The 115,343-nt window shown below is 38.8% G+C and carries 100 protein-coding genes and 1 pseudogene (2 of these 101 cut by a window edge); 46 read left to right on the forward strand and 55 right to left on the reverse strand.

Features of this window, described 5'->3' with window-relative positions:
* A protein-coding gene (locus HNP77_RS03715; protein ID WP_184651803.1) for a 3-isopropylmalate dehydratase large subunit crosses the window boundary here: on the forward strand, positions 1-1,261 show its 3' portion. Its footprint begins 26 nt before the window's first position; 1,261 of the gene's 1,287 nt are visible here — the last part of the coding sequence; its start codon lies beyond the left edge, outside the window; the stop codon is at positions 1,259-1,261.
* An 87-nt stretch (positions 1,262-1,348) separates the two neighbouring features.
* Positions 1,349-1,882 (forward strand): 3-isopropylmalate dehydratase small subunit, encoded by a 534-nt coding sequence (locus tag HNP77_RS03720; protein ID WP_184651804.1) that lies wholly within the window; start codon positions 1,349-1,351, stop codon positions 1,880-1,882.
* A gap of 168 nt (positions 1,883-2,050) precedes the next feature.
* Here HNP77_RS03720 and HNP77_RS03725 read toward each other — a convergent pair whose 3' ends face one another.
* The 3 genes from HNP77_RS03725 to HNP77_RS03735 all read right to left on the reverse strand — a co-directional run bounded on the left by HNP77_RS03725 (position 2,051) and on the right by HNP77_RS03735 (position 5,074).
* Positions 2,051-2,608, reverse strand: coding sequence for a flavin reductase family protein (locus HNP77_RS03725; RefSeq protein WP_184651805.1), 558 nt, complete (start codon positions 2,606-2,608; stop codon positions 2,051-2,053).
* A gap of 116 nt (positions 2,609-2,724) precedes the next feature.
* Complete coding sequence (rhaD, locus tag HNP77_RS03730) at positions 2,725-3,552, reverse strand: rhamnulose-1-phosphate aldolase (protein WP_184651806.1); 828 nt, start codon at positions 3,550-3,552, stop codon at positions 2,725-2,727.
* 1 nt (position 3,553) lies between these two features.
* A complete protein-coding gene (locus HNP77_RS03735; RefSeq protein ID WP_184651807.1) occupies positions 3,554-5,074 on the reverse strand; it encodes an FGGY family carbohydrate kinase in 1,521 nt (506 codons plus the stop codon).
* A gap of 73 nt (positions 5,075-5,147) precedes the next feature.
* On the opposite strand from HNP77_RS03735, the gene HNP77_RS03740 reads away from it, so the two are divergent.
* Positions 5,148-6,023 (forward strand): AraC family transcriptional regulator, encoded by an 876-nt coding sequence (locus tag HNP77_RS03740; RefSeq protein WP_184651808.1) that lies wholly within the window; start codon positions 5,148-5,150, stop codon positions 6,021-6,023.
* On the opposite strand, the gene HNP77_RS03745 is transcribed toward HNP77_RS03740, so the two are convergent.
* Genes HNP77_RS03745 through rfbA form a run of 5 tightly spaced genes read right to left on the reverse strand, consistent with a single transcriptional unit; the run spans position 6,004 to position 11,475 of the window.
* Positions 6,004-7,557: an MBOAT family O-acyltransferase gene (locus tag HNP77_RS03745; RefSeq protein WP_184651809.1), complete on the reverse strand. Its 1,554-nt coding sequence runs from the start codon at positions 7,555-7,557 to the stop codon at positions 6,004-6,006. The two genes, HNP77_RS03740 and HNP77_RS03745, sit on opposite strands and share 20 nt — an antisense overlap.
* A gap of 9 nt (positions 7,558-7,566) precedes the next feature.
* Entirely contained in the window at positions 7,567-8,892 is a 1,326-nt protein-coding gene (locus HNP77_RS03750; protein WP_184651810.1) for a hypothetical protein, read from the reverse strand.
* A 2-nt stretch (positions 8,893-8,894) separates the two neighbouring features.
* Positions 8,895-10,007 carry a dTDP-glucose 4,6-dehydratase gene (rfbB, locus tag HNP77_RS03755; RefSeq protein WP_184651811.1) on the reverse strand — a complete coding sequence of 371 codons (1,113 nt, stop codon included), beginning with the start codon at positions 10,005-10,007 and terminating at the stop codon, positions 8,895-8,897.
* Between the two features lie 2 nt (positions 10,008-10,009).
* Entirely contained in the window at positions 10,010-10,600 is a 591-nt protein-coding gene (gene rfbC, locus HNP77_RS03760; RefSeq protein ID WP_184651812.1) for a dTDP-4-dehydrorhamnose 3,5-epimerase, read from the reverse strand.
* Complete coding sequence (rfbA, locus tag HNP77_RS03765) at positions 10,600-11,475, reverse strand: glucose-1-phosphate thymidylyltransferase RfbA (RefSeq protein WP_184651813.1); 876 nt, start codon at positions 11,473-11,475, stop codon at positions 10,600-10,602. Before rfbA ends, rfbC begins: the two co-directional genes overlap by 1 nt.
* A gap of 134 nt (positions 11,476-11,609) precedes the next feature.
* Between rfbA and glf the strand changes: the two genes are divergently transcribed.
* Entirely contained in the window at positions 11,610-12,737 is a 1,128-nt protein-coding gene (gene glf / locus HNP77_RS03770) for a UDP-galactopyranose mutase (RefSeq protein ID WP_184651814.1), read from the forward strand.
* 10 nt (positions 12,738-12,747) lie between these two features.
* Positions 12,748-13,473: an ABC transporter ATP-binding protein gene (locus HNP77_RS03775; protein WP_184651815.1), complete on the forward strand. Its 726-nt coding sequence runs from the start codon at positions 12,748-12,750 to the stop codon at positions 13,471-13,473.
* Here the strand turns inward: HNP77_RS03775 and HNP77_RS03780 are convergent.
* The 5 genes from HNP77_RS03780 to HNP77_RS03800 are packed head-to-tail and all read right to left on the reverse strand — an operon-like array spanning position 13,463 to position 19,096.
* Positions 13,463-14,752, reverse strand: coding sequence for a hypothetical protein (locus HNP77_RS03780; RefSeq protein WP_184651816.1), 1,290 nt, complete (start codon positions 14,750-14,752; stop codon positions 13,463-13,465). The two genes, HNP77_RS03775 and HNP77_RS03780, sit on opposite strands and share 11 nt — an antisense overlap.
* Before the next feature lie 4 nt (positions 14,753-14,756).
* Positions 14,757-15,539 (reverse strand): outer membrane lipoprotein-sorting protein, encoded by a 783-nt coding sequence (locus HNP77_RS03785; RefSeq protein WP_184651817.1) that lies wholly within the window; start codon positions 15,537-15,539, stop codon positions 14,757-14,759.
* 24 nt (positions 15,540-15,563) lie between these two features.
* Entirely contained in the window at positions 15,564-16,850 is a 1,287-nt protein-coding gene (locus HNP77_RS03790) for an ABC transporter permease (RefSeq protein WP_184651818.1), read from the reverse strand.
* Position 16,851: 1 nt separating this feature from the next.
* The gene (locus HNP77_RS03795) at positions 16,852-18,249 is read right to left on the reverse strand and encodes an ABC transporter permease (RefSeq protein WP_184651819.1); all 1,398 of its coding nucleotides are present in this window, start codon (positions 18,247-18,249) and stop codon (positions 16,852-16,854) included.
* Between the two features lie 22 nt (positions 18,250-18,271).
* Entirely contained in the window at positions 18,272-19,096 is an 825-nt protein-coding gene (locus HNP77_RS03800; RefSeq protein WP_184651820.1) for a glycosyltransferase family 2 protein, read from the reverse strand.
* 127 nt (positions 19,097-19,223) lie between these two features.
* On the opposite strand from HNP77_RS03800, the gene HNP77_RS03805 reads away from it, so the two are divergent.
* The 4 genes from HNP77_RS03805 to HNP77_RS03820 all read left to right on the forward strand — a co-directional run bounded on the left by HNP77_RS03805 (position 19,224) and on the right by HNP77_RS03820 (position 23,786).
* A complete protein-coding gene (locus tag HNP77_RS03805) occupies positions 19,224-19,994 on the forward strand; it encodes an ABC transporter permease (protein WP_184651821.1) in 771 nt (256 codons plus the stop codon).
* 12 nt (positions 19,995-20,006) lie between these two features.
* Complete coding sequence (locus HNP77_RS03810; RefSeq protein ID WP_184651822.1) at positions 20,007-20,759, forward strand: ABC transporter ATP-binding protein; 753 nt, start codon at positions 20,007-20,009, stop codon at positions 20,757-20,759.
* 5 nt (positions 20,760-20,764) lie between these two features.
* On the forward strand, positions 20,765-22,309 hold the full coding sequence (locus tag HNP77_RS03815; protein ID WP_184651823.1) for a glycosyltransferase family protein: 1,545 nt from the start codon (positions 20,765-20,767) through the stop codon (positions 22,307-22,309).
* Between the two features lie 292 nt (positions 22,310-22,601).
* Positions 22,602-23,786 (forward strand): nucleotide sugar dehydrogenase, encoded by a 1,185-nt coding sequence (locus tag HNP77_RS03820; RefSeq protein WP_184651824.1) that lies wholly within the window; start codon positions 22,602-22,604, stop codon positions 23,784-23,786.
* Positions 23,787-23,945: 159 nt separating this feature from the next.
* Here HNP77_RS03820 and HNP77_RS03825 read toward each other — a convergent pair whose 3' ends face one another.
* On the reverse strand, positions 23,946-26,147 hold the full coding sequence (locus HNP77_RS03825; protein ID WP_184651825.1) for a beta-1,3-glucanase family protein: 2,202 nt from the start codon (positions 26,145-26,147) through the stop codon (positions 23,946-23,948).
* 384 nt (positions 26,148-26,531) lie between these two features.
* Here HNP77_RS03825 and HNP77_RS03830 point away from each other — a divergent pair, with 384 nt between their 5' ends.
* The 4 genes from HNP77_RS03830 (at position 26,532) to HNP77_RS03845 (ending at position 30,501) form a co-directional block, all read left to right on the forward strand.
* The gene (locus HNP77_RS03830) at positions 26,532-27,431 is read left to right on the forward strand and encodes a hypothetical protein (RefSeq protein ID WP_184651826.1); all 900 of its coding nucleotides are present in this window, start codon (positions 26,532-26,534) and stop codon (positions 27,429-27,431) included.
* A gap of 87 nt (positions 27,432-27,518) precedes the next feature.
* Positions 27,519-27,704: a hypothetical protein gene (locus HNP77_RS03835; RefSeq protein ID WP_184651827.1), complete on the forward strand. Its 186-nt coding sequence runs from the start codon at positions 27,519-27,521 to the stop codon at positions 27,702-27,704.
* Between the two features lie 40 nt (positions 27,705-27,744).
* Positions 27,745-29,430, forward strand: coding sequence for a capsule assembly Wzi family protein (locus tag HNP77_RS03840; RefSeq protein WP_184651828.1), 1,686 nt, complete (start codon positions 27,745-27,747; stop codon positions 29,428-29,430).
* A 102-nt stretch (positions 29,431-29,532) separates the two neighbouring features.
* The gene (locus HNP77_RS03845; protein WP_184651829.1) at positions 29,533-30,501 is read left to right on the forward strand and encodes an RpnC/YadD family protein; all 969 of its coding nucleotides are present in this window, start codon (positions 29,533-29,535) and stop codon (positions 30,499-30,501) included.
* Between the two features lie 293 nt (positions 30,502-30,794).
* Here the strand turns inward: HNP77_RS03845 and HNP77_RS03850 are convergent, their stop codons facing one another.
* On the reverse strand, positions 30,795-32,264 hold the full coding sequence (locus HNP77_RS03850; protein ID WP_184651830.1) for a flippase: 1,470 nt from the start codon (positions 32,262-32,264) through the stop codon (positions 30,795-30,797).
* Between the two features lie 120 nt (positions 32,265-32,384).
* Between HNP77_RS03850 and HNP77_RS03855 the strand changes: the two genes are divergently transcribed.
* The 4 genes from HNP77_RS03855 to HNP77_RS03870 all read left to right on the forward strand — a co-directional run bounded on the left by HNP77_RS03855 (position 32,385) and on the right by HNP77_RS03870 (position 36,217).
* Entirely contained in the window at positions 32,385-32,996 is a 612-nt protein-coding gene (locus HNP77_RS03855; protein WP_184651831.1) for a glycosyltransferase family 2 protein, read from the forward strand.
* Between the two features lie 23 nt (positions 32,997-33,019).
* On the forward strand, positions 33,020-34,138 hold the full coding sequence (locus HNP77_RS03860; RefSeq protein WP_184651832.1) for an acyltransferase family protein: 1,119 nt from the start codon (positions 33,020-33,022) through the stop codon (positions 34,136-34,138).
* Positions 34,139-34,205: 67 nt separating this feature from the next.
* On the forward strand, positions 34,206-35,393 hold the full coding sequence (locus HNP77_RS03865; RefSeq protein WP_184651833.1) for a glycosyltransferase: 1,188 nt from the start codon (positions 34,206-34,208) through the stop codon (positions 35,391-35,393).
* Positions 35,384-36,217, forward strand: a complete 834-nt coding sequence (locus tag HNP77_RS03870; protein WP_184651834.1) for a glycosyltransferase — start codon at positions 35,384-35,386, stop codon at positions 36,215-36,217. The genes HNP77_RS03865 and HNP77_RS03870 overlap by 10 nt, the downstream gene beginning before the upstream one ends.
* A gap of 369 nt (positions 36,218-36,586) precedes the next feature.
* Here HNP77_RS03870 and HNP77_RS03875 read toward each other — a convergent pair whose 3' ends face one another.
* Entirely contained in the window at positions 36,587-38,284 is a 1,698-nt protein-coding gene (locus HNP77_RS03875; RefSeq protein ID WP_184651835.1) for a hypothetical protein, read from the reverse strand.
* 115 nt (positions 38,285-38,399) lie between these two features.
* On the opposite strand from HNP77_RS03875, the gene rffA reads away from it, so the two are divergent.
* The 10 genes from rffA (at position 38,400) to HNP77_RS03925 (ending at position 49,017) form a co-directional block, all read left to right on the forward strand.
* Positions 38,400-39,536, forward strand: a complete 1,137-nt coding sequence (gene rffA, locus HNP77_RS03880) for a dTDP-4-amino-4,6-dideoxygalactose transaminase (RefSeq protein ID WP_184651836.1) — start codon at positions 38,400-38,402, stop codon at positions 39,534-39,536.
* Complete coding sequence (locus HNP77_RS03885) at positions 39,533-40,462, forward strand: glycosyltransferase family 2 protein (RefSeq protein WP_184651837.1); 930 nt, start codon at positions 39,533-39,535, stop codon at positions 40,460-40,462. Before rffA ends, HNP77_RS03885 begins: the two co-directional genes overlap by 4 nt.
* A gap of 28 nt (positions 40,463-40,490) precedes the next feature.
* On the forward strand, positions 40,491-40,838 hold the full coding sequence (locus HNP77_RS03890; RefSeq protein ID WP_246428867.1) for an EamA family transporter: 348 nt from the start codon (positions 40,491-40,493) through the stop codon (positions 40,836-40,838).
* Positions 40,839-40,841: 3 nt separating this feature from the next.
* Positions 40,842-41,177: an EamA family transporter gene (locus tag HNP77_RS03895; RefSeq protein ID WP_184651839.1), complete on the forward strand. Its 336-nt coding sequence runs from the start codon at positions 40,842-40,844 to the stop codon at positions 41,175-41,177.
* A 182-nt stretch (positions 41,178-41,359) separates the two neighbouring features.
* Entirely contained in the window at positions 41,360-42,529 is a 1,170-nt protein-coding gene (locus tag HNP77_RS03900) for a GumK N-terminal domain-containing glycosyltransferase (RefSeq protein WP_184651840.1), read from the forward strand.
* A gap of 16 nt (positions 42,530-42,545) precedes the next feature.
* Complete coding sequence (locus HNP77_RS03905; protein WP_184651841.1) at positions 42,546-42,959, forward strand: GtrA family protein; 414 nt, start codon at positions 42,546-42,548, stop codon at positions 42,957-42,959.
* Positions 42,949-43,893, forward strand: a complete 945-nt coding sequence (locus HNP77_RS03910) for a glycosyltransferase family 2 protein (protein ID WP_184651842.1) — start codon at positions 42,949-42,951, stop codon at positions 43,891-43,893. The genes HNP77_RS03905 and HNP77_RS03910 overlap by 11 nt, the downstream gene beginning before the upstream one ends.
* Entirely contained in the window at positions 43,894-45,606 is a 1,713-nt protein-coding gene (locus tag HNP77_RS03915) for a glucosyltransferase domain-containing protein (RefSeq protein ID WP_184651843.1), read from the forward strand. It begins immediately after the preceding gene.
* 104 nt (positions 45,607-45,710) lie between these two features.
* Complete coding sequence (locus HNP77_RS03920) at positions 45,711-47,825, forward strand: methyl-accepting chemotaxis protein (protein ID WP_184651844.1); 2,115 nt, start codon at positions 45,711-45,713, stop codon at positions 47,823-47,825.
* A 124-nt stretch (positions 47,826-47,949) separates the two neighbouring features.
* On the forward strand, positions 47,950-49,017 hold the full coding sequence (locus tag HNP77_RS03925; RefSeq protein ID WP_184651845.1) for a glycosyltransferase family 4 protein: 1,068 nt from the start codon (positions 47,950-47,952) through the stop codon (positions 49,015-49,017).
* A gap of 31 nt (positions 49,018-49,048) precedes the next feature.
* Here HNP77_RS03925 and HNP77_RS03930 read toward each other — a convergent pair whose 3' ends face one another.
* Positions 49,049-49,606, reverse strand: a complete 558-nt coding sequence (locus tag HNP77_RS03930) for a hypothetical protein (protein ID WP_184651846.1) — start codon at positions 49,604-49,606, stop codon at positions 49,049-49,051.
* Positions 49,606-49,767 carry a hypothetical protein gene (locus HNP77_RS03935; protein WP_184651847.1) on the reverse strand — a complete coding sequence of 54 codons (162 nt, stop codon included), beginning with the start codon at positions 49,765-49,767 and terminating at the stop codon, positions 49,606-49,608. Before HNP77_RS03935 ends, HNP77_RS03930 begins: the two co-directional genes overlap by 1 nt.
* Positions 49,768-49,971: 204 nt before the next feature.
* On the opposite strand from HNP77_RS03935, the gene HNP77_RS03940 reads away from it, so the two are divergent.
* The 6 genes from HNP77_RS03940 (at position 49,972) to HNP77_RS03965 (ending at position 59,989) form a co-directional block, all read left to right on the forward strand.
* A complete protein-coding gene (locus HNP77_RS03940) occupies positions 49,972-52,668 on the forward strand; it encodes a YidC/Oxa1 family membrane protein insertase (RefSeq protein ID WP_184651848.1) in 2,697 nt (898 codons plus the stop codon).
* Positions 52,668-53,942: a CDP-glycerol glycerophosphotransferase family protein gene (locus HNP77_RS03945; RefSeq protein WP_184651849.1), complete on the forward strand. Its 1,275-nt coding sequence runs from the start codon at positions 52,668-52,670 to the stop codon at positions 53,940-53,942. Before HNP77_RS03940 ends, HNP77_RS03945 begins: the two co-directional genes overlap by 1 nt.
* The gene (locus tag HNP77_RS03950) at positions 53,942-54,688 is read left to right on the forward strand and encodes a phosphocholine cytidylyltransferase family protein (RefSeq protein WP_184651850.1); all 747 of its coding nucleotides are present in this window, start codon (positions 53,942-53,944) and stop codon (positions 54,686-54,688) included. The genes HNP77_RS03945 and HNP77_RS03950 overlap by 1 nt, the downstream gene beginning before the upstream one ends.
* A gap of 55 nt (positions 54,689-54,743) precedes the next feature.
* Positions 54,744-55,070 (forward strand): RpnC/YadD family protein, encoded by a 327-nt coding sequence (locus HNP77_RS03955; protein ID WP_184651851.1) that lies wholly within the window; start codon positions 54,744-54,746, stop codon positions 55,068-55,070.
* Positions 55,071-55,083: 13 nt separating this feature from the next.
* A complete protein-coding gene (locus HNP77_RS03960) occupies positions 55,084-55,695 on the forward strand; it encodes a hypothetical protein (protein ID WP_184651852.1) in 612 nt (203 codons plus the stop codon).
* A gap of 172 nt (positions 55,696-55,867) precedes the next feature.
* The gene (locus HNP77_RS03965; protein ID WP_184651853.1) at positions 55,868-59,989 is read left to right on the forward strand and encodes a glycosyl hydrolase family 18 protein; all 4,122 of its coding nucleotides are present in this window, start codon (positions 55,868-55,870) and stop codon (positions 59,987-59,989) included.
* A 104-nt stretch (positions 59,990-60,093) separates the two neighbouring features.
* On the opposite strand, the gene HNP77_RS03970 is transcribed toward HNP77_RS03965, so the two are convergent.
* Positions 60,094-61,584, reverse strand: a complete 1,491-nt coding sequence (locus HNP77_RS03970) for a DUF3943 domain-containing protein (protein WP_184651854.1) — start codon at positions 61,582-61,584, stop codon at positions 60,094-60,096.
* Positions 61,585-61,647: 63 nt separating this feature from the next.
* Here HNP77_RS03970 and HNP77_RS03975 point away from each other — a divergent pair, with 63 nt between their 5' ends.
* The 4 genes from HNP77_RS03975 to HNP77_RS03990 all read left to right on the forward strand — a co-directional run bounded on the left by HNP77_RS03975 (position 61,648) and on the right by HNP77_RS03990 (position 66,967).
* Positions 61,648-62,754 (forward strand): glycosyltransferase, encoded by a 1,107-nt coding sequence (locus HNP77_RS03975; protein ID WP_184651855.1) that lies wholly within the window; start codon positions 61,648-61,650, stop codon positions 62,752-62,754.
* The gene (locus HNP77_RS03980; protein ID WP_184651856.1) at positions 62,751-63,821 is read left to right on the forward strand and encodes a glycosyltransferase family 4 protein; all 1,071 of its coding nucleotides are present in this window, start codon (positions 62,751-62,753) and stop codon (positions 63,819-63,821) included. Before HNP77_RS03975 ends, HNP77_RS03980 begins: the two co-directional genes overlap by 4 nt.
* Before the next feature lie 71 nt (positions 63,822-63,892).
* Complete coding sequence (gene wbaP / locus HNP77_RS03985; protein WP_184651857.1) at positions 63,893-65,326, forward strand: undecaprenyl-phosphate galactose phosphotransferase WbaP; 1,434 nt, start codon at positions 63,893-63,895, stop codon at positions 65,324-65,326.
* 3 nt (positions 65,327-65,329) lie between these two features.
* Complete coding sequence (locus HNP77_RS03990; RefSeq protein ID WP_184651858.1) at positions 65,330-66,967, forward strand: BamA/TamA family outer membrane protein; 1,638 nt, start codon at positions 65,330-65,332, stop codon at positions 66,965-66,967.
* Here HNP77_RS03990 and HNP77_RS03995 read toward each other — a convergent pair.
* The 29 genes and pseudogenes from HNP77_RS03995 to HNP77_RS04135 all read right to left on the reverse strand — a co-directional run bounded on the left by HNP77_RS03995 (position 66,929) and on the right by HNP77_RS04135 (position 95,521).
* A complete protein-coding gene (locus tag HNP77_RS03995) occupies positions 66,929-68,062 on the reverse strand; it encodes a tetratricopeptide repeat protein (RefSeq protein WP_184651859.1) in 1,134 nt (377 codons plus the stop codon). The genes HNP77_RS03990 and HNP77_RS03995 overlap by 39 nt on opposite strands.
* A gap of 1 nt (position 68,063) precedes the next feature.
* On the reverse strand, positions 68,064-69,164 hold the full coding sequence (ispG, locus tag HNP77_RS04000) for a flavodoxin-dependent (E)-4-hydroxy-3-methylbut-2-enyl-diphosphate synthase (RefSeq protein WP_184651860.1): 1,101 nt from the start codon (positions 69,162-69,164) through the stop codon (positions 68,064-68,066).
* Between the two features lie 172 nt (positions 69,165-69,336).
* Entirely contained in the window at positions 69,337-69,777 is a 441-nt protein-coding gene (locus HNP77_RS04005; RefSeq protein WP_184651861.1) for a V-type ATP synthase subunit K, read from the reverse strand.
* A 72-nt stretch (positions 69,778-69,849) separates the two neighbouring features.
* On the reverse strand, positions 69,850-71,793 hold the full coding sequence (locus HNP77_RS04010) for a V-type ATP synthase subunit I (RefSeq protein ID WP_184651862.1): 1,944 nt from the start codon (positions 71,791-71,793) through the stop codon (positions 69,850-69,852).
* Positions 71,790-72,470, reverse strand: coding sequence for a V-type ATP synthase subunit D (locus HNP77_RS04015; RefSeq protein WP_184651863.1), 681 nt, complete (start codon positions 72,468-72,470; stop codon positions 71,790-71,792). Before HNP77_RS04015 ends, HNP77_RS04010 begins: the two co-directional genes overlap by 4 nt.
* Positions 72,471-72,489: 19 nt before the next feature.
* Positions 72,490-73,785, reverse strand: coding sequence for a V-type ATP synthase subunit B (locus HNP77_RS04020; RefSeq protein ID WP_184651864.1), 1,296 nt, complete (start codon positions 73,783-73,785; stop codon positions 72,490-72,492).
* Complete coding sequence (locus tag HNP77_RS04025) at positions 73,785-75,554, reverse strand: V-type ATP synthase subunit A (RefSeq protein WP_184651865.1); 1,770 nt, start codon at positions 75,552-75,554, stop codon at positions 73,785-73,787. Before HNP77_RS04025 ends, HNP77_RS04020 begins: the two co-directional genes overlap by 1 nt.
* On the reverse strand, positions 75,551-76,099 hold the full coding sequence (locus HNP77_RS04030; protein WP_184651866.1) for a DUF2764 family protein: 549 nt from the start codon (positions 76,097-76,099) through the stop codon (positions 75,551-75,553). Before HNP77_RS04030 ends, HNP77_RS04025 begins: the two co-directional genes overlap by 4 nt.
* 158 nt (positions 76,100-76,257) lie before the next feature.
* Positions 76,258-76,872, reverse strand: a pseudogene (locus HNP77_RS04035) (V-type ATP synthase subunit E); the annotation flags it as partial.
* Positions 76,873-76,943: 71 nt separating this feature from the next.
* Positions 76,944-77,990: an aldose epimerase family protein gene (locus HNP77_RS04040; RefSeq protein WP_184651868.1), complete on the reverse strand. Its 1,047-nt coding sequence runs from the start codon at positions 77,988-77,990 to the stop codon at positions 76,944-76,946.
* 78 nt (positions 77,991-78,068) lie between these two features.
* Positions 78,069-78,668: a hypothetical protein gene (locus tag HNP77_RS04045; RefSeq protein WP_184651869.1), complete on the reverse strand. Its 600-nt coding sequence runs from the start codon at positions 78,666-78,668 to the stop codon at positions 78,069-78,071.
* A 5-nt stretch (positions 78,669-78,673) separates the two neighbouring features.
* Positions 78,674-79,006: a hypothetical protein gene (locus HNP77_RS04050; RefSeq protein WP_184651870.1), complete on the reverse strand. Its 333-nt coding sequence runs from the start codon at positions 79,004-79,006 to the stop codon at positions 78,674-78,676.
* The gene (locus tag HNP77_RS04055) at positions 78,987-80,960 is read right to left on the reverse strand and encodes a FapA family protein (RefSeq protein WP_184651871.1); all 1,974 of its coding nucleotides are present in this window, start codon (positions 80,958-80,960) and stop codon (positions 78,987-78,989) included. The genes HNP77_RS04050 and HNP77_RS04055 overlap by 20 nt, the downstream gene beginning before the upstream one ends.
* A gap of 9 nt (positions 80,961-80,969) precedes the next feature.
* Positions 80,970-81,758, reverse strand: coding sequence for an RNA polymerase sigma factor WhiG (whiG, locus tag HNP77_RS04060; RefSeq protein WP_184651872.1), 789 nt, complete (start codon positions 81,756-81,758; stop codon positions 80,970-80,972).
* A gap of 25 nt (positions 81,759-81,783) precedes the next feature.
* Complete coding sequence (locus tag HNP77_RS04065; protein ID WP_184651873.1) at positions 81,784-82,611, reverse strand: hypothetical protein; 828 nt, start codon at positions 82,609-82,611, stop codon at positions 81,784-81,786.
* Between the two features lie 72 nt (positions 82,612-82,683).
* Positions 82,684-83,556 (reverse strand): MinD/ParA family protein, encoded by an 873-nt coding sequence (locus tag HNP77_RS04070; protein WP_184651874.1) that lies wholly within the window; start codon positions 83,554-83,556, stop codon positions 82,684-82,686.
* 26 nt (positions 83,557-83,582) lie between these two features.
* On the reverse strand, positions 83,583-84,905 hold the full coding sequence (locus HNP77_RS04075) for a flagellar biosynthesis protein FlhF (protein WP_184651875.1): 1,323 nt from the start codon (positions 84,903-84,905) through the stop codon (positions 83,583-83,585).
* On the reverse strand, positions 84,902-87,043 hold the full coding sequence (locus tag HNP77_RS04080) for a flagellar biosynthesis protein FlhA (protein ID WP_184651876.1): 2,142 nt from the start codon (positions 87,041-87,043) through the stop codon (positions 84,902-84,904). Before HNP77_RS04080 ends, HNP77_RS04075 begins: the two co-directional genes overlap by 4 nt.
* Positions 87,044-87,166: 123 nt before the next feature.
* On the reverse strand, positions 87,167-88,258 hold the full coding sequence (locus tag HNP77_RS04085) for an EscU/YscU/HrcU family type III secretion system export apparatus switch protein (protein ID WP_184651877.1): 1,092 nt from the start codon (positions 88,256-88,258) through the stop codon (positions 87,167-87,169).
* Entirely contained in the window at positions 88,255-89,076 is an 822-nt protein-coding gene (gene fliR, locus HNP77_RS04090; RefSeq protein WP_184651878.1) for a flagellar biosynthetic protein FliR, read from the reverse strand. The genes HNP77_RS04085 and fliR overlap by 4 nt, the downstream gene beginning before the upstream one ends.
* Positions 89,077-89,089: 13 nt before the next feature.
* Positions 89,090-89,359 carry a flagellar biosynthesis protein FliQ gene (gene fliQ / locus HNP77_RS04095; RefSeq protein WP_184651879.1) on the reverse strand — a complete coding sequence of 90 codons (270 nt, stop codon included), beginning with the start codon at positions 89,357-89,359 and terminating at the stop codon, positions 89,090-89,092.
* A gap of 10 nt (positions 89,360-89,369) precedes the next feature.
* Positions 89,370-90,188, reverse strand: a complete 819-nt coding sequence (fliP, locus tag HNP77_RS04100) for a flagellar type III secretion system pore protein FliP (protein ID WP_184651880.1) — start codon at positions 90,186-90,188, stop codon at positions 89,370-89,372.
* On the reverse strand, positions 90,189-90,734 hold the full coding sequence (locus HNP77_RS04105; protein ID WP_184651881.1) for a flagellar biosynthetic protein FliO: 546 nt from the start codon (positions 90,732-90,734) through the stop codon (positions 90,189-90,191).
* 132 nt (positions 90,735-90,866) lie between these two features.
* Positions 90,867-92,078: a flagellar motor switch protein FliN gene (gene fliN, locus HNP77_RS04110; RefSeq protein ID WP_184651882.1), complete on the reverse strand. Its 1,212-nt coding sequence runs from the start codon at positions 92,076-92,078 to the stop codon at positions 90,867-90,869.
* Complete coding sequence (fliM, locus tag HNP77_RS04115) at positions 92,075-93,109, reverse strand: flagellar motor switch protein FliM (protein WP_184651883.1); 1,035 nt, start codon at positions 93,107-93,109, stop codon at positions 92,075-92,077. The genes fliN and fliM overlap by 4 nt, the downstream gene beginning before the upstream one ends.
* Positions 93,106-93,654: a flagellar basal body-associated FliL family protein gene (locus HNP77_RS04120; RefSeq protein ID WP_184651884.1), complete on the reverse strand. Its 549-nt coding sequence runs from the start codon at positions 93,652-93,654 to the stop codon at positions 93,106-93,108. The genes fliM and HNP77_RS04120 overlap by 4 nt, the downstream gene beginning before the upstream one ends.
* Before the next feature lie 116 nt (positions 93,655-93,770).
* On the reverse strand, positions 93,771-94,493 hold the full coding sequence (motB, locus tag HNP77_RS04125) for a flagellar motor protein MotB (RefSeq protein ID WP_184651885.1): 723 nt from the start codon (positions 94,491-94,493) through the stop codon (positions 93,771-93,773).
* Positions 94,494-94,496: 3 nt separating this feature from the next.
* Complete coding sequence (locus tag HNP77_RS04130; protein ID WP_184651886.1) at positions 94,497-95,279, reverse strand: motility protein A; 783 nt, start codon at positions 95,277-95,279, stop codon at positions 94,497-94,499.
* 44 nt (positions 95,280-95,323) lie between these two features.
* Positions 95,324-95,521 carry a flagellar FlbD family protein gene (locus tag HNP77_RS04135; RefSeq protein WP_184651887.1) on the reverse strand — a complete coding sequence of 66 codons (198 nt, stop codon included), beginning with the start codon at positions 95,519-95,521 and terminating at the stop codon, positions 95,324-95,326.
* A 143-nt stretch (positions 95,522-95,664) separates the two neighbouring features.
* Here HNP77_RS04135 and HNP77_RS04140 point away from each other — a divergent pair, with 143 nt between their 5' ends.
* Complete coding sequence (locus HNP77_RS04140; RefSeq protein ID WP_184651888.1) at positions 95,665-96,354, forward strand: response regulator transcription factor; 690 nt, start codon at positions 95,665-95,667, stop codon at positions 96,352-96,354.
* Positions 96,351-97,748 carry a HAMP domain-containing sensor histidine kinase gene (locus HNP77_RS04145; RefSeq protein WP_184651889.1) on the forward strand — a complete coding sequence of 466 codons (1,398 nt, stop codon included), beginning with the start codon at positions 96,351-96,353 and terminating at the stop codon, positions 97,746-97,748. Before HNP77_RS04140 ends, HNP77_RS04145 begins: the two co-directional genes overlap by 4 nt.
* On the opposite strand, the gene miaA is transcribed toward HNP77_RS04145, so the two are convergent.
* Complete coding sequence (miaA, locus tag HNP77_RS04150) at positions 97,726-98,649, reverse strand: tRNA (adenosine(37)-N6)-dimethylallyltransferase MiaA (protein ID WP_184651890.1); 924 nt, start codon at positions 98,647-98,649, stop codon at positions 97,726-97,728. The genes HNP77_RS04145 and miaA overlap by 23 nt on opposite strands.
* A gap of 9 nt (positions 98,650-98,658) precedes the next feature.
* Positions 98,659-98,859, reverse strand: coding sequence for a DNA-directed RNA polymerase subunit omega (locus tag HNP77_RS04155; RefSeq protein WP_184651891.1), 201 nt, complete (start codon positions 98,857-98,859; stop codon positions 98,659-98,661).
* 164 nt (positions 98,860-99,023) lie between these two features.
* Between HNP77_RS04155 and recO the strand changes: the two genes are divergently transcribed.
* The 3 genes from recO to HNP77_RS04170 are packed head-to-tail and all read left to right on the forward strand — an operon-like array spanning position 99,024 to position 102,943.
* Positions 99,024-99,803 (forward strand): DNA repair protein RecO, encoded by a 780-nt coding sequence (gene recO, locus HNP77_RS04160; RefSeq protein ID WP_184651892.1) that lies wholly within the window; start codon positions 99,024-99,026, stop codon positions 99,801-99,803.
* Positions 99,804-99,833: 30 nt separating this feature from the next.
* Positions 99,834-101,981 (forward strand): single-stranded-DNA-specific exonuclease RecJ, encoded by a 2,148-nt coding sequence (gene recJ / locus HNP77_RS04165; RefSeq protein WP_184651893.1) that lies wholly within the window; start codon positions 99,834-99,836, stop codon positions 101,979-101,981.
* Complete coding sequence (locus tag HNP77_RS04170) at positions 101,978-102,943, forward strand: M23 family metallopeptidase (RefSeq protein ID WP_184651894.1); 966 nt, start codon at positions 101,978-101,980, stop codon at positions 102,941-102,943. Before recJ ends, HNP77_RS04170 begins: the two co-directional genes overlap by 4 nt.
* On the opposite strand, the gene ligA is transcribed toward HNP77_RS04170, so the two are convergent.
* From ligA to HNP77_RS04190, 4 genes are all read right to left on the reverse strand, one after another.
* Positions 102,930-104,891, reverse strand: coding sequence for an NAD-dependent DNA ligase LigA (gene ligA / locus HNP77_RS04175; RefSeq protein WP_425506734.1), 1,962 nt, complete (start codon positions 104,889-104,891; stop codon positions 102,930-102,932). The genes HNP77_RS04170 and ligA overlap by 14 nt on opposite strands.
* A 20-nt stretch (positions 104,892-104,911) precedes the next feature.
* Positions 104,912-105,673, reverse strand: coding sequence for a tRNA (guanosine(46)-N7)-methyltransferase TrmB (trmB, locus tag HNP77_RS04180; RefSeq protein ID WP_425506732.1), 762 nt, complete (start codon positions 105,671-105,673; stop codon positions 104,912-104,914).
* Positions 105,674-105,694: 21 nt separating this feature from the next.
* On the reverse strand, positions 105,695-106,267 hold the full coding sequence (locus tag HNP77_RS04185) for a hypothetical protein (RefSeq protein ID WP_184651896.1): 573 nt from the start codon (positions 106,265-106,267) through the stop codon (positions 105,695-105,697).
* 86 nt (positions 106,268-106,353) lie between these two features.
* Positions 106,354-107,520 carry a DUF8084 family protein gene (locus tag HNP77_RS04190; RefSeq protein WP_184651897.1) on the reverse strand — a complete coding sequence of 389 codons (1,167 nt, stop codon included), beginning with the start codon at positions 107,518-107,520 and terminating at the stop codon, positions 106,354-106,356.
* A 113-nt stretch (positions 107,521-107,633) separates the two neighbouring features.
* On the opposite strand from HNP77_RS04190, the gene HNP77_RS04195 reads away from it, so the two are divergent.
* From HNP77_RS04195 to HNP77_RS04210, 4 genes are all read left to right on the forward strand, one after another.
* Entirely contained in the window at positions 107,634-109,514 is a 1,881-nt protein-coding gene (locus HNP77_RS04195) for a hypothetical protein (protein WP_184651898.1), read from the forward strand.
* On the forward strand, positions 109,495-110,685 hold the full coding sequence (gene dinB / locus HNP77_RS04200) for a DNA polymerase IV (RefSeq protein ID WP_184651899.1): 1,191 nt from the start codon (positions 109,495-109,497) through the stop codon (positions 110,683-110,685). Before HNP77_RS04195 ends, dinB begins: the two co-directional genes overlap by 20 nt.
* A gap of 184 nt (positions 110,686-110,869) precedes the next feature.
* Positions 110,870-112,897, forward strand: coding sequence for an ATP-dependent helicase (locus HNP77_RS04205; protein WP_184651900.1), 2,028 nt, complete (start codon positions 110,870-110,872; stop codon positions 112,895-112,897).
* 55 nt (positions 112,898-112,952) lie between these two features.
* A complete protein-coding gene (locus HNP77_RS04210) occupies positions 112,953-113,504 on the forward strand; it encodes a hypothetical protein (RefSeq protein WP_184651901.1) in 552 nt (183 codons plus the stop codon).
* Positions 113,505-113,558: 54 nt separating this feature from the next.
* Here HNP77_RS04210 and HNP77_RS04215 read toward each other — a convergent pair whose 3' ends face one another.
* On the reverse strand, positions 113,559-115,343 hold the 3' portion of the coding sequence (locus tag HNP77_RS04215) for a VWA domain-containing protein (RefSeq protein ID WP_184651902.1). Its footprint extends 333 nt past the window's final position; only the last 1,785 of its 2,118 coding nucleotides appear in the window; its start codon lies off the right edge, out of view; its stop codon occupies positions 113,559-113,561.

The raw sequence follows: 115,343 nt of genomic DNA on the forward strand, positions 1-115,343 counted from the left end.
TTTTGAAGCTCATATGGTTGAACAGCCATTCCCTGGAACAAACGTTCTTAAGCTTGACAGAGTATTCTGTCATGAAATTACGACTCCTATTGCAATTAATGATCTTATGGAACGCAATAAGGACAGAGTTTTTGACCCGACAAAAATCAAGGCAGTAATTGATCATGTTACTCCTGCAAAAGATTCAAAATGCGCCCTTCAGGAAAAGATTCTCCGTGAATGGGCTGACCGCAATAACATTCAGGATTTCTTTGACATCGGAGCAAACGGTGTATGTCATGCAATTTTCCCGGAAAAAGGATTTGTACGCCCGGGATTTACTGTAATCATGGGTGACAGCCATACCTGTACTCACGGTGCATTCGGTGCATTTGCTGCAGGCGTAGGAACAACTGACCTTGAAGTTGGTATTCTTAAGGGAGTTTGTTCTTTCCGTGAACCAAAGGCAATTAAATTCATCCTTAACGGAGAACTTAAACCTGGTGTTTATGCAAAAGACGTTATTCTTTATATAATTGGACAGATTGGTGTAAACGGTGCAACTAACTGCGTAACAGAATTTACTGGTCCTGTAGTAGATAAAATGTCAATGGAAGAACGCATGACAATCTGTAACATGGCTGTTGAAGCAGGTGCTACAAGCGGAATCTGTTTTCCGGATATGACTACAGTAGATTACCTCTGGCCTTTCATCAAAGACGAATTTGCAACAAAAGAGGATGCCCTTAAAGAATATTCTAAATGGATTGATGACGAGGATGCTGAGTATGAGAAAGTTTATACTTATGATCTTTCTACACTTGAACCTCTGTGTACTGTTGAATACAAGCCTGATCAGATCAGAAAAATTTCAGAAATGAAAGGAACAAAAGTAAATCAGGTTTATATCGGTTCATGTACAAACGGACGTATTTCTGACCTGCGCATTGCTGCTCAGATTCTTAAAGGTCATAAACTTGCAAAAGGTGTACGCGGTATCGTAAGTCCTGCTACTCCGCTTATATATAAGATGGCCCTTGATGAAGGTCTTATTTCCATTTTCATGGATGCAGGTTTCTGTGTAACTAATCCTACCTGTGGTGCATGTCTTGGAATGTCAAACGGAGTTCTTGCAGAAGGAGAAGTCTGTGCTTCAACGACAAACAGAAACTTCAACGGACGCATGGGTAAAGGCGGAATGGTTCACCTTATGAGCCCTGCAAGTGCTGCTGCTACAGCAATTACAGGAACTATTGCAAATTCAGAACTTTATAAGGGCTGATTTTTTTCTATACAATTTTAAGCAGACATCTGCTATAATAAACTATCCGGCTTTAGTCCGGATAACAAAACTTAAAGAGGAATAAACATGAAACAGTTTGGTGGACAGGTTCTTTTCTTGGATCGCTCAGATATTAATACTGACGAAATAATTCCTGCTAAATATCTTACTGAGAATACAAAGCAGGCTCTTAAACCTTACCTGCTTGAGGACCTTAAGCTTGACGGATTCAACCCGAAGTCTGATATTGCAGGTAAAAAAGTAATCATTACAAGAGAAAACTTCGGATGCGGTTCTTCTCGTGAACATGCACCATGGGCTCTTGAAGTAAATGGTATTTACACTGTAATTGCAATAAATTTTGCCCGCATTTTCAGGCAGAATATGTATAACTGCGGTCTTCTCGCTCTTGATATGAGCAAAAAAGATATTGACGATATGTTCCGTACTTTTGCAGACAAGGATACAGAATGTAAGATTGAAGAAAAAGAAGACGGTACATGGAAAGTTAAACTTATTGCCGGCTCTCTTTCTAAAAGCTACGTATTTAAGCTTGAAGGTTTTGAAAAAGCCCTTATTGAAAATGAAGGCTGGATTGGATACGCAGATAAAAATTACTAGAATCTGAATTCTATAGAAATAAGCCCTGAGAAAAATGAAGCGTACTTTAAGCAGCTTTAATTTTACTCAGGGCTTTTTATTTAGGTTTTAATACAAAACCTAAAAACGGCTGTGTCAAGGCTTTAAGTGAAACGTGCCTTGACCAGACGTATTTTAATAAGCACTATTTCAGCGGAGTGCAAGACCGTCTTTAAAGGCATTTCCTGCCCTGTCACCGGTTTTATAATAACCGTGGCTTACAGGATCAAAACTAATAGGATCAACTTTTTTTATGTCTATTTTTCCGTCTGTAAGTGCTTTTTCATCACAGTTAACGTTTACAATGTCTGCAACCATGTAACCTGAAGATTCATCATAACTTACCAAACGACATTCAAGACACATTGAAAGTTCATTTATTACCGGGGCATTTACCTTCTCTGCCTTTGACAGGGTAAAACCTGATTTCTGTATCTTATCACTTACTTTATTTGCAGACTCAATTCCCACATAGTCACACTGTGCTACATGAGAAGAATCTGCCATACTTACAGTAAATTCTTTTAATGCAAGTATATTTTTAACAGTTTTATGTTCAGGACTTAAACAGATTCCTATCTGGTCAGTATCATGAATGCCGCCCCATGCAGCATTCATTGCATCAGCATTTCCATGTTCATCATAGGTTGCAATAATAAGAACAGGCATCGGAAACATAAAAGTCTGTTTTCCAAAAGATTTTCGCATTTTAGCCTCCATACGTCGAGTCAAGGCACGCTAACGCTTAAAGCCTTGACTTCGCCGTTTTGAGGGTTTGTACTACCCCCTCAATAAAACGCTGAAACTCAAAAACTTACAGCGCCTTACTTATTGTATAAAAATTCTTCAGGTAATGTAACCTTAAAATCTCTGGCAAGCTGACGGAATCCTTCCGGCTCAATAGTCTGAAGTTTATCAGGCCTGATGGAAAGAACTTTTACCAGAATTTCTGCAGCTTTTTCTACCGTATGCATTAACCCGAAAGTTATGTCAAAATCTTCTCCCGAACAGAAAAGACCATGATGAGCCCAGACAGCAACATCATATTTTTTCATAAGGCGGCTTGTTGCAACTGCAATATCCTTTCCTCCCGGAACCATCCATTCAACCACACCTACACCGGCAGGAAAAACAACCGGACATTCAGTTGCACTTTCCCAAAGTTCACGGGTAAAAACTTCATCTTTAAGCGGGAGTACAAAAGTAAGCGCTATAAGATTTGTACAGTGAGCATGATAAATTACCCTGTGTTTACCACCGCTGGCTATTTTCTTAACTTCATGATTCATAAGATGAGTCGGAAGTTCACTTGTAGGACGACCACCGTTTACAAGGCCCCATACAATACGGAATTTTTCACCTTTATCATCAAGTTCAACAATGCAGATATTTGCCTCAGGATCAAGAGGAACATTACGCATGAATTTTCCACTGCCTGTTACAAGAAAAAATTCTTTTGCCAGCTGAGGTACGGACGTTCCGATTTCCTGCCACGGGGCATCAAACTTAAGGTCTTTTTTTATGCTCTGAATTTCTTCTTCCTTTATTCTATAAGAAAGATTGCCGCCGTTTCTCTCGTGCCAGCCCTGTTCCCATCCGTCAGAACACATTCTGACAAATCCTTTAACAAATTCAGCTTCAAGTGCTTTCATATTATTCTCCTTGTGCAGCCTTCAGCCACAGTTTTTTATATTCTTCATAATCAGAAAAATCTTCTTTTTCTATTTTACTGTATTTTATATTTATTGCAGAAGAAAGATCCCTGCAATTTTTCCCCTCAATACTCATTATGGCCGTCATTGCACAGCCGAAAGATGTAGCTTCACTTATATCTGTCGTAAAGCATGGATTATTCTTTAAAACAGATGAAAGCAGAAGATTATAAATCTTATTTTTTCGGAATCCGCCTTCCGTAAAAACTTTTGTATCATCAGTAATTCCAGCCCTTTCAAAAGCTGTCTGGCTTTGTATTACCAGAGAGATTATTACTGCAGCAATGAATAGTTTCTTTTCAAGAATAAGGTTTTTCAATTCTTCAGAATCTGGAATAGTTTCAAAACTTGTAAATCTGCCGTTAAAAACAATACCTGCTTTTGATTCCGGAAACTGTCCTGATCCGGGAACCAGCTCTGGCAGTACAAAAATATTTTTATCCTTTAAGATTTTTCTGACTGCAGCTGTATCTGTAACTGGAAAATCACAGTCTTTGGAAATTTTTTCATATAGTTTTACATATGAATCAAATTCCATGCCGCCTAAAAAAATTGAAGTTTTTATACCTTTATTAAACGCACTTCTGTTGAAAAAAACAACTTTTCCAATATCATCTTCAGAAAAACTCATCGATGTTCCCGGATGCATGCTTACGCACCAGGTACCAGTTGAATTAAGAATAAAATCTTCCTCCTCTTTTGCAAGATAAGGAAGAAGAGAAGCATTTGAATCATGTATTCCCGCAGTAACTGATACTTCGCCATGCAGTCCAAGTGCATCCGAAAGTTCAGGTCTTACAGTTCCCTGAATGCTTACAGTATCTACGATGCAGTCAGAAAGAAGAGGTTTAATGCCGAGCTTTTCCGTAACTGAGGAATATCTATCTTCATTCTGATTCCAGAGATAGGTGTGGCAGGCTAAAAAAGTACGTTCCGCACAGAATTTTCCTGTAAGGATATAAGTCCAGAACTGCGGATAATTTATAATCCTCTTTGTCTTTGAAAAATCCTCAGGAAAATATTTTTTTACAAAGTATATTCCTTTTGCCATGTTTATCATGGAAGAAAGAACAGGTGTCTGACACTCCAGCTGAAGCTTTTCTTTTGTACCACAGATTTCATAAAACTCATTCTGAAAATCTTCACCAGGTTCTTCTGTATAAAAAACACAGGGAACTGTCTGATTAAACTTTTCATCAGTACATACAAAAGTTGCTCCATGAGTTGTTACAGAAATGAATTTTACAGGATATTTTTTTGCGTATTCTGATATGCAGGTAAAAAACCACTGCTTCATTCCTTCAATATCATGACATAAAATCTCTTTTTTTTCCGGACCATAAACAGTCTTTAATCCCTGGAAATTCCTATAAGAAGTTTCTATAAGATTCAGACAATCATCATAAACAGATACTTTTTTATTAGTCATTCCGATATCTATAACACAGACAGCATACTTCATGATTACAGTTTATAACCAGTAAAAAAAAAGACCTTGACGGTAATGGCTTTTATTAGCATAATTCCGTCAAATAATGAAAGAACTTTTATCCAGGCAGTTCTGGACTGCTCCTGCAAGCTGCCATCTTGAATACAGAAAAGCACAGCCTCCTTTTCCAATGCACAGCCATGATTTTTTTGAAATAGTGGTAGTTTTTAGCGGAAAAGGAATTCATTCTGACCAGAAAGATGAAAGCCTGATAAAGGCAGGAGATCTCTTATGCGTACATCCGGGGCAGTTTCACTCATTTCTAAAAACAGAGGCTCTTGAACTCATGAACATAATGATAAAGCCGGATTTTTTTTATGAACTCAATGATGAAATAACAAACTGCCAGGCTTTTACAGAATTCTTTTCCCTTTCTTCAAGAAATAAAAGCACTTCAGTAAGAAAACTTCACCTGAATAAAATGCAGCTGATTGCTATAAAAGATATTATAAATTCCCTGCAGAATGAATTTGCGCAGGATCTTCCGATGGTACAGGTACAGATAAACTGTCTTCTGCTGCAGCTTATAATTTATATCCTTCGGGTAAAAGATAATCCGGATTTTCCGTCTGTACATAAAAAAAGCAGTGCAAATCTCCTCATTCAATATATGGATAAAAATTTCATGAGGAATATATCCATGCAGGATCTTATGGAAATCGGCGCAATGTCAGAAAGTTCAGTTCTCAGGGCATTCAAACATCTGACAGGTTACGCACCTTTCGTATATCAGAACCGTCTCCGCATGCTCTATGCAACCACAGCCCTGTCTTCTTCAGAAACAGACATAACTACAATTGCATATCAATGCGGATTTAATGATTCCAATTATTTTTCCCGGAGTTTCAAGAAATTCGTAGGAATGACTCCTTCAGAATACAGGCTCCGCTTTGCAAAAAAAATCAGTACTGAGCATACATAAATTCTGAGTCAGCTTCAGAAAATGTAAAGGAAATCATAACCAGAATAATCGGTACATAATAAAACAGCCATCTGAAGACTATGTTCTTTGACTGAATTTTTTCATATACATCAATTTTATTCTCTTTAAGAATGCTTATTACAAAAACAGTTATGCATCCAATTAAGACAAGCATGAGCTGAGAATTTATCGTAGCAACCTGACCGAACATTTGTGAAAGACTGCTTACAGAAAACAATTCCCTAAGGTTTCCAAAATTAGCAACAGAGTTCTTCATATACCTCATGCACTTTGAAACATCAGTTATTCTGTCAAAATATCCGCCTATCGTTACAAGAATAAATGTCCTTACAATGCGGAATACGTGGAATGCCCTTCCCTTTACGTTAATGTGAAGGAAAGCATTTACTTTCTCAAAGAAAGGCTTCATAAAATCGCTTACTGCAATTATTAATCCATTATAAAGACCCCAGAGAAGGAAATGCAGTTCCGGACCATGCCATACACCTACAAGACAGAAAACAATAATATTTGAAATTCCAGCCGGAACAGAACGGGCAAGATGTTTGTGACCCGAACCATTTAAGGCCTTCGTAATCTTCTGCATGAATTTTGTAAATGCAAGAGGATAAAAAATATAATCCTTCATCCACAGACCGAGACTTATATGCCAGCGGCGCCAGAAATCAGCTATACTTGTAGAAAAATAAGGCTGACGGAAATTCGGCTGCATGTTAAGTCCAAACAGTTTTGCAATTCCCAGAACCATGTTTATTCCGCCGGAAAAATCCATGTACTGATAAACGGCATACATAAATACACCGAGAACGATATAAGCTCCAGGCATATTTACATAGGCAGGATCAAAAATATCACTGATTCTTACCACAAGCATATCTGCAACAATATACTTTTTCATTGCTCCATAAAGAATAGTCGTAACTCCGCGCTTAAAATTGTCAAATTCAAGAGGATGTTCCTTTGACATTTCAATTCCAAGTTTATCATAGCGGTTTATCGGTCCCATCAAAAGCTGAGGGAAAAAAGAAACGAACGTATAGTACCTGAAAAAATTATGCTCCCTTTCATACTTGCCGTTGTAAACATCCATAAAGTAAGCAATAGTCTGAAGCGTGTAGTACGAAATTCCCAAAGGAAGTATAAGAGACTTTGAACTGAAAATCACAAGATAATACTTTAAGAGAATGAGCATTCCTACATTAAGCAGAAGCATTCCGGAAAGGACTGCCCGTTTTTTATGAAGCACGGAAGTTTTTAAAATCTTAAAGTCTTCTTTTGAAACAAGAGCTTTCTTTTCTTTTAGCCCTTTATTTAACGATTCAACAAGAGCAGCTCCATAAAAAGTAACCAGAGAACTGAATACGATAAAAACAAGATTCTTATAATTCCAGAGGCAGTAATAAACTGTATTTGCGGTACAAAGAACTGCAACCTGAAATTTTTTAGGTACAATGTAGTAAAGAATAAGTGAAGCTGCTAAAAAAAATACAAAAGTGAAAGATATAAAACTCATTTTACAATCCTAGAATGAAAGATATTTTAAACTGAAGCTGTTTGAAGGGCTGCCGTCAAGATATGCCTGAACTTTAACAACACCGGAAGATGCAGGAGGCAGCGGTATTTTTGTACGGGAAGTTTTTTCTGCAAGTTGAACGGTCTTTCCTCCTGTAACGGCAGAAACATCAAAAGTTATTCTTTCTGAAGGAATATTATTTGTAACAGGATAAAGGATAAGATTCTGCTTAAGATTATCAATGGAAGCATCTACTCCGAAAATTCTTGGTTCCATAGAATTTATTTTTTCTTCATGGGAATTATAGAAAACTTCCATTCCATCATATTTACCGTCAAAAAAATCACAGAAAACCTTCGTAAACTTTTTAATTCCAGTGTGGTTAAGATGATTGGAATCCCTGAATTCAATATCAGCAAAAGAAAGAATATTTTCTCTTATAAGATTGAAATCGTAATAATCATATCCCCTTTCTTTTAAGAAAGAGCTGGCGTATTCATAATATTCATCATAGTTGCCCTTGCCTTTCAGATAAAAATCTGAACATGGGGCAGAAAAGAAAATAAGCTCAACATTCTTTTCTTTACAGAGAGCAATTATTTTATCAATTGTAGCAGCCCAGTCTCCGGTCCTTACATTTTCCATTACAATAGGTACATTAGCCGTTTCATGAAAAGAACCCTCTTCTATAAAGGTATCTTCATAAACACAGCCTTTATAAATGGAATCGTCATTTATCTTATACATATTCCATCCGCTATATTCATAATTAAAATACTTTCCGTTAAGAATCTGTTTTGCTTTATCAAAAAGAATGACAGGATCAAGAGTAATAAGTTTGTCTTTTCCCAGGGGAAGAATTGAATTAAGATAATACTCCGGAGAAGACATATTTTTATAGAAATCCAGTTTTATTTTTGGATCTCTCAGGTATGTAGAAACAATGTATTCGGACTTAAAACCTTTTCTCTGAAGAAATGGCGTTGAGGCTGCAATTCCGTTATCAATATCAAGAAAAACTTTTTCAACTTTATATAAATCAAGTACCTGCCTCAGCATGGCATAACTGCCGTCAATATGCTGTGACGGAGTACCGGTATTATAAAGGGACTTACCCCAGAACTGTTCTACAAGCTTAGGATCAAGGCCATGGGAAACGTGACTTGCACCGCAGACTACATAATCAATGTGGTCCTGATTGTAAAGCTCATGCATCATAACCCTTGAATATGAATGGGCATCATCACGTAAAATAAGAGCCGTACAATAAACAAGGACAGCAAGTATTAAAATAAAAACAGTAAATTTAACGCTGCGTTTTATAATCTTATTCATTTTTATCTTCCACTATAATTTTCTGAAATCCAGTTTTTATATTCACCGCTTAAAATCCGGTCCATCCATTCACGATGTTCAAGATACCATTTTACAGTCAGTTCAAGTCCCTGTTCAAAAGTCATCTTCCGCTGCCACCCCAGTTCCTTTTTTATCTTAGAACAGTCAATGGCATAACGGGCATCATGTCCGGGCCTGTCCTTTACATACACAATGGATTTTCTTACCTCTTCAGCATTCTTTCCGGTAAGGGGGGCCGTTAAATCGATAAGTTTATTCAGCAGCTTAATGTTCTGCCATTCATTTTCTCCACCGATATTATATTTTTCTCCGTACCTTCCGTTATTAAGAATCTGCCATACAGCACGATTGTGATCTTCTACGTAAATCCAGTCCCTTATGTTTTTACCCTCGCCATAAACAGGAAGATTTTTTCCGTCGCGAATATTTGAAATCATCAGGGGAAGAAGCTTTTCCGGAAACTGATACGGTCCGTAATTATTTGTACAGTTTGAAAGTGTCAGAGGCATTCCATAAGTATGATAATAAGCCATTGCTATATGGTCAGAAGAAGCTTTTGAACTGGAATATGGAGAACGGGGATCATAAGGAGTTGTCTCTGTAAAATATCCGTCAGGACCAAGGGAACCATAAACTTCATCTGTAGAAATATGATGAAAAATAACATCATCCCGTTTATTATCAAGAGAAACATTCCAGTATTTTCTGGCAACATCAAGGAGTGTAAAAGTTCCGGTTACATTAGTTCTGATAAAAGCTTCCGGTCCGAGAATTGAACGGTCAACATGGCTTTCTGCGGCAAAGTGAACAACAGTATCTATATCATACTGTTTGAAAATACGTTCCATTTCCTTTCTGTCACAGATATCTGCCTTTTCAAAAATATAGCGGTCCTTCTGCTTTACAGCCATTGAAAGATTATCAGGGTTTCCGGCATAAGTCAGACAGTCAACATTAATGATTCGTCCTGTAAAACCTGAATCCATAAATTCTTTTGAACCGGTTGCACTTAAACCAAGAAGATAGTTTATAAAATTAGATCCAATAAATCCTGCTCCGCCTGTAACAAGTACGTTTTTTAATTTCCTACTCATATTTATTCTCCAATCCAGTTTCCGTTAATATCAAAATAAAGCTGTTCCGGATTAAATGCCGGATGCATGCAGTCCTTTCTGCTCAGCACGGGAGATTCATTTTCAGAAAAAACTGTTTCAAGAGGCCAGTCTATCGAAAGCAGGACATCATTCCAGATGACTCCCCCTTCAGACTGACTGCAGTAAAAATCACTGCATTTATAAGAAAGGATGGAATTATCTTCCATCGCAAGAGAACCGTGGGCAAATCCCTTAGGAATATAAAGCATGTTCTGTTTACGGCTGTCCAGAATCACCGAAAAATATTTTCCAAATGTGGGGCTGGAACATCTCAGATCAACTGCAACGTCAAAAATTTTACCTGTAACAGCCCTTACAAGTTTTGCCTGACTGTGCTTTTTCTGAAAATGAAGTCCCCGTATTACCCCTTTTTGGGAAAGAGAATGATTATCCTGAACAAAAACATCTTTTATTCCTGCCTTTTCAAAATCATTCATGTTATAACTTTCTAAAAGCAGGCCCCTTTCGTCATTAAAAATCTGGGGCTGAAGTTCGAGTAATCCTGAAATGAGATGTGTTTTTACATTAAGCATCAAAAGTTCTCTGCAATAAATTTTAAATATTCACCGTAATCAGTTTTATATGATTCAGAAAGATTTATAAGATTATCTCTGGTTATCCAGCCGTTGCGATATGCAATTTCTTCAATGCAGGCAACATACATTCCCTGACGCTTCTGAATGGTTGCAACAAAATTTCCTGCTTCCTGAAGACCGTCATAAGTTCCGGTATCAAGCCAGGCAAGACCGCGTCCAAGAATTTCTACAGAAAGCTGACCTCTCTTTAAATATTCATTATTAACGGATGTTATTTCGATTTCTCCACGTAAAGAAGGTTTAACATTCTCTGCAATCTGTATTACATTATTATCATAAAAATAAAGTCCCGGTACTGCATAATTTGATTTTGGAACCTCAGGCTTTTCCTCAATTCCAAGAACTTTTCCGTCTGAATCAAATTCTACAACACCGTAAGCTCTTGGATTTTTTACATAGTAGCCGAAAATAGTTGATCCCATACCGTTCTTAAGTCTTTCAACTGCATTGCTGAGGCTGGAAGTAAAACCCTGACCGTAAAAAATATTATCCCCTAATACCAGGGCAACATCATCGTTTCCGATAAATTTTTTTCCGACAATAAAAGCATCAGCCAGACCGCGGGGAGTTTCCTGCACTGCATACTGAAAAGACATACCGATTCTGGAGCCGTCTCCAAAAAGTTCCCTGAACAAATTTGTATCTCTTGGAGTCGAAATAATCAGTATTTCCCTGATACCTGAAAGCATCAATACACTGAGGGGATAATAAATCATAGGCTTATCATAAACCGGCAGTAGCTGTTTTGAGACAGCTCTTGTTATCGGATAAAGTCTTGTTCCTGAACCTCCGGCTAGAATTATACCCTTCATAAATACTCCAAAAATAAAATAAACTGTTATTTTTATGATTATAATTTAAAAACGTATGTGCTTCAATAAGAAGTTATTGACATAAAAAAATTCTGCTGATTGTATTTTTACAGCTTTAAGAGTAACATAAGGTCATGGAAAAATATGATTACCTTATAGTCGGCTCAGGTCTTTTTGGAGCAACTTTCGCATATCTGGCAAAAAAAGCAGGAAAAAAATGTCTTGTAATAGATAAACGCCAGCATACAGGAGGCAATATCTGGTGCCGGGATGTTGAAGGAATTCATGTTCATGAATATGGTGCACATATTTTTCATACAGACAGTTCCAGGGTATGGAATTTCGTAACTCAGTTTGCTGAATTTAACCGCTACACAAACTGCCCGGTGGCAAACTTTGAAGGCAAACTCTACAACCTTCCCTTTAACATGAATACATTTTATGAAATGTGGGGAGTAACAACTCCGGAACAGGCTCAGAAAAAAATTGATGAACAGAAAGCACAGGCTGCTGCCCTGCTGAAGGGACAAAAACCTGCAAATCTTGAAGAACAGGCCCTGCTGCTTGTTGGAAAAGATATTTATGAAAAACTGATAAAAGGATATACGCAGAAACAGTGGGGAAGAAAATGTACTGAACTTCCTGCATTCATAATAAAAAGACTTCCGGTACGTTTAACCTTTGATAATAATTATTTTAATGACAAGTATCAGGGAATTCCTGTCGGAGGATACAATAAAATCACTGATGCTTTGCTTGAAGGAATTGAAGTTAAAACTAGCACGGATTTTTTTTCAGACAGAAAAAAGTTTGAATCCCTTGCAGATAAAATTGTATTCACAGGAGCCATTGATGAATTTTATGAATACCGTTTTGGAAAACTTGAATACAGAACAGTACGCTTTGAAACAGAAAAACTTCAGGAACAGAACCATCAGGGAAATGCCGTTATAAACTATACGGAAGAAAGCATTCCATACACCCGCATTATCGAACACAAACACTTCGAACCGGAAAACGAAGCGTATAAAAAAAATATTACTGTTATTTCAAGAGAATATTCTTCTGAATGGACTGAAGGGGCTGAACCTTTTTATCCTGTAAATGATGAAAAAAATTCTGAAACTTACAGAAAATACAAAGAGCTCGCTGATAAGGAAACCGGTGTAATATTCGGAGGTCGTCTTGCACAATACAAATATTACGATATGGATGATGTAATTGCAGACGTTCTTAACCGTTTTGAAGGAAAAATACTTTAAGGATTACAGAATGAATCAGACTGCCGTAGAACTAATTGATGTTTCTAAAATTTATCAGATGGATAAGGTACAGGTAAAAGCTTCGGAGCATGTAAGTTTCAGTATAAAAAGCGGAAGTTTTGCAGCTTTGTCAGGTCCTTCCGGTTCCGGTAAATCTACCCTCCTTAATATCATCGGACTTACAGATTTGCCTTCAGAAGGAAAAGTAATTCTTGACGGAGAAGACATTTATGAAGGAATATCATTTAACTCCAGGATTCCATTAAAACTTGAGTCAAAATTAACAGAGCTCAGACGCAACAAAATAGGATTTATATTTCAGACTTTCAACCTTATACCGGTTCTTAACGTTGAAGAAAACATAATGCTTCCCCTTTCCCTTGGAAAATCCAATGCTTCCGGGATGAAAGATTCAGAAAAAAAAGAATGGGTTGATTTTTTAATTGAAACTGTTGGACTTACAGACTGGAGAAAACATAAGCCTTCTGAGCTTTCGGGAGGACAGAGGCAGAGGACAGCCATAGCCCGGGCACTGGTAACGAAGGCTCCTGTAATTCTGGCAGATGAACCGACGGCAAACCTGGACAGTAAAAACGGAGACCAGATTCTTTCTCTTATGAAAAAGATTAATGAAGAATTAAAAACTACATTTATATTTTCTACTCATGACCAGAAAATAGTTTCCATGGCAGATCACGTCATAAATTTAAAAGACGGAAAAATTGTCAGTAATTAAAAGTAAACCTTAAAAAGGAACCAATTGTAAGTTTGTTGAGAAAAGCATCCTTACTGGAAACATATTCTGCTTTTATTCCCGTTCGCCAGTCCGTATATTTAAAAACACTGTCTGCATTTATTCCGAACTTTACAAAACCGGAAGAAGCATCTGCATTATGAAACCAGTCAGAACCTAAAGCAATGTTATGTCTCTTACCTAGATTTTTTATACCTGCTTCCAGAAAGAATCTCTGCATAAAATCATCCTGTGATTCAGAAGAGTTAAATAATGATTCACACTGATACTCAAAATTAAAACCTAAAACAGAATCCCTTACATTAAACATTCTGTAAAAACCTGCTGTAGCAACAGAACTTTCCAAAACGTCATCCTCCTTCCAGAAAGATGCAAGTTTTTTTACAGATTTGAAACGTATTATATCCTGTGCATATACATCAAAACCAAAAAAAGATCGTTTTATTTCTGCACCGATACAGTGCGGCGAATATTTTACAAGACCGGACTGCACGGAAGAACTCTTTTCATTGGGATTTTTTCTGCCGAAGAAATTTATCGAAGCATCAAATAAAACAAACTCTGCAGAAAATCCCCAGGAAACATTTTCCATAGAAAGTTCCGAAGAATTTCCCCTGTACAGTGCGAGACCGGAAATCGTTCCTGTCCATACCGGAATCCTTATCTGAACTGTTGTTCCATACAGAGAATCAGAAAGAATATTTGTATTCATTGTTGAATCATAAGAAATACCATTACCGGTAATATCGATTCTGCCGGAATAATCTCCTCCGTCTGAAACAAAAAGCCTCGGGTATCCCCATACAGACTTTTTCTTACCGGCAGTTATGTAAGTTCTGGAAGCAAAAAGATAATTAAAATAAAACTCCCGTAATTTTATTATGTCAGCGGCAGATACTGTTTTTGAGCTTTCTTCAGAAGGAAGTTCAAGAAAAACATCTGCGTGCACGGAATAAGTTTTATTGTCTTTTATATCTGCATACAGATTGTTCTTAAAATCAAAATAACCGGTAAAATCATTTTCAGAATTTTCACGGATAAAACCACCACCTAGAGAAGATGAAAGTTTTCCGGAAAAAGCGATTCCATTAAAAGCACGTGCATCTGAATCCCTGTCTGTTTCTTTTATCACAGGAGAATCTACATCCGATGCATTTTCAAAAACAGAATCCAGATCTTCTTCCATTTCCGCATCAATAAAATCCTGTGCATAAGAAACAGCTGCTGCTGACAGCAAAACAAACAAAAAAAATTTTTTCAAAATTTTACCTTCCGCCGGCCATTTCAAGATATGGCTTAGTATATACCGCATCATCAACTTTCTGCAAAGAAATATTACTGATGGAAATTAATGTTTTTTCATATTCAATTTTACCTGATATTTTTTTACCTTTTAAATTATCCTGAATAATCATGCTTACAGGAATTTTACGATTACCGGAAGCTGCCCCGACACTCTGATAGGAAGGAATCAGAGTAGTACGAAGTTTTTTTCCAGAAAGACTGTAATCTTCCTTTTTACGTACCAGAGAATCCCCTTCTGAAACCCACAGCTTTAAAACAGGATAATCCACAGTATCATCCTTTGCTTCAAGGTCAAAAACTATGCAGGAATATTTTCCAAGTTTTACTGAGGATGTATTTACTATTCTGTAATCACGACTGTAATGCTGAGGTGCAAAATCTGAAGTATTGGCATTTGTATTCTGAAATTTATCTTTTGCTGAAGAAAATGTAAAACGCCTGTCTGCAGGATCATAAAACCAGATGGTAGAATCTGACTGAAGATACCCCTTCCCTTTTTCTGATGCAGGCCCGTTAACAAGAATCGTCCAGCAGTTCTGACTGTCACGACGGTACATTACTGCTTCCGTAACATTACGGCCTTCTCCAGGCTTATCCTGAATAACCGAATAGGCGGCCTTAAAATCAGTATCATAAAAAGAAGTGTTTTCTTCCGCCTGCTTTAAAAGCTTTTCATAATCAGCTGCAGACAAAGCCATTACTGCAAATAAAAAGAAATATAAAATTATGCCAGTTTTTTTCATAATATAATTACTCCCCGGAATATATCACTCTGTTGCGGCAAGTGCCTGACACGGCATGATTCTTATAGTTTTCCTTATAGAAGAAAGAACCGCCGCTAAAGTAAAAAACAAAATCAATGCAGTAATGATACATACTGCAGAAAAATCAAAAACAGGTATTATTGAACCTTCCGTTAAAAAAATGTCAAACGCAGGAATAAAAGAAAAATTGAATCTTGAAATGACATAGCAGCCTGCAAGAGAAAAAAAAGTACCGCACAGACAGCCTGAAAGAATCAGTATTAAAGCTTCAATTAAAAGAACAAAAATTATTGATAATTTTTTCATTCCCAGCGACATATAAATTCCAATTTCATTGATGCGTTTCATCACGAGGATTTTCCATGTACTGCCGATTCCTATGACAATTATGGCAATAAGTATAAAGATGATAAAAAAAGTAACGGAATGCATTGCAATGATAAGAAAGTTTACATCCTGAAGATTTGCCTCAAGAGGAATCATTGCATAAGTATCCTTTTTAAATTTTCCGCCTAAAAGCTCATCATAAAAATCCTGCTTATCATCAAGCATCGGGAACATATTCAACACTGAAGACAGTTTTTTATAATAAGACACTTTATCTTTTCTGGAAATATTTTTCGAATCTAAATTAATGCAGATCCTGTTTGCATAATCTTCCGGCATTCTGACGACTTTTCTCAGATCATCAATATCCATATAAGATGTATACATTCCAAACAGGCTTGAATCTTCAAAAATACCGCAGACGGTAAGATCGACAGTACTTACACTTCCGCCGGATGAAGGGACTGTAAGAGTAATCCTGTCTCCCACAGAAGCACACAGCATGGCTGCAACGGGAACGCTTAGAAGAATCTTTCCCTTGCCTGCATCAGAAGAACTGCCTGACCTGAAATTCATGCCGGAAAATAATTTTTTTTCCCGGTCAAAATATACGCCTTTTATAACCCTCTGTCTGGCGCTGTTTCCTTCAAAATAAAAGGATGCCCTGGCCGCATCATAATCAAAACGCTGAACAATTACCGCATTTTCAGGAAAAACATTCTTTATTTTTTCTATAAAGGGAGTTGAATTATTTACCTTCAGTTCCGTCTTTCCACCTATAATCTGAATGTCACCCCCATAATAGATGCGTGCCTTGTTTTTAAGGGAATCCATCATTCCGTTCATCACAAAAAGAAAAAACAAAGAAATTCCGCAGCCAAACAGACAGACAAGAAAAAGAGACAGGTACTGTTTTTTTCTATATAAAAAAGAACGGAGAGAAAGCTTCAGAGATACATTCATTTTATTTTGCCCCCTGAATTGCCTTTACCGGTTCAACCGAAAGGGCACTTTTTACCGGAATGATCCATGCAAATACAGCAAGAACAAAACACAAAACAACAACACTTGCAGCATTAACAGGTGTTACCTTAAGCATTAAAGGTTCTGATCCGAAAAGCTGAATCAAAAAAGAATTTGAAAAAGTAAGTTTTCCATAACTTACAGCACTGCATAGAATAAAAGAAAAGAGAATTCCAAAAACAGCGGCAGTCATTGAGAGAATAAGATTTTCAAGAAAGCATTCAGCACTTACAAATAAAGAAGACGCTCCTATTGCCCTTAAAGTTCCGATTTCTTTAGTTCTGTCAAATATGTGAATTACAAGAGTATTGTTTATTACGATAAATCCTGCTATGAGGATTACAAAAATTCCTCCATTAAATATTACACGCAGCCAGTAAATATAAAGAGCGGAACTTCCTGCTGCCTGGCGCCACAAAACAGCTTCTGCCGGCCATCCTGATTTTTTAAACTGCGAGTTTAAAACAGAAGCAGCCTTTTTTGCATCTGAAGTTTTTTCTGTACGGCAGACAATAAAATTCCAGATTGGATTTTCTGAAAAAGAATTTTCCGTTTCTTCAACAAAAAGTTCAGAAGCGTCCATTTCATCAGAAAAGAAAAAATTCTCATCATCCAGATCTGAAGAAAGAATTGATTCAATATCATGCGAGAACTCATAATTCTGCATGCCGGAACTGTTCTGTCCTGATAATTCGCGGACAACATTAAAATCCGCAATAACGATTTTTTCCAAAGATGAATGAACGTGGGTATATTCATAAATGCCTGTAACCGTAAGACTCCTGATTCTGAAAGAAATACCGTCGGCTACTACAGCCTGAATGGTACTTCCCGGGGATACCTTCAGTTTTTCTGCAGTATCTTTCTGCAGCAGACAGCCTCCATCTACGGAATCAAAAACAGTTCCTTCCGTAATTTCTATAGAATCCATTACATACAGATACTCACTGCATTTTACTCCGAACAGACAGGCTGGTATTCTTATTTTTCCATTTTCCAGTGCGGCTGTACAGGAAACCTGAGGAACAGTTTTATTTATATACGGATTATTTTTTACTGTTTCGTAAACTTCATTAAATGGAATTATATTTTTTATTTTTGTAAGCATACCCGTTACCGGAGTTTCATCACCGAAGAGACTTAACGGAACATCACTCTCAGGTCTGATAATCAAATCTCCGGTAAAACTGGAACAGAATGTTTCCTGTACTCCGTTTTCAGTGCTGTCAAAAACTGCATTTACAAAAGAAAACAGCATGACTGTCAGTGCAATAAAACTGACAATAACGAGAGAAGATTTTCTTGAGATGATATTCCTGAAGGCAAGATAAAAAAGCATTTGCTTTATTTTAAAGAAATAATCAGGATGTTACAAGCAATGGTTTTCTGCGGTATTTCATCATTCCATTTAACGCCCAGGTACATAAATACCAGGCACTTTTAAATACATTCAGATGAAGGACTTTATGATAAACATTCCACTGAGGACGAATCATTCTTCTTTTTGAACCGCCGGTAATTGAATCACTTCTCATCCTGTAGTCCACAAGAATATCATCAAAACCTATGCACTTAAGTCCCTGCTTCAAGATATCAAGAAAGAAAACATAATCGTCCCGAAGACTCATTAAAGATTCCCTGAAAAAAACATTTTTTCTGACACGGAACCTGTCCACAATTGCTGCCGAAGGAAATATAGGACAATGCCTCAATAACTTCTTATAATCGCGTTCTCCAGAACATGAAAAATCAGAAAGCAGCGGATTTGAACAGTCTGCATTCATTCTCCTGTAGCCCGAATAAAAAACGGCATGTGTTATGCAGTTATCTTCCTGAATTTTAGAAAGCATTGTCTTAAGATAATCAGGATGCCATATGTCATCAGCATCAAGAAAAGCAATGTACCTGCCTGAAGAAACTTTAATGGCCATATTTCTGGATGATGCAGAACCGGAATTTTCCTGAGTTAAATAAGTTATCCGGTCATCATTAGCCATGTACGCCTTTACAATATTAAGAGAAAAATCTGTTGATCCGTCATCCACAACTAGAAGTTCCCAATCCTGATAAGTCTGAGCCAAAACTGAAGATATTGTTTCAGACAAAAAAGGACTTCCGTTGTAACACGGCATGATTATTGAGACAAGGCCGTCTTTATAAACATTATCTGATCCATCTGCATACATACTCACATTCTACATCGTAAAACGAAAAAAACAAACTATTTTACAACAATTTGTTATTTTTTTTACAAAATATTTATATAAGTGGCAGCCGGTGATATAAATTTTTTTTTGTGTTAGAATGAATGCTATGAATAAAAAAAGCCTTGCATCATACAAATTCCTGCTGACAGAACTGGTAAAAAAAGGAATTAAGCTTAAATACCGGCGTTCCTATCTTGGAATTTTATGGTCCCTTATTGAACCTTTGCTTACTACAACGGTTCTTGTCATTGTTTTCGGAACACTTTTTAAGGATGAAAATCCAAATTATCCGATGTATGTAATAATCGGACGCCTGATGTATTCATTTTTCAGTGCCGGAACAAACGCCACAATGACGAGTTTCAAGAGTAATGCCGGAATGATGAAAAAAGTTTACATTCCAAAACTTATATATCCTGTTTCTACAATTATTTACAATTATGTCATTACTGGAATTTCGCTTCTAGTCCTCATACCGGTAGATATATACTGCGGAATTATACCGACCTGGCATCTTCTCCAGTTCATTCCTGCCATACTGCTGACACTTTTCTTCACTTTTGGTATTGGCCTGATACTTGCCTGCCTGAATGTTTTTTTTGACGACATCGTTTATCTGTGGAGCGTTGCACTTTTACTCATAATGTACATGAGTGCGATTTTTTATTATCCGGAGGCCATTTTAGAAAGTAAATATTCCTTCATATTAAAAATGAATCCTCTTTTCAGCACAATTCAATTGGGAAGGGACGCTTTCTTTGCACAGGCCTTTAATATAAAATACTGTCTGACAGCCCTTATATGGGGAATCGGAACAAATACAGCAGGTCTTCTTTTCTTTAAGGCAAACAAAGATAAATTCATACTTCATCTTTAGGATTTTACAGGCATGGAAAAAACAGATAATAACGACGTTACAGTCAGCGTAAAAAACGTAAGTATAAAATTTAATCTCGGTAAAGAAAAAATTACAACGATGAAAGATTATTTCATCAAACTGGTTCAGGGTAAGTTAAAATATCATGAATTTAATGCATTAAACGACATCAGTTTTGAACTTCACAAAGGTGACCGTCTGGGAATCTTAGGAATGAACGGAGCCGGAAAAAGTACCCTTCTTAAAATAATTGCTCAAGTATATAAACCAAGTTCCGGAGAAGTTAATGTTAACGGAATTGTTGCTCCCCTTCTTGAACTTGGAGCCGGTTTTGATCCTGAGTACACAGGACGGGAAAATATTTTTCTTTATGGAGCAATATTAGGTTACAGTAAAAAATTTCTTGAAGAGAAATATAATGAAATCGTAGATTTCAGTGAGCTGAATGAATTTATAGACGTACCATTAAAAAATTATTCCAGCGGAATGAGAAGCAGGCTCGGTTTTGCAATATGTACAATCGTTCAGCCGGACATTCTTATTCTTGATGAAGTTCTAAGTGTAGGAGACGCAAAATTTCAGAAAAAATGTCTTACAAAAATACAGTCAATGTTTGATTCAGGCGTAACAGTTTTATTTGTCTCACATTCAATTAATACAGTCAAAGCTGTCTGTAACAAAGCAATGGTTCTTGAAAAAGGCAAAATGAAAGCTTTCGGTGATATAAATGAAGTCTGTGAAACTTACAGTAAAATGATCGGATAAAAAGTATGGAAACAACTTCAGGCATAAAACTCTTTTCATTTTCTTCTCCCGATAATGCACCTGAAAATTCAATACCATTGTTTTTAAGGGAAGAAGATAAGGAAATTTCATTTGGAACTTACTTTAACAGTTTTAGCATAGATGCCTATAAAAAATACACAGATATTAATCAGATACAATTATGCATGACGCTGAAAGAATCCGGTACTGTTGAATTAATTCATTCATATATTAAAAGGAATAAATTAAAAAAAGAAGTTTTAGATATAAAAAAAATAAACAAAAATTCTCAGGTTAGCTTTAATGTAAATCTGGAAAAACTAAAGGGAGGCCTTCTCTACCCGGTTTATATTTCAGACAATAAATCAGACAAAAAAAATTATGAAGAAATAATAGACAATGCTGCATGGTATTGTACATCGGAAAAAGTAAAACCTGATTCTGTAAAACTGGCAGCAGTAATCTGTACATTCAAACGTGAAAACTTTGTTTATAAAAATGCAGAAAAGCTTTCAAAATTAAAAATACTGAATCAAAAAAAAATGTCTGTATTCATTATAGACAATGGAAATACAATTAATTCAGAACTTATAAATAATGAGCAGATAAAAATCATTCCTAATAAAAATCTTGGCGGTTCCGGTGGTTTTACCAGAGGAATGATAGAAGTACATAAACTTAACCATACTTTATCTAAAGATAACAAATTTTCTCACATAATTTTAATGGACGATGACATAAATTTTATGCCGGAACTTTTTGAAAAAATCAGTTCTTTTTTATCACTTCTGAAAACAGAATACAAAGACAATGCTATTGGCGGAGCTATGCTTAACCTTAACAGTCCCTGCATTCAATATGAAAACGGAGCCAAATATAATTTTCTGACAATATCTTCTTTCGGAAACTCTCTGGATTTAAGCAGCGAAAAAAATATTATTCTAAATACCAGAGAAAAAAAAGCAGACTTTAATGCCTGGTGGTTCTGCTGTTATCCTCTGAGCAAACTTGATGAAAATAATCTTCCGGTTCCTTTTTTTATAAAACTTGATGACATAGAATACGGAATAAGGAATTTCAAAAATAAGTTTATCTTCCTGAATGGAATTTCTGTATGGCATCAGGAATTCACAGGAAAAGACTCTCCGTACCTTCACTATTATTTAATCAGAAACAGGCTTATTACAAATGCAATGTTCTGCAGAAAATTACTTATAATTAAAACAGTGACAGTTTTTGTAATGCACCTTACACTGAAAGCCCTTAAAAAAAGAAAAGCCTTTCCTTTCTTAATGAAGGCTTTCAGGGATTTTTTGCAGGGACCGGACTTCATTTTAAATACAGACGGTGAAAAACTGAATACGCAGCTTCGGCAGCTGAATGAATTCTATAAGCAAAAAAAGCAATCATTTATTTATATCAAACTGCCATTGATTTTGCCTTGCAGCTGCATAAAGATTTTATTCCATGCAAAAACAATAAAGGCATATAAAAAAGACTTACCGGCTGGGTACAGCTTAACTGCATGGAAAAAGAGGCTGGGGATGTAAGCTGTATTACTCAAGAACAAACGGCTTTCAGAGCGATTTCAGATACACGATTTTCTCCTTTGTATTTCTGAATTATTTTTTGCAATCTGTCCTTCGGTAAATCTTTTCTTCATTCTTCTAATTTCCTTTAATTGATTGAAAGAAAAACTCACCTTTCAAGTTGTAAGAATTTATGGAGGAAAAAATAAAATTAGACTTGTCAATTTTTTTTCAATCTGAATTTATTTTGCCATAAACACAACTTTATCATCAAGTAGCAAAAAAATCCGTATTCTGTTACAATAAAGGAACTATGAAAATCGCAGTTGCAGGAACAGGCTATGTAGGCCTCTCCCTTTCAGTTTTATTAGCCCAGCATAACGAAGTTTTTGCTGTTGATGTCATTCAGTCAAAAGTTGATCTCATTAATTCAAAAAAATCCCCTATACGGGATAAAGAAATTGAAGAATATCTCACTTCAAAAAAATTAAATTTAACCGCTACGACTGATGCAGAAAAAGCTTATACCGGAGCAGACTTTGTAATAATTTCTACTCCGACTAATTACGATCCGGCAAAAAATTATTTTGATACTTCAAGCGTAGAAGCTGTAATTCAGCTTGTACAGAAATATTCCCCGTCGGCAGTAATCGTAATTAAATCAACAATTCCTGTAGGCTACACGGAATCAATAAGTAAACAGTTTAATCTTAAAAACATTCTCTTTGCTCCGGAATTCTTAAGGGAAGGTCATGCACTTTATGACAACCTTTATCCTTCAAGAATTGTTGTAGGAAACCTTAAAGACACACCTGAATTAAAAGAAAAGGCTGAAATTTTTGCAGGACTTCTAAAGAATGGTGCTATAAAAAAAGATATTCCTACCCTCTTTACACAAACTACTGAAGCAGAAGCCATAAAACTTTTTGCAAACACATACCTGGCTCTCCGCGTAAGTTATTTCAATGAACTTGATACTTATGCAGAAACACATGATCTTAATACGGCTGCAATAATAAACGGAGTTTGTCTTGACCCGCGTATCGGAGACGGATACAACAATCCAAGTTTCGGATACGGAGGATACTGTCTTCCAAAAGATACCAAACAGCTTCTTGCAAATTATGCCAATATTCCGCAGAACCTTATGACAGCTATCGTTGATTCGAACAGAACCCGCAAGGAATATATTGCACATCACATCTTGAGCAGGAAACCTTCTACAGTCGGAGTTTTCCGTCTGACAATGAAAGCTAACAGCGACAACTTCAGGCAAAGTTCAATTCAGGATGTAATGAAACTTCTCCGGGGTGAAGGTGTAAACGTAATCATTTATGAACCGACACTGAAGGAAGATTCATTTGAGAAATTCCATGTTGAACATGATCTTAATTCCTTTAAAAAAGAATGTGACATAATTCTTGCAAACAGAATGTCACAGGAACTGTCTGACTGTCAGGAAAAAATTTACACCAGGGACATATTCAGCAGAGACTGATAATTTTAATCATTCAGAATTAATACGTCGAATCAGGTGCCGCCGGCGCTTAAAATCCTGATACCGCTGTTTTACAGATTTTTAATACCCGGATAAAAAAGAAAGGCCGCGACTCAACGTTGCGGCCTTTCTTCTATAGTAAAGATTCAATCAAAATGATTAGAAACCAAGTCTTACCCAGATCTTCTGGCAGTCAATTACAACTGTTGTTGAAGACTGTTCATGTACGTCATCATAGCAGAAGCCGTATGCAAGACCGTTGTTGGTACTGATGCTGTGCCAGAATCCGGAATAATAGTTTGCAGCACCACCCTGATAATAAGCTGCATTGTAATTTGCAGGTGCCGGTGCACTTGTAAATCCCCATGCAGGATCATCACTACTTGTTGCTACATGGCGGTTAAGAGCTGCACATACCCATGCCTGAAGTGCAGGTTCCATACCGTTACCCTTTGTATCTGTTGCAAGACAACCGGATCCTTCAAAAGCCTGTTCTGTTGTCGGCTTGCCGTATACATAGTAAGTTTCGCCAACGGAGCACATTGCAGGATTATAAGATTCTGTGCAGTAAAACTTCAGATTTGTTCCATCGCTTGTAAGAGTGAACTTACCCTGAGCATGTCTTACAGTTGTACTGTGTGTTGTCCAGTAATTCCATACTTCATTAATATATTCGTCCAAATAATTTTTGTTGAACTTGCTTGATTTTCCAGGACATACAATACGGTATTCTTCTGCAAGACAGTCAAAATCTCCTGAAACACCTTTTGCTGCCATGTAGTTTTTATAAGCTGCATAAACTTCATCACGGGAAGCTGTTACACCAGTCTGTGTAAACAGTCCGTCTCCGTTTGAACGAACTGAGCCGTTTGATGCGTAAGCTGTAATAAGAGCCGGGAATCCAAACTGGTCTACCTGTGTTGTATTTACCCATGTTACACCGTCATCACGGATTGTATATTCGAGCCAGTCATAATATTTGTTGTAGTCAGGATCATTAGTATTAGCTATCGACGGGAATACAACACCAACTCCGTTTTCAGGACCATGAATGCTCATCTTTGAACCGTAAGAATAGAAGATACGTGCACCGTTTGTATTTTTTGGAATATTAAATACTCTGCATCCATTAATTCCATTGTTATCTTCTATCGTATAAGAATAATTGTCACAGTATTCATTAGCACCGACAGCCTTGTAAGTTCCATCCGGACGTCCCCAGTAATAAATACCGTCATTTCTCTGATAAAGAACTACGATAAAGATTTCATTATTCTTGAATTTTCCGTTTGTAACATTTTCAAATGTAAATGAAACATATCCGCTGTCTTTTGGAGCTGCAAGTGAAGAATAAGCTGCTGCAGCTTCAGATTCTGTTACTGCAAGTGTTCCAGACAATCCGATGTCAGGATTTGTTCCCGTTCCGTTATCAGAATCTTCGGAATCAGATGAAGTTCCTGCTTTTGAAACTGCCCAGAGCTGTGCATCCGTTCCGTTCCATGTCCACTGCTGAACATTTGCACCGTCTTCTGTAGAAGCTGCAGAAACATCAAGAACCTTGCCTGAATGTTTGTTTGTTATTTTATAATAACCGTTTTCCTGACTTTCAAATTTCCAGAGCTGATTTGCAGTCTTGTTATTATCCCACTGAAGAACGTTTACACCGTCTTCTGTACCCCAGTCTGCTACATCAAGACAATACCCTGAGTGAACGGATACAATTGCATAGTAGCCGTCGCCTGCATTTTCAAGTATCCACTGCTGATTAGCCTGATTATCTCCCAGTCCCCACTGCTGGATGTTTGTTCCGTGAGTTTCTGACCATTCTGCAACATCAAGTCCCTTTCCGGAACATTTTGCAACGATGGTATATTTATCTGAACTTGAGAATTCTGCTTCTGAACTGCCTGAACCGGTTTCTACACCGTAAGTAATTCTCGTCCATGAAGTTGAATCTGAGAGACTTCCCTGAGGAACCATTTTTTCTACACCGCCGTCATTTACAAGAACACCTACATAAATCTCTGAATCATCCGTGAAGGTAGGATGATTTAAGCTGTAGGTATATACACCGTTACTGTAGTTCATATCCTGATTTGCAAGAACAAGACCGGTCCCATTACCTTCACTGACATAAAGGCGAACAAAATTTTTCTGACTTCCCGCATTATAAGAAACAGTAAGATTTCCATTGTTCATTTCCGTAACGGAAACACTCCCATTTGTACCTGCATAAACAGAACGAGAAACAGCTGCAATTTCCTGTGAATCATCAACATTGAAATTATCCGTACAGGCAATCATTCCGACAGCTGCACCCGCCATAAGCGTAAGAGCTATTCCCTTCATAAAACGATTCATAAATTCCTCCAAATTTTTCCAGAAAGTTAAAATCTTAAAAAAACTTTCCGACTGGTTGTGATAATTTTCACCCCGTTTTTCTTAAAATAAAAGTACGAAGAATTTCAGAAAAGTTTGAATTTATCGCTTCCTGGAACAGAAGTATGGAACAAGTCAAAAAGAACGGTAATGGGGATGCCCAATAAGTTCAAAAAATGTCATTTTCGGGCTCCGACCCGAAAATCTATTTAATTACAATATAAGAGATTGCCGTGTCGAGCACGGCAATGACTCATACTTATTGGACAGCCCCTTTTTTCCCTCCATTTGTGTGAATTTATGAAAATCAATGCAAATATATATATGCAGGGATTTTCTGCACATATCAGAAAAAGAGGAAATAAAATGACAGAAACATCGGATACATTTACTGAACTGCACCCGGTACAGAGGCAGTATAAGGACAGGCTCTTTAAGTTTATTTTCGGCAGCGGAACGGAAGACAGCATGAAGCGCCTGCTTTCCCTCTACAACGCCCTAAACAATTCAAACCATACTGACATAAGGGACATTTCCCTTACTACCATTGAAAACATTATCTACGTCACCATGAAAAACGACATTTCCTTTGTCATTGATGACCAGATGAATCTTTATGAGCAGCAGAGCAGCTATAATCCTAATATGCCGTTAAGAGGTTTTATGTATTTTGCCCAGCTTTACCAGAGGCACCTTGCCCTTGAAAAAAAGGATATCTACGGTACAAAGAAAATTATGATTCCTGCTCCACGCTTTGCAGTTCTTTACAACGGAACTAAAAATACACCTGATCTTGTAAAACTCAGGCTGTCTGATTCCTTTGAAGGTAAAACAGAAAAAGGAGACTTTGAATGGACTGCAAGCATGTACAACATTAACCTGTCCCATAATTATGAACTTCAAAAAAAATGTAAATCATTGTATGATTATTCCTGGTACGTGGAAGAAGTAAGGAAGAACAAGCTTACCATGACCACAAAGGAAGCCGTCAATGCAGCAGTTGATTCTGCAATTAAAAAAAATCTTTTAGACGGTCTTTTTTTACAGCAGAAAATGGAGATACTGAACATGACCCTTACAGAATTTGACCAGGAAGAATACGACAGAAACCGCCGAGAGGAAGGTCGTGAAGAAGGTAAAAATGAAAAAGCCCGGGAAAATGCAAGAAACTTTCTTGTGATGAAAGTCCTTACTCCTGAGCAGATTGCTCAAGGCTGCGGGCTCAGCTTGGAAGAAGTTCTGGAGATTGAAAAAACTATAAAATAAGAAAACGATGTTTTTTTTGAAGGCACCGCTCCTGGGGATTTATTTCAGAGCGGTCTCTTTCTGCACCAGAAAATAGAGATACTGAACATGACCCTTACAGAATTTGACCAGGAAGAATACGACAGAAACCGCCGTGAAGAAGGTAAAAATGAAAAAGCCCGGGAAATTGCCAGAAACTTTCTTGTAATGAAAGTACTTACTCCTGAGCAGATTGCTCAAGCAACAGGTCTTAAACTGAATGAAGTACTAAATATTAAATATACTCAAGAGTAAACGTTGTGTATGTTATTTTTCTTCAATATAATAACATTATATGTGTGGAATTAATTTAAGAGCATCATTCATTACTCTTGCTGCTGCAATATTTTCATATCATTTTTTATACGCACAAGTTCCATTAAAATCAACAGAAGAAGAGTATTTTGATTTTCTTTCCCTCACAGGAACAACAGAACGCCCTACAGTCGGATACAGAACTCTCAGTGACTCTGTGTGGGAGTATTCAGAAAATTCAATCAATGAAAGTATATGGGAAAAAAACAATCTTGGAACAACAAAAATTTTATGGCAATCACAGAAGCCAAGTTCAAACTGGTTTACTAAGGGAATCAAGAAATCTGTTTCAGTAAAAGTCTACGGTCCTGAATGGTACAACTCATACAACACGACAGCACCTTATGGTCAAAATGACGGAGCCTTATGGCAGGGAAAAGGATACAACACCAGTTTTTCTGCAGGTGCAAGAATTGAATGCTGTGGTCTTGAAGCAACATTTAAGCCTCAATTGTGCTGGAGCCAGAATCTTAACTTTGACACGCTTCCCGGCACATACGGCAGTATATGGTCCTACTTCTGGGGAGAACCGGGAGACAGTGCAAGTGCTTCAATCGACCTTCCTCAAAGATTCGGCGATACCTCTTTCTGGAACTTTGACTGGGGAGAAAGTGAAATCCGCTATTCATGGAACACGTTTACACTTGGTTTCGGAACACAAAATCCATGGCTTGGACCTGCATGGCTCAATCCAATGCTGGGAAGCAATAATGCCGGAGGATATCCAAAGTTAGACCTGGGCTTAAGAAAAACCCGGCTTGTGCTTCCAATTATAAATGCAGATGCAGGCTTTATTGAAGCAAGGCTGTGGACTGGAAGACTTGAAGAATCAGATTATTTTGACAGTAATAAATCCAATGATTACAGAATGCTCACCGGTATTTCCTTATCCTACTCTCCTTCATTTTTAGAAGGACTTACTTTGGGAATAAACAGAATTTTCATGACAACATGGAATAGTAAAAACCTTAAGTACATTGGAAGGCTATTTAAAATTTCTCATGGAAATGACACAACTGGTGATGGAGAAGACCAGAAATTTGCAGTTTACATGGACTGGTTATTTCCATCAGCAGGATTTGAATTTTATGGAGAAGTCGGCATCGATGACTATACTGATAAAAAAATTTCCAATCCTTTCCACACTGCAATCTATACATTTGGATTAAAGAAATCATTAAATCTTTATCTTTCAAAAAAGATTACTGGAGAACTCATATTTGAATTCAGTAATTTTGAAATGTCACAGGATTTTCAATTTGAATGGCAGTATGGAGGTTATTATACTCATAGTAAAATCACTCAAGGATATACTAATAGAGGACAAATTCTCGGAGCCGGAAGCGGATATGCGGGCAACAGTCAGTTTCTTGGCTTGAGAATATACTATCAAAAAGGTTCAACAATGATTTTTGGACACAGACATTGCCCTGATAATAACTATATACTTTCTAAAAGTATTGGTACTTCACTAGAGGAATCAAAAAACTGGAGGGCAAAATATAAAACTTATATCAGTTTCGGAATTAACCAGATATATTATATAAAAACAAATTTTCAGCTTACTGCCAGTTTTACTTTATCCGCAATCGAATATGCTGACTATTCAAATAAAGAAACATTTTTTAACTTTCATCCCGAGTTAGGCATAAAGTATTATTTTTAATTTTTTTTATTATTTTTCCTCCATTTGTGTGGATTTATGAAAATCAATGCAAATATATATATGCAGGGATTTTCTGTAGATTTACATATTCACGAGGTAAAAATGATGGATTCCAAAAATACAATCAGTTTTTCAGAAAGCAGCGAAGGCTCCTTTATCAGCAGCGGACACCCGGTACAGAGGCAGTATAAGGACAGGCTCTTTAAGTTCATTTTCGGCAGCGGAACGGAAGACAGCATGAAGCGCCTGCTTTCCCTCTACAATGCCCTGAATAATTCAAACCATACTGACATAAGGGATATCTCACTTACTACCATTGAAAACATTATCTACGTCACCATGAAAAACGACATTTCCTTTGTCATTGATGACCAGATGAATCTTTATGAGCAGCAAAGCAGCTATAATCCGAACATGCCGTTAAGAGGTTTTATGTATTTTGCCCAGCTTTACCAGAGGCACCTTGCCCTTGAAAAAAAGGATATCTACGGTACAAAGAAAATTATGATTCCTGCTCCACGCTTTGCAGTTCTTTACAACGGAACCAAAAATACACCTGACCTTGTAAAACTCAGGCTGTCAGATTCCTTTGAAGGTAAAACAGAAAAAGGAGACTTTGAATGGACTGCCACCATGTACAACATTAACCTGTCCCATAATTATGAACTTCAAAAAAAATGTAAATCATTGTATGATTATTCCTGGTACGTGGAAGAAGTAAGGAAGAACAAGCTTACCATGACCACAAAGGAAGCCGTCAATGCAGCAGTTGATTCTGCAATTAAAAAGAATCTTTTAGACGGTCTTTTTTTAGAGCAGAAAATGGAGATACTGAACATGACCCTTACAGAATTTGATCAGGAAGAATACGACAGAAACCGCCGTGAGGAAGGACGTGAGGAAGGACGCATCGAGGGATTAAAAGCAGGCGAAATCAAAGGTAAAAATGAAAAAGCCCGGGAAACTGCCAGAAATCTGCTTTTAATGAAAGTCCTTACTCCTGAGCAGATTGCTCAAGGCTGCGGGCTCACCGTGGAAGAAGTTCTGGAGATTGAAAAGGGAATTAAGTAAGATAGATACAAATGTTTTAATGAAGAAGAGTCTGTCTTTGGAAGTAGTCATTCCCCTAAATCCTATCAAATTTAAGAAGAATTTGCCATACATCAGATGCTCTTCTATTTCAGCATCCTGCTATAAATAGACTCCTATGTTTATTTTTATTTTATCACAGTGCCTACTTTTTAGGACTTTACAGAAAGTTTTCACAAAGTAATTCCATTATCTGAATACAACTAGCTGACATAATAATTTTTTGATATAGAACACATTAAAAATATAGGTTTCACATATAAAAACGATTTTTTTCAATATTTTTTTCTAATTGTACTACGTATAATTCCGATCCACTCATGAATATAAGAATTTCTCAATAGTAAAAGCGATATGCAATACACAATACAACCAGCAAAGATAGAAATAAAAATCTGCAACACAAGGCCAAAGCCTTCAGTAATTCGCATTACAAAAAAAACAAAAACACTCATTATCAAAGTTGAGAAAAGTGAATGCAACAAATTCTTTATAACATCACTGGATATTTTTGGTTCAGATGATATTTTTGCAAAAAATACTAACTGAACCAAAAGAACACAGGACTCTGCTATTACAGAGGCAATTCCAGCCCCAAATGCACCAAACAATGGAATCAAAGCAGAATTAAATACAAGATTAACAGATGCACCTGTAATATAAGAGATAAAACATAACTTCTCTTTTTTTAGAGCAGGAAGAATCTGTCCTCCTATAAGATTACTCAATGAAATTATAGGAACCAAAAGTGTCATAAGTTGCATTAAAACTACTGCAGGCAGATATTGTTCTCCACTAAATAGACGTACTATAGGTTCTGAAAGAACAAAGAGACCTGCAGCACATGGAAACGCAATGATGAAGTTTATCCCGAAACTTTTATGAATAAGCCTATAAAAACTCAAATCATCTTTTTTTTCAGCATAAAGAGATAATCTAGGAAGCAAAATTCCACTGATAGAAACAAGAAGCATAAGAACCATACGGTTTATCTTTATTGCTGCAGAATAATATCCAACTTCGCTGTCAGTTGATAAAAATCCCAAAAAAGAAGAATCAAGCGTTTCATATATTGTAGTTACAAAAGACATTCCCCAAAATACAAACATTTGTTTAAGGTGTTTCTTAAATTCCAACCTGCATTTACATCTTAAATCTACAAGTCTCATTGCATAAATAAAGTTAAACGCATTGCAACCTATAGGAGTAATAAGCCCAAAAATCATATACTCCACTAAATCAGAAGACTCACGTACAAAAACAAAAAGAAAAACTAAACTTATTACCTGAAAAACAGTTGTACGGATTGTTATCAGTTTAAAGTTTTCAAAACCAGCATAGAACCAGGACATGCTAAGAGCTCTAAATAAAACTGTTGATGACGACAAGATAAGCAATATCCTGTAGCTGTCAAATTTTCTAACGAATATCAAAGAAAATGCAAACAAAACATAGGCCGCAATACTTGAAAAAAAATTAATTATGAGTATTTCCTTACAAAATTTATTCAACTCATTTTTATTTTCACGGATTCTTGCAACTTCTCTAGTTGCATAAGTAGTGACACCCAATCCTGCAATCATCGCAAAATAAGCTGTTATAGAATTTGAAAAATTTATACGACCGATTCCTGCCGGTGAAAGAATACGTGAAGCATAAGGAAAAGATATAACAGGAAAAACAATATCCATAAAAGCTTTTAGAAAAGAAAAAAAAGCATTTGTTTTTAATGATTTTTGTTTCATATTTCCAATTATATAGTAAAAAATAATCAAAATAAACCCTAATCTTTACAGGACTCTTTCTAATTATTGAACAAACAAGAAATCTAATGTACATTTAACTTTAAGCGGATTTATTACGTTATGGAACCTTTAGTTTCAATCTGTTTACCAGTTTATAACACATCTCTGTATTTAAAGCAGTGTCTTGAGTCTCTATATAATCAGACAATCGCTGACAAATGTGAATTCATCATAGTAAATGATTGTTCAACAGCTAACTCTCTTGAAGTTATTAATAAAGTTACTTCAAGATATAATAATCTTTCAATAAAAATAATCAGTCATAATTATAACAAAGGTGTTGCCGGGGCAAGAAATACTGCTCTAGAAGTTGCAACAGGTAAATATTGTCTGCACCTCGACAGTGATGATTGGTGCGAATTAAATTATGCAGAGACACTCGCAAATCTTGCCGAAAAAGAAAATGCAGATATTGTAACTTCTTTTTTTGATTTTACACCGCCAGAATCTTACGATTATGTAAAAGGACTTTTAAATCATGAGTTTCCTGTAACCTCGTGGACTCGTCTTATCAGAAGAGATTTATTCTTAAAAAACAACATAAAATGGGTAGAGGGAATAAATGTCGGTGAAGATCCTATTATTTCCTGTAAATTGTTTTATTTTGCAAATAAAGTCGTTGCAACTCCTGTCAAGCTCTATCATTACAGAGAAAACAGAGACGTATCTTAAATAAATATAACAAATAAAGAATTATGAAAGAAATAAATAACACAGAACAGAACAAAACAGAACAGAGGTTTTCTAATTTTGAATTCTTAAGAATTCTTGCGATGCTTATGATTGTTGCTTCTCATGCCGTTAAGCATGGTGGTACAGCACCCGTACCAACTGTTTCTACTTTCTTTACGTCGGGATATATTACAAATGTTCTTTTCGCCAGCTGGGGACAATTAGGGGTCTGCATTTTCATTGTAATTTCTTCATACTTTTTATGCGACGCAAATGGAATTCATTTTAAGAAAGTAATAATGATTTATGCACAGACATTATTGTATTCTCTGATAATTTGCTTTACATTTAAGATTTTTAACATTGAACATTTTGGCCCTAAACAGATTATAAAAGCTTTTCTAACACCAATTTATCAATGGACAGAATACTGGTTTATACGCCAGTATTTGAATTTTTATCTGCTAGTGCCTATACTTCAAAAATTAATTAAAAGCATTCCGGATATTGCACTAGGTAAAATTATTCTAGTCTTATCCATTGTGGTTCCAGGATTTATGATGTTTTTTTTACAGGAAAACGTAAAAGAAATTGGAGAATTTACATATCTATTTCTCTTTACGGCATATTTAAAAAGAAAAAAAAATAACGTTATAGAAAGAAAGCCTGAATTATTTGTAATCATTATTTTTACAACATGTATTCTTTTTATTTTTCTTTTCGACTGGCTTACATTTAGATTTGGAATAAGAAATCTATCTTCCAGAATTACAATGCGCTATTTTCCAGCTTATATCTTTGCAATCAGTTTATTTTTCTTTGCAAAGAAATATTGGAAATTTAAAAATAGAATTATAAATTTTATTGCAAAAACTACATTAGGAATATACATTATCCATGAAAATCCATTAATGTATTTTAATAAAAATGAACCATTTTTATTTTGCAGACTATTTAAGATAGGAAAACATTCTATTTTAAATACATATCCAATCTATTTACTCTCTGTTGTTATACTTGTATTCTTTATTTGCAGTGTTATTGAAGCAATCAGAATACTTTTAATTGACAATACAGTTTTCAAAAAAGGTTTATGGATTGATAAGGTATGTAAAAAAATTGATAATTGGTATTCGCTTTAACACATATCAATTCTTTGACAATTATTTTTCATTACATTATAATAATTTTCTGTAAATCAATAAAAACATGAAAGAAATTAATACAATTGGTCTTTACATAAACGACATTCTCTACAATACCGGAGGAACGGAAAGCTACACTGTAAAACTTTGTTACACTTTACAGCAAATTTATCCTACAGCACATATTTCTTTTATAAGCGAATGCTACAAAAAAGAAGATGCATTGTCTTCAGAAGACTTTATTACTCTTTCGAATAAAAAATACGGTACTCAAATTGACAGTGCAAGAGCAGATTTTATTTCTGTTCCAGCAAATAAATCTAACAAAATAGGAACAATTTTGCTAAGAAAACGTCTTGTTTCGATTTCCAAAAAGTTTGATTTGTTTTTTTACTGCTCTCGTGGAAATTATGTCTTCAAGGCAAAAAAGAATATTCATATTGTACATTTTCCGACAAAACCAATTGCACTTCAGAAAAAAGGTTCCAATCCGCTGGTAATCTGGTATGAAAAACAGAAAGACAAGGCTTACATAAAGGCATATGACCTTTTTTTACCAAATTCACAGTTTACAGAAAAACATTTTAAGAGAATCTGGCAAGGAATTAACGATGAAAAGCTTAATACAGCTACAAAAGTTTGCTACCCTGCTGTTACTGGAATAGAAGATTTACACTTGCAAAAAGAAAACATTATTCTTGTACTCTCGCGTATCGAAAAATCAAAGCACCTTGAAACTTTGATAGACGCATATAAATCTTCTGAATATCTGAAAACTAACTACAAGCTTGTAATTGCAGGCGGACTTACAAAATCTCTTGAAAGCTACAAATCTGAACTTGAAAATCGTGCGGACGGAGCTAATATTGAGTTTATTATAAATGCTCCATTCTCAAAAGTTACGGAACTGTATAATAAGGCTTCGATTTTCTGGCACTGCAAGGGATTTGAAATTGATGAAGATAAGGAGCCTGAGCTTATGGAACATTTCGGCATGAGTACTGTTGAAGCTATGAGTGCCGGCTGTGTACCGATTGTTATAAATGCTGCTGGGCAGAAAGAAACGGCTTCGGAAGAATGTGGTTACAGATGGAATACTGTTGAAGAACTTGTTCATTATACAGAAGAAATTGCTCAAAATCCTGAAAAAATGAAAGCAATGTCTGAAGCTGCAAAAGAACGGTCAAAACTGTTTACAATGAAGAATTTTACAAAAAAAATTAAAGATATACTTGAGAAATTATGCTTTTAAAACGTATTTTTCGCCGCTTAATGACAGAATTCTCAAACAGACTTCCAATTACAAGACCTTCAAATACAGTCGAGGGTGTTATCCTTTCTCTTACGTCGTATCCAGCCCGTCTTAAAAATCTTCATATTGTAATTCGATCCCTTTTAAAACAAAATCTTTGCGCTGAAAAAGTAATTTTGTATCTTGGTACGGACACAAAGGATTCTGACATTCCTGCAAAGCTGAAAAAGCTTACTAAATACAATTTTGAAATCCGTACAGGTTATAAAGATTTAAAACCACATAAAAAATATTTTTTTGCAATGCAGGAGTTTCTGAATCACACAATTATCACTGTTGATGATGATTTGATATACGACAGAAATCTTGTTAAAGATTTGGTCGAATGTGCGAAAAACAATCCAGGTTGTGTATGTTCCCGCCGAGTAAATCTTATTACAAAAGATAATAATGGACATCTAAATCCCTACTCCAAATGGAAGTGGGAATACAACGACGTCATGGAACCTTCTCACTCATTACTTGCAACTGGATGCGGAGGAGTTCTTTACCCTCCTCATATTCTTCCACCAGAAACTTTTGATGTACATGCAATAAAAGAGCACTGTCTAAACACAGATGATATCTGGCTCAAATTCATGGAATTAAAAAGTAATGTAAAAATCGTTTTTTCAAATAACAAGATTGTGCACCCACTTACGTTACGCCATACACAAGAATCAGGACTTTTGCATACAAATGCAACCGGCGAAAACAGAAACGACATCAATATCAAAAAAATGCAAGAATTCACAGGAATAAATCTTGTTAATTATGCTAAATAAGTAATTCATCATCTTTATCTAAATATAACAACACTTTTACAAAGATTTCAAACTTCAATTTTGATCTTGTCTGAAAAATCTATCCCATTTGTGAATTTAAAAGTTACATCGCCTAAAAATGACAACTAAATTGGAACAGAGGTGTATAACCACTTATTCCAATAAATAAAAGTAGTGTTACATAGACTCAGAGTTAAAAGCCTTTTTAAAATCTTCCTGACTTTTATATTCAAATATTAAATATTTTCCATCGTCATACACTTTGTCAGAATTTTCAAAAATCGATGAACAAGATGATTCATAAATATTTTTTGAAGTAAAAAAGAAAGTTTTACCGTCATGCTTATAATTATTATAGCGTACAGGGGTTTACCAGGTTCCAGGAATAAACTTAGACGGTAGCATATCTTTGCCGTCCTTATGAATTTTCTTTACACAGGCAACCTCAATTTTTTCATCTGAAAAATATGTAATCATATTAGCAAAATCAAAAGTAGAATATCCAAATGAATAATCAGAATCTTCTTTTACTTTTTGATTAAGATATTTAACAGCATTTTGAATATCTTTATTCTGGTTCGAAGTTAAATAACTCTGAGCAGAAGTATATGAAGATGAAAAAATACAGATTGAAAATAATACCCCCACAAAGTATCTGACTATTACTGAAAGCTGTAAATTTTCAATAAAAATAACGATACAAGGAATCATATAAGCCAGCACTGTTATATAAAACCGTTCTATAAATTCTGTATGAAAATACAAAAATGAATTAAACAGAATAGTACATACCGTAAAAACAAGAATTAGCCTTTTATCATCAGATAAATCTTGCTTTAAGCTTTTTACCATAGCAAATATAAAAAAAGCCAAAGCAGAATAAACTAAAATATTAAGCACACCGCCTGGTGTAAAAACTGCTATATTTTCCTGATAACCAAAAGCTTTTATAATTGACGAAATAAGTGTTCCTACTGTAACATCACCAAAAAAATTAAAAGTTACATCATTCCATTGCGAAAAATGGTATAGAGAATGTAAGATAATATTGTTAAATAAATACCCTGCTCCACTAAATACAAGAGCAATAAAAGTAATAAGCAAATTTTTATTTTCAATTAAAAACTGCTTAATCTCCTTAAAAGAAAGCGACCTAGTAATTTTTTCCTTTGGAAGTGATAAAATCAGTATAGAAATAAATAAGGGAACTAAATAAATTAAAATATACCTGATTGTAGAAAGACCACTGATAAAAGCTAATAAATAAAATATAAATAGCAAACGCTTTCTATTTTTTGCTTTATTCTTCATAATCCGTATAAATACAGAAAGCGTGATAAATCCAAATACAATATGCGGAATATAATAATTACCCCATCCGATAACATAGAAATGTAATGATGACCATGGACAGGCAAGTAAAGACGCTCCTAAAAACTTAAGCCATGTTTTTTTTACTCCAACAGAAGAAAGTAAAAACCAGCAGGACCATCCTAAAATTATACAAGAAAAAAAAGATGTAAAAGCCCTAACTATATTCCAATTATTTGTAAAAATAAAAACAGGAGCAGAAATAAGCTGTGTGTTAAGCAGCCGTATTTCAGTTGAATAACACCAGCCTAATGGCACAGGAGACTTTTCACGAACACATTCCTTTGCCAGTAATGTTTCAGAGGCTAAATCCCCATCAATACAATTAGGAAGTGATTTACCTACTGTAAAACACACAAAAAACATTATGCATAATGAAATTGAAAAAAGAAATAAAGTCTTGTACTTATCACTATAATTATGAAAAATAAAGGAGTTAAAACAAATAACTATAAATAACGGAACTATAAGAAAAGACTGAATAGTTGGAAGCCATTTTTCAATTCTAAATTCTCTATGAAAAACTTTATTTGACAGTAAATCATAAATAATAGGAATAAATTTATCAGAAAACAAAACTAACAAAGTTCCTGACAATATAAAAAACAACGAGAGAGAAAACATAAAAATATCAAAGTGCTTTCTAATAAAATTAAACTTACTTTTACTTCCATCATTTGATTCAACAGTGTGCATAATTTTCTCCATACCAGAATAAAAAATTATAAAGATTATCGTTCTATGGCATTTTGAAATATCTATAACAGAATTCTTGACTTTTTTCAATAAATAGGACTAGTATCAGCGTACTATGATTCCATTTAATATCCCGCCTGTAACAGGCAACGAAATTACATACCTTAAAGAAGCAATAGAAAACAAAAAAATTTGCGGTGATGGCCCATTTACTAAAAAATGCCATGCATGGCTTGAAAACAAACTTGGAGGAAGCAGTAAAGTTCTGCTTACAACCAGCGGTACTACAGCACTTGAAATGGCAGCATTGCTTTGTAATATTCAGGCAGGTGATGAAGTAATAATGCCTAGTTTTACATTCTGTTCAACAGCCGATGCCTTTGTTCAGCGTGGTGCAAAAATCGTATTTGTTGATATCAGACCAGACACAATGAATATTGACGAAAATAAAATAGAACGAGCAATTACTCCAAAAACAAAAGCAATATGTGCAGTTCATTATGCCGGGGTCGCCTGCGAAATGGATACAATAATGACAATTGCCAGAAAACATAACCTTAAAGTTGTTGAGGACGCAGCTCAAGCAATCTGCTCTGAATATAAAGGAAGAGCTCTCGGCACAATAGGAGATTACGGCTGTCTTTCTTTTCATGAGACAAAAAATTTTTCCATGGGAGAAGGAGGGGCTGTCATAATCAATACAGGGAACGAAGATTATGAACGTGCTGAAGTTATACGTGAAAAAGGAACAGACAGAAGCAAATTCTTACGCGGTCAGATCGACAAATACACCTGGCGTGACTACGGATCTTCTTACCTTCCCTCTGACTTAAACGCTGCATATCTCTTTGCACAATTGGAACAGGCTGAAAAAATTCAAATGCACAGAATGAACTGCTGGAACACGTATTATAACTCCCTAAAAGAACTTGAAGTATCAAAAAAAATAGTACTTCCGACGGTTCCCGCAGGATGTCTCCATAATGCCCATATGTTCTATATTCTTACTAAAAACATAGAGGAAAGGACAGAATTGATTTCATTCCTTAAAGAAAATGGAGTTGGTTCTGCATTTCATTATATTCCACTTCATTCTGCTCCTGCAGGAATTAAATTCGGACGCTTTGACGGCAAAGATGAAATAACCACGGCTTATTCAGAACGATTAGTCAGGCTTCCTATGTATTACGGTCTGTCAGATGTCGACATTCAAAAAGTCATAAAAAATGTAAAGGACTTCTATTTAAAATGAAAGAATTAAGCATAGTTATTCCTGTTTACAACAGTCATGAATGCGTCTCTGAGTTATCGAAACAAATAGCTGATGCACTAAAAGAAATAGACTATGAACAGATAATGGTAAATGACTGCTCAAGAGACACAAGCTGGGACGAAATCCTTAAGGTCACAAAAGAAAATAAAAACATACTTGGAATAAACCTTCGCAAAAACGGAGGACAGGACTCTGCAATTCTTACCGGCTTGAACTATGCCTGCGGAAAATATGTTGTAATAATGGATGATGATCTTCAGCATTCACCCTACGATATTTTAAAATTATATCGTGAAATAAAAAAAGGATTTGATGTAGTCTATGCTGATTTTACAACACTAAAGCAAAAGGCATGGAAAAACATAGGCTCCTGGTTTAACGGAAAAATAAGTGAAATTGCATTAGGAAAACCAAAGGAAGTATATCTTTCACCTTTTAAAATTATTGATGGAAAAGTAGTAAAAGAAATGTGCCGTTTCAATAACCTTTTTCCATATATTGACGGTCTTATTTTTCAAGTTACAAATAATATAACTCAAATTCCTATAGAACATCACAAAAGGGAAATTGGCGTATCAAACTATAATTTTATAAAATCCATAAAAGTATTTATGCGTATGCTTTTCGGTTTTTCTACGATGCCATTGAAGATAGCAACCTTTACAGGAACTTTTGCTGCAATTGCAGGTCTTGTCCTTGCTCTATTTTATGCAATAAGATGGTTCATGGGAAAAGAAGGACTCACCGGATGGACTACAATAGTAATCCTTATTCTTGTATTAGGAGGAGGGATTCTTTTTTCACTTGGAATAATAGGAAAGTATTTAGGACAAATGTATCTTACCATAAATAACGTTCCTAAATTCATTATAAAAGAAACAACACATAAGGATACAGATGAATAAGCCTTCTTCTGCAAAGTATTTTTTTTTAATGCATTTCTCTTTTTTAATTTACTGTTCTTACGCAGTGATTGGAAAATTTGCAGCAAAATTAGATTTTCTTTCTCTAAAATTTATTGCAGTTTACTGCGGTGTTTTTTTTATATTAGGAATTTATGCTTTGTTGTGGCAGCAGGTTTTAAAACATATTTCTTTAACAACTGCTATTGCAAACAAATCCATAACAATTATATGGGGGCTCATAGCTGGATATTTTCTGTTTCATGAATCAATTACAAAAACTAAGATTCTCGGAGCAATATTAATTTTATGCGGTATCTTCATATTAAGTTTTCAGTCATCCTCTGATTCTGTTGATGATAAAAATACTGGAGTTTAAAAAATGATAACCGCTACAATAATTCTGTTTTTATCAGTGTTTATCTCTGCCATATCGCAAATTCTCTTAAAAAAATCAGCCTTAAAAAAATGGAAGAATTCATTGAGAGAGTACTTGAATTTATATGTAATTACAGCATATACCATTTTTTTTACAGCAGTTTTTCTAGATCTGCTTGCGCTTCGAAAAGTTAACCTTTCATTAGTTCCCGTTGCAGAGGCTTCAAGTTATATATTCGTAATAATCCTTTCCAGAATTTTTCTGAAAGAAAAACTTTCAAAACTGAAAGCTCTGGCAATTCTCCTGATTGTGACAGGAATCATTATTTTCCTTTATTAAACTTTCATATGATTTTCGTTCTTTCAAAGATATGTTACAATAATGTACAATTCGATGAAGTTTTTAAAGATAAACATACTCTAAAATGATTTTAGATTAACTTTGTAAAAAGTCTTAATACAGATGGCAATTAAAAAAACTCAAGAGCGAATTAAAATTTTGATTCAAAAAGGAAGTTTCAAATGAATATAAAAAAAATAACATTTTTAACAGGACACAACTGGATTTCAAACAGACTTGGAGGTTTTCATAAATTTGCCCAGGCTGCATGCGAAGCTGGAATTGAAACAGTATTTTTTAGTTTTCCACGTCCTTATTACGGATACTTTATGAAACAGGAACTTTTTAATAAAAAATCCATTAAACAGCTGCAGAAAGGTATTACCTATAAGATTGGAGCAGCACAACTTCATAATGTAACGCTTGCAACATTAAAACTTCCAAATTTTGCAAACAAAATTCTAAGTGATAATCTGATGAACAGTTTTGAACGCTTTTCATTCACCTCATTCAAAACTTTTGCAAAAAAATGGCTTGACGGCACCGATGTATTTGTTTTTGAAAGCTGCGATGGGATGATTTTTGTAGACAAAATAAAACAAATGTACCCTAATGCAAAAATAGTTTACAGACCAAGTGATCCCATGATGTTTGATGGAGCCCTTGAACGCTATGTAAAAAATGAAAAAAATATCATGAAAAAAGCAGATCTGAATATAATAGTAAATAAGGAAGGATTAGATTTATACCGCCGGAAAATTCCAGACTTTGAAACTTCCATAAAATATGTACTTTTATCAAACGGAGTAGACATCGAAAGTTACGAAAAAACTTATGAATGTCCAGACCTGTTAAAAAAAGAAAATACAATTCTCTACGTAGGAGCCTGGGAAGTTGAATGGACACTACTCTTTAAAGCCGCTGAACAAAATAAGGCTTTCAACTACATAGTAGTATGTCCAAACTATCCTTCTGAAGATATCCAGCACAAAATCAAAACATACAGCAATCTCTTTTATATTCCAGGTATAAGACCTTCTGAAGTACCCGCCTGGATAACCAATTGTTCAGTCGTAATGGTTCCATACGTTACGGATTTTTATAAAAACAGACCTCTTGGAATTACAGCAAAATACTATCAGGCAATGGCAGCACATAAACCTATTGTAGCATACTGCGACACTCCAAAGTTAAAGGAAACCGGTGCAGTCGTAACCTATACTTATGATGAGTTTATAACAGAAATACAAAAAGCCGTACAAAAAAAGCGAGTTAATTATTCATTTGATTTATCTGAAAGAAAATGGAATAATATAACAAAAAAATTTCTGGAGTTAATTTCAGATTTCTAATTTCTGAAAGAAAAATATGAAACTAATTGATGCTAAACTAATCAAGTTTTTAGCAGTGGGGATACTAAATACAATTGTCGGTGCAGGAATTATGTTCCTCCTGTATAATTGTTTTGAATGTTCATACTGGCTGGCAAGTTCATGTAATTATATTTTCGGCGGAGTTCTCTCCTTCATTTTAAATAAATACTTTACATTCAATAACAAACAAAAATCCATAAAGCAGATTATCGAATTCATATTAACAATAATTATATGCTATCTTATTGCATATATTGCCGCAAAAAACATAATTCACTATTTTTTACGTAATAAAAGTATTATGTTAAGAGATAATATTGCAATGATTACAGGTATGTGCCTTTATACAGGCTTAAACTATATAGCACAACGTTTTTTAATATTCAGGAATAAAAAAAATGAACAATAATAATAAATTACCAGAACTTTCAATTGTTGTACCGTGTTTCAATGAAGAAGATTCCATACCCATTTTTTACACAGAGACAACGAAAATCATAAAGCAGATGAAAATCACGGCTTATGAATTTGTTTTCATTGATGACGGTTCTACAGACTCAACTTTAACTAAACTACAAGAACTAAATACAAAGGATAAAAAAGTTCACTATATAAGTTTTTCCAGAAACTTCGGAAAAGAAGCAGCTTTATACGCAGGATTAAAAAAGGCAACCGGGAAATATACCGCTGTTATGGATGCTGACATGCAGGATCCACCTGCCCTTCTTCCCGAAATGTTAAAATCAATTAAAGAAGAAGGGTATGACTGCACTGCAAGCAGGCGTGTCACAAGAAAAAACGAACCTGTAATCAGGTCTATTTTTGCACGACTTTTCTACAAAATAATGAGAAAAATGTCTGATGTCCAGGTTGTTGATGGTGCAAGAGATTTTAGACTTATGACAAAACCATACAGAGAGGCTGTAGTTTCCTTATGTGAAAGAAATCGTTTTACGAAAGGAATTTTTCCCTGGGTCGGATTTAATACAAAATGGTTTGAATATGAAAATATAGAACGTGTTGCAGGAACCACTAAATGGTCATTCTGGAAACTTTTCAAATATTCAATTGATGGAATAATAGGTTTTTCAACAAAACCTCTGGCATGGTCATCATTTTTAGGAATATTTATGATAATTATCTCACTTGCTTTTATTGCATTCATTATACTTAGAAAACTTATAAACGGGGATCCTGTACAAGGATGGGCCTCCATGGTTTGCATAATAATATTTCTCGGAGGCTTACAACTTTTCACAACTGGAATATTAGGACTTTACCTTTCCAAGATTTATATTGAAGTAAAGCAAAGACCTATCTATATTGCAAAAGAGGAAAAATAAATGAATTCATTAAAAAAAAATAAAAAAGAAATTTTCATAAATATTTTTTTCTGTACTTTAATTATTGCAGGCATAATCGGTACTATCACAGCAGTAGATAATATTATTTTAAAATACGTTCAGTTTTTTTTTCATAAAACACTTCGAAAACCAGAGCGATGGATTGATATATTACAAAACACTTCACGACTTTTTGTGTTTACAGTCTGCACAATTTATTTTTTAGTAATGACAAACACCGGAATGAGAATCCGACTTTCGATAAGAAATAAATTATCGGACTACATAAATAGTTTTGAACGGAATAAAATTATCTTCACAACAATATTTTTAATCGTATTTTTTTTAATAGCCTATTTTAATGTAATAGCCGCAAATTATTTTTATGAAGATGATGTATTTAGAAATTATACAGGAAACCGTTCCTGGATAGGATTCAGCAGATATATTTCTGAGTTTCTATCAATTTTTTTACATAATAACATCAGCCTTAATGACATCGCCCCTTTAACTCATTTTATTGCAATACTAGTATCTGCAATTACTGTCATTATTCTTTCCTTAGCTTTAACGAATTCCATCGCAATAAAAAAGGTTCTGCCACTTTCAATAATTTTTATAATGCCTTTTTTCAGCCAGAATTTTTCCTACAGATTCGACGCACCTTACATGGCATTAAGTATTCTTTTTTCAGCAATACCATTCCTTTTTATGACAGACTCAAGTACTTTTATTTTTACTTCAATTTTTGGTTTGTTACTTACCTGTTTTTCCTATCAGGCTTCAGTCTCAGTCTATATAGTTCTAACAATTTATTTTGCACTTAAGAAGCTGATAAATAATAATAATATAAAAGAAATATTTACTCTTACTATAAAAGCTATACTCTCCTTTATCGTAGCACTTTTAATATTTAAGTTTTTATTTATGAATAAAATGAACAACACGGCTGATGACTATTTCTCAACAAGAATAAAAATATCTGCTCTTCTCAAAAATGCTGTAACGTATATAAAAGAAACCTCGTCTTATACAGGTGGTATTGTTACAAAACTAATTATAATACTTTCAGCAACAGTCGCTTATCTTCAATTGGTACTTTTCTCTAAGTGCAGAAAAATACTAACAGCTTTAATGCTTCCTATTGTAGCCGTATTAACTTACGTGCTTTCATTTGGTCCATATCTTATTTTCGAAAGACCTACATTTACCCCCAGAGCATTCATAGGATTTAATGTAATGATTGCACTGATTTTTCTTACACTGGAAGAAACTCCTATTTCTAAAAAATCCAAAATATTATCAATGATATTAACTGGTTGTATGATATACAGTTTAATTGTATTCCTTTTTACATATGGAAACTGCTTAAAAAATCAAAAAGAATATACAACTTTTAGAATTTCCACACTTTTAAATGACATTTCAGAAAATACTAATGACTTAACAGATAAAATTAATATTTGCGTAAAAGGTTCTATGGAAACAACTCAAAAAAATAGAATCGCTGAAAAAAATTATCCGCTGATAAAGAAACTTATAGGACCTTCCCTTACAGAATCTTCAAGCTGGAACGATGAAATCTTAAATTCATATAATTTTAAATGTATCTGCAAAGACATTGAAATAACAGAAGAATTTTTACTTGTCAAAAATACGTACTACCATACGATTTACAGGTTAAATAATGATTTCATTGTAGTTTTGAAATAATTCAATACAACAAAAAAAATATTTCTCTCCATACCTTTAATTTAATAAAAGCGGTGTTATAATTATTGTGAAGGTGTTTACCGTGCATAAACAAGGAGAGAAACATGTCTGACAGTCAAAATAAAACTAAAACCCGTAAATCAAGTCTGGCTATGGCTCTGGTACTCATGATAGGCTGTTCAATACTGCTTATTAACATAGTTCAGATGCTTATTGTTACTTCAAGTTCTAAAAAAGCCATTATTGACGGCTATACAAAAGACTATACAGAAATTGCCGAAGCTTATTCACTTGCGATGGAAAATGACTTATGGGGCTACCAGCAGGAACTCAATTACTATCTTCTGTCCGATGTAATGCAGAACGGTACCTTTGAGGAAATGACAGAATGGCTCAGAGCACACGAAAGCGAGCGTACGGAAGATTTTGACTACATCATGCTTGCTGGACCGGACGGAATTTCTTACAACGATATTGGTTCAACTACAAATATTGCCACAAGATCCTACTTCAATGCCATCATGAAAGAAGGCAAGGACGAATATATTGACGATCCTGTCATCTCAAAAACAACCGGAAAAGCTGTATGCCACATAACACGGGCTGTTAAACAGAACGGACGCACAGTTGCAATGCTTGCGGGAGTTGTAAACCTTACAGACCTTACGGCAGAACTGGATGCCCTTAAAATCGGAGAAAAAGGATATGCCTGGATGCTTGCCTCAGACGGAACTGTAATCGCACATCCTGTAAAAGAATATACGGCAAACCTTGATAAAAACTTCATCACCGGACTTTCTGCAGGTTTTGAAGACATGGCAGACGTTGCAAAGAATATTGCAGCAGGGGTCAGCGGCTATGGCTGGGTATCAGGACTTGGCGGAGGCAAAGACCTGATAGTTCACACGGGAATAAAGGGAACCCCATGGGGTCTTGCACTCTCCATTCCTGAAATTCAGATTACATCAGTCGTAAATACTGTAAGAAACCAGCTTATCATCGGCGGTATTTTTTCCATACTCATTCTTGTCATTCTGGGAACAATTGTACTTGTAGCTTCCCTTAAACCTCTTACCCTCGTACAGGAGACGATCAACGGAATTGCTTCCGGTGATGCTGACCTTACAAAACGCATTGAACTTAATTCAAGAAACGAAATCGGACAGGTTGTAAGCGGATTCAACAATTTTGCTTCAAAACTTCAGACGATTATCAGTCAGGTCAAGGATTCAAAACAGAACCTTACAGTTGCCGGAGAAGACATGTCTGCAGCTGCAGAAGATACGGCAAGTTCAATCACTCAGATTATTGCAAACATCGAAAGCATGCGCCGTCAGATTGAAGGACAGGGACAGAGCGTTGCCCAGACAGCAGGTGCCGTTAACGAAATAGCCTCAAACATTGAATCTCTGGAACACATGATTGAAGGTCAGTCTTCAGGCGTTACCCAGGCAAGTGCAGCCGTTGAGCAGATGATCGGCAACATTGCTTCCGTAAATCAGAGTGTAGAAAAGATGGCAAGTTCCTTCTCTACCCTCCGCACGAACGCTCAGGCAGGCTTTACAAAACAGCAGGCTGTAAACGAACGGGTACAGCAGATTGAAACCCAATCCCAGATGCTTCAGGAAGCCAATGCCGCAATCTCAGCCATTGCAGAGCAGACGAACCTTCTTGCAATGAATGCAGCCATCGAAGCAGCCCATGCAGGAGAAGCTGGAAAAGGATTCTCAGTAGTAGCAGATGAAATCAGAAAACTTTCAGAAACTTCCACCGCACAGTCAAAGACAATCGGAGACCAGCTTAACAGCATAAAGGATTCTATAAATGAAGTAGTTACAGCTTCCAATGAAGCAAGCACTGCCTTTGAATCCGTATCAAAAAAACTTGTCGAAACAGACGAACTCGTCCTTCAGATTAAGAGTGCAATGGAAGAACAGAATGAGGGCTCAAAGCAGATTACCGAAGCCCTTCACAATATGAATGACAGTACGGTAGAAGTCCGCAATGCTTCAAACGAAATGGAAGAAGGAAACAAAATGATTCTTTCTGAAGTAAAGCACCTTCAGGACGCAACGACTTCCATGACGGAAAACATGCAGGAAATGTCTGTGGGAGCAAGAAAAATAAACGAAACCGGGGCAGCACTTTCAAGCATTTCAATAAAAATGAAAGAAAGTATAAACCAGATCGGAGAACAGATAGACCAGTTTAAGGTCTGATAATCATCAGCATGCCGTGATGCAAATGCATTCCGGAAGTTAACATGTACCCCTTTTCCTGAGCAAGGCAGAAGGGGTATTTTTATGCAATGACAAAAAAAAGATATGGTACTATAATCCAGACATGAAGATTTTAATAAACGGAAACTTTCTAAACAGAAACCTCACTGGAATCGAGCGCTTTGCATGGGAAACCTGCAGACGGATGGATGCCCTTCTTACAAAAGAAGATGATTTTTCAATCCTTATCGCTGCCAATGCAAAAACTTTTCCTGAGTTTAAAAATATAAAAATTATCATTTCTCCATATAGCATAAAATCTTTTCCGAAGTGGGATATGGGAATATTCAAAAAAGCCTGCAAAAAACTCAAGGCAACAGGTCTCAACTTCTCTAATACCGCACCAAAAGGAAAATTCTGCGGTCTGAGTTTCATTCATGACATATACGCTGCCGATCATCCGGAAGATTTTACATCCCTTAAGGATACCCTTATAAAGCTCTACAGCTGTTTCAGCTACAGAAACATTGCAAGAAATGCCCGTCACATCTTTACAGTTTCAGAATTCAGCAAAAAAAGAATCATGGAAAGATACGGAGTATCAGAAGATCGGATTTCAGTAATTCCAAACGGATGGGAGCACTTTAACACTGTAAGTGAAGACGACGGTATTTTTGAACGTTTTCCAGTGCTTCTGGAACGAGACTTTTATTTTACTTTAGGAAGCCTTAGCCGCAGAAAAAATCTTGCATGGATAGCCCGTTATGCAGAAAAGCATCCGGAAGAACATTTTGCAATAAGCGGAAAAGCCATCAGCGGTCTTGTTCCCCCTGAACTTGAAGCCCTCAAGAATCTGAATAACGTCACCCTTCTCGGTTATGTTTCTGACGGAGAAGTAAAGGCGCTTATGAAAAAATGCAGGGCTTTTGTATTCCCAAGCTATTATGAAGGTTTCGGCATTCCGCCTCTGGAAGCCTTAAGCACAGGATGCAGGGCAATCGTTTCTGATGCAGCCTGCTTAAAAGAAATCTATTCCGACTCCGTAAACTACATAAACCCGGATTCTACGGATGTAAATCTTGGGGAACTGTTAAAACAAGAACCAAAAGGAGTTCAGGAAGTACTGAAGAAGTTCACCTATGACAGGGCCGCATCTCTTCTTCTTGATAAAATCCGGACTGTATGTAGTTAACTGTAACATGTTTAAAATATATCAAATAGAATCACAGTGGCATATACATAGGTTCAAGAGAATTTACTTCGGAATTTGTTTCAGGTTCCATAAAATTTTTAAAGGGACTAAAAAAATTCCTTGTATAAAATTTTACAGCATCTTTTGCAGCATACAAAATTATAAAATTTATAAGTAACTGAGATTCTGATATATCCCTGCACTTTCTTATCACTTCGCAAAGAATTTGATCACTAAAATAATAATGATCCTTCTCTGAAAGCTCAGATTCTTCGTTAAAATGCAGTTTTTGATACTTTTTATCAATTGCAAAGACATCAATTTTTACGGCAGGAAGTACATGCATATAATTATCAACTTTATGTATAATTCCAGAACTGGCTAAAGAATAAAAACCGATTATCTCCGTTGTATTTTTTTTACATATTTTAAAGTGAAGGCCATCATCAATATTCAATGTCGACCCATTAAATATCTCATTTTTTATATAATGATCAATTTTATCATTTCCACATGAAAACAACTGTATGCTTTCTTTATCCGAATATTCAAGCAAATCAATTGAGTATTTTATCTCTTCCCCATACATTACTTTTTAGAGCATCCCTTGGTAGAAACTTTTTTTGATTGAAATCTATCGAACCGTGCCATTGCATCTGCTGATGTACGATGCTTCATTTTAAAAAAATCATCAGCCTTCGATGCTTTAAGAACAAATGCACCTGTAGTAGGCTTATCAAACTTCTGCATAATTCTACCCCCTTTCCGTAAGTTAAATATAATTCTCAATCTGATTAAAATTTTACCTTAAATATTATATATTTTCAATAAAAAATGGCACATAAAAAACTCAGTATGACAAGGCTTTTTACAGATGACTGGTCTTGTTGCCAATAAAAGCCTTTTTCATTATCATTCTATAGTAAAAAAAAAACATTTTATTGAGGAAATACAATGGGATCCGTCTTTTATTCTCTGGTCATATATCCGTTGACCCAGATAATTGAGCTTGTATTCAGTTTCTGTTCCAAGCTTTTTGACAACACAGGATTTGCAATTCTTGGAGTAAGTTTTGCAGTCAGTCTTCTTACGCTTCCGCTTTACATTGTTGCAGAACACTGGCAGCAGGTTGAGCGTGACAAGCAGAAAGCAATGAAAAGTGAAGTTGATAAAATCAAGGCTGTATTCAAAGGTAACGAACAGTACATGATTCTTACAACTTACTACAGACAGCAGCACTACCACCCTATCATGTCCCTCAGGTCTGCATTCGGACTTCTCATTCAGATCCCTTTCTTTACGGCAGCATATACATGCCTGTCAAACATGACTGCACTTCAAGGCCAGAGCCTTCTTTTCATAAAAGATATGGGTGCACCGGATTCGCTTTTTACAATCGGAGCCTTCCACGTAAACATTCTTCCGATTCTTATGACTCTTATAAACATGATAAGCGGAACGATTTATACAAAAGGACTTCCTGTCCGCGACAAAATTCAGACATATGGACTTGCACTTATCTTCGTTGTAATCCTTTATGATTCTCCGGCAGGTCTTGTTGCATACTGGACGCTAAACAACCTCTTTTCCCTTGTAAAGAACATTTTCTATAAACTCAAGCATCCGGTCTGGACACTTTATGTTCTTGCCTGTGCTGCAGTAACTGCCCTCATTATCTGGATGTTTGCAGGACATGTACTTGCCGTAAAACGTGCCCTCCTGGTTGCAGCTGTATTTGCCCTTGTTTACTTTGCACCGCTTTTCGTAAGGCTGAGCAATTATCTTATAGACAAACCGTTCAGCCGACTCAGAGACAACTTTAAGCTCAGGCTGGGACTGTTTGCAGCTTCAGCTATCGGGCTTACACTGCTTGTGGGGCTTTATATTCCTTCAGAACTGGTTGCATCGGATCCGCAGGCGTTCTATGGAATTGACGGAATCAAAGACCCTCTTTTTTTCGTATGGAATGCATTAAGTCAAAGTGCCGGTATTTTCATAATTTGGTGTTCGCTCATATTCTTCCTTTATCATGAAAGAATGCAGACTCTTATAGCATTTGCTCTTGCTTCTCTTTTTGGAATGAGTCTTGTAAATACAATGTTCTTTCAGGGAGATTACGGAACCTTAAGCCGTCTTCTGAAATTTACAGAAATAAGTTCAGTTGATGCAAATGGAACTCAGATTCTACTGAATATTGGAACAATGATTCTTGTAATTTCCGCATTTTTTATTCTGATAAAATTCAGACTTACAAAAATTCTAAATTACATTGTTGCAGGATTAACGCTTATATTCGTATTTGGAATTTCAATTTCTAATATTAAAACAATCAGTACAGGCTACAATGAATTTGAAGTTGCAAAAGAAATTAAACCTTTCATTCACCTTTCAAAAACTGGAAAAAACGTAATTTACCTTTACCTTGACAGGGCACAATCCAGATTTGTACAACCCCTGTTTAACGAAAAACCTGAACTGAAAGAAAAATTTTACGGCTTTATAAATTATGAAAATACAGTTTCATTTAACTCACATACACTTATAGGAGCACCTCCAGTTTACGGCGGATATGAATATACTCCGGAAGAAATGAACAAAAAATCAAATCAGAAACTCGTTGACAAACAGAATGAATCACTGCTCATTCTTCCAAGAATTTTTACAGAACAGGCTGAAGATTATTCTGCTGTTATTACAGATCCAACATGGGCTAACTATGCAATGAAACCTGATAAATCACTCGTTCAGGATTACCCGCTTATAGACTGTGAACTGACAGATTCAAGCTATCTTGATTTATGGTATAAAGAGCATCAGGATTCTGCTAATCTTGGTGTCGTCAGTACTACATTAAAACGAGATATTCTCTGGTATGGATTCTTCAGATGTTCTCCTCTCGTACTCAGACCTGCTTTTTATAATGACGGAAATTACTGGTCAACAAATAAAGAAGTAGACAACTATAATGACTATCTGGAAGGATATTCAGCACTGGAATATCTTCCAAGGTTTACAGATTTTGAATCCAAAACAGAAAATGCATATGTCAATTTTACAAATAATGCAACACATGACGGGCTCATTCTGAATGCTTCAGATAACTATCGTCCTACAACAAAAATATCAGAAGAAGACAATAAAAACTCTGCATATCCAAAAGACCGGGGATATCATTCTTTTGCAGGCGCAATGTACCGTGTAGGCGAATGGCTTGATTACCTGAAGGAAAACGGCTGCTATGACAATACAAGAATAGTTATTGTAGCTGATCACGGAGCAGACCGATTTGAGGCAGGTTACAAATGGGATGATAAATTTGCAAAAATAGGTCCTGGAAGATACCATCCTCTGCTTATGTTTAAGGATTTTAACGCAAAAGGAGATCCTGTTTACAACACGGAAGATTTTATGACAAATGCAGATACCCCTGTCCTTCTTCTTGAAGGACTTGTTGATAAACCTGAAAATCCATTTACGGGAAAGATAATTGATTCTTCTGCAAAAGAAAAAGGTGCATTAGTATGCCTCAGCAATATTTTTATGCCTCATCACACAAGAAGCAGTTATATTTTTACAGCTTCGAAAAATGAATGGTACCGTGTAAAAGAAAATATCTTTGACAGCTGTAACTGGACACAGGAGGAATTCTAATGCTCTTTAATAATTTCTTATATATAGATCCAGGAACAGGAAGTATGCTCTTTTCTGTTTTCATCGGTGCAGCAGCAACTCTTTTCTTTCTTGCTAAAGCAGCATTTCTTAAAATACAGCTTTTATTCGCCGGAAAATCAACAAGAGAAGCCCTGAATGCAAAAAGGCAAAAATATGTAATTTATAACGAAGGAAAGCAATACTGGAATGTTTTTAAGCCGGTACTCGATGCTTTTGAAAAAAAAGAAACAAATGTAACTTACTTTACTTCTTACAACGAAGATCCTGTTTTTTCTTCTGACTATAAATATGTAAAGGCTGAATATATCGGAGAAGGGAACAAAGCTTTTGCAAGACTTAACCTGCTGAGTGCAGATGTTGTACTTATGACAACTCCAGGCCTTGATGTATATCAGATGAAAAGAAGCAAGAATGTTAAGCATTACGCTCACCTTAGGCATGGTTCCGGTGATGCAACCATGTACCGTCTCTTTGGAATCGATTACTTTGATTCAGTTCTTCTTACAGGAGATTATCAGAAAGATGATATCCGCTATCTCGAAAAATCAAGAGGCGTTAAAGAAAAAGAACTTCTTTCTGTAGGCTGTACTTATCTTGATGAACTCAAACTAAAAATGGAAGCAATTCCGGAAGAAAAGGATCACAAGTTTACAGTTCTCCTCTGTCCTTCATGGGGACCAAGTGCAATTCTTTCAAAATATGGAGAAAAACTTCTTGATCCACTTTTAGCAACAGGCTGGCATATAATCGTTCGACCTCATCCTCAGTCTAAAAAATCAGAAGCAGAAATGCTTGAACGCCTTCAGAAAAAATATGAAGCATCTGAAAATATCGAATGGAACTTTGACAGGGACAACATCTATGCTCTTAAACGTGCAGATATCATGATAAGTGATTTCAGTTCCGTTATTTATGACTATACATTCCTGTGTGATAAACCTGTAATGTATGTAAATGCAGATCTTGATCTTAGGATTTATGATGCAAGTGAAGTATATAATGAAGATGGTAGTGAAAAAAGAATATGGCAGTTCACTACCCTTGAAAAAATCGGAATTGAATTAAAGGAAGAACAGTTTTCAAATATAAAAGATGTAATTCAAAATGCTTCAGATTCACCAGAACTTGCAAAAGCCAGGGCAGAAGCAAAAGCTCAGGCATGGATGCATATAGGAGAAGCTGGTGAACGTACAGCACAATTCATGATAGATAAATCTAAAGAATTTGATTCTAATTCCACGGAGGCAAAATAATGCAGGCAATGATTTTAGCAGCAGGAACAGGAAGCCGTCTCAGACCGCTTACAAACGAAGTACCAAAGTGCATGGTTAAAGTCAACGGAGTTCCAATGATTGAACGAGCAATTGATGCCCTTGTTGCAGCCGGCATTAAAAAGCTTATCATCGGGCTTGGTTACAAAAGCGAAGTCCTCAAGGATTTTATCCGTAACACTTTTGACGAAAAACGCCTTAACGGAATGCAGATCGAATTTGGCGAAAACCCAGACTATGAAAAGACAAACAATATTTATTCGCTTTATCTGCTGAAAGATTTCTTTAAGGCTGATGACACACTTCTCCTTGAAAGTGACCTTGTATATAAACCGGAAATCATCAAATCTCTTGTTGAAAACAAAGAAAAAAACCTGGCTGTTGTAAGTCACTGGGAAGACTGGATGGACGGAACCGTTACTCTTCTTAACGATTCTGATGAAATTACTAATTTCATAGTAAAGAAGAATCAGAAACAGGAAGATAAAAACTCATATTACAAAACCGTAAACATTTATAAATTCTCAAAAGAATTTACAAACACATATTATCTTCCGTTTCTCGAAACTTTTATGAATGTCTTCGGTAAAAACTCCTACTACGAAACCTGCCTCAAATTTATTGCAGAAACAGATCCGTCCCTTCTCAAGGGATTTAAGATCGATCAGAGCGTATGGTACGAAGTAGACAATGCCGACGACCTCAAGGTTGCAGAAAGCAGATTCTGATAATTTTTTTTATATATTTGTGCAGATTTTGAAAATTCAGTGCAAATATATATGTATGGAAAAAGAAAATGAAAACCGAACGGTTAAGGACAGTCTCTTCGTAGACTATTTTTCAAAGGATGCAGTCGTTGGAAAGAAAAACTTTATTGAACTGTACAACTGCATTTCCGGGAATTCCCTTCGGCCTGAAGATACGGTTCTTGAAGACGTAAAGATTGAGCAGGTAATCTACAAGTCTTTCTGCAACGACATATCCATGCTCGTCAACGGAAAGCTTGTCGTCCTGCTGGAGCACCAGTCTTCAGTAAACGAGAACATGCCCCTGCGCTTTCTGATTGAGGGGGTAGTACAAACCCTCAAAACGGCGAAGTCAAGGCTTTAAGCGTTAGCGTGCCTTGACTCGACGTATTTACTGTTCCCGCATCTATGAAAGGATTGTGGATTCAAGGCTTAAGTTTTCAACGGAACGAAAGATGATTCCTTCACCGGAGTTCTACGTCATCTACAACGGAAGCAGGAACTATCCTCCGCAGAAAATACTCAGGCTGTCGGATTCCTTCATTGATAAAAAGGCAGGAAGTGAAGTTCCCCTGGAGCTTAACGTAAAGGTGTTCAACATAAAGCATCCGGAATGTACGCTGGACTTTTCTTCTTGCCAGCCGCTGGATAATTATGTAAAATTCATCAGCCTTGTAGAAGAAGAAAAAAGCAGCGGAGCATCAGACTTCATGACAAGGGCAGTACTTAAGGCGCAGAAGCAGAACCTTCTTCCTGATTACCTGCGCCGCAAGGCATCGGAGGTAATAAGCATGGTATTCAACGAATATGACTACGAAACAGACATACAGGTAAAGACGGAAGAAGCTGAACGCCGGGGACATGCAGCAGGAGCACGGAATGCCAGGATTGAAACGGCAAGAACTCTTATTAAAATGAATGTACTTACTTTATCTCAGATAGCTCAGGCAAGCGGGCTGTCAGAAGAAGAAATAATGAAACTTAAGTAAAGATTACCTGAAAGTAAAAAAAATAACATAAGATTGCAGAAAGCAGATTCTGATAAAAGAAACAAAAAAATGACACGAAAAATCAGACCGGTTCCCGAAATGCTGAAACTTTAAAAATTTCAATACTGCAATTACCCTAATTTCATAAAAATCCAAAAAAAATGGAGAAAAAATGAAAAAAGTCAGAGTAATTGCAGCAGCACTCGCCATGAGTATTGCCGCATTAGTCGCTTCCTGCAGCAGTGAAATATCTGTCCAGGAAGACAGCAACGGATCCGTTAATCAAAGCAGTGCAAATTACCGCTCTGCATCATCAACGGAATCACCTAAAAGAGTCACTGGATATTTCTGTGAATGGGGAATCTATGGAGCACATGGTAATTATTTCCCGCAGAACGTTCCTTACGACAAACTCACCCACATCAACTATGCTTTTGTAGGCCTTAATCCTGCAGACCAGTCCGTTGAAATTTACGATTCATGGGCAACCAGCGAAATCGTAAGCGACGGAGAAAAATGGGATTCACAGTACAAAGGCTGCCTTGGACTTTTAAGAAAATACAAGGCAAAGTACCCGCACGTAAAAGTTCTTATTTCTGTTGGCGGCTGGACAAAATCTCACGGGTTCCATGCAGCTGCAGCTTCTGAACAGTCAAGAAAAAGAGCAGCTGACAATCTTGTTAGATTTGTTACAGCAAACAATCTTGACGGTGTAGACATCGACTGGGAATATCCGGGTGTTCACAGAGACAAGGATCCCAACGATGAGTTTGACAAAGGAGCCCCGGGCTCAATTGAAGACAAAGAAAACTACACCCTTTTCCTCAAGGCAATACGTGAAGCTCTTGATGCACAGGGAGCAAAAGACGGCAAATACTATGAACTTACTGCAGCAATCGGTGTAGGCTATGATAAGATTGCAGTAACAAATCCTGGTGAATACAGCAAATATCTGGATGCCCTTAACCTCATGAGCTATGACATGCACGGTGCATTTGAACCGACAACAGGTCATCAGGCTCCTCTTTATTCAAGTCCCTATGACAACAACCCGAATGCTCAGATTCGCGAAAAATACAACATCGACTGGGCTGTAAAAGAATTCATCAGGCAGGGGGTTCCTTCAGAAAAAATCGTACTTGGAATTCCTTTCTACAGCCGCGGCTGGAATGATGTTTCGGGAGGACATGACTTTGACGGAAACGGAACACCGGACGGAATGTTCGGAAACGGAGGTTCAAGTCTCAGCGGTACATGGGGAGTTGGAGGACAGAGTCCATACTACGAAATTAAAGCTCTCGAAAATCAGGCCGGATGGGAAAAATTCCGCGATCCATATTCAAAAGCATGCTGGCTTTACAACCGTTCTGCAAAGGCATTATACACTTATGATGATGCAGAAGCCGTACGTACAAAAATGAACTACATCAAAGAGAACAATCTCGGCGGTGCAATGTACTGGGAACTTGACGGTGATGACTGGAAAAACGGATACGATCTTGTAAACATCATTGCAGACTCAATGCTTGAAGGCGTTGTTTTTGATGATGACACAACTCCGGTAACTCCATCTGATCCTTCAAATCCAGAAACACCTTCTGACGGAAATGACAAAGAACCTGTTACAGAAATTCCTGACGGAGGAAAAGCTACAGGTGTACCTGCTGCTCCATCCATCGAACAGACAAAATGGAACGGAGAATCTTCTTTCGGCATCAGAATGAACATCTGGTGGGGTCAGAACGGAACTCTTGCAGAACTTATTGAAAACGGAAAAACAGTTGAATCTGTAATTCTTACAGACAACTCCCCTTCCGCACAGTCTTACACATTCAATGTTACCGGAAAAGCCAACGGTACCTATGAATATCAGGTAAAGATCTCAAACAAATTCGGTTCAACACTTTCGAACACTGTAAAATACACAGTAACTCAGGGAAGCTCTTCTCAGGAACCGGGAAATACAGAACCGGAAACACCGGGAAATGACAATCCTTCAGGAGAAGAACCTTATATCCCGCCTGTAATCGGTGGGGGAACAATTGAAGTAGAAGGACTTCCAACTTATGTTCTTACAGGTTACTGGCAGAATTTCAACAACGGAGCAAAAGTTCTCCGCATTACGGACGTACCGCTTGCATACAACATTATCTGCGTTGCCTTTGGTGAATCAACAGGAACTCCTGGTGAAGTAGTATTCAATCTTGATACATCTTTAGGCTTTTCAAAGGCTCAGTTCATTGCAGATATTGCAGCAGCAAAAGCCCGCGGTCAGCACGTAATTCTCTCTGTAGGCGGAGAAACAGGAAACGTTCTCATTAACAGTGATGCAGCAGCCTCAAGATTTGCTTCAAGCATTACTTCCCTCATGAATGAATACGGATTTGAAGGTGTAGATATTGATCTTGAGCACGGAATAAATGCAGAGTATATTTCAAAGGCACTCCGCGCAATTCCAAAAGGCTCAATCATTACAATGGCACCTCAGACAATTGACATGCAGACAACCGGAATGGAATATTTCAAGCTGGCTCTTGCAATTTCTGACATCCTTACAATCAACAACATGCAGTACTACAATTCCGGATCTATGCTTGGAGAAGACGGAAACGTATACGCTCAGGGAAACGAAAACTTCCTTACAGCCCTTGCAGCAATTCAGCTGGAACACGGACTCCGCCCGGATCAGGTAGGACTTGGACTCCCGGCTTCAACAAGAGGTGCAGGTTCAGGCTATGTAGATCCGCAGATTATCATAAATGCTCTTGATACTCTTGTTCACGGAACAAGACACGGTTCATACATGCCGCCTCATACATATCCTGGTCTCCGCGGTGTAATGACATGGTCCATCAACTGGGATGCATCAAACGGCTATAACTTTGCAAATAAAATCGGTGCATATCTTGCACAGCTCAACGACACAGACCCTGTAACTCCAGAAAAGCCTGAAACAGATAATCCTAATCCGGGATCAGATAATCCTGGTACTACAAATCCGGGATCAGATAATCCGCAGACTCCTTCTTATCCGGAATGGTCAGCAAACAGCGTTCACTACAACACAGGAGACCTTGTAATTTACAATGGTGCAGTTTATGAATGTGACTATGCACATACTTCTAATTCCGCATGGGTACCTGGAACAGCAGGACTCTGGTTCTGGAAATTAAGAAGCGACCTTGACGGTTCAAATCCTTCCAGCGAACAACCGTCAGAACAGCCTCAGACTCCGTCAGAACCAGAAACTCCTTCTGAACCGGAAACTCCTTCATATCCTGATATTCCTGAAGGACCGGTAAACACTCAGCTTCCTGCAAGAATCATGAGCGGATACTGGCATAACTGGGACGGCGGAACTCCATTCATCAAGCTTCGTAACGTTGATTCCTCATGGGATGTAATCAATATTGCTTTCGCAGAACCTGTAACTCCAGGCAGTGGAAACGGAAACATGAAGTTTTCTGTAGCTTCAAAAGACGGATACAGCCTTACAGAATTCAAGAGTGATGTAAAGCTTCTCCATTCAAAAGGAAAGAAAATCGTACTCTCTATCGGCGGTTATGAAGGATACTTCTATCTTGCAGATGAAACAGCCGTTTCAAACTTCGTACGCCAGATAAATGCCCTCGTTGATGAATATGAATTTGACGGAATTGACATTGACCTTGAACAGTCATCAGTTCAGCTTAACAGCGGTGCAGATCCTGATTTCAGAAATGTACAGACTCCACGCATTAAAAATATGATTTCTGCCATCAGACAGATCTGCGATGCACATGGAGATGATTTCATTCTTTCATGGGCACCGGAAACTTTCTACATGCAGCTTGGACATCAGTATTACGGTGGAGCAAACAGTTATGTTGACAGCCGTGCCGGCGCATACCTTGCAATGGTATATGCCCTCCGTGACAAGACAACTTATGTTCAGACACAGCTTTACAATTCTGCACCGATTGTAGGACGTGACGGTCAGTATTATAACATGGGCACAGTTGAAGGAATCGTAGAAATGTGCAACATGCTCCTTGAAGGATTCAGCGTAAACAACAATTCTGCATACATGTTCCCTGCACTCCGCCCGGATCAGGTTGTAATTGCAGTTCCATGTTCATCAGGCGCTGCCGGTTCAGGACAGATTTCAAATGCAGGACTTCAGGAAGCATTTAGAAAAATAAATGCAAAACATCCTGGCCTCAGGGGAATCATGACCTGGTCAATCAACTGGGACAGTTTCCAGAATCAGAACAGCTTTGCAAAAGAAAACAAAGCCTTTCTTAATTCTCTGTAACTGATCAGATGATGCAGTCATAATGTAAAAAAAAAGCACTCCGGATATTTCAGATTTTTCTGTTATCCGGAGTGCTTCTGCTTTTAAAGCAGCTGTATATTTTTTTATTTAAGATTGTACCTTACAAAAAATCCTGCAGAATACATAAGGGAAGCAATATCAGGATATTCATCAAATACGGAATAAGCAGAATAAAGAATGTTTTCTGCGCCGAGGTCAATTTCTTCACTTACCGGGAAGGTTACCTCTCCCCTCAGATAATTGAATACTGAAACTCCTGGTTCAACCTCATGCTTTGCATCCTTAAAATCATAAAAAGCATAAAAATGATCATTAAGAACAAATGCAGGACCATCATGAAATTTATAGCGGACAGCCGCAACTGCTTCACCACCAACAGAATAATTATAGGCCTTATAAATTCTGTCTGAATCTATTATGCCCCTTCTGTAATACCAGACGTCATGGGTACCTAAAACAACGGCATCCAGGTGAAGTTCCCATTCAACTTTTGCCTTTTCTCCGGTAAAGCGCTGCTTGACTGCAAACCCCGGAGCAAGCGTAGAAAAATTCATGAAGGAATGCCAGAGAAAATCATAGTCAAAAATAAGGCCGACGGTTGTGTCCCTGCCGTCAGATTCTGCAACGGAACGGGAAAGTACCCAGCCGTCAGAGAAAATGTAAAGATTATGCATCAGGTCTTTTTCAAGAGCTCTGTAACCTTCTCCGCAGCCTTTTCCCAAAGAGCCGCCTATAGAAAGATTGAATGCACTGAAAGGATCATTGGAGTCATGATAAAAAGAATCTCCATAGACAACATTAAGTCCTAAGGAAGCAAACAGAGGATAAACTTCATCTGCCTTTTCATAGTCAGCAGCATCATTAACGCCGTTAGCAGCACCGAAGCCTGTATAAAAAGAAAGTTCCTTTATATTACCGTGAGTACCGTAGGGTCTGTCCCCTGTAATTCCCTCATTCCATATTCTCATTGGAGTAATAAGGAAACGGAGCGGTCCCCATGCTTCATCAGCTTCAAAAGAAAGGCGGTGCAGCATTTCTCCCATAGGCCACGCCCCCAAAGAAGTGTAGACCATATCATTAAGGGAAGGAGTATTGTTTTCACACATGGTTTCCCAGACAAACGAACCGAAAGTTGCGGCAAGAATACTTTCAAACTGAGAAAAGTTTGCAGTCCTGAATGCAGAATAAGAAAGCTGTCCCTGATATGGATGAAGAACAAAATTTGTCCAGTACCAGTCCGTATCCCATTCCCATTTTACAGTACCGTTTTTTATCCGGTTGAAATTTCTTGCATAATCAACCTTAGCCCAGCCGGAGCCGGAAGCATAGCGGTTCCATAAAGAAAGAACAACAGTCGGAACAAACATTCCCGTAGCAGCAGTTATATAATGTCTTTCTCCATGATGAGAAAACAAAGTATCTTCTGAAAACCTGATGTCACCTGCTTCATAATTGTGAAGAATCTGTCCTTCCTCACCTGAAGTTTCTGAAACTGAACTCTGGGCATGCAGTGGAAAAGTCAGGAAAGAACTGACTGCAGCTGAAATTAAAAATAACTTTAAAATTCTATTCATAAAAAAAAGGATACGATATTTTTGCGTCTTTATCAATAAATCGTCATCTGCTATAATGTGGGAATGAAAGTTGCAATCGTACATGACTGGCTCACCACTTACGGAGGAGCAGAACGCGTTGTTGAAGAAATGCTTAAGGTTTATCCTGAGGCAGACATATATACTCTGGTTTATGATGAAAAAAAGATGTCCCGGCATTTTCCGAAAGAAAAAGTTCATGCATCTTTCGTGCAGAAAATTCCATTCAGTAAAAAACTTTACACAAAACTTCTTTTTTTAATGCCAAAAGCCTTTGAAAGTTTTGACCTTACATCCTATAACCTTGTAATTGCAAGTTCCTCCTGCTGTGCAAAAGGCGTCATTACTTCTCCAGACACAAGATTTGTTGCGTACGTTCATTCTCCAATGAGATACGCCTGGGATCTTTACTATGACTACTTCCGCTCTTCAGGTTTTCTTACAAGATTTTTCATGAAACGGATGATGGGAAAAATCCGTCAGTGGGATTATATTTCAAGCCAGAGAATTGATGCAATTGCAGCAAACTCTTCATATATTAAGAGAAGAATTAAAAAATTCTGGAACAGAGATGCCCAGGTTATTTTTCCTCCTGTAGACACTGAACGTCTCGGTCCGGACGGTCTTCCTCCTGAGGATTTTTACGTTGCCTTCAGCAGGTTTGTTCCATATAAAAGAATCGACCTTGCAATAAAAGCCTGCGGAGAACTGGGTAAAAAACTTATAGTAATCGGAAGCGGAAGTCAGGAAGCTGAATTAAAAAAACTTGCCTCATCCTATAAAAACTCAGTAATTACCTTTACCGGACGAATCAGCGATGAAGAAGTTTCTGCTTACCTTCAGAAATGCAAGGCACTTATTTTCAGCGCGGAAGAAGATTTCGGAATCATTCCTGTGGAAGTTCAGTGCTGCGGCCGTCCCGTAATAGCCTACGGAAAAGGCGGTGCCCTTGAAACCGTAAAAGACGGTATTACCGGAGTTTATTTCGACAGGCAGGAAACTTCATCCGTAAAGGAAGCCATACTCAGATTTGAGGAACTGAGCAGAAACGGTGCCTTTGATGTAAAAACAATAACTGATCATGCAAAAACCTTCAGCGCACAGCGGTTCAGGGAAGAAATCAAGGAACTTGCAGAAAGAGGTCTCAGATGAAAATTGCCATCGACTGCCGGATGAGCGGAAAAAGCGGGATCGGAACATTTCTGGATGAAATACTTCCCTTCTTCCTTAAAACAGAAAATGAATTCCTTCTTTTTGGAGATAAAGCTTCGCCTGCAGGTCAAACAGAAACAGGCAGTAACTGTGAATTTATTTCCTGCTCAATAAAAACCTTTTCCCTTAAAGAAATGTTCTGTTTTCCGGCTGAACTCCTGAAAAAAATAAATGAATGTGACGTATATTTTTCTCCTTACTGTAATATCCCTGGGGGAATAAAAATACCGGTCTACACGACAATTCATGATATTGTTTTTCTCGACGTTAAGGGGCTTACAGGAAAAGCTGGAACTGCAGCCAGAAAATTCTTTTATAAGCGTGCCGTAAGAAAATCAAAAGGAATATTTACAGTTTCTCAGTTCAGCAAAGAACGGATTCAGAAAAAACTCAACTGCAAAAAAGAAATAACTGTAGTCTATAATGGTCTTCCTTCCTATCTTCAGTCTTCCGAGCAGGAAAAGAATACTGAAAAAACTGATTCCGTAATATTCATCGGAAACATAAAACGGCACAAGGGGCTTAAAACTCTGCTGGAAGCATTCCCTAAATTCTGCAGTGCCTCATCCGGTACCTCAGCAGCAGGTGCAAAACTTATCATTGTAGGCAGTCAGGATAACTTCAGGACTAAAGATGATACCTTAAGCAGTCTTATAGAAAAGATTCCTTCAGAAAAAATTGAATTTACAGGCTTTGTCAGCAATGAAACTTTACGCAGGCTCCTTTCTTCCGCAAAACTTCTTGTACAGCCCTCACTTTATGAAGGCTTCGGCATACCTCCGCTTCAGGCATTATGCGCAGGAACCCAGGCAGTTATTTCTGACATCCCGGTATTTAAGGAAATTTACGGTACCCTTCCGGTATTCTTCTTTAAAACAGAAGATTCTGATTCCCTGACAGAAAAAATGCTTAAGGCCTGGAACACACCTGAAGACCTGTCCGGTTTCAACAATCCCTATTCATACAAAAATACTGCGGAAATTATAATAAAACAGCTTTTTCAATAATAAATTAACCTTAAAAAAGCCCCCGTGACATTGTAAACCACAGCATTTTCCAGTATAATTGTTCAAGCGCTATGAATACTAAAGAAGATACTTTTCAGGCCCAGCTCAGGTCTAAATATAAATATACAAGTTCCTTTGTTACGGGACTTTCTCTGTTTTTCTTTGATGCTCTGGCTATAATGATTTCAATCGGAATGGGCTTTTTCATCATAAATTTCATAAGCCCGTCCTCAATCTGGCTCAGGTCTTTTATCAAATACTCTCTTTTTCTCCCGTTTATAGCAGTTGTATTTTATGCTGCCGGGCTTTACCCTGGAATTCTTCTTGCTCCGGAAGATGAAGTAAAGAAGTTTTCAACCTGTTCTTTTCTGTGCCTTATCGGAATGGCTCTTGCAATAACAACAATAAAGTCAACAAGGGATTTCATACCTATCGCACTGGCTCTTATAACGGCATGGCCTTTTGCAACCCTTTTCCTTCCTCTGTTCAGGGAACTGGCAAGGCGCATCAGCTGCAGATTTTCCTGGTGGGGAGTTCCGGCTGTAATATATACCCACGGAACAAACGGACATGAAATCATAAAAAGACTGATTGCACATCCGAATTTCGGTTACATTCCGATTCTTATCATCACAGACGATTCTTCTGCAGAAAGCACTTTTATGGACATACCTGTACGACAGGACAGCGATTATCTCAAAAAAATAATCTCTAACCTGAAAATAAAAGTAGCCATAGTCTGTGACTATAAAACTGACCTTGAAGTAATTCAGACAAAATACCGCTACATGATAAGAGTTCCGAGAAACCAGCTGGCAACTACTCTTTCCCTTAAAATGAAAAATTTCGGAGGAATTCTCGGCTTCTCCTCAACAAACTATCTTACAAAATTCGGTGCCCTCTTTTTAAAACGAACCATAGACATACTCATGTGCCTTATAATTTCACCGATTGTCATTCCCGTGGGAATTTTCTGTGCAGTCGGAATAAAACTTACGTCAAAAGGTCCCGTTTTTTACGGACACAAACGCGTAGGACAGAATCACCGGGAAATAAAATGCTGGAAATTCCGTTCAATGTGCATTGATGCAGAGGAAAAGCTTAAAAAAATTCTTGCTGAAGACCCGGTCAGGGCAGCTGAATGGGAAAAAGACCGTAAATTTACAGATGACCCGCGGGTTACAAAATTCGGTAAATTCTTAAGAAAAACCAGCCTTGACGAACTTCCCCAGCTGTGGAATATTTTTACAGGTTCAATGAGTTTTGTAGGCCCGCGTCCGGTAACGGAAGGCGAGCTGGAAAAATACGGAAAATACAGGGACTACGTCCTCTCCGTTACTCCGGGGTTAAGCGGAATGTGGCAGATTTCAGGTCGCAGTGATACCGGATACGAAGAAAGAATCTCACTGGATACTTACTACATTCAGAACTGGTCAATCTGGCTTGATATCTGGATTATAATCAAAACTGTTTGGGTTGTATTAAAGCGCAAAGGAGCATACTAAATCATGTATTTAATTAAAAAAGTTTTGTTTATGGCAGCTGTTATGTTTTCTTCACTGTCAGCTCTTCCTGTCACTGCACAGGAAACTTCCGAAAATACCGGTTACAGAATCGGAACGGTAAACTTTAACGTCAGGGGAAGAACCCGCCCGGAAGCCATCGAAAGAAACATTACGGAAATCAACCATTCAAAAATATTCAAGACCCAGGAAGAAGCAGAAAACTATCTTAAAGAAATTCTTCAGGAGCTGCAGAACACAAGACAGTTCGACTCTGTATCATACACGTATACAACAGATGAAAACAACGTAATTTCAGCTGAATACAAATTAAAGGACAGTATTTCCCTCCTTGTATTTCCAAAACCAAGCCTTGACTCTAACTCAGGCTTTGAAGCCAAGCTTAAACTGAAGGATAATAACTTTCTGGGACTCATGGAAGACTTAAACGTTGACATTAATTTTCAGCTGGGAGACGAAGATCATCCGGAAGACTATTCTAAAGTTTACGGCGGATTTAATTTTGATTACGACTACCCTTTCAGCATAGGAAAAACAGAAGAAACCTGGAGCAACGATTTCAGCTTTTCATGGCAGATAGGAGAAGATAAGCCGGAATTTTCTTATGAAACGGGAATAACAGTTGCAGTTCCTTTCGGCAACTATCACAATAAGCTGGAATTTAATTTTACCCAGTCAGTCAACAGAGATGCTTCTTACCTTGATTTTGGAGATGAATTCTATTTTGTAGAATCAGCATCTGTTTCTACCCCTATGGTTCTTGGATATATCGGAAATACAACACAGGTAATGTATACACCAAAACTTAGCTTTACCTACAACTGGGATGCTGATGGAATCTCAAAAGATAATACCGACCTTTCCAAAACACCTGTCCTTGCACTTTCACAGACTTTTTCCCTTTCACGCATAAACTGGACAGGTCCTTACAACTTCAGGAACGGATACTCCATCAGTACAACCCAGACTATAGGATGGGATTACAGCCAGGACATAATAAGCAAATGCGTAATGCCAAAAGTTGAAGGCGAAATTGAACTTTTCAAAAGCTTAAAATATGCAGCAATTGCCATAGACATTAATTTCATTGCAGGACTTAACTGTACGGCAAAAATCGGGTCATACGTACGCGGTGCGGCTGACAACCAGACCTTCAGCAAAAAAATTGCACCTGTAGACGCAAACAACTATGCTCTGGAAACACCGGCAGCCCTTGTATTTAATTTTGACCTTCCAGTTCACATAATTACTACACACTGGCTTGACTGGAGCTATGCAATATTCGGTTCCTACGAAACAAAACCGGCTCCTGTACGTGCACTTGCTGCAGTTCCAAGATTCCTTATGAGATATCTTGATTTTGAAATGCAGTGGTCACCATTCTTTGACGTTGCACTTATAAAAAACAGGGGTACAAAGACAACCTTCTCTCTTGACGAAGGAATCTATACCGGTGGTCTTGAAGTTCTTGTATATCCTGCAAGATGGAAGAGTTTTGTAATCAGGGCAAGCGTTGGAATTGACCTTTCAAAGAAAATCCTCAACGGAAAGAAAGACTTTGACAGTTCATGGAGGAACGGCGGCTCACTGGAATACTTTATCGGTCTCGGAAGGCACTTCTAAATAAACACGGCCGGCTGCCATTTTACGCCAGTAATTATCTCCAAGGCATCCGGCAAGTACTTTGAACAGTCTTGAAGAAAAATTAATCTTACCACAGGAAGCTGTAACATCTGCAAAGTTGTAAAGTGTTTCCCAGATGCAGTTTTCACTTCCCCAGCCTACGATATCCTCAAATCTGGCACTTTTTATAAGCAGATCTTCCAGTGTCGTATAGCTGTAACCGATTATACGTTCCTTCAGCGTTTCTTCTATTTTCGTAATGATTGAAATACTGCCTAAAGCTGAACACTGCAATGCCTTTTCCTGCTGTCCCTTCCGCAAATAAAACTGTGAAAGTTTTGAAAGCGCCTTAATTGATTCATACCCGTTGTTTCTGTAAAGAAGAAAGAACTTTTCTACACCGTCTTCACTGTCATTTCCGGTAAAAGAGGTAAATGCTTCCATAAAATTCTTATCAGTATAATACGGATTATCCTTCAGTACAGAAAGCAGGTATTTTTCGTAAGAATCTTCATCTCCAAGATCAAAGGCGATGTCTGCAAGTGAATATAAAATTTCATATTTCTGAGCAGGTATTATAAGATTGTCTGCATATTCATAGGCAAGATTCATATACCTTAAGGCAAGGTCATACTCCCCCTCCAGCCTGTATACCATTGCAATTATGCAGTCTGCTTCCGGACAGTGGGAAAAATATTCCTCGCTATCCATCATTTTTGAAAATTTACCGTCAAAATAATCGATTCCCCGTTCTTCAATATTACGTTCAACGACAGAAACCGCATCATTAAGTTCAAGTTCTTTTAAAACCTCAAGAACATCAAGAATGTTATCTCCGGCTCTTCTTACCCGGGTTCTTTTCTGAGTATTCTGAAGCACATAAAGTTCCCAATCCGCATTCTGTTTTGCAGACGCCTTTGCAAATTCAGCATTTTCTATGGCAGAAGCATACTCTGCATTTTCCATGTTCTTCCGGGCCTTTATGAGATAGCGCCAGGCCTCTTCACCCCGTTCTACCTTGCGGATTATAGTCTGAGAAAACAATGGTAATACATTCAATAAAACAAATAAGACTGCAAAAACAAATTTTTTCATTCTATAAAGACTCCAGTTCCTGCCTGAATACATTATCGGCATCTTTTGAGTCAATCGTTCGTACTATTTTTCCTTTCTTAAAAATAATGCATTTATCTCCGCCGCCAGCTATACCCAGGTCTGCGTGCTTTCCTTCACCAGGACCGTTTACCACACATCCCATGACAGCAATGGTAACGTTCTTTTTCATGGAAAGCAGTTCAGCCTGCCATCGCTCTACAAAGGAATGAACGTCAAATCCAATCCGGCCGCATCTCGGACAGCTCACCAGAGTAACACCGCCTTTTCTGAAACCGCATTCATGAAGAATCTCCCGGCCTGTAATTACTTCATTTTCAGGAGAAGAAGAAAGGCTTACCCGTATTGTAGAACCTATTCCATCCTTCAAAAGCGTAGAAAAAGCAAGAGTTGACTTTACGATACCTGTAATAAGGGGACCGGCTTCCGTAACTCCTACATGAAGGGGAGTATCGCTTAAAGCAGCAAAAGCCCTGTTTGCGTCTACAGTTTCCTCAACAGAAGAGGCTTTCATACTTACAACATAATTATCAAATTTAAGTTTTTCAAAAGCCTCACATTCCCTTAAAGCTGTCCGGGCAAGAGCTTCACTTCTGGACAGAGTTCCTGCTTCAACCTGAACTTCAAGATCTTTTGGAAGACTTCCTGAGTTTACACCTATTCTTATGGCAACACTTTTATCCCTGCAGCCGTCAACAACCACCTTTACCCTGTCAAAACTTCCGATATTACCCGGATTAATGCGGATTGCAGCAACAGGTCCTTCAAGACATGCCAGGGCAAGCTTATAGTCAAAATGAATGTCCGCAACAAGAGGTACATCTGTCTTTGACTGAATAAGGCACAAAGAACGGGCGCTTTCCATATCTGGAACTGCAAAACGAATGATATCGCAGCCTAAGGATTTCAACGTATTAATCTGTTTTAAAATCGAATCAAGCTTTTCAGGTCTGTCACAGACATCTGTAATTCCATCTTTCCACATTGTCTGGATTGTAACAGGATTATTTCCTCCCACAAGGATTTCTCTTATTCCGTTAAAACCGCCGATTTTTACTGTACGGGGAATCTTATACATGCTCATTTATATGCCGCCTGAAAATTTATTACTTCTACAGGATGTGTTTTGTGCATCCTTCATAACAGAATACATCTTTTAACTGATAAAGTCACCTCACCTTCATCAGCCATAACAAAAAAGGCGTGTACTGAAAAAATCAATACACGCCTTCATCTTAATTAAGCAGATTTTCTGCTTATGCAATCATACCGAATACCATTGCAAACAAAGCAACAGTTTCACAAAGACCTACAACCATGATGTAGTTAGTAAAGCCTTTTCCGGTTTCACCAAGAGCATCAGAACCTGCAGCACCTGCTTTTCCCTGAGCAATTGCAGACATACACATTGCAAGACCTGCTGCAAAACCAAGACCAAGAAGGAAGAACTGTGTTGCCTTATCAGCTACAGCTTCAAGTGCCTTTGCCTTCATTGAATTCATAAGAAGGAATCCGTAAATAGTCTGTGTAAGAGGAGCACCTGCAAATACAACCAGAAGGAACGGTGCCTGCTTGTTGTTAAGATAACAGCGTTTCCATGCCCCGATTGCACCCTGACCAGCAATACCAATACCAATTGCGCTACCCATAGCAGCAATACCCATAACTACACCGGCTCCAATCATTCCCCAGTTCATACATTTCTCCTTTATACGCTTCAGCGTCTTTTTATTATTTTTTATATCAGCAGCGACCGACGGTCACCGTAACTACTGTTTTTCACTGAACGGACTGTATTTTGTACCGCTCCATGCCATTCCAAGGTGCTGAGAGAACTCAAGAGTGTTCAGACGTACACCGTGAACAATTACTGAAAGAAGATTCAGTATAAGATTAAGTCCATGACCGAATACAAGAAGTATCGCTCCGAAGAGAATCATAGTAAACTTACCCAGCATAGGGCCGGCCATTGTATTGATGGTTCCGCTTATTGCAGCACCTGCAAGAGCAACAGCCCAAAGACGGATGTAAGATACCGTATCACTGAATACGTTTACAACTCCAAGAACGACACTGATTATATTCTTGCAGCTTTCAAGCACGGACGCCTTAACACTTCCCTCATAATTTGAGAATACAAAGCTCAGTGCAAATCCTGCAAGCAGAACACCGATTGCAAGATATGGCAGTGGTATTCCGGCAACGTAAATGGTACTTTCATTTACACCAAGAGAGAACCTGTCCGGATCTCCAACCATGGCCATTACTACATAGAACATACCCCAAAGTTCAATCAGGGAACCGAAATCACCTATTGCCTTAAGTGATTTTCTGTTGCGGAGCGTACACATAATGTGAGCTACGCTGAGCTGAACAACCGCAAGGACAAAACAGAAAATTTTCTGATTAAGATTTGCATAGTCTTCAGCTGCAGAAGAATCAAATGGCAAGCCGTTTACAAGAGCATATTTTGCCTTCGAGAACGGCATGAACGACATTTCTACAAGTTCCTTTGGAAGCTTTGAGGCATCAATTCCGAACCATGAACATGTCATAACTCCCCAAACCATGGTACACAGACCAAGGAGAATTACAAACATATTAATCGGAGCAAAGAATTTGCCCTTACCAAGCCCCTTAAATGCAAGACCGATTCCCAGCAGTGCAATGAGGGCACCGTAAGCCGCGTCACCAAAAATCATTGCAAAGAAAATGCAGAAGAACATAAGGAACCATCCGGAAATATCAAATTCATGATATCCTGGAGTTACATCAAGGAAGTCCGTCAGAGGATAAATAAGACTTACAACCCTGTTGTTCTTAAGCTTTGTAGGAACCAGATCTTCATCAGAAGGATCATCACTGGCATAAGCCCAGCCGTTTTCGGCACAGACCTTTCTGAATTTTTCCATTGAATCAACCGGAACAAATCCAGTAAGCCAGGCAAGCCTTATGCTTTCAGACTCAGATTCTTCTTCATGAGCCATACCGCTTCTGACATTTTCAAATTCAATATCAGAGACAAGAGCCTTTCTGTACGAAACGAGAGCAGCCGCATATTTTTTTGCGATAAAAAGCTCCCTGTTAATACGGTCAATTTCCTGCTGTGCCTTACGGATATCATCTGCGATGATTTCAGTAGAAGCCCTTGGTAGCGGAACTGCATATGCCTCAGGAGAAAGTCCTGCCGGACGGTCAAGAATCTCTGTGTCAGAAACGACAAGGAATCTTGCAATTTTTCCGGTTGTATTAACAAGTACAGTCTTCACTTCATCGCCGATATCAGCATACTTTTCTGCAGGAACTTCATACATATAGGCAAAGACAGCCTTCTCTGCAAGAAGCTTCAACTCCTCAGGATCAACGACACCCCAGCTCTCAAGTCTGGAAATCTCCTGTGAATCCTGATTTATCGAATCAAACAGAGACTTCTTTCTGTCATTAAGTGACAGTATTTCCTTTGCCTTGGCACATGCTTCCTCTTTTGAAAGCGGTTCCTGAACAATCTTCTGCTTTTTATCAGCTTTAATCTCATCAAGAATGCCCAGAGCCTTATCAGTTTCCTGAGATGATTCTCTGAAAGCCTGAAGGGCTGCCCCTTCACCTTCAATATGCTCAAGATGAACAACTCCGGCCTTTCTTAATGCCTTAAGAGATTCTTTTCTTGTTGAATCCAGAACCACAAGGGAAACTTTTTTCATTTTAACGATCATTTTTTAGCCCCCTTTTTTGCGCTGGATTTTTTTACCCCTGCAGATTTTTTCTCAGGAACATTCTCCTCAGAAGAATCTGCTACAGCACCCTGCAGCTTTTTCTTAGAAATCTTCGAGCGTACAACAGCAGCAACCTGTTCATCACCAAGGAAAATACCGATTTTCTTGATATTAGCCTTAGTTTCAGGAATCTTAACTTTTTCAAAAAGATTTACACGCTGTGTCGTAGTGCGAAGTTCCTGAGAAAGCAGACGGACCTGCTCATCAAGCACTTCTGCCTGCAAGTCAAGCTCCAGAGCCTTTTCCATGCGGTCTGCAGCCATATCAATCCATAAAGGAGTTGAATAGAGGTCATAATCACCCCTGCCAAAATCTGCTCCCTCATAGACCGGAATCTTTACGCCGGCAATATTACCGAAACCTTTCCTGATATTCTTTACAGTTACCATGTCAGGTTTAAATGCGTCTTTTTCACCGAAAACTGAAATCCACTTTTCAAAATCTTCTTCCAAAGCTTTTTTCTGACTTCGGACAGACTTTGCCTTTTCTTCAATGGTGCGGATTTCTGACTGCAGCTGCTGTTTTTTAAGCGTAAGGGTCGGAAGATAGCGCTGATACATTTTCAGTGCATCTTTCTGTGCCTTCTGCTCATTTTTAGTCAGCTTTAATTTTGCCATTCAGTTTCCTCATCTACAGTTAGTTCTTAGGCCAGAACGTATCAATAAGTTCAGTCTTCAAACCTGTTTCCTGCTTATCAAAGCAGTTTGCAAGGATTTTCCATCCGTTATCCAAAGCTTCTTCAAGAGGAACATTTACGGAAAGATCCATCATCTGAGCTTCAAACATTTCACCATATTTAAGAAGCTTTTCATCCCATGCAGACATATTGAAACCCATTGATTTCTTTTCAAGAGTATCCTTGTACTGTGCATAAAGACGAATCATAGCATCCATAAGGGCACGGTGGTCTTTACGGGTCTTAGAGTTAACCTGCTGCTTAAGACGGGACAGAGAACCGAACGGTTCAATACGTCCACCCTTAAGGTAATACTGACCTTCCGTAATATATCCGGTGTTATCAGGTACCGGGTGAGTAACATCATCACCAGGCATTGTGGTAACGGCAAGTACAGTAATTGATCCCTGATCCGCAAAGTCAACAGCCTTTTCATAACGTGATGCAAGCTGTGAATACAAGTCTCCAGGATAACCGCGGTTAGACGGAACCTGTTCCTGCGTGATGGCAATTTCCTTCATCGAGTCTGCAAAGTTCGTCATGTCAGTAAGAAGAACAAGTACGTCTTTTCCCTGAAGGGCAAACTGTTCTGCAACTGCAAGTGAAAGATCAGGAATCTTAATACATTCTACAGTCGGGTCAGCGGAAGTATGAACGAACATAACGGTCTTAGAAAGAGCACCGCCCTCTTCAAGAGTGTTCTTGAAATAAAGGTAATCGTCATATTTAAGACCCATTCCTCCGAGAACGATTACATCAGCCTGAGCCTGCATGGCAATACGTGCAAGAAGCTGGTTGTAAGGTTCTCCTGAAATAGAGAAAATAGGAATCTTCTGCGAAACAACCAGTGTATTGAATACATCAATCATCGGAATGTTTGTACGCATCATGCGGTTAGGATTGATACGTTTTGCAGGGTTTACAGAAGGACCTCCGATAGGTACAAGATTTTCTGCAAGTGAAGGACCGTGATCACGCGGCTCTGCCGAACCGTTAAAGATACGGCCGAGAAGATTATCACTGAATGAAACCCTCATATCATGACCGAGGAAGCGGATCTGGTCATTTGTTGCGACACCGCGTCCTCCCGCAAATACCTGAAGTGAAACCAGGTCACCGTCGATTTTATTTACTTCGGCAAGTGATTTTCCGAAACGGGTAGTGATTTCTGCCAGTTCATTAAGCTTTACGCCCTTTGCACGAACAGTGATAACGCTACCGTTAATGCTTTCTATTTTGCTGTATACTTTATTCATTACTCACCGTCCTTGAGAAGAGCCTTTACTTCTTCTCCCAATTCAGTGCCATGATCCTTAAGCGTTTTATCGAGGTTCTTTTCTGCTGCCTTAAACTCTGCGCTCTGGAAAACCTTATAGTTCATATCAATAAAGTTCTGACGGAGCTGGTTAAAGAACGTACGTGCCTCATCTTTTTCTTTTACAGAGAAAGATGAACCAAGAATCTCAATAACTTTTCCAAATACATATTTCTGACGCTCAATTGAAGTTGCACCTTCAGTTTCATCAAAAGAATCCTGCTGCATGTAAACAGCATCAAGGAATTCACTCTTAAGGTATGTAATGAAGTCTTCAAGACTTGTTCCTTCTTCACCGACAACTTTCATCATGCTGTTTACCTCAGCACCGCGGCGATATACGGAACGGGCATATTCAACGAGTTCAGCCTTAATTACAGAATGATACTTTGACCATGAATCCAGAGGATCAATTGAAGGATAACGGCGGGCATCAGAACGTTCGCGGGAAAGTCCATGGAATGCACCGACAACCTTCAAAGTTGCCTGAGTTACAGGTTCTTCAAAGTTACCGCCTGCAGGAGAAACTGTACCGCCGATTGTTACGGAACCGGTCTCACCATCGCGGAGTTTTACGATACCTGCGCGTTCATAGAATGAAGCGATTGTAGATTCAAGGTATGCAGGGAATGCTTCTTCTCCAGGAATCTCTTCAAGACGTCCCGACATTTCACGCATGGCCTGAGCCCAGCGGGAAGTTGAGTCAGCAAGAAGAAGAACATGAAGACCCATCTGACGGTAATACTCAGCAAGGGTAACGCCCGTATAACATGAAGCTTCACGGGAAGCAACCGGCATTGAAGAAGTATTACAGATGATAATCGTACGCTCCATAAGTGAACGACCGGTACGAGGGTCCTTAAGTTCAGGGAATTCTGTAAGAGTTTCTACTACTTCACCTGCACGCTCACCACAGGCTGCAATAATTACGATATCAACGTCCGCATTTCGTGATGTTGTATGCTGAAGAACAGTTTTTCCGGCACCGAAAGGTCCTGGAATACAATATGTACCGCCTTTTGCAACCGGGAAGAAAGTATCGATAAGACGAACTTTTGTTACCATCGGTTCTTTAGGCATGAGACGTTCTGCATAGCAGTTTACGGCACGCTTTACAGGCCATTTGAAAGACATGCAGATATCATGGCTCTTGCCCTTTTCGTCAACAAGAGTTGCAATAGTATCATGAATCTTATAGCTTCCGGCCTTTACAATCTTTTTTATAGTGTATGTACCGAGGAATCCGTATGGAACCTGAATCTTATGAGTAAAAGGTCCTTCCGGAACAGTTCCAACGGCATCACCAGCCATAACTTTTGCACCTTCTTTTGCAGTCGGAGTGAATTCCCATTTTTTGTTTTCATCAAGGGCAGGAAGATAAACACCGCGCTCAAGGAAGTAACCTGAATGTTCTGCAAGGAGAGGAAGAGGATTCTGAAGTCCGTCATATACCTGTCCAAGAAGACCAGGACCAACTTCTACGCTGAGAAGGTCACCGGTAAATTCAACCGTACAGTCAGTTGAAATACCGTTTGTCATTTCATAAATCTGCATCTGTGCTGTATTTCCACGGATACGGATAACCTCTCCCTTCAGGCTTTTACCGTCAACTTTTACGTAGCCTACTTCATTGAGAGATACCTTACCGTCGAATTCAACAGAAACCATGTTTCCGTTTACAGCAACTACTTTGCCTTTTGTATCTGTCATTTCTTTTCTCCAAGAATCTCATCATAGATTTTATGGTAAGAAGCCAAACCTTCATCCCGATTAAACTTCTTCATCCGTTCTGCAAGCATAAGCTTAAGTCCGTAACAATAAACTGCATCAGCTGAAAAAATATCAAGAGGTGCAATTTTATCAAGGAGAGCCATTCTGTACTGATTCAAAAACTGTTCAGCACTTAAAGGGCTGTCCATTCCTGTTGCGGTACGTGCTGCCTGAATAACTTCTCCGTCGCTGGTAAGCGGCAGATTTTTGGCTTCTTTTTTCATTTTCAGGGCACGAAGCTGAGCAAGAGCAAGACGAAGGTTTCTTTCCCTGGTGTACCATGCATCAAGAAAAGCCGAGCCTGTAGTTTCCTGTTCCAGAGGAGGTTCAAGGGTAAGGCCTGCTGCAATACGGCTGCTTTCCGCAGACATAAAGCGGCTGCACAGATCCTTGTAATACTCCGTAGTAATAGGCAGTTTTGCAGAACTGTCGTCTGTTACAGAGAACGATGGAAGCTGGGCTACAAGGTAATAGAGATGTTCCACTATTTCTTTTCCTTTGCCGATGCTTTCTTAGCGGCACCAGTTTTCTTAGAGGCAGCCTTAGCAGGTGCCTTTGCCGGAGCCTTTTTTGCAGCAGGTTTCTTTTCTGCGGCAGCCTTAACAGAATCTTCTTTTTCTTCTGCAGGAACAGAAGTTCCGCTTATTGAAGAAGCTGCATTTTTCATAAGTTCTGTAGTTTTTGGATTAAGATAAGCACTGAAAAGTCCGGCAACTTCATCTGCGCTGAAATCATAGAATGCACTGCCGTTTTTTGTACCGATTCTGAATCCTGATGAAAGACTTGAATCGCCTTTTATTTCAAGCCCTTTTGAAATCTGAGATTTAAGAGCCGTGCGTAATCCTGTCTCAAGAGCCTTAAGTTCTTTTGAAGGAAGAAGCACTGAAAGTTCATTTGTATCAGGATTGGCAGCCCACGCCTTTACTGTCTCAGGAATAAGTTTCTTGAGAAGATCCTTGTCATAAACTTTTGCCGTTTCTGCACTGACCAAAGCAGAAAGTTCTCTGTTGATGCCATCCCTGAAAGAGATAATCAGATTACGGCCTGCCTGAGTAATTGCATCCTCACTGGCCTTTTCCATCCGCTCTGTTTCAGATTTAGCTGCTTTAATAATGCCGTCAGCTTTTGCTTCCGCTTCTTTTACAATGGAAGCAGCTTTTTTTTCTGCTTCTTCAATAATTTTCTGAGCAGAAGATTCAGCACTGGCAACACCGTCTTTTTTGATCTTGTCGATCAATTCTTGTAACTGGACGTCCATCTTAACCTCTTTTGTAGTGATTTTATAATGAATTATTACAGAAAAACCTTCCGTATTAATAATTATACAACTTAACTGAAATCAAACCTGTAAACCGAAACTTCATGATACGGTTTCTCAGGTGTAACTATACAATCCGGAAAATCAGCGTGATTAGGTGCATCCGGATATCCTTCCGTTTCTATGCAAAGTGCATCATGATTATGATACACGCGTCCAAACTTACCTACAGTTCCTTCAAGGAAGTTTGCAGTATATACCTGGGCAGCAGGCTGTGTAGTAGAAACAGTCATTGAAATACCCGTTTCTTCACTTTTCATCACTGCAATTTTATGAAGTTTTCCATCACCCCAGCCGTCAACCATAAAAGCATGATCATATCCGCGGCCTACATTCTTTATGTCCTGACCGATACGCTTGAATTCCCTGAAATCAAAATCACTGTCTTCATCAACACTGATTTTCTTACCGGTAGGAACAAGAGTGTCATTAACTTCAAGATATGCAGAAGAATTCAATTTAAGGAAATGATTTTCGACGGTACCCCTGCCGTCAAGATTAAAATATGAATGATTAGTCAGATTTACAGGCGTCGGACTGTCAGTTTTTACAAAATATTCAAATGTCAGTTCATTTTCGTCATTCAAAGTATAAATGACACGAAGCTGGGCATTACCCGGGAAGCCCTGTTCCCCATCAGGAGAAAACCGGCTGAATTCAATACCGATTCCATGTTCAGTCTTAATTTTAGAAGCCTTCCAGACTTTCTTTTCATAACGGTCAAATCCGCCGTGAAGACAGTTTACACCGCTGTCATTTTTATCAAGCTCGTAGAGTCTTCCGCCAATAGAAAAAGAACCGCCTCCGATTCTGTTGGCAAAACGTCCGACTGCAGTTCCAAAACATGAATTATCGTTTACATATCCTGCGAGAGTTGAATGCCCGAGTACGACATCTTTCTTAAAACCATCTTTTCCAGGAATAAGAATGCTTGTAACGGTGCATCCGAAATCCGTAGCAGAAAAACTCATTTTACCGTTTGAGACCGTATAAATGTGAACTTTTTTTCCATCGGAAAGAGTTCCAAACCGTGATTTTTTGAACTTACTATTTACCATAGTACAAATTATAAGTCCGCTTTTTTCAAATTTCAAGTGGAAAGGAAAAAAGTATCAATACGGAAGTTAAAGAAATTTTTAAATACCGAATTCCAGAACGAGGCGGACTTCCTGAACGCTGCACTCCAGTTCCCTGGCAATGGCATCAGGCTGATAGCCCTTTTCGTTATATTCCCTGACCCTGTCTGCAAAATCTTTTTTCGGTACGATCAGGTTTTCTGCATAGCTTATTCTGACCGGGGAAGCATCCTGCCCGTCAGTTTTTTCAGAAAACAATTCCTTCTGCTGAAAATTCTTCTCATATCGGGAAGTAAGGGTCGCATTATTTTCAGAATGCCCTTCACCACGGTGTTCAGAGCGGGTCTTTTTTAATCCTTCAGAAAGTTTTTTTTCTACCGCCCTGACCTCCGAAGCATTTTTTAACCCGACTTTCAGTTCCTCAATCTTACGCTCCGTCTCTGCGGCAACAGACTTTACCTGACGGATTTTATCTTCGAGAAGTTCAAGATTTCTGCTTGCATTAACATTTATATCCTTAAGCATTGCATTAAGATGATTCTGTGTACGGGCAATTATTTCATCAGTGGAAAAAATTTTCCTGAACCTGGCCAGAAACACAAACCAGAGAATCACATTTATACATATGAGGATAAACAGCAAAGTAGCCGCAACAGACATTATTTTTACCCCGTTATATCAATAAGCCGGCCCCTTCTGGGATCCTTCAGCTGAAAAGTTGTTTTTGAAGTTTCTTCCTGCTTCTCATCATCTTTTTTCTTGTCAGATTCTTCCTTATCTTCAGAAGAATTCCTTCCGTCACTCTTTACCCTTGCCCCTTCGCCTTCGTTTTTATTAACTTCATTTACATTTTCAGACTTCTGCATTTCCAGCTGCTGAGAACGTTCAAGACTCGCATAAGTAGACGCAGCCTCTGCATGAGTCTGTCCGGAAGAAATACGGGCAACATTATCCATTTGAGAATACATTGTCGAAAGATCAATCGGTTGTATAGCCACTAGGACCCTCCACTTCCTGAGTTACCTGGGTTGCATCAAATTTACCGCGACGAACAAATCCATCTTCAAAATAGAAAGAACAGGCTTTTACATCTGTCTTAACTTCATCTTTTTCATCCCGGACAAAAATCTTTGTTCCGGCATATACAGTACCGCTGGCATTAACCTTTCCGACGACACGAAGCTCACGGAGACGTTCCTGAATCTCAGTAATTTCCTTCGTCATGTCATTGCTCTGTTCCGTAATTTCTTCTTTCTGTTTACGGAGATTAACAAGGCTTTCTTCCTTTTCTCTCGGAAGGGAACGGCGTATCTCTTTCTGATTTTCAAGAGTAGCAATATTAAGATCAACGTCTTCAAGTTGTTTCATAAGGTTTGACTGCATTTCCGTCAATTCCATAAGACGCTGCTTTTTCTCAGGATCAAATCCGACTTCAAGGACAGTTTCAGTTCCACCACCCGGAGAGCCGATATTTTTTGCAGAAATTTCTTCCGTCGCAAAAAGATGACCGCCTATAATCTGAGCACGCTTTCCGCGAACAAGGATTTTTTTCATTGCAGAAACTTCACTGTTCATGATGTTGTCATTTACAACAATATAATCACCAGCCTTTACCTTTGCATTCTGAATGAATCTTGCCCATACAGACTTAGGTGTAGTAACGGTTCCCTCGTCACGTCCCATGATTCCCTGAGAAATGACGATATCTCCCTCAGCTTCAAGATGACAGTTTCCGACAGAACCGTAAACTTCAATATTTCCGTCAGCCTTAATGTCAAAACCGTCCTCAACATTTCCGCGGCATATAACGGTTCCCATAAAGGTAATGTTTCCAGTCTTAAGGTTTACACCCTGAACCTCATATACTTCCTCAACAGTAATCTTGCCGTTAACAAGCATTACCTGTCCGTTCTTTTCTGCAATTACAGTTCTTCCGTCCGAGTCAAGCTTAACATTCTGGCCAAGAGGAATTGCCATATCCTTACCGTTCTTAGCCTCAAGATAGCGTCCGAATACAGTCTTTCCACCCTTTCCGCGCTGAGGAAGCATTTTCTGTGCAAGAGGCTGTCCCGCAACAACATTCTGGATAAGATTAAGTTCCTTAAAGTTAACCTGTCCTGTCTCAGATTCCTTAAGTTTAAGATTGGAGCGGTCAGTTTCAAAATTATATGCAATATAGGCATCCCGTCCGTCCACAGGCTGCACGGCAGCTGCAACTTCATAAGGCATGTTGTAAACAGGATTATCTATAAAGGCTTTTATTTTATCATCTTCTACACCGGCAACTACTCCCTGAGTAGTAATAGACCGCCTGATCTGTTCCTCTGAAATTTCAGAACCGCCTGCTGCAGGAGGAGAAACCGTAATGGTTACAAGCATCTCATCCTTACTGATATCAACAGACATAATGGCGTCACCTGCAGCAACATGCTCATAAACGCCGACTTCTTTATATTCACCGTCAGTTCCCGTATCACAAAGCTTTTTAACTGTATCTTCCTCAACAGAAATAGTATCAGCACGCTTAAGGGAGGAAATTACTTCTTTTGCAGAAACTTTTTTTCCGCTTCCGACTGGATTTACAACTTTAAGGAACAGTCCTGAAGCAAAACGGTGTACGTAATAATAACCGTCTTTATCAACGATTTTTTCTTCCTGAGCAAATTCATCCGCAGCAAACATCTGTTCTTCCGTCTGCTTTTTCTTAAGCTCAGCAACATCTGGATTTTCATATACACTGACTTTCCAGGGCTTTTTTGCAAGGCCCATTATTCCGGAAAAGCCTTTTTCTATAACTTCATATTCAAGATTTGAAACCTTTGTTTCAAGCTGAACGGCGGCATCCGCAAGACATTCATCCAGCGTATCTGCCATAACCTCAACTGTATGAATCTCACGGTCCTTTGCGAGACGTTTTTCCATGTCAAGACGAAGCCGGTCCAGATTAACCATAGGTTTTCCTTAGAAAATTCCTTTTCTCATGCTTGTAAGTTTTGCCCTCAGGCGAAGATTTGCCTTAGTATGAAGCTGACTTATGCGGCTTTCACTTACGTCAAGAACCTGACCTATTTCTTTAAATGTAAGGTCTTCATGATAGTAAAGGACAATAACCATTTTTTCATTTTCAGGAAGCTCATTAATTGCCTGAATTATTATCTTGCGAACTTCTTCACGTTCTACAATTACATCAGGATTAAGACTTGAAGGTGATTCAATACTGTCCGCAAGGGACATATGCTCACTGTCATCACCGGAATACCATACATCGTTTAATGAAAGTACACTTGTACCGCTTACCTTCATAACGGCATCCTGGTATTCTTTCTCTGTCATTCCCATTGCCTGTGCAATTTCAGAATCAGATGCAGTCCGTCCAAGACGTGCTTCAAGTTCTACAATCGTATCTTCAATTTCTCTTGATTTCTGCCTTACTGAACGCGGCACCCAGTCCAATTCCCTAAGTTCGTCAAATATGGCACCCCTTATACGGGTAACGGCATAAGTCTTAAATTTTACGTTTTTATCAGGATCAAACTTATTTATAGCATCAAGAAGCCCGAACTGACCGAATCCTACAAGATCATCAAACTCAACACTGTCAGGCATACCGGTGGACACCTTGCCGGCAACATATTTTACCAGCGGCATATACTGCCTGATGATTTTATCACGGATAGCCGGAGCTTTTGTCTTTTTATACTCTTTCCAAAGTTCGTCTTCTGTCTGTTCTTCAAATAATGAAGTTTCCATTCTCCACACCCTTTAAGTACAAGTTTTATTCCCGCTTCAACAGAGTTCTGATTGCTTTTGCCATCGTTTCTGTATCATGATCCTTTGCTTTTTCTCCATCCACAACTGAAACTTTTTCTTCTTCAGTGCTTTCACCGAGAGAAGCAAAATCACTGCTTTCTATTAAACCTTCTTCACCGTCAGAACCATCTTCCGAAGAACCAAGGTCAGGCAGATCATCAATTTCTTTCATCTGTGCAGCCCGCTCAGAATTTACTTTTCCCGATGAAGACTGAGCCGGTTGTGAAGAAACAGGAGCAGCATCAGGAACACCAGCTGCTGAAGTTCCGGATACATTCTGTGATGAACCCGAACCTGCCGGTTCCGCCAGATTAACAGGAACAAAGCCTGCTGCTGCAGCACCACCGGAATTTTCCTGCTGAGGAACATCAGAGTTTTCCGGAGCACGAGACATTTCTGCAGAAGATTCAGAAACCTGCTGAGAAACGGAAGAAGCCTTTGAAGGAGCCTCCGTATCCCGTTCTCCTAAAGTCCGGGTATTATGCTCCACGTTAAAACGAGGGCTGTCACCATCATCAGTCAGATTTTCATCATCAATAACAATGTCTACTGCATTGCCGGAAGATCTGCGCGGCACACTTTCTTCTCCACCTCCTGCCGTAAAGTCATCACCGACACTTAAAAAACGGTCGTTCAAAAAAGAAATACCGAATCCTAAGACAGCAAAAAGGAGAAAAAAAAGAAAAGCTCTAAAAAGGGAAGAACCGAAATTACCTGTAGAAATGATACTTACCAGAAAAGAAAGCACAAGGGCACCTGTCGCCGGGACAAGTACATTTTTAGGCTTAAACATTCAATAAATCCCCTTCCCTTTAAGATTAAGACAAAAAACCGAGACCGTCAAGTTAAAATGGAAAACTGTCAGTTATTTATTCTTTTTTCCGCCGAGAAATTTTTTGAGGAAATTTGAAACTCCTGCATCAGAAGCAACTTCTGTCTTTTCAATCCTGCCGACAATATGCTTAAGGCACACAGCCGGTTTTGAAGTAGGATTAACGATCATGAAGGGTTTCTGACGGATTACAGAAGCCTGAACCACAGAATCTTCATATACAAAGCCGATGTATTCAACTTTATAATTAAGGAACTGTCCTACAATATTGATAATTCTGTCAGATATGCGCTTTCCTTCCTCTGCGGAATGAACACGATTAACAAGAAGCTTAAGGTTTATATCCCTGTCAGCAAGTTCAGTAGTAATGATTTTTATAATACCGTATGCATCCGTAATAGCCGTAGGCTCAGGAGTAGTAACAACGTAAACCTCATCAGCAGCAGCAACAAACTGGAGAACATTATTGGCTATACCTGCACCAGTATCAATTATAATTATGTCAGCATTTGAAAGAGAAGCAAATTCCGAGGCAAAATTATCAAGTTCATCCTTACTGAGGTTTGCGATTTTTGAAAAGCCGTTTGCACCTGCAATGAATTTAATTCCAAACTCAGTATCAAGAATGATTTCACTCATCTTTTTCTGACCGTTAAGAACCTGCATCAAATTATACTGAGGTACTATACTGAGAAGTACGTTAACGTTGGCCATACCAAGGTCACCGTCTATAAGGATAACTTTCTTACCAAGCTGGGCATAGGCAATTGCCATATTTACAGAAAGATTAGTCTTTCCTACACCACCCTTACCGCTTGTAATAGCAATGATTCTTGTTTTATGTTCCTTATCAGATTCACCGTCAGTACCGAAAAGGGCACGAAGTTCTTTTGCCTGTTCTTCCATTTATTTACTCCTGAAAAATTTACGGTCTATATTAATATATCGGTATTTTCTTTTCCAAACTTTGCATCAATCTTTGAAATATATTCATCATCCATTGAAAATCCGGAAAGACTCTTCAAAAATCTGGCAGGTACCGTACGCTCTATCGTACCGAAAACATCCTGACCATAAGTCACATAAGAAATAGATTTATGTTTATCCGCAAGAACGCTTATTATACCTCCAACGGAAGAGGTCTCGTCAAATTTCGTTATAATGACGCTTTTATAATTCAAAACTTCATAATTTCGCAGAATTTCTTCAAGATCCCGGGGTTTTGTGCCTGCCGAAAATGTAAGGAAAACCTGCTTGTTCATTCCGGAACCATTAAGAATATCTGCCATGTTTGCAATGCTCTTGATGTCTTTCGGACTGTAGCCTGCCGTATCAACAAAAATATAATCCGCAGAATCTTTATTCACCCTGAGAAAATTTCCGAGAGTTTCAGGATCTTCCGCCGTCTCTACAGTAAGTTTCATGCTGGCAGCCCAATGCTCAATCTGTTCCTTTGCACCGACACGGGTAATATCTGTAGTAACAATTCTTATTTCCGGAACAGGATGCTGTCTTGCTTCTTCTTTCTTTGCATGAAGTTTAATTGCAGCCGCAAGTTTTGCAATGGTAGTAGTTTTTCCAACACCTGTCGGACCGCACAAAACAATAATTTTCGGAGGCTTAACATAAGAATCAGACTCTACGCTTATATCCTGACCAATCCAGTTGACAACCTGCTGCCTGACAGTCTGCTCGTCAGAGAGTTCTTCCACCGTAAAAGTTTTCTTTATCCGTTCAATAATGCTGTCGATGTACTTAAGGGTAAATTCATTTTCTGCAAGAGTTTCCTTAATTGAAATAATAGTTGAATGTTCGGAAACTGCCTCAGGACGTCTGGCATAATTTCCAAAACCTTCATTTACCGCTTTTGTAAGCTGCTCTATTTTCTGAGTAAGATTTGCAGTCTGGGCAATAGAAGTAAGGGTTCCGTCAGGAATACCGGAAAATCCGGGTGCCTTTAAGGCAGACTGAGAATCTCTGTTGTTATGATAATCAATCAATGCCTTTGCCTGAGAAATTCTTGAACTATATACAGAAGGTTCCTTTCCTGCTTTAGAAAAATCCTGATACTCAGAATTAAGCATGTAAGACATCATTACGCCTTCTTTCTGTCCGAATCCAAGAAAACCTCCGATAAGAGTTTTCTTCCATCCGCACTGAACCCAGTTTGAACCATATTTCGCATTCAGAGTGTTCTTACATTCTTCAATATTTTTTCCGGTTATTTCATAAACTCTGGCGAATTTTTCACTCATACAATTTCTCCAAGAACTTCAACTTTTACATTAGGACCTGCTGCAACAACTTCATCGATTGAAAGAACAACAAGTCCCGGCATTTCCCGTGATGTAGCAGACTTTACCAAAGCCCGTACCTGGGAAGGACAGATTATAATCGGCTGATAATTCCGTTCCCTGACCTGTGCAACCTGAGAGCTTACAGCACTGATAAACTGCCGTCCTTCATTAGGATCAAAAGCTACCATCGGTTCCCGGCCTTCACTCTGTCCCCTGTGTTCATATATTCTCTCTGCAAGTTCAGACGAAAGCTGAAGAACATGCAATGTAGAATTTTCATCAACATACTGCATACAAATTTGAGATCCCAAAGCTTCCCTAACTTTTTCTGTAAGAACCCAGGGATCCTTTGTATACTTTCCGAAATCCGAAAGTGTTTCAAGAATCTTAACCATGTTACGTATACTGACAAGTTCTTTAAGAAGGTTTTTAAGTACGGCTTCAATTTCTCCGTATGTAAACGGATTATTTCCGCCCATTACTTCCTCTACTACAGCAGGAGAAGTTTTCTTAACCTCCTCAATTATATTCTTTACTCCCTGACGGGAAAGAATGTCTTTTGCATTACGCCTGATAATTTCTGTAAGATGAGTTGCAATGATAGTAGGAGGATCAATCACTGCATAGCCTGCCTTTTCTGCTTCAAGCCTCTTGCTTTCAGGAATCCATATTGCCTTCATGCCGAATGCCGGATCAACCGTTGCTTCACCTTTAAGTTCATTACCAGGCATGACAGAACCGGAATTAAGGCACATGTAATAACCAAGCTTAAGCTTGCTTCCGCCAACCGGAACATCTTCTATTTTAAAACAGTATTCTTCCGGCGCAAGAGCCATCTGATCCACAATATGAATCGGAGGAACTACAAGGCCGAGATCAACAGCCTGTTCCCGACGGATTTTCGTTACACGCTCAAGAAGTTCCGCACCCTTATCCTTATCAACAAGAGGAATCAGGGCATAGCCCAGTTCAAGAGAAAGAGGATCCGGAAGCACCGCAGGAGAAATATCCGCAGGAGCTGAAGATTTCTGTGCAGAAGTTTTTGATTCTGCTGCAGCAGCTGCTTCTTTTATTTTTGTTTCCCTGACACTCTGATTGATTCTGTATCCCACATATATGAGCAGAAGACCAATCGGAACAAGATATACAGATGAGCCGTTATGAAAGAAGATTCCCATGATTACAAGAACAGTACCGGTAATCATGTAAATATTACCGTCAGAGGCAAACTGCTTTTTAAGCTGAGTATCAATGAAATCCTCAGAAGTACTTTTCGTTATAAGAAGACCGGTTGCATAAGAAACCATAAGGGCCGGAAACTGAGACATAAGTCCGTCACCTATCGTAAGCTTTGCATAACTGTTAAGGGCATCCATAAAATTCAGACTTCCCATAATCATTCCTGTCACCATTCCGCCAATAAGATTGACTACCGTAACAAAGATACCGAATTTAACGTTACCGCTTACAAATTTGGAAGAACCGTCCATTGCAGAATAAAAATCAATTTCCTGCTGAAGGCCTGCAACCTTTGCCTGTGCTTCTTCTTCCGTAATCGCACCGCTGTTCTGCTGCTGCTGGATGGCAAACATCTTGGTATTCATGGAATCAAGAGTAAACCTTGCCGTTACCTCAGAAACGCGGTCAGCACCTTTTGTAATTACAAGCATCTGAACAAGTATAAGAATTATAAAAACTATAAAACCGATTATTACACTGTCGCCTGCAACTATATTTGCAAAAGTCTGAACCATCTCACTCTGACCAGGAAACTGAAGGCTCGTTCCGCTCCCGGTTACAGGATTCCTGAGAATATTTACCGTAGAAGAAATATTTATTGAAAGACCGAAAAGAGTAAAAAAAAGTACGACCTGAGGAAATGTTGAAAAATCCGCAGCCCTTTTTGTATTAACAACCTTTAAGAGAATAAGGACAGCAGCAGAAATATTAAGAACCATTGCAACATCAATTACTGCCTTGCCCAATGGAATGAACATGATCATCATGAATACGACAATCAGTATTGCAACCATATTTCCGCCGATAAAAGAGAATGCACTGCGCCTGTTTGTATTTAAGCCCTGAAGTTCCGGCATTATTTCCACCCGAAAAGATATGTAAAAAGGCTCCCCCTGCCTTTGATTTTACTATAATAACTTGTTTTTTTTATTTTGTGAACTGAAAAACAAGCTTCAGACACAAATTAATTAAGCAAAAAATCATTTGTTTCTGGACATATAACCTATCTGTGCATAAACCGTAGCAATGGCTTTAAGATAATCCACCGGAATAATATCCCCTACAGCCGTATCATTATAAAGACCTCGGGCAAGAGGCCTGTTTTCTACCGTAGGAATATCATTCTCCCTTGCAATCCTTTTTATAGTCTGTGCAGTCATATCCTCACCTTTTGCCATTACCTGAGGAGCATCTGCAACATCTTTCTTCCATCCGAGGGCAACTGCATAGTGTTCAGGGTTTGTAATTACAACATCTGATTCCCGTACAGCCTGCCTCAAATTCTGCGTAAGCATTTCCCTCTGGCTTCGCTCAAGTCGGGCTTTCGTTTCAGGATCTCCTTCCAGGGATTTAAATTCTTCCTTAACATCCTGCTTTGACATTTTATGCTTTTCAATGAATTCCCTGCGCTGAACAACATAATCAATAACACCGATGACAACCATAAGTACGGCAGAAACAACCAGCAGTTTGGCCGTCATGTTGCCTACCTGTTTCTGTGCAAGAGCAGGACCTCCCGTATGAAGAAAATTAAGGGTCTCCTCCATATCTGAGCGTATGAACATAAAGGCAATGATACTTATTATTACAACCTTAAATATTGATTTAAAAATATTAAAAACTCCCTGAAGGGAAAAGAGAGTCTTTTTTAAATACTGTCCCACGTGAGGAACTATGTTTGAAAACTTAGGCTGAATTTTTGAAGGAGTAAACATCCAGCCCTTATTCTGAACTACATTCGCTACAACTCCGGCAACAATACCGATTCCACAGAACGGAAGAACCATTTTAAGAAACGTCACGAGAAAAATATAATAAAATCTCGGATCATCTATTTTTGCAGAATTTATATTGTTAAAAAAATAAATCAGAATCTGTTCAAACTGTGTTTCCATCCAGGGAGCAAGAATAATAAGCATAAGAACGGCAAAAAGCCATACTACGGCAGCATTCAGTTCCGTACTTTTTGCAATCTCGCCTTTTTTTCTGGCTTCACGAAGTCTGTGTTCCGAAGGAAGCTCAGTACGGCCTTCATCTTCCGCAGCAAACCACTGAAGATCTATCTGACTCATGAAGAACCTCCGGAGAGAATGCCGATCATACGGATTATTTCCCTGAATCCGCGGTAAAAAGCTTCAGAAAAAAACTGTACGAGATACGGCAGGAGAACCGCAATAATGAAAAAAGATGTAAGCATCATTATCGGGAAGCCTTCAGAAAGAAGGTTCATCTGAGGAGCAGCCTTAGACAGAATGCCCATCGTAACATTAATCAAAAAAAGAGTTCCCATTACAGGAAGTGCTATTACAAGTGAATTCCTGAACAGTACAGTAAGGGAGCCGGCCATAAACTTTGCAAGATTATTCGTATGCGCTGCTACATCAACTGCATTCAGCGTAGAAAAGCTGGAAAGAAGTCCCCCTGTAACAAGCCTCATGAACCATCTGTTCTGAAGGAACACCAGCATTGCAACCATATTAAGGAACTGTCCCATGAGAGGATTTTCTACCTGACTGAGAGAATCAAAAACTTCACTGGCAGAAAATCCCATCTGAAAAGCAAAAAACTGACCCGCAGTACTGAAAGCACCAAAAATAATCTGAACGTAAAATCCCATGATTATTCCAATAAGGGCCTCTCCTGCAACCAGCATTACGTAAATAAGATTAAAGGAACCGTCCGGCTTGATAAAAGACGCATAGGCAGAAAAATTTCCCTCCGCAAGAGACAATGAGGGCGTGATGAATGCAGCCATAAAAAGAATAAGGGTTGCTTTTGCTACTCCGGGAATTGATCTGGAAGAAAAAAGTGGCAGCGTTACAAGCAGTGCAAAACACCTTGCAAAAACGAGAAAATAAACGGGAGCAGAATTAAGAATTCCGTAAGGCATGAAGAATCATTTCCTATCTGGCAAGATCCGGAATCATCCTGAATATATTTATCGTGTACGTCCTGAGGGAAGAAAACATCCAGCCCCCCAGAAGAGAAAGAACCAAAAGTATAACCAGCAGTTTCGGAAGGAACGTAAGAGTCTGTTCCTGAATTGATGTAGTTGCCTGAAAAATTGCAACAATAAGTCCTATTATCAGGGCGGCACCAAGAACTGGAGCACACATCATAAAAACCTGCCATATTCCGCGCTGAAGAAGACCGACTAAAGTGTTAAGGCTCACTGTTCACCTCCTATCTGACGACGCTTACAAAAAGCTGGTTTGTCAGCAATCCCCATCCGTCAACCAGTACAAAAAGCATGAGTTTAAACGGCATGGAAATCTGAACCGGCGGAAGCATCATCATACCCATACTCATAAGAATACTTGCAACAACCATATCAATTACGATAAACGGTATGTACAGAAGCACGCCTATCTTAAAAGCAACAGTAAGCTCATGAAGAATATAAGCCGGTATGAGGACATGTGTGGGAACATCAGAAAGATTTCTGGCCCTTGGATACCGTGCCATATTCATAAAGGTATGAATATAAGAATCATCCCCGGCCATCTGACGGTACATAAAAAGACGAACAGGCTTCTGGGCAATGTCAATACTTTCCTTTAATGTAATCTCATTATTCGAAAGCGGCTTATATGCATCATCATAGACATTCTTAAAAGTTGGCCACATACAGAAAAGGGTCATAAAAAGTGCGATTCCGTTAAGAACTGCAGTAGGAGGAACCTGCTGAAGGGATAGGGCCCTCTTTATAAAATCAAGAACGATACTGAACCTTAAAAAACAGGTTGTAAGTATGAGAATACTCGGTGCAAGAGTCAGAAGAGTAAGAATAAGAAGCAGCTGCACGCTGAAGGCAACCTGCTTTCCGCTCTGAGGTGCAGTAGCAGAAAACGTAATGTTTGGAACCTCCACAGGTGAAGGATTACCTGACATCTGAGTCGTTCCGGAAGTAGAACCTGAAGGAAAATCAGAACGGACTGTCTGGGCCCAGACTGAAAAAACAGGCACAAAACACAGAAGAAAAACAATCAGAAACTTCCTCAATTATTTATCCTCCGTATTAAGCCGTTTATTTTTCAACTGTTCCAGAATCTCTTCCGTAGAACTGCTGAATACCGATTCATCTGAAGAAGTATCTTTCTTTTTGGGAGGAAGAAAAATATCAAGTATTTCTGCAAAGGAACGTGGCTTTTTTACATCTGCATGCTTGTCATTATAAAGATTCATTGCATTGATAAGTTCCCTGTCATCTATTTTATCGATAAGTGAAACTCCGGATTCAGACACGCCTACAATGTAAGCCTTATCTATAAGTGTAATAATCTGAACGGATTTTCCAAGACCGAGAGAAATTGAAGACACATTCCGTAAAAAAGGATCATCTGAAGAAGCAGAAGGCATCGTTCTTTTTTTTACAAACCTGAAGAGAATATAAATGGCGGCAACAACAATAGCAAGAACAAATATCATGCGGATAAAATCCCAGACCCCTGCAGTTCCGCTTCCTTCTGACTGATTAAGCTGAATCTGTGCTTCAGAAGAATCCAAAACCGGATCCTCAGCAGCTGAACCTTCAGCCTGTAAAGCCACTTCAGTCTCAGAAACGGATTCTGAAACATCCTGAGCCGGCAAAATCGTAAACACAGAAAATGCAAAAAACAGTAAAAGAGAAATTATTTTTTTTGAGTAAATCGTATGTTCCCCCACCCAGTAAACGTAATGCTACATTTGAGAAGCAACGTGTTCAATAGCCGGAAGAATCTCCGTTACACGAACACCGAAGTTTTCATCAATAACTACGACTTCACCTTTTGCAATAGGTTTATGGTTTACTAAAATATCTACCGGTTCACCGGCAAGTTTATCAAGCTCGATAATAGTTCCTTCACCCATACCAAGGATATTTTTGATGGTACGTTCAGTACGACCGAGTTCTACGGTCATTTCCATCTTAACATCCATGATCAGGCCGATATTTCCCTGCTCACTGGCCGTCATCGGCTGCATAAGATTCGGGAACTGAAGTGACTGTACGTTAGGAGGCGTCTGCATCATAGGCTGCTGCATACCCATCATCGGCTGCTGCATACCCATCATCGGCTGCTGCATACCCATCATCGGCTGCTGCATGCCCATCATAGGCTGCTGCATACCCATCATAGGCTGCTGCATGCCACCGCCTGTCATCATCATAGGAGAAACAGCAGCACCAGCTGCAGTACCGCCTGCAAACCCGCCTGTAAATGCAGGAGAAACTCCCATACCGCCGGCAGAAGCAGCTGGAGCTCCTCCACCAAGAGCACGGGCCATTCCTTCTGCTACAGAACCGCCGATTGCTTCCCAAAGAGTATAGTCCTGACCGTCCAGTTTAAGCTGGAAAGTAACAAGGGCAAATTTATTCTGAGGCATGCGGACCATAGCCTTAGGCTGACTGACAGCTTCAGGAGGATTAGTTACAAGACCAGGAAGTTTTCCGCCTTTAGAAAGTTCAGTAATTTCAGAACCTGACATGGATGATATAACTTCTGAAAGTACAGAAAGTCCCATATCATCAAGAGCCGGATTATCTTCCTTATTTATAAGACCTACAAGCTTAGTTGCAAGTTCATTTGACATTACAAAGAGGTGATCACCGATAAGTCCTGTGGAATAATCTGCCATTACGGCAATAAGTTCCTCAGGAAGACGTGACATAAATACATCACGGTCACTTACTTCAACTTCAGCAGAACTTACGACGGTATCTTTTTCCGTCATATTCTTAATTACTTCTGCAAATTTATCTTTTGTTAAAGATACAAAATTCTGCAGTGTCGGAACATCAATATTTGCTTCCGGAACAATAGAAGAAGTACCGCCGGAAGTAAGTCCGCCCATGTCAACGCCGGACAGCAATGCGTCAATTTCTTCCTGTGAAATAGAACCTTCACTCATATAGTTTCTTCTCCTTCTGCACTAAGTTCTTCAAATTCTTCATCCTGAATTTCTTCAATTTTGTTTATAATCTGAACTGCCATTTTTTTGCCTACAACACCAGGCTGACAGTAAAATTTCGGTTTTCCGCCTACACTTAATGTAAGAGGATCTCCAACCTTAGCATTTTCAAGACGGATAACATCACCTGCCCTGAGGCCAAGAACATCCTTAATCGGAACATTAATACTGCCGATTTCTGCAACAATTTTCATTGAAACATCAGCAAGCTTTTCCTTAAGGGTGCTCAGATACTGAGTAGTTGATCCACGCCTTACCGAACTGAACCAGAAGCTGGATGAAAGCTTTGATACAATCGGCTCAATGGTAATATAAGGAATACAGATATTCATCATACCTGCTTCCTCACCAATTTTAATTTCAAGAGTCACAAGAATGACCATTTCGTTAGGAGGAACAATCTGAGCAAACTGCGGATTAGTTTCAATCTGCTGAAGTCTTGGACGAAGGTCGATTACCTGTGTCCAGGATTCACGCATGTTTGCAAGAATACGTACAATAATACCTTCCATTACAGACTGTTCAATATCAGTGAGGTCACGGTTTACTTTTCCGCCGGTATCACCTTTACCGCCAAAAAGACGGTCTATCATAATGAATGTAATTTCCGGAGCAATCTCAAGAACAGCATTCCCCTTAAGAGGATCCATGTTTATAACTGCAAGAGTTGTAGGCGTCGGAATAGACCTGATGAATTCCTCATAAGTAAGCTGATCTACAGAAGCAACATGAACATGAACAAGGGAGCGCAGCTGTGCAGATAAACTTGTTGTCGTCAAACGGGCAAAAGATTCGTGCATATTTGAAACTGTACGAATCTGTTCCTTTGAGAATTTATCCGGACGACGGAAATCATAAATCTTAATTCTTCGGGTGTCACTGACCGGCTTAAATTCATCAGAATCACTTTCGCCTGAACTGATAGCCTGTAACAGCTGGTCAATTTCATCCTGTGAAAGAACCTCATTCATTGCTGAATCACATCCTTCTGAGTAAATTTAACATCCCTGATAGTAGAACTTGTCAGGATATCCTCATTTATCTGATCCTTTATCTGCTGCTTGATAACATCTTCATTAGTTGCCTTAAGGTCATCAACAGTACACTCAGCAAAGAAACGCCTGAGGAAGTCAATAAGCTCAACCTGCCTTGCAGTAATTTCTGATGCTGCACGCTTATCATCTTTTTTATATCCGATGGCAACCGTTACAGTTACACTGGCAGGGACAAGATCACTTGTCTGTGTCCTGATCTGTTCAATAGAACGATACCAGTCAAGTTCTTCCCTGGTTGTCTTATATTCCTCTGAGATAGGAATATTTTTTGCAGAACCGGAAGGACTCATGATTTTAAAAACCACAACTGCTATTGTTACAACAAGAATAACCGCTGCAACGCCAATAAGAATCCACTTAAGCAATCCGGAAAAAAGACCGCCGACGCCGCCTTTCTTAGATGATGTATCACCACCAAGATCTCCGCCGCCTAAGTCGTCTGCTGCGCCTTCATCTGCCATATCTTTCCTCCAAAACTCATAAACGGGACCATCTGAAAAATTCAGAAATATCCCTATACCTTTTTATCGGTTATATTTTTTAATTTTTTAACAATTTAATTCTCGATGAACAGAATCTAAAAATGTCCGTCATCAAGTACTATAACATCCACCCGTCTGTTATAAGCACGGCCTTCTTCCGTGTTATTGGAAACTTTAGGCCGGGTATCCGCATATCCTGCTATAGAAAACATCTTTTCATCTACACCAAAATCAGTCAGATAATGCAGGACATTTGCAGCTCTGGCCGCAGACAGCTCCCAGTTACTTGGATATGCACCGCCAGAAGGAACCGGAGTATTATCTGTATGTCCTTCAATTCTCCATCTTCTGCCCTTTACCTCTTCAGCCCTGAAAAAAACAGAAATATTCCTGAGGGTATCCCGAGCCTGTTCCATATCAAGTTCAGCACTTCCCTGCCTGAAAAAAGCATCCGAAGCAAGAGAAATAACTATTCCCCGTTCATCACTTGTAATCGTAACTTTATTGGATTTTGTCTGGGGAGTAAAACTCGAAACAGCCTTTTTGTAAGCCACACCGAGCGCCTTTCCCTTTTCCATGGAAGGAAGTGCACTTACAACATTACCCATGTCAGCAAGACTGCCGGGACTTAAAGAGATTCCTCCGCCTGTATTATTATTAGAGATAGATGCCTGAAGGGCTGCCATCTGAATTGCGTCTGATTCTTCAGGGTTATAAAGCATTACGAAGAAGCAGAGCATGAGAGTAATCATATCACCGTAAGTTCCCTGCCACGCGGTTGACGGTTTTGCAGGTTCTTTTTTTTCTTTTTTACTCATTCATCAATCCTTAAGGACATCTGCTTCAATAGCCTTTCTTGTTTTTGGATCAAGATAAGTAAGAAGTTTCTGAGCAAGAATACGAGGGTTATCACCAGTCTGAATGGAAAGAATTCCTTCAAGAACCATTTCCTTTGCATTCATTTCCCGTGTGTTCTGAGCAACAAGTTTTGTACCCATAGGACCAAAAAGCCAGTTAGCAAGCATGGAACCATAAAGTGTGGTAATAAGAGCAACGGCCATGTTAGGACCAAGGGAACTTTTATCTTCAAGGTTCTGCAACATACCGATAAGACCAATAACTGTACCCATCATTCCCCAACCAGGAGCATAACCGGCCCACTGAGCCATAACACCTGCCCATTCCATATGACGGGCCTCAGCCTGTGCCATTTCGTTTTCAAGAATCGCACGGATTGCAGAAGCATCACTTCCGTCGACCATAAGGCGGAGACCTTCCTTCAAAAAATTATCATCAATATCGTCAAGACCTTCTTCCAGCGCAAGAATACCTTCACGACGGGCTTTTTCTGCAAGATTAACCATATTCTGAACGGCAGTTTTTTCTCCGAAATCAAAAGTCTTAAAACAGCGGCTCAGGATACCCCAGATTCCGACAGCAAGATTCATAGGAGATGAAACGAAAAGTGCCATGTAAGAACCGCCTACAGTAATGATGACAGACGGAATATCAACGATGTTCATAACGGAAGAACCACCGGAAATAACACCGAGCATAACCATGGCTACGCCACCGATAAAGCCTATAATAGAAGCTATATCCATATTATAAAAATCCTCCCAAATTTTTACTTAAGACTCGTACTTTTCTATAATTCCTGACTGTAATTACCTATACGCTTTCTGTATTCCACTATACGATCAACTATCTGATCCGGAGTTTCTGAAACAACGACAGTCTTTCCAGAAAGCAGCGTCAGGGTCAAATCCGGCTTCAGTTCCATGCATTCAATCTGATGAGGATTTATCCAGTATTTTTTTCCATTCAGACGCGTAACTTCAATCATATATATCACTTTTAATAATGGCCGTAATTCTTTCAGCCGTCAAGTATTAAATCAAAATTCCTGTAAAAAATCTACACCAAATTTATCAGTGAAAATAACAGTTTTTTTTTGTTTTTTGTAAATCACGGCACTATCATAAAAGTATGAAAAACCAAATATTAGTTATTGAAGACGTTCTCGAAATGTCGGAATTAATCTGTCTCTATATGAAAAATGCAGGTTTTGACACAAAAAGCTGCGAAACAGCCGAAGATGCCATAAAACTCATGTCAGACGGCTTCAAGCCGGATCTCGTGCTGCTGGACTTAAACCTTCCGGGTATGAGCGGACTTGAATTCCTGAGATATTTCAGGCAGTACCATAAAACTACCATTCCAGTAATAATCGTAAGTGCCAGAGATGCAGACGAAGACATAATCACAGCCCTCGGATACGGTGCGGATGAGTTCGTTACAAAACCGTTCAGCCCAAAAGTTCTTGCGGCAAGGGTAAAATCAAAGCTGGACAGACTTTCGGTGACAGAAGCTTCCGTCGAAGAAACAATAACCTTCGGTCCCTACACCCTCTACTGCAACAGCTGCCTCCTGAAAAAAGACAACGTAAAGATCCCCCTTTCTACAAAAGAATACGAAGTACTGGAATATCTCGTAAAAAATGACGGACGCCCCCTTAATCCAGAATCAATCTACAACCACGTCTGGAAGAATTCTTACGGCGACCTGACAGCAGTAGCCGTATACATTCAGAGACTGAGAAAAAAAATCGAAGAAGATCCGGCAAATCCAAAATATATAAACACAATGTTCGGAATGGGCTACAGGTTTGACAGATGAAAATTAAGAAGCAGCTGCAGATTCTGATCCTGATAATTGTAATAATTCCTCTTACTGCAGTAATCTCCCTGCCGGTCTACCATTACCTGAATTCACCGGAACGCTATCTCATGCAGGGATACAAAGAAGTACGCCGCCTTGGAAACATCAGCATGAGCGACAACGAATGGCAGGAAATAAAGGACGCAATCAAGCATGTGCCCCCGGGAATACAGCTCCTCATCTATTATGACAATACGGTCATAACTTCCAGCATCCCTCAGATTAAGTCAGGACAGACAATTACAACAGAAGAACTGTTCGATTTCATACACAGTACAAGCGGGGAATATGACTATCAGATTCACGAAGGCCGTTCGGGTTCAGGAATTTCGGGTAAAAAAGGATTCAGAAACATACTCATCATAAGCAGGGCTTCCATCCATAAAAATAAGCAGAAGCGCACGGCAAAATTTATACTTCCTGCCATAACATTCCTGATTCTCTTTGAGACAGGTGCAATAATAGCAATATGGAAAGTATCACGGTCAATCGCCTCATCCATCTCATACGTAGAGGAACATACACGTAAAATTGCAGACGGAAACCTTGATGCAAGGCTCGATGAAAACCGTCTGAAGAAAACCAATTCAAATGAAATAACTTCACTCATAAAAAGCCTTGAAAAAATGCGTTCTTCACTGAAAGAAGACGAAGAAAGGCGCGTAAAATTCATTATGGGAATAAGCCACGACCTCAGAACTCCTGTTGCACTCATAAAAGGCTATACGGAAGCAATTACTGACGGCGTTGCAGGAGAAATGGATTCAGAATCCGTAAAAAACTCTCTCAAAATCATCCACGATAAAAGCGAAGTTCTTGAAGACATGATCAATGACCTTATTGATTATGTAAAACTGAACAATACTGAATGGGCAAGAAACCTTGTCGTAACGCCGTTAAAACCCGTAATTACCGACATACTGTCATCCTGCTGCTCAACGGCAGAACTTTACAACAGAAAAATCACCTCACTCATACAGGTGGATGAACAGACAAAAATTCCTATGGACAAAACACTTTTCGAAAGGGCAATTCAAAACATATTCGGAAATGCAGTCCGCTATACAAAGGACGGAGATTCCATAGAACTGAAGGCAGAACAGAAAGACTGCTGCATTGAAGTTTCCATAAAAGACTCTGGATGCGGAATTGAAGAAAAAGATCTGGAACACATATTCGATCTTTTTTACCGGGGAACATCATCCAGACGGGAAGCAGGATACGGCATAGGCCTTTCAGTCGTAAAAACAATAATCGACTCAATGAACTGGAACATAAGCGTATCTTCAAAAATAAAAGAAGGAACCTGTTTTACTATAAGCATTCCCCTTAACGGGAACAGAATTTCATGATAAGGCTTTCTATTTTTTTCATGTCATCCGCATCAACAATAACGGCACCGGGAATTCCTTTCATGTAAGTATACTGTTTTTTTGCATAATGCCTGCTGTCAAGTTTTATTCTTTCCTTAATCTGAGGCAAAGTCATGCCATCCAGGAAAAACTCACTGTACCCTATGGCCTTCATCGCAGGAGTGTCTTTTGTACAGCCGTTTTTTACCAGAGCGGCAACCTCCTGTTCAAGCCCGTCTTCAAACATTTTATCAACCCTTAAATCAATACGGCGGTACAGATCTTCCCTTGCACGGTTAAGGACAAGTACAAGAAACTCATAGTCCGGCCTTAAGTTTTCAGGCATTTTATAAGAACTAAGAGGCATTCCGGAAGTATGATAAACCTCCAGTGCCCTGCAAACCCTGGAACTGTCATTTGGATTTATTTTTGCAGCATAAACGGGATCTACGGCACACAGTTCTTCGTACAATACCCGGCCCCCCTCCGCAGCAAGCCTGTCCTTTATGAACTGGCGCACTTGAGGACTGCATACAGGAGCAGATGTAAGCCCCATAAGAAAATTCCTTATATAAAAGCCGCTTCCACCAACAACAACGGGAAACTTATTTCTTGAGAGAATTTCACGGCAGGCAGCATCAGCAAGATCAAAAAAATCACCTGCTCCAAACTGAACTGAAGGAGAAACAATGTCTATAAGATGATGGGGAAGCAGCTCCATTTCTTCAGGAGAAGGTTTTGCAGTTCCTATATTGAGACCCCTGTAAACAGTCTGTGAATCTGCACTTACAACTTCTCCCATGCCTTTAAAACAAGAAAGGCTGCCCTTACCGAAAATATTCTCGGCCAAAGCAGTCTTTCCGCATGCTGTCGGTGCAAAAATTACTATAACGCGTTTCATCAGAAGACTTTAGCGTTTCGATTCCTCGATTGAATAATGTACATCACCTGAAAAGAGCTGTTTTGCAGCAAGGCTTACAACCTTTCCGTCATTTTCTTCAAGGAGAGGATCCTTTGTCATGGCAAGCTGATAGGCGCGGCGACTTGCAGCAACCGTTATTTCATACATTCCTTCTTTAAACTCAACCATACTTTCAAGTGGAAAAATCATAGCTACTTCCTTCTTTTAAAATTGTAGCAAAATTATAACTCATCTCTTTTCCTTTGTCTATTATTATTTACGGTTTCATAATTCTAAAAAAAAAATAAATAAATTTGCCTCACTGAGAAGGGATTTTTAAACACATCATTTAAAAAAAGGAGTATATTAATGCTATGGGTGAAAGAAACAAATGTACTCAGGCGGTCATACTTACCGTACGGGAGCAGGGAGAAAACAACCGGAACGTCTGTGCAGTTTCACCGGATCTGGGAATTTTCAACGCACTGCTATACGGAGGTCCGAAAAATAAGCTGAGATCTCTGGTGCAGCCCTTCAACTCCGGAAACATATGGCTGTATGAAGATGAATCCAGACATTCAAAAAAAATAACGGACTTTGACTCAAAAGAATTTCATCCTTCCTTCAGAGACGATATATATAAAATCTATGCGGCAAATCTTGCAGGTGAACTTATACTCAAAACAAAATGCGCCGGGGAAAATCAGAAAGCCTTTGTACTTCTCAATGCATTTCTCAATGGAATTGATTTAAGTTCTGAAGAAGAAGCAAGGCTTGGAACATTAAGGTTTCTCTGGAGATATCTGGCTTTACTGGGAGTGCAGCCGGATGTACACCAGTGTTCCGAATGCGGCAAAAACATTCTTGAGCCCCACAGCCGGTCTTTCTATTCTGAATATTCATCAGGATTCATATGCGAAGACTGCTGGCAGACTTACAGAGAATCCCTGGCACTCAGATCTGAACTCATTGAAACAGATGGAGAAGCCCTTGCATATCTTATGGCCGTCAATGAATGTTCTCCGGGAACAGTCAGGAGAATGAAAGTCAGCGCTTCTTCTGCATACAAGATGAAACGGGCTGTCTTCCACATACTTGAAAACTCTGTGGGAACACTACTGAATACCCTAAAATCAGGAGAGGGTATCCTCTGAAAAATAAAAAATAATATTTAAGGAAAATATATGTCCCAGTGGATTAAGAAAGAAATAACTAAAAAAGAAATAGAAGACATGAGGCTCAAATACGGTCTGGACTCATTAAGTGCCAGTATCCTTTCAAGAAGGAACGTAACGGAAGGCAAGGACATTCTGTATTATATGGAAGATGACCTTCGATTTACCCACTCGCCTTTTCTCTTCAACTCCATGGAAGATGCCGTTGACCGTATTCTCGACGCCAGGGAACAGGGTGAAAAGATCCTGATATTCGGTGACAGGGACGTTGACGGAGTAACTTCAACTACTGTTCTATATGACTGTCTTTCCTCCATGGGAATTGACGTTCGTTACAAGCTGCCTTCCGGTGACGATGCATACGGGCTTTCCGTTCAGGCAATAGAAGATTTTGAAAAAGAAGGCGGTACGCTCATAATAACCGTTGACTGCGGAATTTCAAACGTACAGGAAATTGCGCTGGCTGCAGAAAAAGGAATGGATGTAATTGTTGCAGACCATCATAACGCACCGGAAACTCTTCCTGAAAATGCCATACTGATTGATCCGAAATTAGAAAATTCAGGTTATCCATTTAAAGACATTTCAGGCTGTGCAGTTGCCTATAAACTGGTAAGCGCCTTAAGATTCAGCGAAAGCAAATGGTACAAACAGGAAGTTACCCTTCTGAATGTACGGCCCCTGAATGACGCAAGCATGATTGAGTGCATAAAACTGCGCAATCTAATCCCTGTAAGCAGAATTGACGAAACGGTTGTTCCGGGAACAGTAAGCATAAGCCATACACGGCTGCCGGAATATCTGAAAGGTCAGATCATACTGGTATGGGATGAAAACACCATAAAAAAACAGCTCAATAATATTTTTGGTTCCGGAATTGAATTCAACTTCATGGACATAAGAACTGAAATATCCAGGCTGTTTCCTCAGTTTTCTGACAGTTCCCTTCTGCGCATAAAAGACATGTCGAAAATCGCAAGATACGGTAACCATGCTCCTACGGAAATCGGGGGTTTTTACAACATCTACGTTACATACGTCCAGCAGTCGCTGAAAAAAGAAAATCCAAAGCTTGCTTCGCTGGAAGAAAAAGACCTGCAGCTGGTTGCACTGGCAGCACTGGCAGATATAATGCCCATGAAAAACGAAAACCGGATCTTCGTAAAAAAAGGTCTCGAATCCCTTAACTCCGGAAAAGTCAGAAACGGTCTGAAAGAACTGCTGTCAAGACTTAATCTGCTGGGCCGTCACATAACATCAATAGATTTAAGCTGGAACGTAGTTTCCAATCTGAATGCGGCAGGCAGACTCGGACAGCCTGAACTTGCAGCAGAACTTTTTCTTGCTAAAGAACCTTCTGTAAGGGAAGCAACGGCAGACAGAATAATAGCCCTCAACGCGCAGAGAAAACAGCTTTCCGTAGATGCCTGGAATTACGGAATAATGCAGGCACAGGCTTCAATTCCTAATTACAATGGAAAGCTGTGTGTAGTGATGGATCCCAGAATCAACAGGGGTGTGTGCGGGCTTCTGGCAGGAAGGTTAGTTTCTACCTACGACATTCCTGCAATGGCTGTAACTGTTATCGATGATATGGCCATTGGTTCCATGAGAAGCTGCAGGGATTTCAATCTTACGGCATTCCTCAACAATCTTTCCCATCTTTTCCTCAATTTTGGAGGACACAATGCAGCAGCGGGATTCAGTCTTAAAAAAGAAAACCTTCCGGAACTGGAAAAACAGCTTAAAATTCTTTCGGGTTCAATAGAACTCAGCGAATCAGAAAAAGACAGCTATGAGGTTGACGCAGAACTGCCTCCAGCCTACATCACCACAGACATAATAAAGATATGCGACAGGTTTGAACCTTACGGAGAAGAAAATCCACCTCTGCTTTTTATGGCAAAAAATCTTACTGTCACAGACGGAATCGCAATCGGCAAGGGCGAAAAACAGCACCTCAAACTGAACATTCAGGCCGGTAAAACCAGGTGGCCTGCATTATTCTGGAATGAAGGAGACAGGCTCCACAAAGAAATAGAAATCGGAGACAGAGTTGACATTCTGTTCAATGTGGAAAGAAACGTGTTCAACGGTGTTGAAACCCTTCAGCTGGTACTAAAAGACATAAAAAGATCATCAGGAGATATGCAATGAAAAAAGCTGCATTAATTATTGCCTGCCTGCTTGCATTTTTTTACCTGCAGGCAGAAGACCTTTCAATAAAAAAAGATTCCGCCGCTTTTGAAATAAAATACAGCAGGGAAGCATTTCCAGGTGATGCACAGTTTGTAAGAATGACGGTCATTCCACTTAAAAATAAAAAAGAAGCGGCCAGGACTAAAGCAAGCCTCACTCTCCTGCTCGACGGCAGGGAACTTTCTTCATCAGATTTTTACCGGATCAGCGGAAATAATAAAAAAAATAATTTTTCAGTTACCCTACTGGCTGCAATTCCCCTTTCTACCTGGTGGGACCAGAAAGACGGATGGACACTTAAAATAAAATGTTCTGTCTGTGACAGTGCAGATGAAACTCTGGAACTTCCTATGACCCTTCTGCATAAAGATTTTGTAAGCGAAACCCTCTGGCTTGACGGAAAAAACACCTCAATAAAAACTGATGTTTCGCCAAGAAGACAGCAGGATATAGAAAAACTGAATGCAATACTTGCAGCAACGGATAAAACGGCAGTATGGCAGACAGCCCCTTTCAATGCTCCCGTTTCTTCAAACAGAAGGACCTCTTTTTTTGCTGACAGGCGCATTTACAAGTACAACACAGGAGGCTCAACAACCGGACTTCATCATGGAATTGATTACGGAGTTCCGGAAGGAACGGAAGTACATGCCTGTGCAAGAGGAAAAGTCGTTCTTGCTGAAGACAGGGTTTCTACAGGATACAGTGTCGTAATAGAACATCTGCCCGGACTGTACAGCCTTTACTACCACATGAGCCGGCTTGATGTAAAGGAAGGTGACATAACGGAAGAAGGCCAGCTTATAGGCTTAAGCGGCTGCACGGGACTGGCAACAGGACCTCACCTCCATTGGGAAATGAGGCTCTACATGCAGTCCGTAAGTCCTGATTATTTTTTAGGAAATTTTACTTTTGAATGAGTTCAAGAAACTCTTTTTCAGTTATTACAGGAATTCCTAAAGAAGCAGCCTTAACATTTTTTGAAGAACCTGAAGAAGTATCATTAGTAACAAGATAGCTCAGACCTTTTACGACAGAAGACTTTACGCTGCCTCCGTTCTGTTTTACAAGATTCTGGGCATCAGCCCTCTTCATGGTAACAAGTTCACCTGTAAAGCAGAATGACATTCCTGCAAGACGTCCAGACTTTTCGCCTTCCGTAAGGACAATCGTCTCAGAAGAAACAAGATTCCTCATTTCTTCAGAACATTCCTTCAAACCTTTACAGAATGAAGAAGCCATTACTTCTGCAAAACCATAAACTGAAGATATTTCATCTTCTCCGGCAGCAAAAAGTTTTTCAAGGGTAGAATAGCCTGCATCAACGAGTTTTTCTACAACAGTTTCACCAATTCCCTCGATGTCAAATCCTGCAACAAACTGAGAGAGAGAAAGTTTTCTGTGAGACTGAATTGAGGCAGCAACTTTTTTTGCCCCAAGAGACTTTTTTTCCAGAGAAATGCTTTCTTCATTCAAAAAATACGGAGTAAGTTTTTCTTCATCAAGCCTGTATATGTCACTTATGCTTTTTACAAGTCCTGAATTAAAAAGTTGCGTTACAAGAGTTTCTCCAAGATCCCTGATATCACAGACATCTACCCACTTCAACAGACGGTGAAGAACTTTTTTAGGGCACTCTTTATTGGGACAAAAAAGTCTGGTTCCCTCATCCTGAAGTACACTTCCGCAGACCGCACATTTTTCAGGATAACGTACTGGAAAAGTAACAGCCGTTCCGTCATTTTTCAATACAGCTTCTATTTTGGGAATTATCTCTCCCCTTTTTACTACAACCACGTGACTTCCAATCATAAGGCCAAGGGAACGTATATTGTTCGGATTAGCAAGACTGGCCCGCTGTACTGTAGTACCATTTAAATCCACCGGATCAAAAACAGCAACAGGAGTATAGGTCGCACCGTTTTCATTCCACTCAACATCACGGACAACAGATACTGCTTCTTCCAGACTGAATTTAAAGGCAATCTGCCTGTCAGGTCTGTCACGGCTTGCATCTTCATGATTTACAGTCCGTTCTTTTATTACAAGTCCGTCAATGTCATAATCAAGATTTTTTCTTTCTTCCATTACGGAACTTCTGTAATCAATTACTTCCTGTGCACTGCTGCAAATTTTAAGAGGAACAACATTGAAACCGCATTCCTTCAGCCAGAGTAATTTTTCTTCCTCATCCTTAAAAGGCTGCTCACCTTCTGTAGCCCAGACGTCATACACGATTAAAGTCAGGTTTTCACTGCCTTCCCCGTCTTTTCTCTTCATAAGGCCGTTTGCTGCATTCCGGCAGTTAGCCTTGTCAGAGTAAAGAGATTTATGCACTGTATGAGTCATTATGACTTCACCGCGAATGCCGCCTGTAAAAGCAGCTGCTGAAGGAACCCCTGAAAGCTGTTTAAGAACCCCTTTCATTTTTACTGCGTTTTCAGTAATTACATCCCCTGTCGTTCCGTCACCTCTTGTAACTGCCCTGAGGAGAGTTCCTCCGTTATACTGAAGTTCAAGACTGGCGCCGTCAAGTTTATATTCAACAAGATATTCAGAATATTCGTGTTTTTTTACCCATTCAAGAAACTGCTCAGGATCCGCAGCCTTTTCCTGACTGCCCATAGGCATTACATGAGGAGCTTTTTGAAAATTTCCGGAATCCTGACCTACTCTGTGAAGGATTGGATTTGCAGGATCAAGAACTTTCAGTTCATCCCAAAGCCGGTCAAACTCTGCATCAGATATCTCTCCCTCGCCGTTATAATAAGATTTCTGATAACGCAGGATCAGTTTTTCCAGCTCAGCGATACGGACAGAAGAACGTTCCCGTTTGATCCGCTCATTCTCCGAAACTGCCTGTTCCATATCAAAAAGATCCATCTTTTCTATTCTTCCTTCTCAAAATACAGTTCAAAAATATTACGTCCGGCATCAATACCTTTCTGCTCAAATTTCGTACGCGGACGCCACTCCTGATGAGGAGCAAAACCTTCATATCTGTTTTTCAAGCCATCAGTTGCTTCAAGTTCAGACAGGGCTTCCTCCGCATATTCCTGCCAGTCAGTAGCAAAATAAATGTAACCGCCTGGAGTAAGTTTCTGCATCAGAAGATCAGTATGCGGGCGCTGTACCAGACGTCTTTTATGATGCTTCTTCTTAGGCCATGGATCAGGAAAGAAAATATGAAATGCTTCAATAGAACCGTCAGGTATCATGCTCTTAAGAATTTCAAGAGCGTCATATTCTATGATAAAAAGATTTTTAAGCTGATTTTTCTTTATTTCACTGAGAAGGCGTCCAACACCCGGTACATGTACTTCTGAGCCTATATAATTCATCTCTGGATTAGCCCTGGCAATTGCAGCCGTAGCATGTCCCATTCCAAAACCAATTTCAAAAGTTACCGGATTTGTATTACCGAAAATTTCTGTAAAATTTAATGTCTTGTGCTCAAAAGGGAGACACCAGACCTGATGCAGTTCTTCATAACTGCGCTTCTCACTGTCAGTCATACGTCCTGCACGCAGAACATAAGTCTTGATTGTCCTTCTGAAAACCGACACTGCACTATTACTGTCAGCGCCGGGATCCTCTGCAACAGCAGCCGACGAATTATTACTGTCAGCCGTGGTTTCCTGTTCGTTCACCTTAATTCTCCTAAAAATTTTTTATTCAGACTTTTTGTCTGATATGCCGTATTCAGGCATAAGTATCATAATATTTTCTCCGCTGAGATAATAACAGATTCTGAATGAAGCAGCATCTTTTATATCAGCACGTACTTTTTCTATTGTCGTCCAGGTTTTCTTTTTTTCACCAAAATATTTCAATACACCGTTTTCATCATACACTGCGGCTTTCTCTGATTTGGAAACTTTTATGCACTCCGGAAATTCACGGGCTTTCTTTGTAAGTAATTCCCTGTCATAACGGACCGAAAAGGCGCCTTCCCAGACAGCATCAGCACAGTCCGTATATATAACAGAATACGCTCCCTCAGGAATCATTTCGTTTTCTGCAGGAACAATACTGGAACTTCCTGTCCAGTTCTTTTTATTTCCTTCCGAGAACTTTATTAAATCCGTGCAGTTCCATGACAATCCTGTTTCACGACTTACCACGCGAAGCTTTTTTGCCCGCTGAACATCACTGGATGCTTCCGCAAAAAGAGCAAGCCTTACGGACGGAAGCGAAACTTCATCCTTGAATTCCATTATCGTTACAGCCTGAATGGAAGCCACTGAAGGACTGTTATCAGAACAGGATGTACATATTACAAACGCGAAAAAAATTACTGTATACAGAAAAACTTTGTGCCGCATGTAGTCTAAAAATTAAAAATAAGCGTAATGACTGTAAGGTCTGTTGACGTAAACTGATTTACAAGAGACTCGAACTTAACGTTCACCTTTTTACAGGCATCTTCCAGATACGAAAGATAATACAGTCCAAGATCTGTACCTTCAGCTTCATCCGGCATCTGGCGGTAAAAGTCTATGAGGGACCTTTTGTTAAGGTCTGCAGACATCTTGCTTTCGATATTTTCTTTCATTTCCTGAAATTCATCATCTTTATTGTAAAGAGTTATCTGAAGACGTCCCTGCTTTCCGATAGCAGCTGTACCGCCTCCGATTTTCCATGAAACGAATACAAGCTCATGCTTCCGTTCCATTTCCTTTACAATTTTTGCACGGATATCAGGATCATAAATAAGGGTATCACCGTTTTCTACACCGCGGTAAAGGATACGGGCTTCCTTGCGGATATTAGTATTCTCTGCATTAAGGGCAAGTTCCATCACCATTACGGAAATATATTCTGCAACTTTTGATTTTTCCATGTAATTGGCAAGAGACTGGCGGAGAATTCCTAAAAGTTCATTAAAGCCGTCTGCCTTATAGAATTTTGTAATTATATACCAGTTCATAAGACTGAGGCGGTTAAGAAACTTTTCCGTCATGAGAAGATAAACATTCTTCTCTTCAGGAGTAAATTCCGTATTGTCCATGATGCTTTTCCAGACTGGTTCAAGTATTGTCTGCCTTGCCATCTGAATTACATTATCCTTTATGGACAGCTGAGTCCTGAGCTGTTTATCAGACATTACAGTCTTTTCATCAATAAGCTGAGAAGGATTAGCCCTGTTATGACGGCGCACAATGTCACATTTTATAAAGGAATTGTAAATTTCACGGTCAAACTGTTTGTAAAGGATGGAAAAAACTATAACTTTAGAAAGATCCATAACCTCCTGCCGGCGGGTAACAAATTCAGGCATGGAAATTTCAATTTTTGAAATGTAATCAAGAAGAATCATACTCTGAATGGACATAGGAGATACCTTATCCATACTGACCCCATATTCTTCAAGATTATCAGCAAGGCGAATGCGCAGGAGTTTTTTCTTATTACTTATGAAACTTGAGGCCCCGTCCTCCGTGAGAATAATCTTTACAGGTAAATCAAGAATAAACTTTTTCTTTTCCGCGCACATACTACTACCATTATACAGCATGGGTATTGCATTGTAAACACTAAAATTATAAACTCAAATATATGATGCTGCTGAAACTGAGACGGATTCCGCTGGCGGTAATATTTTTTCTCATGATATCCTTTCAGTCTCTGCAGGCTCTGGAAAATGGAATTTCCCTGATGACCCCGGCACAGATGTCAGAGTCAATTTTCAAAGAACTTTCAGAAGCAGGCTATCCCGCTGAATACCAGCACCTTACCCCCGTAAACGAAGACAATCTTTTTCCTGAAAACATCGTCATAACCATAAAGGGAAATCCTGACACTGATGACAATAAAAGTTCAATAAAAAACGTAATCTTTGCCTTTACCCAGAATTTTTACATTGAAGACAGTACTTTCGTAATGAATTTCCTTCAGGGAATAAACGAAGAAAAACTTCCCTTCACCTGTACAGTCCTGTTAAGCGCGGCAGAAAACGATTTTTCAATAAAGGATTCCTTTCCGTCTCCAAACCCTACTGAAAAATTCATAGAACAGATATACGAAAACTCCTCTGCATGTGCCCTATGCCTTTATCACACGACTGGAGACAGAGAAATAATATCCGGAAGCGACGGAGAAATATCCCCCTTATGGCTTGTAAGCGCAGTTCACTCCGCCTTTTCGGAAGAAGACAGGGACATTAAACTTTTTCCTAACTATATTTTCAGAATGTACAGAAATCTTGAAGGCAGAGATGAAAGGACCGGTCTATTTCTGAAACGGGGTATTGCGGCAGCAGGCATCGGCGTACGGAAGGGCGACGGAAAAATTATTGCTTCCCTGGCAAAAGACCTTATAAAAAAACGCAGCGACAGATACGACAGAAACTATTCTTTCGTAAAACTATTCAACAGGGGCTTTTTCATCAATGAAAGTACTTCCGTCGTTTTATTCATTACCTTTACATTTTTAATTCTGCTTAAGCTCTGTTTTGAAGCATTTACAAAAAACAGCATCAACTATTCACGCATTAAAAACCTGACCAGGACCGTTTTCTGGATTCCTGTATACATAATGCTAACGGCCCTCATTTTTTATCTGAACATAACGATTACGGGAAGCCTTATATTTTCATCCCTCAGTTCAATAACCATCATGCTCATACTGTTCATACTGCAGATGCATATGAATTTTTTCGTATCCTTTTCAGGCTTTGCATTTCAAATGCTCATAGCAGGTGCCGCAAATATTTTCATATTCTCTTCAATTCAGTTTTCCCTCATGTATTTTTTTCTCTTTGAATACCTGATCATATACATCAGTTCAAGGCAAAAAAATACGGCAGTACTTATAATATGTTTCCTTCTCCTGCTGTTTTCAGGAATTCACCTTATAGAATCAATACTCGCTCCGGTAAATGCCTCTCTTATTTTTCATGAAATTCCAGTAACCTTTTCACTCAGCATAGTTTTCAGCTGCGCCATATTTCCCCTTCAGCTTCTCTGGCTGAGAATCATAATGCGGCTGAAAATAATAGAAAACTCCCCCCGTTCAAATAAAATCGTAACCTGTTCCGGTTATGCACTGGCAATACTCATAACGACAGGCATACTTTCCGCATCAATATTCTTCACGAAGTCCATTTTCTTTTCTGAACCTGAAAAACTTTCTGTTTACGATAAAGCCGTGATAAAAGCAGGTAATGAACAGCCTCCTCAATTGAAAGTACAGAAAACAGATTCTGTATTCTACGGAATAAGGACAGGACATCTGTATATTGAAGCTCCTCACAAATACATAAAGTACGACATAACAATCGAAGACGAAAACACAAATCCGCTTTTTGACAGTAATTTTCTGTATGAATTTACGGATTCAAAGAAAGTAAGGTTCATTCTTCCTGAATTTCCGGCAGAAAAACTTGAAATCGTATACTCCAGCGAAGAAAAGGCAAATCCAAAAATAATCATAAACGCATGGTCATTAAACAGCAGCGGAGAATTAACCCATGAATTCATCAGTCTGTGAAAAAAAATACTTTCATGTAGACCTTGATGCCTTTTTTGCCTCAGTTGAACAGAATGACCATCCTGAGTACAGGGGAAAACCCGTCATTGTCGGAGGACTGCCAGGAGACCGCCGTGCCGTTGTATCTACTGCAAGTTACGAAGCCCGCAGATACGGAATACACTCTGCCATGCCTCTTTCAAAAGCAGTTGAACTCTGTCCTGACGGTATTTACCTGAGGGGGAATTACTCAAGATACTCAGAACTTTCCCACAAAATCATGCAGATTTTCAATTCCTATTCACCGGAAGTACTTCAGATGTCCATAGACGAAGCCTTTATAGATATGACCGGTACAGAAAAATTATTCGGAAGCACAAGAGAAGCCGCCTTAAAAATCAAAAATGAAGTTCACAAAAAAACAGGCCTTACAGTAAGCATAGGAGTTTCTTCCTCAATGTATGTTGCAAAAATAGCATCAGGCTACAGAAAGCCGGACGGACTTACCATAGTTGAAAACGGAGATGAAGAAAAATTCATGCTTTCCCTTCCACTGGAAAAACTATGGGGAGCAGGAACCAAAACCCAGAATCACCTCAAAGAAATAGGTCTTTCAACAATTGAACTGATACATTCAAAACCGCTTAATCTTTTAATTTCAATTTTCGGACAGTCCTCAGGAACTTTTCTGTACAATGCCGTCAGGGGAAACAAAGATTATGTTTTTGGTTCAGAGGCAAAAAATCATTCCATAAGCACGGAAACAACCTTTGATTTTGACTTAACCGACAGAAATTCCATCGAAAAAGCCATAATGGAACTATGCTGGAACATAATGTGGAGACTTCACAAAGAAAACTCCAGAACACGCACTGTGATGCTTAAAATACGCTATGAAGATTTTACCACGGTTTCAGTCCAGGAAACCTTTCTTACTCCAGTCAGTTCAAGCGATGACCTTTACGAAAGGGCACTTAAACTCTTCATGAAAAAATACGACGGTACTTCAGGAATACGGCTTCTCGGTGTCTGCGCGTGCAATATAGAATCAAAGGACATTCCCGTTCAAAAAAGCCTCTTTGATTTCGGCGAAGAAAAAAAAGCAAGGCTTGAAAAAGCCATATATAATCTTGAGGACAAAAATCCTGCCCTTAAGATCCGTAAGGCACGAATGATAGAAAAAAAAGATTAAGGGCATCTCTAGAAATCCACTAATGTGTATTTCTAGAGAATGCCGACGAGTTTTAAGTCGTTGTAATGTCACGACTTAAAACATCGCTCTTTCAGAGTTATCTCTAAAAATTGCAATTTTTAGAGATTCCCTTAAGGTTCTCCCTATTTACCCCATTAAAATTTAGCATTAAAATACTCTCCCTATGCTTGAAGACACATTAAAAGACGAACTTAATCCACAGCAGTACAGAGCCGTAACAACAATAGAAGGTCCCATCCTGATTATTGCAGGGGCTGGTTCCGGAAAAACCCGTGTAATAACCTTCCGTATTGCAAACATGCTTGAAAAAGGAATACCCCAAAGTGCAATTCTTGCCCTTACTTTTACTAACAAGGCTGCAAGGGAAATGGAAGAAAGAATAAAGGGACTGACAGGAAAAAAACTCCAGAATCTTACGGTCAGTACCTTCCATGCTTTCGGAGTAAAAATTCTCAGACAGGACATAGACAAGCTTGGATGGAGAAATAATTTTTCTATATATGACGAAACTGATAAAAAAGCCCTCATTAAAGAAACTGCCAGGGAACTGGGAATGAGCGCCCAGGCAATGGATCTATATGAAACCGTAACTTTATTCAGCGACATAAAAACAGGACGAAAAAACTGGGAACACAGTCAGGACGCATATAAAAAACTCTATGAAGGCTATCAGGAAGGACTTAAACTTTACAATGCAGTTGATTTTGATGACCTCATCGTTCTTCCAATCAGACTCTTTAAGGAACATCCGGACGTACTTGCCTCTTATAAAGCCAGATACAAATACCTTATGGTTGATGAATTTCAGGATACAAGCCACCAGCAGTATGAATTCATGCACCTTCTTTCTGATACAAACGTCGCTGTTGTCGGAGATGACGATCAGAGCATTTACAGCTGGCGGGGTGCAGACTACCAGAACATCATCAACTTTGAAAAGGATTTTCCAGGAGTACAGGAAATAAGGCTTGAGCAGAACTACCGTTCCACCGGAACCATTCTTGCTGCTGCAAACGGTGTCATAAAACACAACACAAACAGAAAAGACAAGGAACTATGGAGCGGAAACGGCAGCGGCAAACCTATAGAACTTTACATGCCGGAAAACGAAGCAGCTGAAGCTGATTTTATAGCAGAAGGAATTCTGGGGATTTCAGCAGACGAAAAACGAAAATATGATGATTTCGGCATACTTATCAGGAGCAATACACAGAGCCGGGCCATTGAAGAAGCCCTTCTGGAAAACAACATTCCGTATACAATGAGCGGCGGAACATCTTTTTTTGAACGCTCAGAAATTAAAGATATAATAAGCTACCTCAGGGTAATTTCTAATCATGATGATGATATAAACCTTCTCAGGATAATCAACACACCACGAAGGGGAATCGGCCGCTCGACGATACAGGTGCTTAATGAAACCGCAAAAAACCTGAGCTGTCCACTTTATGATGCAATTCAGGCAATACTGACCTGTCCCCAGGAAGAATGTCCGGTATCGGAAAAAACTAAAGCCGATCTTGAAAGTTTTGTCTCAATAATCGAAAACAACAAAAGCATGCTTTCAGGAAAAGGCCTTGCAAAAAAAGTAAGGGAAATGGTTGCTGACATAAATTATTTTGATTTTCTCGTAACCGATAATCCGAAAAGCGAAAAAGCAGCCAGATTTAAATTCATGAACATTGAAAGCCTTATAAAAAGCATGGAACAGTGGGAAAACAATCCGATGAACGAAGACACAAGCCTTTACGCCTACCTGAACCGCATTACTCTTTTAAGCAGGGATGATCTTGATGACGGAGAAGCGGATAAAGGAAAGGTAAACCTTATGACAGTTCATGCCAGCAAGGGACTTGAATTTCCAGTTGTATTCATAGCAGGAGCAGAAGAAGGCCTTATGCCTCATGCAAGGGCCGTTGAGGAAGGCGGAGAAAATGCCGTTGAAGAAGAGCGCAGGCTTTTTTACGTTGCCGTAACCAGAGCAAGGGACAGACTGCTTATATCAAGCTGTCAGAGCAGAAGAAAAATGAATGCAAGCGTAAGCTGCGAACCAAGCAGATTTATCGATGAGATCCCAAAGAACCTTGTTGAATACCATGAAAAAAGAGAAAACGTTTCTGCAGAACAGGCTCACGAACTGCTCCAGAACATGTTGAAAAACTTTGCAAAACCCCGTGTTCCAAAACTATAAAACTTATGTTAGAATTACAGTACACGAAGATGACACGATATTTTACGGAGTAAATATGAAAAAACAGATTTTACCGATTTTCGCAGCAATACTTGCCTTCATTTCCTGTTCATCTACAAAAAACGAGGCATTAAATGAAAATATCGAGGAAGAAATTCCTCCTTCTCCTCCCGTACTTACGGAACTTCCTGTAATAAACTATTCCGGAAGAGGAATCAGGTACGAAGTAGAATCCATGCTTCTTCACAATTTTATCGTTATGTATGATCCTGCTGCCAGCAAAAAATACTGTGCACGGCTTAATGACGAAGCGGCATCTGCCAGTCTTAAAATTAAGTTTCCTGCAGGAACTTATGAATGCATGCTCTGTGAAAAAGCCCCGGACGGAGACCACAGTGCATTCTATCTTTCTCTTGACGGAATTTCCTACAGAATATATCCAAGCGACCCGCCTTTAGGTTCCTGGGAACTGACATCAAGGGTTCCTGTATATTTTACGATAGAAGAGCCTAGAACTATTCTCGTAGAAATTACTGCAAACAGCAAAAACAGACTCGGTCATACGGGAATGAGTCTGGATTACATTCAGTTTGTAAAGAGAGACTGAAATATGAAGGTGAATCTGTAAAACAGACTGGCAGTCAGTTTATTACAGATTCATTTACTCAAGGGGTGCGAAATAACCGGTTTCATCCCTTCCGGATCTGTTGAGGAGATAAGTCTCAACTTCAACAGGCAGATATCTCCGGCCGTAATCCGTAAGCATGGATGAAGTATACTCTATCTGGTAAAGTCCTGACGGAAGTGACACAATATCATCGATAACTTCTGATATTCCCTCAGGTCTGTATACATAATAATGCTTTCCTGTAGTATTTTCCGTAAGATAAGTTATGGCATCATCCAGAGCGCCGTCACTCAAATTTATAGTACTCAGAGATATTGAATTGTTATTCAGATAATTTGCAATATCCGAAAGACTGTACTTCGTAAAGGAATTCTGAGTTGATTTTCCTGCTGTTAAGAAAATGATGCCTCTTTTTCTTTCCCTGTTAATCAGATCATTTGCACCAAGTCTTAAGGCCCGGTCTAAAGACACAACTTCAGAATATGGAGCCTTAAGATTCTTGTATGAGAAGGAAACATAATTCTCACTGCTTCCGCTGCCTTCAAGAACAGGCTCACCTCCGGCACTGATAACCGTAATGTTTCCCTTTGCTCCCATAGAAGCGGCGATTTCACGAACCGCATGATTAAGCTGTTCCTCATACTGCTTCATGGACATGCTTCTGTCTATTACAAAAGTAATGTCAGCAAAATCATTATAATTTGCGGCTCCGATAAAATTGACATCATTTACGGCATGATGCTGTTCCGTGATAATAAAATTAGCCTTCTGCAGTCCGACAATCTGCTGCCTCTTTCTGTTTTCTACACGTATTTCAAGAATGACTTTCGGAAAACTGTCTGCAATAACCCGCTCAATCTGAACAAAAAGTCCGCCTACAAGCTCATCAACTCCAGACATAATGCAGACTTCATTTGCCATAAAATCCGTTACGATAAGATTTCCGTTGGCATCAGAAACGGCACTGGTAAGTTTCGACGGAGCATGACCGGAAGAAGCAATCTGGTGAACGGCCCCGGAAGCTGCATCCACTGCATAAACAACACTTTTTGAGATTCCTTCCTCATTTGTAACCACATCAGTAATGACAAAAGAATCGTCACCCCATACTTTCATACCTTCCGGCTTTCTGAGGGTTTCATCCCTGACAAGCACACCGATATAATTTCCAAAGCGGTCAAACATGTAAATTCCGCCGCGTATCCGGTCTGCCACGTACACTATATCGTTTCTTACTGCTATACCTGTCGGAAGTCCAAATCCTTCGAAAACTGAAGTCTGTGCTCCAAAATAAAAAAGCCCCTTTCCTTCAGAATCAAAAACATCAACACGATTATTGCCGCCGTCAGTAACATATATGTTTCCGTAAGAGTCTTCAGCAAGATACTGAGGCCCAACCATCTCCCCTACATTGATTCCTGTTTTTCCTATGTAGCGGATAAAACTTCCATCCGGTTCAAGAAGTGCAAGCCTGTCGCCTGCCATTTCACTGACAAGGAGTTTTCCGGAAGAAAGCCTGATAATATCCAGAGGCCTGTCGAATCCGTTAAGAGGCCCCCTGTTTCTTTCCAGAACGTCCCCGTTCACGCTGAAATGCAAAAGTTCATTTGTACCGTACGCAAGCACATACAGGGAACCGTCCGAAAGAGGCAGTGCAGCTACCGGCTGACTGTAAATAAGGCTGCCCTTATTTGTAAAAGGAATGGAACCTGACTCCGTATAGCTCTGCATGTAACCGTACTGTTTTTCCGTAATGCGGCGGTCCTTGACAATTTCTACGCGGTTCTGAAGGAGTATTCCTCCGTACCCCTGAGAAAT

It is taken from the genome of Treponema rectale, from assembly GCF_014202035.1.
GTDB lineage: Bacteria > Spirochaetota > Spirochaetia > Treponematales > Treponemataceae > Treponema_D > Treponema_D rectale.

Bases quoted from the DNA above. Each gene is read 5' to 3' on its own strand.
- HNP77_RS03720 (WP_184651804.1), top strand. From the start codon at position 1,349: ATGAAACAGTTTGGTGGACAGGTTCTTTTCTTGGATCGCTCAGATATT.
- HNP77_RS03725 (WP_184651805.1), bottom strand. From the start codon at position 2,608: ATGCGAAAATCTTTTGGAAAACAGACTTTTATGTTTCCGATGCCTGTT.
- rhaD (WP_184651806.1), bottom strand. From the start codon at position 3,552: ATGAAAGCACTTGAAGCTGAATTTGTTAAAGGATTTGTCAGAATGTGT.
- HNP77_RS03735 (WP_184651807.1), bottom strand. From the start codon at position 5,074: ATGAAGTATGCTGTCTGTGTTATAGATATCGGAATGACTAATAAAAAA.
- HNP77_RS03740 (WP_184651808.1), top strand. From the start codon at position 5,148: ATGAAAGAACTTTTATCCAGGCAGTTCTGGACTGCTCCTGCAAGCTGC.
- HNP77_RS03745 (WP_184651809.1), bottom strand. From the start codon at position 7,557: ATGAGTTTTATATCTTTCACTTTTGTATTTTTTTTAGCAGCTTCACTT.
- HNP77_RS03750 (WP_184651810.1), bottom strand. From the start codon at position 8,892: ATGAATAAGATTATAAAACGCAGCGTTAAATTTACTGTTTTTATTTTA.
- rfbB (WP_184651811.1), bottom strand. From the start codon at position 10,007: ATGAGTAGGAAATTAAAAAACGTACTTGTTACAGGCGGAGCAGGATTT.
- rfbC (WP_184651812.1), bottom strand. From the start codon at position 10,600: ATGCTTAATGTAAAAACACATCTCATTTCAGGATTACTCGAACTTCAG.
- rfbA (WP_184651813.1), bottom strand. From the start codon at position 11,475: ATGAAGGGTATAATTCTAGCCGGAGGTTCAGGAACAAGACTTTATCCG.
- glf (WP_184651814.1), top strand. From the start codon at position 11,610: ATGGAAAAATATGATTACCTTATAGTCGGCTCAGGTCTTTTTGGAGCA.
- HNP77_RS03775 (WP_184651815.1), top strand. From the start codon at position 12,748: ATGAATCAGACTGCCGTAGAACTAATTGATGTTTCTAAAATTTATCAG.
- HNP77_RS03785 (WP_184651817.1), bottom strand. From the start codon at position 15,539: ATGAAAAAAACTGGCATAATTTTATATTTCTTTTTATTTGCAGTAATG.
- HNP77_RS03790 (WP_184651818.1), bottom strand. From the start codon at position 16,850: ATGAATGTATCTCTGAAGCTTTCTCTCCGTTCTTTTTTATATAGAAAA.
- HNP77_RS03795 (WP_184651819.1), bottom strand. From the start codon at position 18,249: ATGCTTTTTTATCTTGCCTTCAGGAATATCATCTCAAGAAAATCTTCT.
- HNP77_RS03800 (WP_184651820.1), bottom strand. From the start codon at position 19,096: ATGTATGCAGATGGATCAGATAATGTTTATAAAGACGGCCTTGTCTCA.
- HNP77_RS03805 (WP_184651821.1), top strand. From the start codon at position 19,224: ATGAATAAAAAAAGCCTTGCATCATACAAATTCCTGCTGACAGAACTG.
- HNP77_RS03810 (WP_184651822.1), top strand. From the start codon at position 20,007: ATGGAAAAAACAGATAATAACGACGTTACAGTCAGCGTAAAAAACGTA.
- HNP77_RS03815 (WP_184651823.1), top strand. From the start codon at position 20,765: ATGGAAACAACTTCAGGCATAAAACTCTTTTCATTTTCTTCTCCCGAT.
- HNP77_RS03820 (WP_184651824.1), top strand. From the start codon at position 22,602: ATGAAAATCGCAGTTGCAGGAACAGGCTATGTAGGCCTCTCCCTTTCA.
- HNP77_RS03825 (WP_184651825.1), bottom strand. From the start codon at position 26,147: ATGAATCGTTTTATGAAGGGAATAGCTCTTACGCTTATGGCGGGTGCA.
- HNP77_RS03830 (WP_184651826.1), top strand. From the start codon at position 26,532: ATGACAGAAACATCGGATACATTTACTGAACTGCACCCGGTACAGAGG.
- HNP77_RS03835 (WP_184651827.1), top strand. From the start codon at position 27,519: ATGACCCTTACAGAATTTGACCAGGAAGAATACGACAGAAACCGCCGT.
- HNP77_RS03840 (WP_184651828.1), top strand. From the start codon at position 27,745: ATGTGTGGAATTAATTTAAGAGCATCATTCATTACTCTTGCTGCTGCA.
- HNP77_RS03845 (WP_184651829.1), top strand. From the start codon at position 29,533: ATGATGGATTCCAAAAATACAATCAGTTTTTCAGAAAGCAGCGAAGGC.
- HNP77_RS03850 (WP_184651830.1), bottom strand. From the start codon at position 32,264: ATGAAACAAAAATCATTAAAAACAAATGCTTTTTTTTCTTTTCTAAAA.
- HNP77_RS03855 (WP_184651831.1), top strand. From the start codon at position 32,385: ATGGAACCTTTAGTTTCAATCTGTTTACCAGTTTATAACACATCTCTG.
- HNP77_RS03860 (WP_184651832.1), top strand. From the start codon at position 33,020: ATGAAAGAAATAAATAACACAGAACAGAACAAAACAGAACAGAGGTTT.
- HNP77_RS03865 (WP_184651833.1), top strand. From the start codon at position 34,206: ATGAAAGAAATTAATACAATTGGTCTTTACATAAACGACATTCTCTAC.
- HNP77_RS03870 (WP_184651834.1), top strand. From the start codon at position 35,384: ATGCTTTTAAAACGTATTTTTCGCCGCTTAATGACAGAATTCTCAAAC.
- HNP77_RS03875 (WP_184651835.1), bottom strand. From the start codon at position 38,284: ATGCACACTGTTGAATCAAATGATGGAAGTAAAAGTAAGTTTAATTTT.
- rffA (WP_184651836.1), top strand. From the start codon at position 38,400: ATGATTCCATTTAATATCCCGCCTGTAACAGGCAACGAAATTACATAC.
- HNP77_RS03885 (WP_184651837.1), top strand. From the start codon at position 39,533: ATGAAAGAATTAAGCATAGTTATTCCTGTTTACAACAGTCATGAATGC.
- HNP77_RS03890 (WP_246428867.1), top strand. From the start codon at position 40,491: ATGCATTTCTCTTTTTTAATTTACTGTTCTTACGCAGTGATTGGAAAA.
- HNP77_RS03895 (WP_184651839.1), top strand. From the start codon at position 40,842: ATGATAACCGCTACAATAATTCTGTTTTTATCAGTGTTTATCTCTGCC.
- HNP77_RS03900 (WP_184651840.1), top strand. From the start codon at position 41,360: ATGAATATAAAAAAAATAACATTTTTAACAGGACACAACTGGATTTCA.
- HNP77_RS03905 (WP_184651841.1), top strand. From the start codon at position 42,546: ATGAAACTAATTGATGCTAAACTAATCAAGTTTTTAGCAGTGGGGATA.
- HNP77_RS03910 (WP_184651842.1), top strand. From the start codon at position 42,949: ATGAACAATAATAATAAATTACCAGAACTTTCAATTGTTGTACCGTGT.
- HNP77_RS03915 (WP_184651843.1), top strand. From the start codon at position 43,894: ATGAATTCATTAAAAAAAAATAAAAAAGAAATTTTCATAAATATTTTT.
- HNP77_RS03920 (WP_184651844.1), top strand. From the start codon at position 45,711: ATGTCTGACAGTCAAAATAAAACTAAAACCCGTAAATCAAGTCTGGCT.
- HNP77_RS03925 (WP_184651845.1), top strand. From the start codon at position 47,950: ATGAAGATTTTAATAAACGGAAACTTTCTAAACAGAAACCTCACTGGA.
- HNP77_RS03930 (WP_184651846.1), bottom strand. From the start codon at position 49,606: ATGTATGGGGAAGAGATAAAATACTCAATTGATTTGCTTGAATATTCG.
- HNP77_RS03935 (WP_184651847.1), bottom strand. From the start codon at position 49,767: ATGCAGAAGTTTGATAAGCCTACTACAGGTGCATTTGTTCTTAAAGCA.
- HNP77_RS03940 (WP_184651848.1), top strand. From the start codon at position 49,972: ATGGGATCCGTCTTTTATTCTCTGGTCATATATCCGTTGACCCAGATA.
- HNP77_RS03945 (WP_184651849.1), top strand. From the start codon at position 52,668: ATGCTCTTTAATAATTTCTTATATATAGATCCAGGAACAGGAAGTATG.
- HNP77_RS03950 (WP_184651850.1), top strand. From the start codon at position 53,942: ATGCAGGCAATGATTTTAGCAGCAGGAACAGGAAGCCGTCTCAGACCG.
- HNP77_RS03955 (WP_184651851.1), top strand. From the start codon at position 54,744: ATGGAAAAAGAAAATGAAAACCGAACGGTTAAGGACAGTCTCTTCGTA.
- HNP77_RS03965 (WP_184651853.1), top strand. From the start codon at position 55,868: ATGAAAAAAGTCAGAGTAATTGCAGCAGCACTCGCCATGAGTATTGCC.
- HNP77_RS03970 (WP_184651854.1), bottom strand. From the start codon at position 61,584: ATGAATAGAATTTTAAAGTTATTTTTAATTTCAGCTGCAGTCAGTTCT.
- HNP77_RS03975 (WP_184651855.1), top strand. From the start codon at position 61,648: ATGAAAGTTGCAATCGTACATGACTGGCTCACCACTTACGGAGGAGCA.
- HNP77_RS03980 (WP_184651856.1), top strand. From the start codon at position 62,751: ATGAAAATTGCCATCGACTGCCGGATGAGCGGAAAAAGCGGGATCGGA.
- wbaP (WP_184651857.1), top strand. From the start codon at position 63,893: ATGAATACTAAAGAAGATACTTTTCAGGCCCAGCTCAGGTCTAAATAT.
- HNP77_RS03990 (WP_184651858.1), top strand. From the start codon at position 65,330: ATGTATTTAATTAAAAAAGTTTTGTTTATGGCAGCTGTTATGTTTTCT.
- HNP77_RS03995 (WP_184651859.1), bottom strand. From the start codon at position 68,062: ATGAAAAAATTTGTTTTTGCAGTCTTATTTGTTTTATTGAATGTATTA.
- ispG (WP_184651860.1), bottom strand. From the start codon at position 69,164: ATGAGCATGTATAAGATTCCCCGTACAGTAAAAATCGGCGGTTTTAAC.
- HNP77_RS04005 (WP_184651861.1), bottom strand. From the start codon at position 69,777: ATGAACTGGGGAATGATTGGAGCCGGTGTAGTTATGGGTATTGCTGCT.
- HNP77_RS04010 (WP_184651862.1), bottom strand. From the start codon at position 71,793: ATGATCGTTAAAATGAAAAAAGTTTCCCTTGTGGTTCTGGATTCAACA.
- HNP77_RS04015 (WP_184651863.1), bottom strand. From the start codon at position 72,470: ATGGCAAAATTAAAGCTGACTAAAAATGAGCAGAAGGCACAGAAAGAT.
- HNP77_RS04020 (WP_184651864.1), bottom strand. From the start codon at position 73,785: ATGAATAAAGTATACAGCAAAATAGAAAGCATTAACGGTAGCGTTATC.
- HNP77_RS04025 (WP_184651865.1), bottom strand. From the start codon at position 75,554: ATGACAGATACAAAAGGCAAAGTAGTTGCTGTAAACGGAAACATGGTT.
- HNP77_RS04040 (WP_184651868.1), bottom strand. From the start codon at position 77,990: ATGGTAAATAGTAAGTTCAAAAAATCACGGTTTGGAACTCTTTCCGAT.
- HNP77_RS04045 (WP_184651869.1), bottom strand. From the start codon at position 78,668: ATGTCTGTTGCGGCTACTTTGCTGTTTATCCTCATATGTATAAATGTG.
- HNP77_RS04055 (WP_184651871.1), bottom strand. From the start codon at position 80,960: ATGGTTAATCTGGACCGGCTTCGTCTTGACATGGAAAAACGTCTCGCA.
- whiG (WP_184651872.1), bottom strand. From the start codon at position 81,758: ATGGAAACTTCATTATTTGAAGAACAGACAGAAGACGAACTTTGGAAA.
- HNP77_RS04065 (WP_184651873.1), bottom strand. From the start codon at position 82,611: ATGTTTAAGCCTAAAAATGTACTTGTCCCGGCGACAGGTGCCCTTGTG.
- HNP77_RS04070 (WP_184651874.1), bottom strand. From the start codon at position 83,556: ATGGAAGAACAGGCAAAAGAACTTCGTGCCCTTTTCGGTACTGACGGT.
- HNP77_RS04075 (WP_184651875.1), bottom strand. From the start codon at position 84,905: ATGAGTGAAAAATTCGCCAGAGTTTATGAAATAACCGGAAAAAATATT.
- HNP77_RS04080 (WP_184651876.1), bottom strand. From the start codon at position 87,043: ATGCCGGAACTTCAGGGCTTAAATACAAACAGGCGCAGTGCATTCTCT.
- HNP77_RS04085 (WP_184651877.1), bottom strand. From the start codon at position 88,258: ATGAGTCAGATAGATCTTCAGTGGTTTGCTGCGGAAGATGAAGGCCGT.
- fliR (WP_184651878.1), bottom strand. From the start codon at position 89,076: ATGCCTTACGGAATTCTTAATTCTGCTCCCGTTTATTTTCTCGTTTTT.
- fliN (WP_184651882.1), bottom strand. From the start codon at position 92,078: ATGAGTGAAGGTTCTATTTCACAGGAAGAAATTGACGCATTGCTGTCC.
- fliM (WP_184651883.1), bottom strand. From the start codon at position 93,109: ATGAATGAGGTTCTTTCACAGGATGAAATTGACCAGCTGTTACAGGCT.
- HNP77_RS04120 (WP_184651884.1), bottom strand. From the start codon at position 93,654: ATGGCAGATGAAGGCGCAGCAGACGACTTAGGCGGCGGAGATCTTGGT.
- motB (WP_184651885.1), bottom strand. From the start codon at position 94,493: ATGAGTAAAAAAGAAAAAAAAGAACCTGCAAAACCGTCAACCGCGTGG.
- HNP77_RS04130 (WP_184651886.1), bottom strand. From the start codon at position 95,279: ATGGATATAGCTTCTATTATAGGCTTTATCGGTGGCGTAGCCATGGTT.
- HNP77_RS04135 (WP_184651887.1), bottom strand. From the start codon at position 95,521: ATGATTGAAGTTACGCGTCTGAATGGAAAAAAATACTGGATAAATCCT.
- HNP77_RS04140 (WP_184651888.1), top strand. From the start codon at position 95,665: ATGAAAAACCAAATATTAGTTATTGAAGACGTTCTCGAAATGTCGGAA.
- HNP77_RS04145 (WP_184651889.1), top strand. From the start codon at position 96,351: ATGAAAATTAAGAAGCAGCTGCAGATTCTGATCCTGATAATTGTAATA.
- miaA (WP_184651890.1), bottom strand. From the start codon at position 98,649: ATGAAACGCGTTATAGTAATTTTTGCACCGACAGCATGCGGAAAGACT.
- HNP77_RS04155 (WP_184651891.1), bottom strand. From the start codon at position 98,859: ATGATTTTTCCACTTGAAAGTATGGTTGAGTTTAAAGAAGGAATGTAT.
- recO (WP_184651892.1), top strand. From the start codon at position 99,024: ATGGGTGAAAGAAACAAATGTACTCAGGCGGTCATACTTACCGTACGG.
- recJ (WP_184651893.1), top strand. From the start codon at position 99,834: ATGTCCCAGTGGATTAAGAAAGAAATAACTAAAAAAGAAATAGAAGAC.
- HNP77_RS04170 (WP_184651894.1), top strand. From the start codon at position 101,978: ATGAAAAAAGCTGCATTAATTATTGCCTGCCTGCTTGCATTTTTTTAC.
- ligA (WP_425506734.1), bottom strand. From the start codon at position 104,891: ATGGAACAGGCAGTTTCGGAGAATGAGCGGATCAAACGGGAACGTTCT.
- HNP77_RS04190 (WP_184651897.1), bottom strand. From the start codon at position 107,520: ATGTGCGCGGAAAAGAAAAAGTTTATTCTTGATTTACCTGTAAAGATT.
- HNP77_RS04195 (WP_184651898.1), top strand. From the start codon at position 107,634: ATGATATCCTTTCAGTCTCTGCAGGCTCTGGAAAATGGAATTTCCCTG.
- dinB (WP_184651899.1), top strand. From the start codon at position 109,495: ATGAATTCATCAGTCTGTGAAAAAAAATACTTTCATGTAGACCTTGAT.
- HNP77_RS04205 (WP_184651900.1), top strand. From the start codon at position 110,870: ATGCTTGAAGACACATTAAAAGACGAACTTAATCCACAGCAGTACAGA.
- HNP77_RS04210 (WP_184651901.1), top strand. From the start codon at position 112,953: ATGAAAAAACAGATTTTACCGATTTTCGCAGCAATACTTGCCTTCATT.